Genomic DNA, 111,551 nt, shown 5'->3' on the forward strand with positions numbered 1-111,551 from the left:
GCCCAACCGGGGCGTGACATCCCGGAGGGGATTGGTCGCGCTCATCAACAACAAAGGAGCGTGACCATGAACGTACAACTTCAAGCCAGCAACAATGTGCTGTTGGCGCAAATCGAAAGCAAAGGCCTCACTGTTGAAACGCATTGTCGCAGTGGCTTTTGTGGCATGTGCCGGGTTCGTCTACTCGAAGGTCAAGTGGCCTATGACGAGACGCCCATCGCATTTGTCAAAGAAGGGGAAGTGTTGGTTTGCTGCGCTAAAGCAAAAACCGATGTGACCTTGGAAATTTAACCCATCCGGAGGAGCCTTTCCTGCGGGTGGGGCTCCTCTATCCATTACGAGGAGAAACACAATGTCTATCAATACCAAAGTTGAACAAATCGCATACGGTCATGCTACCGCTCTAGTGCTCAGTGAACTGGGCCAACAAGAGAATTGGTGCAAGGCTTATGAGTATTTGTCTGAGTGTGTCGAACGGGGAGACGAGCCTGAGGATCTGGTCGTTTGGCAACCGTTTGAGCACTGGGAATGGAAAGACATTCTGGAGCAAATCGAGAGCGAAGCCGAGTCTCTGCTTTCGACTATTAAGTCCGTTTTAGGCTTGGCCCACAAAGGCATCATTCAGTCAGCAATTGACTGCTCTCTGGATTCGGACATGACCCAGCTTGACCTGATTGGAATGGTCGAGCTCGGAAGTGAAATCGAAGATGGGGAGTGTGCTGGAGGTGGCTATGCAGCTTAACCGATACACGGCCAGGGAGTCTGACAAAAGTCGGATACTTCGGACCATCGGCTGGTGCAAGCGCAATCACCTTACACTTGCCGGTCTTCCATACGAGGACAATCTTGCAGGAAGTGACGGGATCAGCATAGAGATCATCACTCCTCCTGGTATGTCGCGGGAAATGTTGGAGCAAGCCGTCAGAGAGGGGTATTCAGAGCGAGATGTCGTAAGGCATCGCATTCTGGAGTGCCCTGTCGGTTGGTTCATGGAAGCTGATGGCAAGGCATTTGATCATGAAGTGTTCCACGATTACGTGGTGGCTCATGGTTATGGCGAACCTTCCAGCGAAGCCTATGAGCTGGCGGAGCGGTGGTTCTGGCAGGGCAACGATTATGCGTTGATAGCTGCGGAAATAGTTGCTCGTGATCTTTGTGTTCGTGATGACGAAGATGAGGACTGATCCTATGGATGCTGTAGCGCATATAGCAGCAGATAACCTTGTACCGGCATGTGGAGGTGCAGAGAAGCCGTTTACCGTTAGTGGTAGACAGTGGCTTTACTGCTATCACCCAGCCAGTGGGAGGCACTGCTACTTAGACCTCGATAATGACCGTCCAGTCTGGCATCGAGGATTTCATCCTGCTTTTCATCCTGAGCTTGAGTTCGCTGATGAAGCTGAGTTGCTTCGACCAGTTGAGCGAAAGCCTGACCATGAAGAGCTGGAGGATTTTTACTTTTAACCCACGGGGCCGCTCTTCCTGATGGGAGACGGTCCTCCATTCTCAAAGGAGAAGACCATGAAAGATCACAGTCAAACGATTGTGTTCCCTGGGAACAATGTTGAATCACTTGCTGAGGCTAACGCCATGTTGAGCGCTGTGTCGGAAGATGCACGTAAAGCCAGCAATACGGAAGACAAACGTGACCTTGAATCGCTTCAAGGCTGGCTGGAAGAGAACATCAATTCTCAACTGGCAGGCGTGAAGTAACTATGACTGTAACCCCACTGGGGGCTTCATGCCCCTGTGGGGGCATGGTGCCCGTAAAAGGAGTCACCATGAATGCAGTGAAGATGATCCAGAAGGAAAACCAGCTTGAGCTGCCGCTTTTCTTCCTGGATGAAGAGCCGAAGACCGCAGAAGTCATTCCATTTGAGCCAAAGCCTGAATGGACTGATGATGAGGTAAGGCAGTTACGTGATGGGCTTTTATGGCATAGCCTTAGAGTCCTTGCTGATGGTCGAGCTGGAAGTGAAATCAAGCAGGAAACGATGGCTTGGGTGATGTCCGATGAGGTACATCCATTCTCATTTGTGGTCTGCTGCGATGAAGCAGGTTACGATCCATCTGGAGTAAGGGAAGGCGTGAAGTCTATCCTAAACCGCTTAGCGCGGGTTAAAGCGGGGGGTTAACCCCCTGCTTTCCCAGTGGCATCGACTTTCACATGTGAAAGTTTGTGCCCCTCGGAAAGCAAGATTTTGCTCTCTGTCGAGAGTGAATAGTGAGGTAGCTGGCCTCCCCAAACAAACAGCATTCTACATAACCCTTGGGGGATCACTGCCCCTCGGGCTGGTGGTTCCCTGACAAACATGGAGCCACAACTATGACTACTCTTGCCAGCTTTGCGAATCCGATTTCTGTTATTCAACGCTCACCAACCAGTGGGGTGTTTGGCACAAATCAGTTCGTAGGAGACAAAGAGGGATTTGTACAAAAGGTGCTCGGAAAGTGGTACTGCAATCCAGGGAATACCATTCCCGTTGAGAGCATGTCCCACCTTGAGCAGGCGGAGAAACTGTATGACTTCTATGTCAAGTATCTCCAAGTGAAAGAAAAGATCTCTGTGAACCTTGGCCGGGTGCTGCATAAGCTGTACAGCACTGGTTCTATCAAGGAAGCAGAGATCGTGCTTGAAGCAATAAAGGCTCAGGCTGGCGTAACAGCTTGAGCAATCTACTAACCCTAAACCGGGTGCATCCGCCCGGTTCGGGACGTGGTGCGCCCCCAAACTATTTGGAGTGCATCATGGAAAAACATAACCTCAAATCCGGATTCAGCATCTATTTCGCTGACGTCCATTTCGAGAAACAAGTCTACGCATTCGGCTCAGGACTTGGCTTCACCTCTGTGATTTACGCCTACTCGCTGGGCCGAGATCCGGAAGAAGCTGAGAAGCTGGCGCTTGAAAAGTACGACTCTGACGAAACGAAGGTGAAGAAGGTGCATGTCAATCTGGCTCGCAGCCAGGACATCAACCGCTACACCTTCCCTGAACAAATGGCTGGCTTTGCTAATGCCATTCAGTCTCACGGCATCGCTGTGAACTGAGAACCACTTTAAACCCATCGGGGCCATTACTTCCCGATTGGGACGGTAGTGGCCTCTCAACCGAAAGGAGAGAGCTCATGGCTACTATCGTAAACACCAAGTTAGGAGAACATCGAGGCAAGAAGCGCGTCTGGCTGGAAGGCCAAAAGCTACTGCGTGAAGGTTACTATCCTGGCATGAAGTATGATCTGGAGCTGAAAGATTCCCAGGTTGTGCTTCGCGTCAAAGAGGAGGGTAAGTTCACCATCAGTAAGCGCGAGCGCAATGGCCGGGTGTCTCCAATCATCGATCTGACCGTGCAGGAGCTTGCTACCGTTTTTGACGGTGTAGAGATGCTCCGCGTGTTCATCCGTAACGGCGCAATTGTGATCTCTGCTCACCATCAACAAGAGCGAGTGATCGAGCGCGTCAACCGGCTTATCAGTAAGCTGGAGAATGGAGAATCGCTTTCGGTATGCAGCCTCTTTCATGGGGGTGGTGTGCTTGATAAAGCGATTCACGCCGGTTTTCACAAGGCGGGAATTGCCAGTGCCATATCTGTGGCCGTGGAGATGGAAGGGAAATATCTCGATTCGTCTTTGGCAAATAACCCGGAGCTTTGGAACGAAGATTCTATTGTTATCGAATCGCCAATCCAGGCTGTGAATCTCAGCAAACGCCCACCACAGGTGGATGTTTTGATGGGGGGCATACCGTGTACCGGCGCGTCAAAGTCAGGTCGCAGTAAGAACAAGTTGGAGTTTGCCGAATCGCATGAGGCGGCAGGTGCCATGTTCTTCAACTTCCTGCAATTCGTAGAAGCGCTAAACCCAGCCGTTGTGCTGATTGAGAACGTGCCTGAGTACCAGAACACCGCTTCGATGGAAGTGATTCGTTCGGTGCTCTCTTCGTTGGGTTACTCCCTACAAGAGCGCATTCTCGACGGCAATGAGTTTGGGGTTATTGAGCGCCGCAAGCGTCTTTGTGTTGTTGCGCTTTCCCACGGGATCGACGGGTTTGAACTTGAGAAGGTTCAGCCTGTTCGCACCAAGGAAAGTCGCATACAGGACATCCTGGAGCCAGTTCCGCTCGATTCTGAACGTTGGAAGTCATTTGACTATCTGGCTGAGAAGGAGTTGAGAGACAAAGCTGCTGGCAAGGGGTTCTCTCGCCAGCTTCTGACTGGCGACGATGAGTTTTGCGGCACCATAGGTAAGGACTATGCAAAATGCAGAAGTACCGAACCTTTCATTGTTCATCCAGAACAGCCGGAGTTGTCTCGCATCTTTACACCGACAGAACATTGTCGAGTGAAAGGGATACCAGAGGAACTCATCCAAGGTCTGTCGGACACTATTGCCCACCAGATTCTCGGGCAATCGGTAGTCTTTCCCGCGTTCGAGGCTTTAGCCCTCGCATTAGGGAACAGCCTGTGGAGCTGGGTTGGAATGATGCCAATCATGGTCGAAGTCGTGGATGAATCACAGCCGGTGATCGGTGGTGAAGACTTCCATTGGGCAACGGCATTGGTTGACGCAAAGGGCACTCTCAAGCTGTCACCGGCAGCGAAAAAACAGGGGATGCCCTTCAACATTATGGATGGTCAATTGGCTGTCTATTCACCTAACGGAACTAAAAAGAGCTGCGGCCATGAGCCTTGCGAATATCTCCCGGTAATGATGTCCGGAGACGCAATCATGGTCACTTCATCTTTGGTTCATTAGTAACTCACCGGGGCAATGCCGAAAGGCCTTTGCTCCGGCCTATCCGAAAGGAGAGTAATCATGAAAATCGAAACTGTTGTGCCTTTACCTCCCGAGGATTCAGGCCTTCAACACTGCATTGCCAGGTTCCATAACCGCAACATGGATTCCAAGCGAAAAGACAAGACCCGTTTTTTCAGGAGGGAGCCGGTTATGATCGTAAACCCAGAGACCAAAGCAAAGGTTCTCCGGTATGCGATGGGCAACCCTGGGAATTTATCCATCACAAAGCTGGCGGTCGCGCTGGATTACGATGCGGTAGATGCTCTGGGTGTTCGTTTTAAAGACACTGTAAATCTTGAGGTTCGCAGAGCCAGGCGCTGGGAAGTCTGGCAGTGGTTCTGGAACCATCCGGATCAAAGTGTCCAACTGTCAATCAAATTGGGCGTGGTTGGCGCTGTGTTGGGAGTCATGGGCTTCCTGACTGGCGTAGCTCCGTACCTCTTGGGATAAACCAATAAAGCCGTTAACGGGCAATGTAAGTCCGGAGACGGCTTGCATTGCTCTCTCGAAAGTGGAGAGTCAAATGAACACATTAGAACAACTTGTAAATCAGAGAGTGCTTGAGGAAGGTCTGAAAAAGGCGAAGCCATTGGCCGCGCAAATGGGGCTTGAATCTGTACCTGATGAGATGCTTGAAATGATCTGCCCAAACTTGAACTACTCTGGGCAGTTTACGCCAGCTCTGTACGCGAGATTTCAAAGCGTAAAGCGATTACTGAAAGAGTTGTCGGAACAAACCTCACCTAAGCACGGGCATATTGTGAAGTTTACCAACCAATATGGGAGCTACGATGAGTCAGCTTTGCTGTTCAAAGAAGGCGACGTCAGAAACCAGAACTTGGTTGCTTGTGTGGGCGGGAAGACGCTAAATCTCGGAGAGCTAGAGCTTCGAGATTATGGGCTCAATATGCACATCGGTTGCGGTGGACCATTTGAGCCGATCTCAGAAGCGCAGATTCAGTCCTTGTCTGAGTTTGACTTCTATGAGACGACCTACAGATTCTGGGGCCAGAATCCATGTGGAAACGGGATGATAGACATCACCGTCCCTATGAAACGTTGGTTCTTGACTGTGTAGCTTCAACCTGAGTGCGCCGAGAAATCGGCGTACCGGCCCCTTAAAAAGGGTAATCAGCGCAGGGGGAAACCCCGCGCTTTCCCAAGCATCTCGGTTTCCCAGGGTGCTTCGGAAAGTGCCTTAGGCGCTCAAGTGCGGTAGCTGGCTGCCAAAAACAAACAGCAAATTATCAACCCTGACGGGAGCACCTCCTGTTAGGGGGGCTCCGTCATAAACTGAACGGAGATATAGCATGTCTAAAAACGTCAACGATGTTTTTTCAAACCGAACTTCTTTGGAATGTACTGTAAATGCAGCGCTGGATCGTCGTATCGGTCTGCGTGTCGGGTTCCCTCATTACAGAGAAGGAGCAAACGGTGTGGTTTGTGAGATCGAAGCAGAGTACCCATTGCTCAACACTCATTCGAGTGTTGCATGGCCCCTGCTCGATGAACTCAACAGTTACACCATCCAAAAAAACCAATCGCTCATTGATCACATTGATAATGCGGTCGCTGAACTGTTGAAACACAAGGCTCGTCTACAGCTTGATATTCAAAAGCTGCAAGACGGTGACATTGATCTGGTGAAACAGGCCAAGCAGCAATACGAAGACAACCAGATGTCGAGTAGCAGCTAGTTCAGGTCTGATAGCCAGGATTCAATTTTAACCCTACCGGGGTGCTTTCCCGGAAGGGATGGGCACCCTGCTAATCCAGGAGGCCCTATGCAACAAACATTAAACTTTGATCTATCAGAACAACCCATCCCAGTGCTTTTGCGTGGGGATAAGTGGGATTCTGTTTGGTCAGAACTGACTGATAACGAGGATTTGAACTTCGTTGATGCCAGTAGAGGAACCAGTCTGTCATCGTTGATCACGTCATCGGTTGAGTCCATTCACACGGCCTTAATTGATGGGTGGACCATGATGATCGGCTATTCCAGTGGTAAAGATTCTGAAACGGTCTTGCACCTGTTCCTGATGGCCCTGATCCGGGCTGTAAGGAGTGGGGCGACCATCAGCCAGCACCACTTCATCTTGCACACTGACACACTGATCGAAAGCCCAGAGGTAAGGTGGCTGGCGGATCAGAAACTGGCCGAGCTGGAGCGTTTCATTGCGAAGGAAAACCTTCCTCTGACCATCGTTCTAGCAAAGCCTGGGATCTCGCAGAGTTGGACGGGCCGAATCCTTACTGGGAGGGGGTTGCCTACGTTTTCCAACTCCACGGCCCGCCAGTGTAGCCAGGATTTAAAAATCACCTCTGCCAAAAGAGCGAAGGCAGCTTATATGCGAGAGCTTCCCAAAGAGGTTCGACAGAAAGTCTGCCTTTTGCTGGGCAGTCGTGATGCTGAAAGCACTATTCGTGCGGCCAACATTGCAAAACAGCGAGGAAGCTCAGATCGCGTCATTAAGACGAAAGATGGGGGTGAGCTGTATGTGGTGAAAAACTGGTTGGCGAGTGATGTCTGGGAGTTCTTACTATCCGCTGGCATGGGCTCAGCATATCCTCTGCCAAGTTACTTGGAGAGCAATGTCACTACGGCAGAGCTTTACAAGGCGGCAACAGGGGAGTGCGTGTGGTCGGCAACAGAGAAGAAGGCCAGTGACGCCTGTGGCGCTCGCTTCGGTTGCTGGGCTTGCCAGGCTGTTGGGTTGGATAAGTCAATGGAGACGTTGCTTGCCACGGACCCTGAAAGGCATGGCTATATGTCGGGGCTGAACCGCATCCAGCGCTACTTGGCAAAACGCCGGTACGCATGGGAAGACCGCCATCCCGTAGGTCGAACGATTTACGAGGGCGGATACATCAAAATACAGCCGGACGTTTACAGTCCTGTTTTCCTAGAACGATTGCTTCATGTCTGTTGCAGCATGGACTACATGGAGCAAAAGAGAGCTGATGAGCTGGCATACAAGCTGGCTACTGGTCAAGCAGAGGATAACGACTGGAACCGTCGAATGGCAGAGCCACAATTCCGGATCATATCGGAAGAGGCTTTAGTCCATATCGACTTCATGTGGGCCTTCCATCATTTCAATGATAAGCCTTTCCATGCCCTGGAGATTTACCACAGGGTTTGGTCGATGGGTGATCTGGACTTGCTGGAAGACGAGCCGCAGTGTGAAACCGTTCCTCAGTCACCAATTCCGAAGCCATTGTGGTTGAAGGTTGGTCGCTGGGGCGATGGTTCGCTTTCTGATGGCTTGGCCGATCCGTTAGCGGAAATGGCTTACTTTGACGGCGGGGATGACCCGTTGGCAGCGCAAGTGATCAATACCGCAGACGGAAAGAGAAGGGTGGTTTGCTTCGCAGAAGATGATGAAGTGAAAGTCGATCCCGACTCCGCTGCGTTCATCATCTGGAACGAATACCCGCGACTAAGGGAGTCTGTACTAAAGGGACATTATACGCCCGGTAGTGCAGCGCAGTTCTACCTTCGGTTCGGAGCAATCCAGCTTGCGAAAGGAAAAGGCGCTTTGTATCACCGTATGATGCAAAGAGGTCAAACCTACCACCAGATGGGCCTTACAGGGCTACAGACGATGGAAGGAATCCAACAGCGCAAGGATGTCAAAGTGCTTAGCGATGCTAAGTACAAAGATCTGGTGAAGCGAAAAATCAAGGGAAGACTGGCAACGGTACGCTGGTGGGTCAACTTGCACTTAACGTTCAAGTACCATCTGCACCACCGTACTCCGACGGGGTTGTTCATCGAGAAGCAACTTGACCAGGAAGCAATGGAAGAACAGAAACGGCATCAGGAGCGATGGTTTAACTACGTGACTGACGCGATGCTTTGTTACTCCAGCGCATTCTGTATGAGCGTCATGGAAGGGCGAGAGGGGAGCGGAAACGCCAACATTCGTCGTTACATGGCCGCGACCAGAAGGAAGGCTTATACGGCCCTCTGCGAGCTCTTGGACAATACTGACGCCCAGTGGGTGAATGATGTGGTCCAGAGTGCCGTAGGGCAGTATGAGGCGATACAGGCAGCCCTAACCGAAGGTTCCGCGCTTGCTATCTATCTCGACTGGATCAACCTACTGTCAAAACGCCATCCAGCCTCTTTGGAGCGACATGTCAGAACGATGATCAAGGCGGTTCAACGCTTACATCGCCGCGACGACACAGAGTTGCAAAGAGGACAGCAAGGCTTGTCCTTGGCCGCATAAAAAGCCCTCCTTCGGGAGGGCTTTTTCTTTTGCACCCCAAAAGGGCAATTACAGCGTTTTACCCTTTTAGGTGGCTGTCATACTCTTTTTTCATTGTCAGCGCTTGCTGGCTATAACGGTAGCTGGCCCAAAACAGCAATAACCTAACCCCTCGGGAGGAAACCCCTCCTGGGTTCTCTCCCACAAACAAAGGAGAGAAGCATGAGCCTAGACAAGTTAAGTCGGCTGGTGGACCAACAACGAAAGACCCAGGATGAAATCGACAATGAAATCATTCTGGCCGTCAAAGAGGTGTTGGCTACAAACTCAGTCGGTTTAGCCCGTGAGCTTGTTGGGGGTGTCCCGCAAGATCATCCATTCCATCCGTTTTTACTCGCTATAGCTAAGCAGCTTGACCCGAGATAACTAAGTAACCCAACCGGGTACACCAAGGCCCGGTCGGCTTTGGTGTACCTCCAACCAATTTTGGAGGCACTATGTCTAATTCAAATTTCGGCTTTCTAGCTCTGGCCTTGCGCCAACGCCTGATCAAACGCTGGTCACTGATGCACTCTGTTCAACCGGAGTCTGTGTTGGAACACAGCGCTGTTGTTACCCTGCTTTCCTACCTGGCTGGCAATATTGCCATTCAGCAAGGGAAGTCGGTGGATCTGGCAGTCATGCTTGCTCATGCTTCGTTGCATGATGCAGCCGAGGTTCTCTGTTCGGATGTTGTAACACCGGTCAAGAAAGCAAACGCTGTTTTGCAGCGTGAGTTTGAACGACTGGAAAAGGCCGCAGAGGACAAACTCATCCAGACTCTTCCCGAAGAACTCCAGGATGCAGTCGCCATAGCCTTCGCTCCCGGTGGCTATGAACAATCACTGGTTAAGGCCTGTGATACCTACTCCGCTTACATCAAGTGCAAACTTGAGGTGGCCGCAGGTAATGGCCTTGAGTTCCAGGATGCTCTCAGCAAAATGGAACGTGTTGTTGCTCAGGTGAAATCGGACTTCCCGGAAATCGACGCTCTGGACAAATGGTTTGGTAACGGACTCGGCCATTCAGTAGATAAACTGCTGGCAGGGGGTAACGATGACTAATCCAATCCCTGGCGACATCAAGATTAAGGACTTTGGCCGCGACCGGAAATTCCGTTCGGTTGATGAGCTTCAAAGCACTTTGTCAGAACAGTACAAAGGTCAGCATGTCAGCATCGTTTACCCTGCAAAGCCCAGCGGTTTACTCCGCACGGTTTTTGTCAGTGTCGATGATGCTGGTGGCGTGAATCGAACCTATGGGGACCAGTCTCCTGTCGATTTTTCTGCCATCAAAGATGACCTGTATGTACCAAGTGACCTGTAGGAGAGCACTAGCTATGGTGGTGATCATCGTAAACACAGGACACTATGAGTTTATCGGCCTTGGTGAGACCCACGGACAAGCCACAGAAGGGCTTTTGAAACGCTGGGACGAACACTGCGAACGTAATCCGGATGCTGAGTCTGGTTACATGCAGGAGCTGATAGAAGAAGGAAGCGCACAAGTTGTCGAGATGGAGCCCGGCTCCGCCGTAATTTACGGACTTGACGGCTAAGCCTTCTCAACTAACCCACTCGGGCGCATCATCCCGAGAGGGTGTGGTGCGTCCTAACCAAAAGGAATGCACTATGTCTAACTTTGAACAAGCTCTGGAGCGTACTGACGGTAAAACACTGATTCTCAGCAATGGGAGTAAGTGGGCAGGCCAAGACCCGGACAGCATTCAGACTTTACTGGATGTCCTGGGTGACAACGTTCTTGACCCGATGTTTGAGCAGTATCACTGTTATCGCCCATACCCGTTTGAACCAATGGTGAGGACGGGGCGAAATGGCGAAATGTTCCAGCCTTGGCTTGGGGCAGCCTGCTTCTTTGGGAACTTCCTGACCGTCTCTCATGTTTTCAACATCATCACGAAAGATGACGGTGTTGTTGAGGCCTTAACAGAGGCGATCCGGAAGAATATGGCGACTGAACAGTACCAGCAGAATGCCTATGAGCGTTATGCCGGTTGGTTCTACGCTGAAACCAGCGAAGGGTTAAGGCTAGTCTCTCCAAGTGAGGCTGCCGACATCCGAGCTGGCGCAGTTTCAAAGCTGCGTTACCCAAGAAACTTCGAGGTTATGAAAACTGCGGTTCTCAAAGGTCCTCGATTTGATACTGAATTAAACCGCAAGGCTTCTTAACCCAAACATTAACCCCACGGGGGACATCGGTCCCTGAGGGGATGGTGTCTCCCTCTGAAATTAAGGAGATACCAATGATTAAACAGCATTTTCAAAACGAACTGGTTAAGTGTGGATACCCGGATGATCTGACGATTGAGTACAGTCTCGGATACTGCCAGGGGGATGGCGTAGCCTTCTACGGGGATTTGAGCGTTGATGACGTCAAAGCTCTCATGAATCGCCTATTCAGCACTGAGCCCGGCCAAGTGGATGCTGTCAGCCGCGTGAAGAACCTGATGGCACAGAAAGACATTGAGAATATGCTTTCTGTCCTCCGCGAATATGGTTCCTGTGACCTGTCCATTACTCGGAATAGTCACGGGCATCACTACAGCCATTGGAACTGCATGAACATCGACGACAACGTGGACTTCACAGGGATCTTCCCTGATGATGATTCCATGATTGGCACCGGCATTGAAGGGATTAACCAGGATATGGTCGAGCGCTGGCAAGACCTCTGGGAACGCTTTGTGCTGGAGCTGGCGGATGATGTAAAAAGTCTTTCCAAGAAGCTCGAAGCGGACGGGTACTCGCTGATCGAGGCCTCTCCATGCGAAGATGAAGTGGTTTGGGAACGGGCCACTGAAAACTACCTGGTGCGTGTTACTGAACTCCCTGAGCGGGATTTCGATATGGGCCACTGGGATGACGAAGTAAGAGACCAAACAATTTGTTCTATCCTGGAAGGGAAAGAGCGAGTGCTTGGCCTACGTGTTGAGGTACTCTCTCGTGAAAACGAGATTGTCCTGGGTGAAGAGAGTCTGCACGGCTTGACCGTTGCCAGTGATGACAAGAGCTACGCTGGCTACAGACGAGAACTTCTCCGGGGCGCTATCCAGCAAACCAGGGACTTTTTCTCTCGCCACCTCAAAGCGGCATAACAAGGCAGGGGGAAACCCCTGCTTTACTTCCCAAGTCTTCTTACTCATGGTTAAGCCATCAGTAAGCAGATTTTGTCCTCCCTGAGGGCGAAAGCGTGCGATAGCTGGTCGCCAAAAACAAACAGCAAATTAACGTTAATTTATTAATCCCTGCGGGAGTCTATCTCCTGCTGGAGATACCTCCCGTTATTTCTGGAGGTATCCATGAACAAATTCCAAGACTTTAAGTTGGTTTATCGTCAAGGTGGTCGTCGCTTAGAGCGTGTCTTTAAGGACACTCTTTACGCGAATGTGAAGCGTGTCGCTGACTCGTTTCCTCCGACCGTTCTTTGGCGCATTCAGCCAGCGTAAAACTCGGAACCTTAAAGCTCGGCTTTGGCCGTGACCTTTCAATAACCCATGCGGGTACACTTCCCCGCACGGGGTAGGTGTACCCATTAACTTTGGAGTACACCTTATGAACCAAGTAGCTAAATTGGACCTCGCCCAAATCCGTCAACAAGCCATCAATGATGGTCTGCTGGTGGACCAATCTTCCATCGGTAAACAAGCTGGTTTCCTGACCAATGTGGCAGTGACCCCGGCAATTGTCGATGGAGTATTTGGTGCAGATGGTAAGCACTCGGTAGAAGACTTCCTTTTCATGTTTTTGCAGCTTTGTGTTGCTCAAACAAAGGTCGCTTTTACCGACAACAAGAATTGGGGAAAGATTCGTCTTTATTACCCCATGCCCACTGTAGATGGCTTTTTCAAACCCACTGAGGTTGTGATTAAGTCAGATCCTGTAACCGCAGATGTCACAATCATGATGGCCTCGGAAGATGGCACTCATTTGTGCTTGTGATATTCACAAAATTCGCCTCCGTTTCGGGGGCGACCTTTTTAAACCCCTCGCCGGGGAGTTCTCCCCGGCTGGGGAGCCTCCTTGGCACATTCTCCCGGTGTCGGGGTTTCCTTAAAACCCTGGCGACGGGGGTTTAAGGAAGCCTCGATGCTGGGGTTCACGCTAAGGAGAAAACCTATGTCTTACTACAAAGCTGACACCGTTCGTGAAGCTGCAAACGGAAACTGGCTATTCATCCTGGCGGCCCTAGCGCCCCATCTTGAACCAGCTCTCCGTAAACCTGGTCGTCATGTTTCTTGTCCTATCCACGGCGGGAAAGATGGCTTCCGACTGTTCAAGGATGCCCACCTGACTGGTGGCGGCGTATGCAATACATGCGGTGCCAATCATGATGGTTTTGAGCTGCTGATGTGGCTCAATAACTGGGACTTTAAACAGTGCCTGAGCGAGGTTGGTGATTATCTGGGCGTTGAGAAAGAGCAACCCCAGTATCAACAAGCCGCTGCACCGACACGAGCTCCTGTCCAGGCCAAAGCGCCTGTTCAGCAAGAGCCTATGAAGGTGAATAACAAGGTTCTCGATTCCAAGAATCGTAAAAAATCCATTGCCGGTACTCTGATTGCCCACGGTAAAGCTCCTTATGAGCATAACGAAGACAACGAGCTCAGCTACTTTGCCTTCATCCGTGACAAGAGCGGTTTGGAACGCACCATCTGGGGCGTGGATCTTGAAAGAGCCATTGGTGAAAGTGAAGCCAAGTATGGGGATGAGATCGTCATGACAAACCTCGGGCGCGAGCCTGTAACTGTCGTCGTTGAAGTTAAGGACGAGCAGGGGAATGTTGTGAGAGAACAACCTATGCAAACGCATCGCAACACCTGGCTGGTGGAACGTCGCGGCGCTACGGTAACGCAGTTCCGCGCTCGCTCGAACGGTGGTGTTGAGCCGGTGAGTCACCATGTTGAGTCGGCCCCTGTGGTCAACCGCACGGTAGAAGCTCCGGCACCGCAAGTACAACATGCGGCCACACAACCGGAAGAGCAAAGCAGCGAAAACAAGCCGAAAGTTGTTCCGATGTTTCGTGAACAACCTAAGCCTTGGCTGCTTGAGCTCCAAGAAGAAATGGAGAAGAGAATGGAGCGCGAACGCGCTTACAGTGCTCGTCTCCGTGAGAAAATCGAGAAGGTATGGAACGAGTGTTTGCCGTTCTCCAGTCATGTGACTGAGCCAATGCGTCTGTACTTCAAAAACCGCGAGCTTCTGTTCAAGGTTGATGAAGTAGAAAAAACAGACTGTCTGCGGTTCAATCCGGCTATGGCCTACTACGACGAAGATGGCAATGAAGTTGGGAAATTCCCGGCTATCGTCTGCGCTATCCGAGATGTGGAAGGCAACCTGGTAACGCTCCACCGCACCTATCTCACCCAAAACGGTAAAAAAGCCAAGGTCGGCAACGCCAAGAAGATGATGCCCATTCCTGACGGTTTGGATGTCAATGGCGCGGCCATCCGCCTCGGTGAACCGACTGAGGGTATCCTGGGTGTTGCAGAAGGGCTGGAAACAGCCCTGTCAGCTTATCGAGTCACTCAAATCCCGGTTTGGTCAACGGTCAATGCGACCCTGATGGAGTCCTTCGAGGTTCCAGAAGGTGTTCACACCGTACTGATCTGGGCTGACAAAGATAAGTCTGTGACTGGTGAGAAGTCAGCGAACGTGCTGAAAGCCAAGCTGGAGAAGCGCGGCATTCGTGTGTACGTCCTGCTGCCTAAACTCCCGATCCCGCCCAGAGCGAAAGGGATTGACTGGAACGATGTCCTGATGAGTCAGGGAAGCCTCGGTTTCCCGAATGCTCGCTACCTGCGCGATTTCATTGCGAGAAGGAGAGCTGAGTATGGCCGTCATTGATGTCTCGAAGGTTGATACAACGCCTGGTAACGACGCGGTGTGCCCCTTTTCTCCCCCTGAGGGGTGGGAGGGGGACTCTGCGGCCTACGTTGAGCTTATGCGGTCTCGGTATCGTCATCTGATGCACGGCCAGAGAATGATGGTGACAGCCTCCTTCGCAAGAAGGGAGCCTATCCAAGTTACTGGCCCGTTTGCTGATGAAGCGACGAAGATCATTAACTCAATGAAGATGAACAAGGCGAAGCCAACAGCTTTGTCTGCCTAAAACTTTAACCCTGAGGGGGTGTTCATGCCCTCTCGGGCATGATTCGCCTCCTCTTCAACTATGGAGGTAATCATGAAAAAGTTTTTGCGTATTAAGACGTGGTTTGTGCGTCTTTTCTCTCCTGACAAGAAGACTCTGGGAGCTATCGGTGAAGACCTGCGTAAGGTCGCCGTAACAGCCATCGGTGTCGGTATTGTAGGATTGGCTGTATCTGGGGACACTATAACCGTCAAAGAAGCCGGTTTGGTGTTGGTCATTGGGGTTATCCTGTGGATCTATGGTATAATCTTAACCAAGGTCAGCAATTCCTAAGGGGGTCAAATGGACGCTTTCACATTAGGCATGTTGGGGTTGCTCATTTTTTTCACTGTCGTCACTGGCGGCAGTCTGTATCTCTACCATGAGAAACAGAAGGAAAAAAAGCATCACAACGCCTAAAGAGTAACTGCGATAATGAACGTAAAGGCCAGCAATAGCTGGCCTTTTTTTATACTTGCAGTTTGAAGTGTTACATGTCACGATGAAGTTGGTGTGACATGTAACGGTAAAGGTGTTTTTTTGAAAGTATCCAATGAAGATGCTCAGGCTACGGCGATCTATCTCCTCAGAGCTGCTTCGCGCCCAGCTTTCTGGCGTGACGTCCCATTCGATAAGAAACTTGAAGCCGTGGACAGCCTGAACAGCATGGGGCGATCACCATCAGAACTCACTGAATGGATTAATAAATATCTGACAGCAGAGCAAATCAATAAACTCGGGACATCAATTAGGCAACGTCGCAGAAGGGGATATGGTGTTGGTAAAAGCATAACTATAAGCGATAAAGCCCACAGGATTTTGAAGCGGTTGGCAGAAGTCGATGGTTGCAATTTGTCAGAAGTGATAGAGAAACGCCTAGCCCGAGCTTATAAAAATACTTGGGACCACAAATAGAGTGGCACTAGGGGTTGCATTTTTAAAACCCGTGGTAGCATCTAAATGAACCCTAACGAATAGGGGTGCTGGCGGCGATGCCGACCATTATCCCGATAATGGAGAAATAGACCATGATGACACTGACTACTGTCTCGAAGAAAACTTCTAATAATTCAGCCCTTGTATTCTGGCGCGTTGGTACAAAACGGAAAGGCATCCTTGATGTTCGTATTGATTTTGACAACGAGGAGGCAGATCTTTTGGCTGAGCTCGTAGCCATTCGCTATCTGGCGCTGGACAAACAGGTTTTTTGCAGAGAGCCAGGTGCTGGTGCTGGTTACAAGCTGGTGGTATCCAAAGGTGCGATTAAAAAGCTGGCGCTGGGCAAATCCACCAAGGAGTTTGCATTCAAGTTTGCGGCTTGCCTCACTGGACGTTTAAAGGGCGCTACTATTGAAGTTTCGCAGAGCATGGAGTTTATGGATGAGCCGGGTGAGGGCAACGTTGAGCTCCTCGATGTGGACAAGCAAGCCTATACTCAAACCCATGACGAAATCTCTACACCGGCCATTGGTCCCGTCCTTGTTACTCAACATGCCATCGATCAGTATCAGGCCCGGATAACCTCTGGAGACCCTAAAAAACCGTGGGCCTCACTCGTTGGTCGCCTCCAGCATCCAGAGTTACAGGTTCAACCCTTTGACGAGAAAGTGGCTCGCCATAAAGCCAGAAAGTATGGCCGCGTAGATAACGTGGAAGTCTGGGGCCATAGAGATTCCAAGTTCAAGTACCTGATGGTGATCAACGACGACAACCAAAAACGTGTTCTTGTCACAGTGTTTGAGCGAAATGAGTAACCTGCTTCTCATTTGTTCTGAATACACAACCTCTCCAAATCACGTATTCATACCCTAAAAGGGCAAAAACGCAGTCGTTGATAACGACTCTCCCACCTGAAAATAGCTCCAGCATAAAAACTGGAGCTGTAAATGAGATCGAGACCTTCCCTTTTACTGATGCGAAACCTGCGGTCATTGGCCGTTGTGGTGCTCGCAACTTTGCCATGCGTTGCTTTTGCACAATGGCGGGTTGTAGCCGTGAGCACCGAAGTAGACAAAATGCGCTTCAACACCATCATAGACGCGCATTCCTTCATGAAGAATTATCGCTCTGGTGAGGAGCAAGGGAAGGGAACGCCAGTTGGGGATGCGCTTTATCCGGTTGCCAGTTATGGTGATGGCCGTTATGTCTCCAGGATCTGTTTTAAGTATCTAGGTGCTACTGGCGATTATGACCCCACTACCTGCACTGGCGACCCAGCTACGGTCTACTGGCGCTCAACCTATGTTCTGCCGGGTGAGATGGATAAAACACCGTTCCTGGACAGGGATCTCGGCTTACCAACAACGACCATGTGTGTAGGGAACCCTATCCATCTTGGCACCGGCAACAAGTTCCAGGCTGAACTGGATTATCAAAGCGGAGGCTCCGACCCTTTCACATTCACCAGATACTACAATAGCCACCTTCCTGATGAAGAGCTCGGCGGCTGGCGGCATACCTACTCGCGGAGCGTCGAGGTCAACGCCTCGAAGTACGGTGAGAACATGGTTGTCCTGCACCGGCCAGAAGGGCAACAACTCGCGTTCTACAACTCGTCCTCTGTCTGGGTGCCAACATGGAAAACCGATGATACCTTGACGAAGGATGCTACCGGCTGGCGTTACACTCAATCTGACGGGGTAGTCGAGGCCTATGATGAAACCGGACGACTGACCGGCATCGAGAAGCCCAACGGCAATCACATCACCCTGAGCTATCTGAACGGAGAGCTATCCTCGATCACTGACGGCTTTGGCCGCAACATCCAGTTCCAGCATCAAGATGGCCGCATGGTCAGTGTCACCGATCCTGCTGGTGGCAGTATTCAGTACCAGTACAACAGCGCTGGCAAGCTGGCGGAAGTGATCTACCAGGACAATACGAGCCGCAGCTATCTCTACGATGACCCGAATGCACCGGGTTTGCTCTCTGGGCTGGTGGACGAGAACGGCAACCGTTTCGCCACATGGGGATATGATGCTCAGGGGATGGCAGTTCTAAGTGAACACGCCGGGGGCGCAGAGAAGACTCAGGTAAGCTACAACGCTGACGGAAGCGTCTCTGTCACCAACGCCCTCGGCCACGTTCAGCGATATACCTACAGCCGTCACAACGGGATGCTCAAGCCTGATGTTGTTGAGGGTGCGCCGTGTACCGGCTTTGTGGGAGGCAAGGAAACCTACGTCTACGACAGCAAAGGCCTCGTCTCCAGCATTACAGATCGTGCTGGACAGAAGCGCACGTTCACCCATAACGACCGGGGATTGGAAACCACCCAGATAGACCAGGATGGGGGCAAGGTTACGACCGACTGGCTTCCTTCCAAGTCGCTCCCTGCAAAAATCACGGAACCAACCAGGATCACTGAGCTTACCTACGACACTCATCTCCGGGTGATAAGCCGCAAGGTCACAGATCGCAGCTCGGGCGCTTCCCGGACATGGACCTACACCTATGCCCCTGTTGGTACAGGAAAGCCGAGCCTGTTGGCCTCGGTTGATGGTCCGCGCACCGACGTCAGCGATGTTACGACATTTGACTACGATGACCAGGGCAACCTGATCCGGACAACAAACGCGCTGGGGCAGGTGATGCAGTTTGGTGACTACGACGCGAACGGTCGCGCCGGGACCATTCAGGGCGTCAACGGTGTAACCCAAACCCTCACCTATGACGCCAGAGGAAGACTTGTCAGCTCCACTGGACCAGAAGGAACCACGGCCTACAACTATGATGCTGTGGGCCTCCTGAGCTCGCTGACTAAGCCAAATGGTGCAACCGTCAGCTATGAGTACGACGCTGCACATCGGCTGGTGGCGGAAACAGATGCACAGGGCAACCGGCGCGAGCTTGAGCTCAATGACCTCGGGAACCCAGTAGGGGTCGTCTCAGAAAACGGAATCTATGGTCACTCCCGTTTTTGCAACACCGATTTTGACGACAAGTTGGCTTGCTTGAATCTATCCGGCGTCTGAATGGGATTTTATTCCCGCGCCTCGATGAGTTCCGCGCCTGATGAACCTCCAGAAAATATACGGCTTCAATGAGCCTTTCCGTTTTACAGGTTCCTCAACAGGCCGGTGGGCCGTTAGTATCATCAATATCAGTATTCGCAAAACCAGATGAATGATTGTTTAAACTGGTGTATTTCTGCCTTTATGCTTCGTAAGTTTGCTGTCGCGCCGTCAGTGCCCAGGCTATTCTGGCCAGCTTGTTTGCCAGAGCACAGGTGACGACAAAGTTGCTTTTCCGACACAACAACTCCCTGACCCAGTCGGCCAACTTGCCAGACTGGTGTTCCAGTTTTTGTATGAATACCCTGGCACACTGAACCAACAAAGTTCGGATCTTTTTGTTGCCCCGCTTGCTAATCCCTAACAATGTCGTCCGACCTCCCGTGCTGTACTGTCGGGGTACCAGCCCTGTTGCCGCCGCAAAGTCACGGCTGCTGGCGTACTGCTTCCCGTCGCCAATCTCAGTTGAAATAGTACTGGCAGTCAGCGTTCCAACGCAGGGAATACTCAGCAAGCGCTGTCCAACCTCATCTTCGTCCAACTTTCGTTTCAACTGAGATTCCAGATCTTTAATCTGCTCAACAAGATAGTGATAATGCTGTTGTAATTTCAGCAGTAACTGGCTGAGATAAAGAGGCAAACTACTGTCCTCAAGAAGGGTACTCAGTCGACTAATAACGGCAGCACCTCGCGGAACGCTGATACCAAATTCCAGCAGAAAAGCATGCATCTGATTAGTTGTTTTCACCTTATCCTGAACCAGGGATTCACGGACACGATGCAGAGCTCGCATTGCCTGCTGAGATTCGGTTCTGGGCTGCACGAAACGCATAGATGGACGTGATGCTGCTTCACAGATAGCTTCAGCATCAACGAAGTCATTTTTGTTGCTTTTAACGAATGGGCGGACAAATTGCGGTGATATCAGCTTTGGAAAATGCCCTAACTCTTCCAGCTTGCGTGCCATAAAGTGAGAACCGCCACAGGCTTCCATCGCGATGGTTGTTGCCGGGCATGTCGCCAGAAATTCGATTAGCTTTGGTCGGGTGAATTTTTTACGGTAAACGGCCTTCCCACGATGATCCTGACAATGAATATGGAAAGAGTTCTTACCCAGATCGATACCAATAAGCGCAATGTTTTCCATGATGGTTCTCCGAATGAAAGCCTGTCCTCAGCATAGTACTGGGAAGGAGGGAGTGACCATCTCATTAAATAAAGCACGCTAAGCCGGTGGCAGCGGTCGCAATGGCCTAAACTTCCCCGCACCGACCTTGGCGCTGCTGCGCCATAGGTAATCGCCGGTCAGGTTGATGTGCTCCCACCCCAGCGGCGACAGATATTGCAACAATGTGTCGTCCAGCGCCGTGCCGTTGCCACGCAAAGCACTGGTGGCACGCTCCAGATATACCGTGTTCCACAACACGATGGCCGCCGTCACCAGATTGAGGCCGCTGGCCCGGTAGCGCTGCTGCTCAAAACTGCGGTCGCGGATTTCACCCAATCGGTAGAAGAAGACCGCCCTGGCCAGCGCGTTGCGCGCCTCGCCCTTATTCAGCCCCGCATGGACGCGGCGGCGCAGCTCCACGCTTTGCAGCCAATCCAAAATGAACAGCGTGCGCTCGATGCGCCCCAGCTCGCGCAACGCCACGGCCAAGCCGTTCTGGCGCGGGTAGCTGCCGAGTTTGCGCAGCATCAGCGAAGCCGTTACCGTGCCTTGCTTGATGGAGGTGGCCAGCCGCAGAATTTCATCCCAATGGGCGCGTATTTGCTTGATGTTCAGCCTGTCGCTGCTAATCATCGGCTTGAGCGCGTCATAGGCGGCATCGCCCTTGGGGATGAATAGCTTGGTTTCGCCCAAGTCACGGATACGCGGCGCGAAGCGAAATCCCAGCAAATGCATCAAGCCAAACACGTGATCGGTGAAGCCTGCCGTGTCGGTGTAGTGTTCCTCGATGCGCAAGTCCGACTCGTGGTACAGCAGGCCATCAAGCACGTAAGTTGAATCACGAATGCCCACGTTGACCACCTTGGCACTGAAGGGCGCGTACTGGTCGGAGATATGGGTGTAGAAAGTCCGTCCTGGACTGCTTCCATACTTCGGGTTGATATGACCAGTGCTTTCTGCTTTGCTGCCGGTTCTGAAGTTCTGGCCGTCCGACGATGACGTGGTGCCGTCACCCCAGTTGCCGGCGAAGGGTTGCCGAAACTGCGCATTCACCAGCTCGGCCAGCGCCGTCGAATAGGTTTCATCGCGGATGTGCCAGGCTTGCAGCCAAGACAGCTTGGCGTAGGTGGTGCCAGGGCAGGACTCGGCCATTTTGGTCAGACCCAGGTTGATCGCGTCGGCCAGGATCGTCGTCAACAGCAAGGTTTTGTCCTTGGCCGTGTCGCTGGTCTTCAGGTGTGTGAAGTGGCGGGTGAAGCCCGTCCATTCATCGACCTCCATCAGCAACTCGGTGATTTTGAGGTGCGGCAGCAGCATAGCTGTCTGGTCGATCATGGCTTGCGCGGCGTCTGGTACTGCCGCGTCCAGCGGCGTGATCTTCAGGCCTGACGCGGTGGTGATGATGGCATCCGGTAAGTCGTTGGCCGCAGCCATGCGGTTGACTGTGGCGAGTTGCGCCTCCAACAATTCCAACCGGTCATGCAGGTATTGGTCGCAGTCGGTGGCCACTGCCAGCGGCAATTCGCTGGCCAGCTTCAAAGTGGCGAACTTCTCGACCGGCACCAGGTATTCGTCGAAGTCCTTGAACTGGCGAGAACCCTGCACCCAGACATCACCGGAGCGCAGCGCGTTCTTCAGCTCCGACAGGGCGCATAACTCGTAGTAACGCCGGTCGATGCCGTCGTCGGTCAGAACCAGCTTTGCCCAGCGCGGCTTGATGAATGCGGTTGGCGCATCGGCGGGCACCTTGCGCTCGCTGTCGCTGTTCATGCCGCGCAGCATGTCGATGGCATCGAGCACACCCTTGGCGGCGGGCGCAGCCCGCAATTTGAGCACGCCCAGGAACTGCGGCGCGTAGCGGCGTAGCGTGGCATAGCTTTCACCGATGTGGTGCAGGAAATCAAAGTCGGCAGGCCGCGCCAATGTTTGCGCTTCGGTGACGCTGGCGGCGAAGGTGTCCCAGGGCATAACGGCCTCGATGGCGGCGAACGGATCGCTGCCGCTTTGCTTGGCCTCAATCAACGCTTGACCGATGCGCCCATACATCCGCACCTTGTCGTTGATCGCCTTGCCGGAAGCCTGGAACTGCTGCTGATGCTTGTTCTTGGCCGCGTTGAACAGCTTGCCGATGATGCGATCGTGAAGGTCGATGATTTCATCGGTGACGGTGGCCATGCCTTCGATGGCCAGCGCTACCAGCGTGGCATAGCGTCGTTGCACCTCGAACTTTGCCAGATCAGCAGGCGTCATCTGGCCACCTTCACGAGCGATTTTGAGCAGGCGGTTCTGGTGAACCTGCCGCTCGATGCCTGCGGGCAGATCAAGTGCTTGCCAGGATTTCAGGCGCTCAATATGTTCGAGCATGTGGCGAGAGTTCGGTTTGGCAGGCGACTGGCGCAGCCATGCCAGCCACGTCACTTTACTGCCGTCCTTGCGCTTGAGAAGTTCGTCCAGGCGCTGACGGTGGGGTGATAACAAAGAATCGGTCAGCGCCGCGTAAATGCGTCGGTTGGCACGGGTGATGGCCTCGGCGCTTGCGCGCTCGATGGCATTCATGGCGGGCAGGATAATGCTCTGCCGCCGCAGATTCTCGACAAGTGCGCTCGCCAGCACGATGCCTTTGTCGGTCTGCAAGGCCAGCTCGGTCAATGTATGCACGGCTTGCCGATAGTGGCTCATGGTGAAGGGCTTGAACCCAAAAACCGTTTGCAGCTCGACCAAGTGCTCCCGCCGTGTCTGTTCGCGCTGGCCGTACTCGCTCCAACTTTCCACTGGCATCTTGAGTTGCGCGGCCACCATGCGCAACAGGGGCGGAAACGGAGGCTCATCGACGCCCAAAAAGGTGCCAGGGAATCGCAAGTAGCAAAGCTGCACAGCGAAGCCCAATCGATTCGCGGCGCCGCGACGCTGACGGATCACCGACAGGTCGGTTTCGTTGAACGTGTAGTGCCGTATCAGTTCGTCTTTGGCATCTGGCAGTGCCAGCAGGCTTTCGCGCTCGGTGGCGGACAGGATTGAGCGGCGTGGCATGGTCAGTCTTCCCGCAGGTACTGGTACAAGGTTTCGCGGCTGATGCCGAAGTCACGGGCCACCAAGGTTTTTTGGTCGCCTGCCGCAACTCGCCGTTTCAACTCGGCAATTTGTTCGCTGTTCAGCGATTTCTTTCGTCCCCGGTAGGCACCGCGCTGCTTGGCCAGCACGATTCCCTCGCGCTGACGTTCGCGGATCAGGGCGCGCTCGAACTCAGCGAAGGCTCCCATGACCGACAGCATCAGATTGGCCATCGGTGAGTCCTCGCCGGTGAACTTCAGCCCTTCTTTGACGAACTCCATGCGCACGCCCCGTTGTGTCAGCCCTTGGACGATGCGGCGCAGGTCATCAAGGTTGCGTGCCAGCCTGTCCATGCTATGCACCACCACGGTGTCGCCCTCGCGGACGAAGGCCAGCAGCCTTTCCAGCTCGGGACGCTGGGTGTCCTTGCCAGAAGCCTTGTCGGTGAACACCCGCGCCACCTGAACACCCTCCAATTGCCGTTCCGGGTTCTGGTCGAAGCTGCTGACGCGGACATAGCCGATGCGTTGACCTTGCAAGATGCCTCCAAAGGCAAAAGTGTCAGGATGAAATCTATTACCTTTGACGGAATATGTCAATCAATAGGAAATTTAACTCTATTCTGACATCGTTTGTCGTTTTCAGAAGACGGCTGCACTGAACGTCAGAAGCCGACTGCACTATAGCAGCGGAGGGGTTGGATCCATCAGGCAACGACGGGCTGCTGCCGGCCATCAGCGGACGCAGGGAGGACTTTCCGCAACCGGCCGTTCGATGCGGCACCGATGGCCTTCGCGCAGGGGTAGTGAATCCGCCAGGATTGACTTGCGCTGCCCTACCTCTCACTAGTGAGGGGCGGCAGCGCATCAAGCGGTGAGCGCACTCCGGCACCGCCAACTTTCAGCACATGCGTGTAAATCATCGTCGTAGAGACGTCGGAATGGCCGAGCAGATCCTGCACGGTTCGAATGTCGTAACCGCTGCGGAGCAAGGCCGTCGCGAACGAGTGGCGGAGGGTGTGCGGTGTGGCGGGCTTCGTGATGCCTGCTTGTTCTACGGCACGTTTGAAGGCGCGCTGAAAGGTCTGGTCATACATGTGATGGCGACGCACGACACCGCTCCGTGGATCGGTCGAATGCGTGTGCTGCGCAAAAACCCAGAACCACGGCCAGGAATGCCCGGCGCGCGGATACTTCCGCTCAAGGGCGTCGGGAAGCGCAACGCCGCTGCGGCCCTCGGCCTGGTCCTTCAGCCACCATGCCCGTGCACGCGACAGCTGCTCGCGCAGGCTGGGTGCCAAGCTCTCGGGTAACATCAAGGCCCGATCCTTGGAGCCCTTGCCCTCCCGCACGATGATCGTGCCGTGATCGAAATCCAGATCCTTGACCCGCAGTTGCAAACCCTCACTGATCCGCATGCCCGTTCCATACAGAAGCTGGGCGAACAAACGATGCTCGCCTTCCAGAAAACCGAGGATGCGAACCACTTCATCCGGGGTCAGCACCACCGGCAAGCGCCGCGACGGCCGAGGTCTTCCGATCTCCTGAAGCCAGGGCAGATCCGTGCACAGCACCTTGCCGTAGAAGAACAGCAAGGCCGCCAATGCCTGACGATGCGTGGAGACCGAAACCTTGCGCTCGTTCGCCAGCCAGGACAGAAATGCCTCGACTTCGCTGCTGCCCAAGGTTGCCGGGTGACGCACACCGTGGAAACGGATGAAGGCACGAACCCAGTGGACATAAGCCTGTTCGGTTGGTAAGCTGTAATGCAAGTAGCGTATGCGCTCACGCAACTGGTCCAGAACCTTGACCGAACGCAGCGGTGGTAACGGCGCAGTGGCGGTTTTCATGGCTTGTTATGACTGTTTTTTTGTACAGTCTATGCCTCGGGCATCCAAGCAGCAAGCGCGTTACGCCGTGGGTCGATGTTTGATGTTATGGAGCAGCAACGATGTTACGCAGCAGGGCAGTCGCCCTAAAACAAAGTTAGGCTTTAAAACCCTCACTTCCGTTGCTAAGTTGAAGCTAGATATATTTCACCTGATGATTAAATACGATGACAACACATATTGATAAATTAGCCTTATTCTCGATCTTAGACAAAAAATTACTGGTTGTTCGCTCCAAAGGAAAATCTCTTTTTTATCTCCCAGGCGGCAAACGTGAACTCAACGAAACTGACCATGAAGCACTGTTACGTGAAATATCTGAAGAATTAGCGATCAATTTAATACCTTCAACAATAACCTATGCCGCAACACTTGAAGCTCAAGCTGATGGCAAACCTGAAGGCTTGCTAGTTAAATTAACCTGCTATTTCGCTAACTATGATGGGGCTCCAACGCCTGCCGCTGAAATTGAAGAGTTACGTTACATTGACAGCAATGATATTGAGATATGCTCAAAAGCAGCCATCTTATGCGTTGATTGGCTCAAAGCAAGTAACTACATCAATTAGTGCTGACAATATTCATCACGTAGAATACAAGCGTAGCCACAAGGCATGACAGAGATGAACACAAATGAAACCGTATGAATGGATATTGTTCGATGCTGATGAAACACTTTTTGAATTCGACGCTTTACGTGGCTTAAAACTTATGTTTTCACGCTTTGGTATCAACTTTTCTGATGCTGATTTTTCAGAATATCAATTAGTTAATAAACCACTCTGGGTCCAATACCAAAATGGTGAAATATCAGCAACGCAACTCCAGTATCAACGCTTTCAATCTTGGGCTGAACGACTTGATGAAACACCCAAAACATTGAATAGTGCTTTTCTGTCCGCGATGGCTGACATCTGTGCACCATTACAGGGTGCGGCCAATTTGCTGAATACGCTTCGTGGCAAAATGAAACTCGGCATTATTACCAATGGCTTTACTGAACTTCAGCAAGTACGCCTTGAACGTACTGGGTTTCGAGACCATTTTGATGTGCTGATTATTTCAGAGCAAGTAGGTGTTGCTAAACCACATCCTGAGATTTTCGAGTATGCGCTTTCTGCTATGGGTCATCCCTCCCGAGAACGCGTTCTCATGGTCGGTGATAATCCTGACTCAGACATATTGGGTGGTCTTAATGCAGGACTACATACGTGCTGGGTCAATGCAGACAATAAACCTGAACCAACTGATATAAAACCACACTATCAGGTTTCATCATTATCAGAGCTTGAATCACTTTTGGTACAGTCCTGAGTATTAAAAAGCGCCTAACAAAATTTTCATGTCGGACTGCACTACGTGCAGCCGCATAAAACGAAGTTAGGCAGCACAGAGCGACCATTTCATGTCCGCGAGCACCCCCCCCATAACTCTTCGCCTCATGACCGAGCGCGACCTGCCGATGCTCCATGATTGGCTCAACCGGCCGCACATCGTTGAGTGGTGGGGTGGTGACGAAGAGCGACCGACTCTTGATGAAGTGCTGGAACACTACCTGCCCAGAGCGATGGCGGAAGAGTCCGTAACACCGTACATCGCAATGCTGGGCGAGGAACCGATCGGCTATGCTCAGTCGTACGTCGCGCTCGGAAGCGGTGATGGCTGGTGGGAAGATGAAACTGATCCAGGAGTGCGAGGAATAGACCAGTCTCTGGCTGACCCGACACAGTTGAACAAAGGCCTAGGAACAAGGCTTGTCCGCGCTCTCGTTGAACTACTGTTCTCGGACCCCACCGTGACGAAGATTCAGACCGACCCGACTCCGAACAACCATCGAGCCATACGCTGCTATGAGAAGGCAGGATTCGTGCGGGAGAAGATCATCACCACGCCTGACGGGCCGGCGGTTTACATGGTTCAAACACGACAAGCCTTCGAGAGAAAGCGCGGTGTTGCCTAACAACTCATTCAAGCCGACGCCGCTTCGCGGCGCGGCTTAATTCAGGTGTTAGATGCACTAAGCACATAATTGCTCACAGCCAAACTATCAGGTCAAGTCTGCTTTTATTATTTTTAAGCGTGCATAATAAGCCCTACACAAATTGGGAGATATATCATGAAAGGCTGGCTTTTTCTTGTTATCGCAATAGTTGGCGAAGTAATCGCAACATCCGCATTAAAATCTAGCGAGGGCTTTACTAAGCTTGCCCCTTCCGCCGTTGTCATAATCGGTTATGGCATCGCATTTTATTTTCTTTCTCTGGTTCTGAAATCCATCCCTGTCGGTGTTGCTTATGCAGTCTGGTCGGGACTCGGCGTCGTCATAATTACAGCCATTGCCTGGTTGCTTCATGGGCAAAAGCTTGATGCGTGGGGCTTTGTAGGTATGGGGCTCATAATTGCTGCCTTTTTGCTCGCCCGATCCCCATCGTGGAAGTCGCTGCGGAGGCCGACGCCATGGTGACGGTGTTCGGCATTCTGAATCTCACCGAGGACTCCTTCTTCGATGAGAGCCGGCGGCTAGACCCCGCCGGCGCTGTCACCGCGGCGATCGAAATGCTGCGAGTCGGATCAGACGTCGTGGATGTCGGACCGGCCGCCAGCCATCCGGACGCGAGGCCTGTATCGCCGGCCGATGAGATCAGACGTATTGCGCCGCTCTTAGACGCCCTGTCCGATCAGATGCACCGTGTTTCAATCGACAGCTTCCAACCGGAAACCCAGCGCTATGCGCTCAAGCGCGGCGTGGGCTACCTGAACGATATCCAAGGATTTCCTGACCCTGCGCTCTATCCCGATATTGCTGAGGCGGACTGCAGGCTGGTGGTTATGCACTCAGCGCAGCGGGATGGCATCGCCACCCGCACCGGTCACCTTCGACCCGAAGACGCGCTCGACGAGATTGTGCGGTTCTTCGAGGCGCGGGTTTCCGCCTTGCGACGGAGCGGGGTCGCTGCCGACCGGCTCATCCTCGATCCGGGGATGGGATTTTTCTTGAGCCCCGCACCGGAAACATCGCTGCACGTGCTGTCGAACCTTCAAAAGCTGAAGTCGGCGTTGGGGCTTCCGCTATTGGTCTCGGTGTCGCGGAAATCCTTCTTGGGCGCCACCGTTGGCCTTCCTGTAAAGGATCTGGGTCCAGCGAGCCTTGCGGCGGAACTTCACGCGATCGGCAATGGCGCTGACTACGTCCGCACCCACGCGCCTGGAGATCTGCGAAGCGCAATCACCTTCTCGGAAACCCTCGCGAAATTTCGCAGTCGCGACGCCAGAGACCGAGGGTTAGATCATGCCTAGCATTCACCTTCCGGCCGCCCGCTAAATATCTCCTTTTGGGTTGTTAATAAAACATCCAATAAGTTGACTGTGCGTGAAAAAGAAAGTTTTGTGTGATGGCGTTGAAGATCGCACCGTTAAGCTCTTATGTGGGATGGTGCAGAGCTCGACGACTACCGATAAAACGCAACCGCCGCAAACAGACAAGAAAAAGCCCCAACTGATAACAGTTGGGGCTTCAGTATTGTGATTGGTGGAGCAATAGCACCCTGAACCCAAAACCTTCTCGCTCAACCGGTAGTGGCTGATAACAACTCGTGAGGGCTATTGCGGGTTAAGCATTTAGCGATGTCTAGGGCCAGACTGGACGTCTGAACGCAAGCCGCTGATACTGTACATAACCACAGTATCAGCGGAGGATACCCATGTCGCTGGCAAGGAACGCCACGGCGAGTCAATCGCCCACTCAAACAAACGGTTACGAACGCCACCAACCCGACCAGACGCTGCTCTACCAGCTGGTTGAGCAGCACTACCCAGCCTTCAAAGCCTCACTCGAAGCCCAAGGTCAACACCTGCCTCGCTACATCCAACAAGAATTCAACGACCTCCTCCAATGTGGCCGTCTGGAGTATGGTTTCATGCGGGTTCGCTGCGAGGATTGTCATCACGAGCGTCTGGTCGCCTTCAGCTGTAAACGACGCGGCTTTTGCCCTAGCTGCGGTGCCCGCCGGATGGCCGAGAGTGCGGCGCTGCTGATAGACGAAGTCTTCCCCAAGGAGCCCATTCGCCAGTGGGTGCTCAGCTTTCCTTTCCAGCTACGCTTTTTGCTGGCTCGCCATCCCCAGCTGATGGGCCAGGTCTTGAGTATCGTCTATCGTACACTCTCAACTCATCTGATCAAAAAAGCCGGTTACACCAAAGCCTCTGCACAAACTGGCTCAGTGACTCTTATCCAACGCTTTGGCTCCGCGCTAAATCTCAATGTCCACTACCACATGCTGTTTCTCGATGGTGTCTATGCCGAAGATGACTATGGCAAGCAACGCTTCCATCGTGTCAAGGCACCCACTTACGATGAGCTGAATACGCTCGCTCACACCCTCAGCCATCGCATCGCTCGCTGCATGGAAAAGCGTGGGATTTTGGAGCGTGATGCCGAGAATACGTGGTTGACACTGGAAGAGGGCGAAGACGATACGCTGACTCAATTACATGGTGCTTCGGTTACGTATCGCATTGCCGTCGGCCCCCAGCAAGGGCGCAAAGTCTTCACCCTGCAAACCTTGCCAGGGCGTGAGGATAAAGCCGACTCAAGCAGTCGAGTAGCCAACCATGCTGGTTTCTCGCTACACGCCGGTGTGATGGCCGAAGCGCATCAGCGGGATAAGCTTGAGCGCTTGTGTCGCTACATTAGTCGGCCAGCGGTTTCAGAAAAACGTCTGGCATTAACCGCCAATGGGCAGGTGCGTTACGAGCTCAAAACTCCGTACCGCAATGGCACCACCCATGTGATCTTCGAGCCGCTGGACTTCATCGCCAAACTCGCTGCGTTGGTACCTAAGCCGCGAGTCAACCTCACACGCTTCCACGGCGTCTTTGCACCGAACAGCAAACACCGAGTTCAAGTAACACCCGCCAAGCGGGGCAAGAAGCCCGACAAATCGGAAGGTCTCGATACTAACTGGCGTGACAAGAGTCCTGCAGAGCGCCACCGCGCCATGACCTGGATGCAACGCCTCAAGCGAGTCTTCAATATTGATATTGAAGTCTGCGAACACTGCGGCGGTCACGTCAAAGTGATTGCCAGCATCGAAGATCCGAAGGTCATTGAGCAGATTCTCAAGCATCTGAAACAGAAAACAGCCAAGGCGAATGCCGCCAAGCAGCGTGAGCTGCCACCAGAACGAGCGCCGCCACTGACTCCCAGCCTGTTCGATCCATCACAGAGTCGTCTCTTTGACTGACGACCCCAAATCCAACACTGCTCAACACTGCCAACTTTTAAACGGGGCGGTGGGGCAGTTTGTATCTCTCGAGCTATCAGGCTAGAGATTTTACCGCCAAATCGAACCTTATTAGAGCGGTTTAGGCTGGACCGGCAGTTAAAATTGGGGCTTGAGCGGTAAACGAGTGAGGGAATTTCAGGTAAGATACTTCGGATGAGGAGCAAAAAGGTGGTTTATACTTCCCCTATACCCCTGGATGGACGAACAAGCCATTAAGCAGTGGCATTGCCTGGTCCACCATGGCCGCCGAGGGAGAGGTTTCCACTACAGTGACACCGCCATTGAGACGGCCCTGATGCTAAAAGGCTTGTTCAAGTTGCCGCTGCGGGCGCTAGAAGGCTTCATTAACTCGTTGTTCCAACTGATGGCGGTGCCTTTGCAGTCGCCGGACTATAGCTGTATCAGCAAGCGCGCCAAGACCGTCGACATCAAGTACCGCCTCCCCAGCCAAGGCCCGGTGGCTCACTTGGTCATTGATGCCACCGGCCTCAAGGTCTATGGCGAAGGCGAATGGAAAATTCGCAAACACGGCAAGGAGAAGCGACGAGTGTGGCGCAAGCTCCACTTGGCGGTGGATGCCACAACCCATGCGGTCATCGCTGCCGAAGTCAGCCTGGAGACGGTGGCGGATAACGAGGTGTTACCGACGTTGCTCAACCCCTTACGACGCAAGATAAAACAGGTCAGCGCCGATGGTGCGTATGACACCAAGGCCTGTCATGCGCTACTGAAGAAAAAGGGGGCGAAAGCCACCATACCGCCGAGAAAAAATGCGGCACCGTGGGAGGAAGGCCATCCCCGCAACGAGGCGGTGACGGCGCTCAAGGCCGGTGAACTGAAGCAATGGAAGAAAGACTCCGGCTATCACCAGCGCTCGATAGCCGAGACCGCCATGTACCGGTTCAAGCAACTCATCGGGCCAACGCTGAGCCTGCGGAACTACAACGCCCAGGTGGGCGAAATCCTGGCTGGCGTGAAGGTGATGAACAAGCTGATAGGGCTTGGTATGCCTGTTCGCCAGCCAGTGAATTGAGTGGTATCAACGGGTTGGGGAACGGCCATCCAGCGACGGATTTGGTCAACAACGCCGATAACACCTCGAAATCGGAGTTTATATGGCTTCGTGGGGGAGTTATGTGTTTGAGCTTTGTCGCATTAACGCGAATCAGGGGTTGACGGCAGAAATGGACTGGAATTACACTTCTTAGAGTCGGCGTTGCCGGAAAATTCTGATTGGATTAGTTGTTCGGGGTGCGAAAACAGTCGTAGTTCGGGGGAAAAACCGAATTTTGACCCGAAACCGCAAAAAACCCGAAATGACAGTTCCTATCAAATACTTAACTTGTAGGTTCTTTCAAATGGATAAGAATGATGTTGTTAAGAAGATACTTGAATCAAAAAAGTACGAAAACCTTGATTCAGATATTGTTGAAAAGGTTGTTTCCATTTCTGAGAAGAAATATAAATTAAAGGAAGTTGAGAATTATTCTAAAAAGAAATTGCATCAAATATGGGGGTCTTACTATTCTGCCTATCCTAATTGGGATAAATTATTAAAAAAGTACAATCAGGGGCAGTTATCAATAGAAGATTTACTAAAGATTCATTCTTCGACGAATGAAAGAGTCGCAACATTAAATGACTTTTACACTTATGTATTTGGAAATATCAAACATGTCTCATCTATTTTAGATTTTGGTTGTGGCTTCAATCCATTAGCTTTATACCAATGGAATGAAAATGAAAAAATAATATATCATGCATACGATATTGATAGAGCTGAGATAGCTTTTTTGAGTAGCATTATTGGGAAGTTAAAGACGACGATAAAGTATAGGTTTTTGAATAAAGAGAGTGATGTCTACAAAGGTACTTATGATGTAGTATTCCTTTTAAAGATGCTTCCTGTGCTAAAACAGCAAGATGTAAATATCTTGGATTTCCTACAGCTTTTTCATACTCAAAACTTTGTAATATCTTTTCCAATAAAGTCTTTATCTGGAAAGGAGAAGGGAATGGAAGAGAATTACCAGCTATGGTTTGAATCTTTTACAAAAGGTTGGATAAAAATCCTTGATTCGAAGGTTATAGGGAATGAGTTAGTATATATTACTAGTGGATTTCAGAAATAACTCCGCCTCCAAGGCACTCATTTTCTTGGAAAAGTACTAAACTCTGTCCAACGGCTGGAGCCCATTGTGGTGCAGAAAATTCAAATATATATCCATTTTCATTCTGGGTTACTTTTACTGGTGTATCCTGACTTCTATAACGGATAGATGCTGTATAGTTATTATTAAGTAATGAAGTTTCGTTTATCAAGTGCAATTCTGAAACACTTACTATGTTTTTCCAAAGTTTTGGATTATCTTTTCCTTGGACAACATAGAGGATATTTTGAGGAAAAGATAGGTTTCAACTACAGTTTAGAAGGTTAAAAACAAATGCATGCATGGCTCAAAAGCAATCTAGGGAAGGTGCGAATAAGCGGGGAAATTCTTCTCGGCTGACTCAGTCATTTCATTTTTTCCTGTTTGAGCCGTTTTTTCTCCCGTAAATGCACTGTATACCGATATGGGCAGGGCGAAGCGCTAAAGTACAACAATCTTATTGTTAGCTATTGTCTTGGCGTTCCAGAAAATCTTTAAACTCAATAGTATAAAGCCGTAACAGCACCATGGTTAACGCAAAAATAATTGGCCCATAAATCAAACCAATTAAACCAAAGAGTTGCAAACCACCTGAGGTATCCCCAGAAATTCTGTAGTTAAAATAAAATGTTAGTTGATTGGGGAACATTCATGGCGGTTCCTGATCTGATCATTCGCCAAAACTCCCACACCGCGGATGCTCACCATGAATGTAAAAGCTATGCTCGCTGATTTCCTCACCTTTGTCACGCCAAAATCAATGCATAAAGCCCGATTTTCGGTTTTGCTAGATGCGGTAACCGCCCTGGCAAAGGATGCGTGTTGCACCGTTACTGCGATTGGCCGGGCGATGCCTGGCTCTTCAGATAAGGTCAGTATCAAACGGGCAGATCGTCTACTCAATAATCCTAACCTGCAACGAGAGCTGCCATTGATTTATGCTGCGCTGACGGCTTCTATTGTTGGCCATAAAACTAAGCCGATGATTTTGGTTGACTGGAGCAATGCCGATACTGCCAAGCGACACTTTATCCTGCGTGCCAGCATTGCCGCTGACGGTAGAGCGTTGACTCTGCTACAGAAGATTGCCGCCGCAGAAGATTATACCTGCCCACACCTACACGGGGCGTTTTTAAAGCAGCTTAAAGCCATGCTACCCAAGGACTGTAAGCCCGTAATTGTCACTGACGCGGGGTTTAAAGTTCCATGGCTGAAACAAGTGCGTAAGCTGGGATGGCATTATGTAGCTAGAGTTCGAGGCAATGTGAAGCTTAAATTGGCAGAGCAGGACAAGTTTATCAGTGTTAATCAGCTTTATCGGCAAGCGAAGAAGGATCCAAAAAGTGTAGGAAAAATCATGCTTGCCCAAACACAACACTATGAAACGCAGGCCGTCCTGGTTGGCAAAGGTTATAAGCTATTGAAACGCGATAAAAATAAGACGTATAAGGAACCATGGTTGTTGGTGTCATCCTTAGCTGACTGCCATGGGTATGCGGATAAAATTGCTAAGTGCTACAGTAGCCGAATGCAAATTGAAGAAAGCTTCCGTGATCAGAAAAGTCACCGCTATGGCCTGGGTAGCGATTTGCATGGTACCAAGAAGAAATCTCGCTTAGAGATACTGCTACTACTGGCCGCATTGGTTAATTGGTTTCATTACCTGCTAGGTAGCGCAGCGGAGAAAGCGGGTTTGCACCTGCGTTATCAAGCTAACACCGTTAAAAATAGGCGGGTATTGGCCCTGAATTTCCTTGGGATATTACTTTGCAAAGAACCCAAACAGCGAATACGCAGGCAATATTATCAGCAGGGACTTAAACAAATACTACAGTGGGTGGTTCAGTGGGACTGGGCAGTAATCAAACAGGCTGATAGCTGATTGTATGAATGGAAATTTTGTGGGGATCCCTCAGGTTGTCTAGACTTCTTTTAACAGTAAAGTTATCATAAAACTGAATTTTATTTTTTAGGTAAGTTTATGCATTCTATCCGCATTCGTTAAGACACAACTATTTGCATAGTGACACTATTTTATAATGGTGGGCTTTTGTTGTGTCTTTAAGAATATATGCGGATATATAAAGTAAAAGTATGCTTAATTTATAAGTATGCTTTTAGTGCATAGTTTCCAGTTATAACTTAATTGACTAGCTATTTGTCCACCCTGTGGATGAATAGCTTTTTTTTTGGGAGGACACTGTGATGCTAGCTTTTGTTTTCACCTAAATCCTGTTTGCTGCATAAAAAATTTCAAGAGCTAAACAGGAGTAAATAAAAATGAGTTTAATTATTAAAGCGAGAAACATACGCTTGGATTATGCTGGGCGTGATGTTTTGGATATTGATGAATTGGAAATTCACTCTTATGACCGTATTGGTCTTGTGGGTGATAACGGAGCAGGAAAGAGTAGTTTACTCAAAGTACTTAATGGCGAAATTGTTTTAGCCGAAGCGACATTACAGCGTTTTGGTGATTTTGCACATATCAGCCAACTGGGCGGAATCGAAATAGAAACGGTCGAAGACCGGGCAATGTTATCTCGCCTTGGTGTTTCCAATGTACAAAACGACACAATGAGTGGCGGAGAGGAAACTCGTGCAAAAATTGCTGCCGCATTTTCCCAACAAGTACATGGCATTCTAGCGGATGAACCAACCAGCCACCTTGATCTCAATGGAATAGATCTACTTATTGGTCAACTTAAAGCATTTGATGGAGCATTACTTGTTATCAGTCATGACCGATATTTTCTTGATATGGTTGTAGACAAGATATGGGAGTTAAAAGACGGTAAAATTACGGAATATTGGGGTGGTTACTCGGATTACTTGCGTCAAAAAGAAGAAGAGCGACAACACCAAGCCGTAGAATATGAGCTGATGATGAAGGAACGGGAGCGATTAGAATCTGCTGTGCAAGAAAAACGCCAGCAAGCTAATCGATTAGACAATAAGAAAAAAGGAGAAAAATCCAAAAACTCTACCGAAAGTGCTGGACGACTTGGGCATGCAAAAATGACTGGCACCAAGCAAAGAAAACTGTATCAGGCAGCTAAGAGTATGGAAAAGCGTTTGGCTGCATTAGAAGATATTCAAGCACCAGAGCATTTGCGTTCTATTCGTTTTCGTCAAAGTTCAGCCCTAGAACTGCACAATAAGTTCCCGATTACGGCAGATGGTCTGAGCTTAAAATTTGGTAGCCGTACTATCTTTGATGACGCTAACTTTATAATACCGCTTGGCGCTAAAGTCGCTATAACTGGATCGAATGGAACAGGGAAAACGTCCTTGTTAAAAATGATATCAGAACGTGCTGATGGATTAACCATATCTCCAAAAGCTGAAATTGGCTACTTTACACAAACAGGATATAAATTTAACACGCATAAATCTGTGCTCTCCTTTATGCAGGAAGAGTGCGAGTACACAGTTGCGGAAATTCGTGCAGTATTGGCTTCAATGGGGATCGGAGCGAATGATATTCAAAAAAACTTATCCGACTTATCGGGAGGTGAAATCATCAAACTGCTTTTATCCAAAATGCTTTTAGGAAAATATAATATTTTGCTTATGGATGAACCAGGAAACTATCTTGACCTAAAAAGTATTGCCGCATTAGAAACAATGATGAAGTCCTATGCAGGAACTATTATCTTCGTATCTCATGACAAGCAATTGGTCGATAATATTGCTGACATTATCTACGAGATCAAAGACCACAAAATCATCAAGACTTTTGAGAGAGATTGTTAATGATAGCCAATCTAATCCGAACATTAATTATTGAACTCTTTAAAGGAAATTAAAAATGACAATTCAAGATATTCAATCACTTGCTGAAGCACACGGCTTGTTGCTTACGGACAAAATGAATTTCAATGAAATGGGCATTGATTTTAAGGTCGTTTTTGCTCTTGATACAAAGGGGCAACAATGGTTGCTGCGTATTCCTCGTCGTGATGGCATGAGGGAACAAATCAAGAAAGAAAAACGCATTTTAGAATTGGTAAAAAAACATCTTTCTGTAGAGGTTCCTGATTGGAGAATTTCATCTACAGAATTAGTGGCTTATCCCATACTTAAAGATAATCCTGTTTTAAATTTGGATGCTGAAACCTATGAAATAATTTGGAATATGGACAAAGATAGCCCGAAATACATAACATCTTTGGCAAAAACCTTATTTGAAATCCATAGTATTCCTGAAAAAGAAGTTCGGGAAAATGATTTGAAAATTATGAAACCTTCAGATTTAAGACCTGAAATAGCAAACAATTTGCAGTTAGTAAAATCTGAAATTGGTATAAGTGAGCAATTGGAAACCCGCTACAGAAAATGGTTGGATAATGATGTTCTATGGGCAGATTTCACCCAATTTATACATGGCGATTTATATGCTGGGCATGTACTAGCTTCAAAGGATGGAGCTGTTTCAGGCGTTATTGATTGGTCAACAGCCCATATAGATGACCCAGCGATTGATTTTGCTGGGCATGTAACTTTGTTTGGAGAAGAAAGCCTCAAAACTCTAATCATCGAGTATGAAAAACTAGGGGGTAAAGTTTGGAATAAACTATATGAACAGACTTTAGAAAGAGCAGCGGCCTCTCCTTTGATGTATGGTTTATTTGCCTTAGAAACTCAAAATGAAAGCCTTATCGTTGGAGCAAAAGCTCAGTTGGGAGTTATATAATTTAAAAATATGATTGCTGAGAACTGCCTTGTTTTGAAACTTGGTTGGCTTTAATTAGTTTTTAGTATTCTTTATATGTACAGATCTAGTTATCACCTGACACCGGCCTCAAACCGGTGTCTTGTTTACGCTACTTTAGTGCGCACTTCCTTCGGTATCAATTTCAGACCCTTTTTGAACATGCTGTAGGGAGTCTGTCCTTCCATCATCCTGCCTTGATGTGGCCGCTGGGTGTTGTAGTGATCCAGATAGCTGTCCAGGTCTGTCTGCATCTGCTCTACCGACTCATACCAGGTTGTCCTCCCCTTGATACGGAAGTGTTCATCCAGCAGGGTGCGATGTAGCCGCTCGATAAAGCCGTTGCTCTGCGGCCTGCGTACCTTGGTGGTCCGGTGCTCAATCCCCTCCAGTTGCAGGAACAGCTCGTAGGGGTGATGGTCAGGGCGCCCGCAGAACTCGCGCCCGTTATCTGACAGGATGGTATAGACCCGCGCCTCGTGAGCCTCGAAGAACGGCAGGACCGTTTCGTTGAGCACATGGACCGAGGTCACCGGCAGCTTGCTGGTGTAGAGCCGTCCCCAGGCGTGGCGGCTGTAGCAGTCCAGTACGGTTTGCAGATACACCTTGCCCACCCCCTTGAGTGCGCCGACGAAGAAGGTGTCGACCGCCACCAGTTCCCCGGTGTAGTGAACCTCAATTTGGCGTTCGCGAAACTCGGGGCTGAAGCGCTCGAGCAGGCGGATCTGCTCGTCATTGAGCTCAATCGTCTGTTCCCTGTGGGTTTTCTCGAGGCGCAACAAGCGGTCATGCTTGGAGAGCAAGTCGTGACGTTGCCACACGCCACGCACACCGCCCGCACTGACGTTGATGCCTTGCAGAGCCAGTTCTTGCGCGACCCGCAGCGGGCCATGGGTTGGTCTGGTGAGAGAGTAATCGAGGATAGCCTGTTCAATCTCGGGAGCGACCCGGTTGGGATGCGCCCCTTTACAGCCGGGTAGTTTGTCGAGCAAGCCCTCGGCGCCATAGGTCTGATAGTTACGGCGAATTTCGTAGAACTGCTGACGGCTGTAGCCGATGAGCTTGCAGGCTTTGCTGACGTTATTGAGCTCTTTGGCGAGCTCTAGCAGGCTGAGTTTGCGACGTGCTACTTTCTCGTTGGTGGTCATACGGTGACTCCGGATAACACGGTAGGGGTACCGTTTTGTTATCCGGTTTGAAGCCGTATGACCACTCCCTTTTGTGGGCAACTGTCAGGTGAATACCATCTCCATACACTTTATAGAAAATGCCTCGATCAAGGGGCATTTCTAACAATCATTTAACATAAAATTTCTTATACGAAATGCTTGATATTTCTCTTTAAATATCATTATATTAACGTAAGCCGTTCTGGAGTATAGGGCACCAGAACGGCTTTTTATTGATTATTCATGTTCCACGATCACTAATTGAGCGATGTTCCACGGTTTTATTCAGTTTTAATAAACATCATCCGGTTTTTTGAGGAGTCATTATTTCAAGTGCTTGCACTGAAATTGGCTCTTCAAAAAACTGGAGTCTTGGCTAACCATATGGAAGGAAAAAGCGGCTTAGGAAGCCTCTCTTCTTCTGTTCTGGTTCAACATGCTCCGGGATAGGAATACGCTTATTGTCTTGCTGAGGAGTAGTCAATTCGTCATAGTTCGTTGCTAGTTCCGACCGAGGATCCGTTGCTATATCCTGTTTAAAGCTCTGATCGGTAAAGGTAGTCATATTGGCTTTTGGTGCTTCTAGTAAGCGCTGCATAGCTTCAATCTGTTCTTGATAAAACGATTCACGTTCTAAAGATTGATTTTCTCTCTGTATTGCCTGATTTAATTGTTTTTCCAGTATGTCAACTTGACGTTTTAGTAAGTCAACTTCTGTCAAGTTTTGACTGTTAATTGATTGACTTTGATTGACTGTATCCTCTTTTTTTTGTGGTTCCCCAAAAACTCTTAGGGCCTCTGAAAAGTCAATTAATCCATCAGATCCTTTAGATAAATTTCCTTTGTTTATATGTGCATATATGGCTTGTCTTGAATATCCATAAAGCTTAGCTAACTCTGAAACTGACAGTTTTTTCATTATGTAAACCAGTTTTCAACTTGTGTTAATACCTGACTGTTAACTTAACAATTTCAATTAACAATGTCATTGAAATCCTAATTTTCTGAGTAAAGGAAGTAATTCCTTAAATTTCTCTGCATCTTGCAGCATGGCAGCTATACGTACAGCAAACTGCTGATAGCTTTCTGTGCCTTGTGAATATTTACTCATCTCAGGAAGCTCTGAGAGCTTGTTGGCGAATAGATGGCGTTGTTTATCTGTTATTTTTGAAAAGAGGTCTAATGTATTCGGATCTCTTTTAGATTCGACTGAATGCGTGGCTGATTTTTTCTGTTTAAAGCTAAATGAAAAACCAGTAATAGATCTACCTGTTTTATGCTGTTCAACTTTGACAATAATATCGGTATGTTCATTTACTTGTTTTAATGCAATGTCTAAAACATATTTTTTAAAATCATACATTCGTTTGTATTCAGTCTCGAGTACACCTATTTTTTGTCTAAAATCATACATAGTTATGAGAGGCGTTTTTCCAGTACTACGCCATGCAATCAATATTTCATATAAACGAACAGCATAAGCACTTGTTAAATTACTTATTTGTTGTATTTCATACTTTGTAAATTGTTCTTCTAACCTAGTAATTAAAGGCACAATAGCAGGGGCAAAAATAAGTCTAACGACAGCTTCATTATCAATATAAGCCACCTCGCTCACCCATCTTGATTTGTGATTAATAGTGTTACCTTTTTCACTAAGACTCTGATAACTGAATTGTCTTGCAAACAAGTCATCGCAAGCATCTTTTAACGCCTGATAAGCCGTATTTCGATGTACACGGCACTGTTGCAAATAGTCGGTGGTGATAAACTTATCATCCCCTTTTGCTGATGGAGCTGCACATGAACCCATTCAAAGGCCGGCATTTTCAGCGTGACATCATTCTGTGGGCCGTACGCTGGTACTGCAAATACGGCATCAGTTACCGTGAGCTGCAGGAGATGCTGGCTGAACGCGGAGTGAATGTCGATCACTCCACGATTTACCGCTGGGTTCAGCGTTATGCGCCTGAAATGGAAAAACGGCTGCGCTGGTACTGGCGTAACCCTTCCGATCTTTGCCCGTGGCACATGGATGAAACCTACGTGAAGGTCAATGGCCGCTGGGCGTATCTGTACCGGGCCGTCGACAGCCGGGGCCGCACTGTCGATTTTTATCTCTCCTCCCGTCGTAACAGCAAAGCTGCATACCGGTTTCTGGGTAAAATCCTCAACAACGTGAAGAAGTGGCAGATCCCGCGATTCATCAACACGGATAAAGCGCCCGCCTATGGTCGCGCGCTTGCTCTGCTCAAACGCGAAGGCCGGTGCCCGTCTGACGTTGAACACCGACAGATTAAGTACCGGAACAACGTGATTGAATGCGATCATGGCAAACTGAAACGGATAATCAACGCCACGCTGGGATTTAAATCCATGAAGACGGCTTACGCCACCATCAAAGGTATTGAGGTGATGCGTGCACTACGCAAAGGCCAGGCCTCAGCATTTTATTATGGTGATCCCCTGGGCGAAATGCGCCTGGTAAGCAGAGTTTTTGAAATGTAAGGCCTTTGAATAAGACAAAAGGCTGCCTCATCGCTAACTTTGCAACAGTGCCCAACTGGCTGGTGAAGACTGGGCAAACCTCCAGAAGCTATGACGCCAATGGCAACCTGACGAAGCAGGGGGCGGATACCTTCACCTATGACAGCCAGAACCGGCTGGTGGCCGCAACGGTCGCTGGAGTGACAGCAGCTTACACCTACAACCATCTGGATCAGCGTGTAACTAAGACCCTAAACGGCCAGACCCGCCTACTGATTTACGGCTTGGCAGGAAACCTCATCGAGGAGCTGGACGCAGCCACTGGAGACGTGCTGGCGGAGTATATCTGGCTCGATGGCACCCCCTTGAGCTTTGCTCAGTCAGGACAGACCTATCAAGTCCACGTCGATCATCTGGGCACCCCGAAGGCGCTAACCGACGCCAGCGGCCAAGTGGTTTGGAAGGCGAGCTACAGCCCGTTCGGTAAGGCCAGCATCACCACTCAGGGGCCGACCTTCAATTTGCGGTTCCCAGGACAGTATTACGACGCGGAGACCGGGCTCCACTACAACTGGCGGCGTTACTACGACCCGAATACCGGGCGTTACATCACCAGTGACCCGATTGGGCTGGCTGGTGGGATTAACACCTATGCCTATGCGCTGAGCAACCCGATAGGCAATGCAGATCCAACAGGGGAGTTTGTGCCGCTTCTTCTGGGGGCTTATGTTGCCATAGACTTTGCCTTGAGCGCTTGGGACGCCTATGACACCTTCAAGACCATCACCAGTGATTGTGCGACCTCAAGAGAAAAGTGGATTTCCGGGGGGCTTTTTGCTGCTGGGATTATCCTGCCTGGCAACTATAAGGCGCTAGGGAATGTTGCGGAACGCGCTTTTAAAAATACGGCTGATGATTTTGTAGACCTAGCCAGTTCCCAGAGACGTAAGCATATTCTTGATGGTGACGCCACTGGTGGAGGGCATCGAGCAGGAACAGGCAAGCCTGGAAAAAGTGAGTTTCCTCAAAGTTGGTCTGATGAAAAAATTATGCACGTCATTTCCGATATAGCTACCGATCCAAATGTTTCTCGAAAGGCTGGGCGCGGTGGTAGGACTATTGCAGAGGCAGTTAAAGAAGGTATTAATGTTCGTGTAATACAAGAATCTAATGGTGATATTGTTTCAGGTTTTCCAACAAACGTACCAAGGAATCCAAAATGAAAAATGAATATAGAGAAATTGAATCCACGCTAGATCTTTTGCTTATGGTGCTGTCTGATTCGTTTTCTGAATCTGAAAGTATAGAAGTGCAAGAATTTATTGATGTGGGTGAGTATGGAATCGCACTAGAAACTATCATTGACATTATTAATGAAGAGTCAAAGAACATAACAAATGAAGCTGAGTTTCTGATTGAAAAAGCAGGGAGGATAATGAATATGGATACTACATCCATTGTAGATAAGATTTCAAAACATATAGATAAATAATAAGATGAAAAAAACCGGTTTAAAATATAGAGCAGTATATCTGCTTGGATTTCCGTTAGCTGGAGCCTTTATAGGAATTGCAGTGTTCGCTTTATTAAATTATGTGAATGGGCCTCTAAGCAAATTCGCCTTATATCTGTCCGTTGGTGTTTGGGGGGGGTATGGAGTGTTCTCAGGAATCTATGGATACTTAAATCTAAGGAAAATATTAAAGTTAAAGAGAGCTAATGAGGAATCCAGGGATTAAATACGGCTCACATGGTTCTGCTATTGGCGCAGCATTGGGGACGGCTTATGGAAATCAATAACTGGTTTGATTTTATTATATACACAATTTATTTCTTTGGGGTTGTGATAGTTATCCTTCCTACTGGGGTTATCTTTCTTTGGTTGACATTGAAAAATCTAGTCAAAATGAGAGCCCCGAGATACGAAAAAAAGCACTACAAGTATTTCTCTGCAAGAAATAGATTTGAAGTGTGTGTTGCAGGTGTTTTTTCTGTGGCTTTTTCTGTTTGGTATCTGTTTTTTGCCAAAGGGGGAAATCTGTTTCTTTATCCGTCAGAGGTAATGAGATTTTTTTCAGGCGGATGATAGTGTGGATCAGGCTCTGGCGTTGGCCCAGCCGCCGCCAGCGGCCAAGTGTTTGGAAGGCGAGCCATCATAGAGTCAGTAGAGAGAGATACTTTTGGAAATCAATAGTATTATGATTGGTACAAATGAGTTGTAGCTCCATATTTTAAAGGTAAGCGCCCTTGAATCGGCATCTTTTTTTCCCAAAATCAGCTCGTCACACTTGAAATCCATTACCTCTTCGCTGGATTTTCACTATGACCACTCAAGAACGTGCTGATTTTTGGCGACAGCAGATCACCGCCTGGCTTGACTCCGGCCTCTCCGGCCACGCCTTTTGCAAAAGCCAGGCACTGGTCTATCACCAGTTTGCTTACTGGCGCAAAAAGCTCGAACAGCCTGCGGCCTCGGACTCTCTTCCTGGCTTTGTCAGAGTAGCCATGCCTGCTCCTGTCACGAACGAAGTCGGCTTGACGCTCACCTTACCCAACGGTATTACCCTCTCCGGGTTACATCTGGGCAATATCGATTTGCTCGGCGCTATCATGAGGCAGTTGTAATGCGCCCTCGTTACTTGCGTCCGGCACTGACCATGCCGCAGATCTACCTCTATCGGGCGCCTATCGATTTTCGTAAACAGGCCCATGGCCTGGCGGCGCTGGTCGAGCAGCAACTGGGGCACAACCCGTTCACCGGTGCCCTCTATGCCTTTACCAATCGCCGCCGCAACAAGATCAAGTGTCTGATGTGGGAGGACAACGGCTTTGTGCTCTATTACAAGGCGCTGGCCGAGGAGAAATTCAAGTGGCCATCGTCTGCCGATGAGCTACTCTCCCTCTCTTCCGAGCAGATAAACTGGTTGCTCGATGGCTACGATATCTCCTTGATGCAGGGCCATAAAACACTGCATTATGAGACGCTTTAATACCGCCAACCTCGTGCTTTACCGCCTTGTTTTTGTTATAATTTCCTCATGAAAATGACGCTGAAAAACCTCACCCCATCACCTGATCTCAGTGGCCTTAGCGCCGCTGAGTTGTTGGCGGTTATTGCGGGTTTTCAGCAACAGTTGGCGTTAAAAGACGAAGCTCTTCAATCCAAAGACGAAGCTCTTCAATCCAAAGAAGAGGCTATCCAGCGGCGTGACGCCCATATCCTGTTACTCGAAGAGCTGCTGCGTCTGCGCAGGATCCAGCGCTTTGCCGCCAGCAGCGAGAAACTTCATCAGCTCCAGCTCTTTGATGAGGCAGAGCTGGAAGCGGACATGGACGCCCTGCTGGCCCAGTTACCCGATGACCTGCCGCAAACTGCCGAAGCAAAGGCCAAGCCGCGTCAACGTGGCTTCTCCGCCTCACTGCTGCGCGAGCGCATCGAACTCACCCTCAGCGATGAGCAGAAAGCCGGGGCCAGCAAGGTGTTCTTTACCAAGGTCAAAGAGGAGTTGCAGTTCATTCCGGCTCAACTCAAGGTGCTGGAGATCTGGCAAGAGAAGGCGGTGTTCGAGCGTGATGGCGAAGAGGTGATCCTCGCGGCCAACCGCCCCGTACACCCGCTGGGCAAATGTATCGCCACGCCGTCATTGCTGGGCTACATCATTACCTCTAAGTATGCCGATGGCCTGCCACTGTACCGTCTGGAGCAGATGTTCAAGCGCCTGGGGCAGGAGGTGAGCCGCACCAGCATGGCCCACTGGATCATCCGGCTGGATGAGGTGTTCCAGCCATTGATGAACCTGCTGCGCGAGGAGCAGAACCACGCGACGTACCTGCAAGCCGACGAGACGCGGATCCAGGTGCTCAAAGAAGAGGGCAAAACTGCGCAATCGGACAAATGGATGTGGGTGACCCGCGGTGGTCCGCCGGGCCGCCCCTCTGTGCTATTTGAATATGATCCGTCGCGCGCCGGAAGCGTACCCGTGCGCCTGCTGGACGGCTTTAGCGGCATACTGCAGGCCGATGGTTATTCCGGCTATAGCCAGGTGTGCAAAGAGAGCGGCCTGACACGGATTGGCTGCTGGGATCACGCTCGGCGCAAATTCATCGAAGCGACCCGAGCCGCACCTAAGGGTAAAGACAAAGGCAAGAGCAAAGCCAGTACTGGCCTGGCCGATGTAGCATTGGGGTACATAGGTAAACTCTATGCCATCGAGCGGGAGCAGAAGGAGCGCAGTGATGCCGAGCGTTATCAGGCACGGCAGACACGTAGCATGCCCCTGTTGGCGGAGCTCAAAACCTGGCTGGACAATAACGTTGGCAAGGTGATGAAAGGCTCGCTGACTCGACAGGCGATGGAATACACGCTGGGGCAATGGCCCCATCTGGTGGGTTACTGCGTGCGGGGAGATCTGCACATCAGCAATATCCTGGCGGAGAACGCAATCCGCCCGTTCGCCGTGGGGCGCAAGGCCTGGTTGTTCGCCGACAGCGCGCAAGGCGCCAAGGCCAGCGCGACCTGCTACTCGTTGCTGGAGACAGCCAAAGCCAATGACCTGGAGCCATCAGCGTATATCAACTATGTGCTGGCGCAGATCGGCGAGGCCGATAGCCTGGAAAAACTCGAAGCCCTGCTACCCTGGAACGTCCCGCTGGAGCCCATTGCAAAAAAAGTGGCGCAATACAACGAAGGCAAGTAGGTCGATTTAGCGGCGCTTCATAGGTATGATCTTTAGGAGTTGAAGAGGTGCTTCATTCGTGATCTAATTGATTTACCAGAAAAAAAAGATCACCTTTGCAGGAAAAACGAATGAAGCAACAACAAGATACCCGATTTTCGAGCGCTTTTGAACGATTTTTTTCAGCAGCAGAGCTTGATGCGCTTGGCAAGCAATCAGGCTTTATGAAGCGGCGGCGGCAGGTGACGCCACAGAAGTTTTGCATGGCGCTGGTCAGTGCGCTGGGTGCAGGAACAACGAATTCGATTGCCGATGTGCACCGGCAATTTAACCATATGCACTCAACGGACATAAAGCTTAAACCCTTTCATAAACAGTTGGTTAAAATGGCTGCTCCTGAATTTATGCGTGAAGTGTTTGAAAAGGCGCTGGCTCTGCATCTCCCTGATATGTTTGCTATCAGGAATAAATATCAGGACATGTTCAAGCGCATTATTTTACAAGATGGCACCAGTTTCGCTGTACATGACGACTTAATGTTCTATTTTCCAGGACGTTTTAATGAAAATAGTCCGGCAGCGGTTGAGTTACATGTCACTTATGACGTGTTTAAGGGGCAACCTGACGGTGTTAGTCTGACTGAGGACACGGCACCCGAGCGGGACTATTTGCCTTCACCCGCCTCTTTATCAGGCTGCTTATTTATGGCAGATGCAGGTTATTTTTCAAAAGCTTATATACAACAGCTTCAAGAAGCCTGCGCGTATTTTATTATGCGGATGTGTAACCGTGTTAATCCAATGGCGGTTTGTACTAAGACTCAGCAGATGAAGCCGCTGAAAACATGGTTAAAAGAATTACCCAATGCAGGTGTATTGGATTTAGATGTGCAGTGGCCGAATGGCCCGGTTTATCGTTGCGTTGCATTTGCAGCATTAGATCACAAAAAACGTCATGTATTGGTCTGCACTAACCTTGACCGTGAGCAGTTTCCTCCAGCTGTTGTGGGTGATTTTTATCGTGTTCGCTGGCAAATAGAATTATTATTCAAAGAGTGGAAGTCGATGAATAATTTAAATAAATTCGATACAGGTCATGCCACAATCGTTGAGACATTAATTTGGGGTAGCTTGCTGGCAGCAACCTTAAAACGCTGGCTAATCAACGCGGCACAAAAGAAGTATAACCGGGTGTTGTCGCTTTTTACCGGAGCAAAAACTGCCCATATGTGGTGGATACCATTTTGCTTTGATATAGCCATGAGTCGTGGTACGGATTTAGCAAAAGCCATGAATAACGCGCTGGCATTTTTAGCGCAACATTGCCAACGGCAAAATGTTAAACGAGACCAAATAAGTGGCGTATATAAGCTGCTTAATAACACAAATAAATCATTGGGTTAGGTCGTTAAGGTCATACGTATGAGCGGCGCTTACTTTTAAAGGGGGATTTCAGAGAAATGAAGAATAAGAAGGTAATAACTTTGATAATGGCCGCAGCCGCATCATGCTCGTCAGTCTATGCCGCGACATTACCGACCAGTGAGGTAGACGCATACATACTTGCGATGAACACCATGTCACCTATCACTGCAAAGTACACCATCCAGTACAAGCAAGCGGTTGAGCAGAAATGCAATACAGCCCTGAGCGTTGAGCAGCTCAACTCAAAGGCATTCACCAATGGTGAGTAGTGAGACCGTCGATAGAATGGGGCTTGATGCTGCTGGTGGATCACTCCAGGATACCCTGTCTGTGATCGGCAAGAACGTCACATGCAGTGACCTGAACGCGCCATTTAAAGCACTCTTGGATGATAAGGACTTCACCAGAAAGCATCAGCACCTATCGAAGGTGCTGCATACTTGGAATGAAGTTGTTTCTCAAAGCAAACCCTGAGTAACAAAAAGGAGCCTAACTGGCTCCTTTTTTAATGGGGATGATGTTACGTTCGTGGACGTTATTTTCACTCGGGATATGTAACGTTGAAAAAGGCGTACCGACAAGAGAGTGGTCACATAGCTCTCCATAATAGATGAGCGACAAAATCTCTTGCTCGTTGATTTTTCCCACCTTAAAAAGGTAATTGATTATTGCTGTATCCAGTAGGTCGTGACACCCATTAAGCAGATCCACGATATTGGCCGCAGCTTCATTTTCCTCTCCGTCATCTCGACCGGCTAATACTGATTCAACCCAAGCCTCAAGGCTCGGATGTCCCTCAGCGAGCTCTATTTGACGGCACTCGTTCTCGATCAACCCTGTGATTGCTTCGTTGAGCGTTCCGCCATAAGTCGGCATGTTGAGAACAACTCCAAATCCGGGGATTTCTTTTTGGATTGGCTTCGCATCCTTGGGAGCTGATTTCAGCCACAGGAAAAACCAGATCCCAGAGCTTATGTCTTCCGGCTTGACCTGGTTGGCCGCAAGGAATTTGGAAACCTCGTTACAGATGATGCCATCTGGCGCTGCCATCTCGTAAATACCCGCCATCAGATCTTCAAGGCTCTTATACATATTATCTCTCGCACCTGTACATGATGTTTTCACTATCGTTGTTAAGCGTTTTTTCAGCAAGTATGTTCCAGCGAGACATCTTATACCATTCCATCCAAATCTGTAAAATTACCGTATTACCGTAATTATGATAATTACGGTAAATAAATTTGAGTTCCTCTTGCTGTTGTTCTACTTATTAAAATGTATCTTTGAAAAAGTAGAGTTTTTGGAATAGGATAGGTGGTGCTGAATGCCCACTTTTTACAAGGAGCGCGACCAGTGATTTTTGATGTAAGAGCGACCTTTGAAGTGGCACTCCAGACGGACACCCACCTGGTACTTATCGATCTGGATCAGGGAGCATCAGTTACGAACGATGCTGATGCAGTGATCGCCTGGTTGGCCGCAAACCTCGAAGGTGGAATTGGAAAACGTAAGGTGTACTACCGGGACACCGATGGACGCTTTGATGAGCTCAAGGTTAATGCCGGTGCTTTTGCCGGATTTGCACCTTGTAGCGAAGGCCAGCAGACCACCTTGGCTGGGATGCTCGGCCAGTAACTTTGTGTGGAGAACTCGATGTTAAACAAAAACAAATTTGAGAAAGTTTTAAAGAGAATCCTCGATAAGAACTTTGAGCGCTGCTCTATTTGCAGGAAACCATTCCCTGGACCGTGCCATACTTTTGCTGGTTTGGATTCGGACAATAAAGTTCAGAACGTAGGTTCTTGCTGTCGGACCAGTATTGTGGACTTGCGGCATGGAGGTGTGTATACGACCGCTCCTGTAGATACTCAAGAGGGGCAAAGTCAGGCGCGTGAGCTACTCGCAACACATCCTTGTAAGGGGATGATGGGACATGCTTAGCAAAAAAGTCTTTTTCATTAGTCAAGCGGAGGCCGAAAGACTGGAGCCGGTTCCCGGTGCGGCCATGATCTCCATAACTGACCCAGACAAGTCCCCTGCCGCTCTCGGACAGTGGGGGCAGTTGTACCGCGATAGCTTCTATGACGGCGGCTATTCTGAGAACACCATCCACACGATGAAGGCAGCGTTCCGGATGAATTACGCCTCTTACATTGACTCATCCCAGGCTGAAAAGCTGTCCACCTTCCTGGATGGATTGGTTGGTAGCGGTATCGATCAGATCTTCGTTCATTGCTATTACGGAGAATCCAGAAGTGGCGCGGTAGCGCTGTACCTCCAGAACAAACATGGATTCACTCCGAATAAGCCGATCACCAAGCCCAACCGAACAGTTTACGAATTGCTGTGCAATCCAACCAAGTTTGAACCACTGATGCAAAGCTACGAAACGCAACATATGGAGGAGGAACTACCTCTTCACCTCAAAATATGGGATTTTCTTCTCGTTGCGGTCGGGCTTAGGAGGTAACTTTGCACGACACAAACAATGACAAGGAAGAGCTAGTTTCACATGCGAAAGTAAATGTTCCGGCAGAACAAAGCATTCGCGGTGAACTGTTGCCGTCATCGAGCTCGCTCCGGAACATCCAGGACAACCCCGCCGTCGCCTATCTGGTGAGCCTCGGGTCAAAGCGAAGCAGGCAGACCATGAGCTCATTCCTCAACATTGTCGCCAAGATGATCGGGTTTCAGAACCTTCGTGACTGTGCATGGAGCTCAATGAGGCGGCACCACATATTGGCGGTGCTGGAAATGCTGGGGGATGCAGGGAAGGCTCCGGCAACGATCAACACCTACCTGTCAGCGCTCAAAGGGGTGGCTCTTGAAGCCTGGACGATGAAGCAAATTGATACGGATAGCTTCCAGCACATTAAGCAAGTCCGTTCAGTACGTGGATCTCGACTTCCTAAAGGGCGGGCACTTGAACGCCATGAGATTCGCAGCCTCTTTTTCACATGTGAAAGTGATTCAAGCGCCAAAGGGCTTCGGGATGCGGCCATTCTCGGGGTGCTCCTCGGGTGTGGCTTGCGCCGCTCGGAAATCGTTGCGCTGGACATGGGAAGCATGATCTACAAGGACCGCGCTCTCAAGGTTCTTGGCAAGGGCAACAAAGAGAGAATGGCGTATGTGCCTGGTGGCGCATGGAAAAGACTGGATAAGTGGGTTGAAGAGGTTCGAGGAACGCATGAAGGGCCTTTATTCCCGAGGATCAGGCGGTTTGATGATGTGACTGGAGAGCGGATGTCGGATCAGGCCATCTACCACATCTTGGAGACCAGAAGAGTTGAAGCCGGTCTGGAGATGTTTGCGCCCCATGACCTGCGACGCACCTTTGCCTCCTCGATGCTGGATAACGGTGAGGATATTGTGACCGTGAAGGACGCAATGGGCCACTCAAGCATTGCAACTACCCAGAAATATGACAGACGCGGCGATGAGCGTTTGAAGAGAGCGAGCCAACGCCTCGATATAGCGGATTAACAGCATGAATGATGAAGAACTCGAACTTGCCAGAGCCGAAGCCATGAAAGCCGATAGGTGCTTTTCAAAAGGACGGCTCAGGGACGAATTTCGGATGAAGCCTAAGCCAGGAGTAGAGCCAGTTTCGTTCTACAAAAACGGGTATGGTGGCCAATTTGGAGTGTACCGGATAGCAGATTGCCAACCAATGCGGAGAAGGGGTTGTTCACCGGCATCACAAAAGCAAATAAGGGCGCAATCCATCCTTTCGGTCAAGGCAAGAATGCGTAGCAACCTGGCAAAGGCCTCTGTCATGGCACAAAGGTGGGTCGCTCTGGAACCTCTGGTTCTCGATACCGAGACGACCGGACTTGGTGAAAGAGACCAGGTGATCGAGCTGGCTGTTACTGACATCAGAGGCGCGGTTCTCCTCTGCACCAGATTACGGCCAACCGTGGAAATAGACCCTCAGGCAATGGGTGTTCATGGCATCACCGAGACTGAGCTGTCGAATGAGCCTACGTGGACTCAAGTTGCGCCAGCTCTCGCCCGGCTTTTGTCGGGCCGTCATCTGGTGATATTTAACTCCAGTTTCGACAGTAGGATGTTGAGGCAAACAGCCAGTGCATTTGGAGACCAACTCTCTTGGTGGCAAGAGCAGAACTGTCTGTGCGCGATGAAGCTGGCGGCTGATGCCTTTGGCTCAACCAACCGGCACGGCACAATCTCACTTGCGGATGCCACCTGCGAGGCAGGTGTGAGCTGGAAAGGTCGAGCCCATTCAGCAGCGACCGACGCTATTGCCACCGCCGACTTGGTGACAGAGATAGCCAAAGTCCAACGTGACCTCGTGGTCCAGCTCCAGGAGCTTCAAAGCAAAGGTAATTTGGAATGACAGAACAATCCTACGGCGAAAGTCTCAAATTTTTCTCAGACTGGCAGAAGGACCCCGCGAAACGCACCGGCCTGAATGTGCAACACACGCTAACCAGAGGTGAATATCCTACGGTCAGCATCGAGATTGCGCCGATCAGGGCATCGGGGTCCAGCCCAGACTGGAAAAGCAAGATCACGGTGCAGCTCACTCGCGGCGAACTGACGGCGTTTTGCAGCGTTCTCTTTGGTTTGCGTAGCAAGGCTGAGGGTTCCTATCACGGCGACGCGAAGAATAAGAGCTTTGCGGTTTACAACAACGGCAAGGCCGGTGTTGCGATCATCCTTAGTGAGCGAGGAAACCAGCTCCAGAATTTCATCAATGATGACGACCGAATGGAGCTCGCAGTCTTCGCAGTTCGCCAGCTTTCCAACGCATGGAAAGTTACCCCTTCTGATGCCATCGCGCTGCTACGCCAATCAGCGTGGATGGACCGAAATTTGTCCTAATCGAGCAAATCTAGGCACTCTAAAAGTCGTCCTATAACCACAAAGTTAGACCATCATGCAAAGTGGGGTATAGAGGGTGCCAGCCCCACCCCAGCAGTCCCCCTCAGCCACATTTCTGGCTTGCCCCGCGCTTTTCTTCTTTCTCTCTTTTTCTCTCTTTTTCTCTCTCTTTCTCAATCTAATCTCACACACGAAAGTCAAACAGGGCACCCGCCGACGCGAAGCGGAGGCGTATTCTTGCCCCTCCCCCTCGTTGCATGATGGTCTAAATCTGTCTACTATGTAACCAATGAACTGTTAGAACAAACCCACACATAGGCGGCAGCATGGCTAAAAACTTCATATCAGAACAATTCTCGGCCATGTGCCGCGACTTAACGAACCTGTCCTCTCTTATCAAACGACTACCGCCACGGTACGCAAAAGTTGCGGCCATCCCTCCTACCGGAAAAGGAATGGAGAACGAGCCCGTCAACAAGATTGTCGTAACTGAACAAACTGGGCGCGAAGCTCTTGAGCTGGCAGCGCACAGCTACAGAGATCTTCACATCAACCCAGACTATTCGCAGAAGTCTGCCAGGCGCACCGTGGGGGTACTCTGGTTCTCCCCTTCCAGGATTGGTGTAGCTGACGAAATTGCGGCGACGGTTGAACGCATCAACGCGGCCAAAGCTGGTATCGAGGAGTTCATTATCTCGACGTACCCCACCAGGCAAGAGAGGTTTGAAGCACTTCGAGCGGACTGCCCTGGTGTCATGACTCTCCACCTTTACAGACAAATTCGGTGCTATACCAATGGCGACATCGACTCTATCCGCTTCACCTGGCAACGGAAGGACTCCTTGAAGAAGCCCGTAAAAGAGGAGCTTTTGCAACGCATCAGAGAGGAGCTGGAGCGATCTGGGCCAGACTATCAACTTCCCCTGGAGCAGCTTATCCAGAAGATCGCCAGCACCCCGGAGCCTTATCTCCGGGAGCGAAGGGAAGTAAAGGTTCAACCGGTGGCAAACGTCATGGCCGCAGGGGTACTCAAAACCGTTACCGCGCCAATGCCCCTGATCGTGCTCCAGGATAAGGATGTTCAGCTCAAATTGCTTCGTAACTTTGACGCCTCAGAACAACGCAAAACTCGATCTGATAAAGCGGCATCGGAAATCCTTGGCACCTTCGGTGGAGTCACTATCGAATCCTTCCCTGGATGAATCAGCGTGACCGCGTAACAAGGCTTTTCCGCAGCCGGAAGGGCTTTGTCCCACACAAACAATTCCAATCGACAGCAGCATGATATATAATTATGATAATTACCGTATTATCGTAATTATCGTAATTATCGTAAACATTACAAATTAAAAGGAACGTTCTCATGGCAAGAAAATTGGTTGAGTTTGACGATGTAGCGGCTGCGGCCCAAAAGCTCAAGGACGCCGGTAAACGCCCAACGGTCATCGCTATCAGAGACATCATTGGCAAGGGGAGCTTTACCACCATTTCAACGTATCTCAAACAGTGGTCAGAGGAACACTCCCTCGATGAAGAGCTGGTAGAGGTAGTCCTTCCAGAATCGGTTATGAGCGATGCTGAGCTCTTCCTACAGAAGATCTATACGGTAGCCAAAGCAAGCGCCGATGAACAGCTTGAGCGCGAGCGTGAACTGCTACGACAGAAAGAAATTGAGTACCAGGAAGATATGCAGCAAGCCGTGGACATGGCAAATGATGCCACCGAACGGGCTGAGCTACTGGAGGAACAACTTGAAGCTCTCACCAACAAAAAATCAGAGCTCGATGCGGCCCTTGGTAAGGCAGAAAACTCGCTATCCCTCAAGTCTGCGGAGCTAGAACGCTCACTGGCTGACATTGATAAGCTGGAAAAGCGGATCGTTGAGTTGGAGGGCAAGCTGGAGGCGAAAGCCGCAGATCTGACCCGAGCACAGGATCACCTGGAGCAAGCTAAAAGCGAAAATCGCTCTTTGAGCCAAAAATTGGCAACTACAGAGGGTGAGTTGGAGGAGCAAAAAGGCAAGAGTATAGAGCAGACAGAAAAGCTCCGGGCCGCTCAGGAACAAAAAACATCGTTGAAAGAGCAGCTCGAAAATGTACAGGCCAAACTGGCCCAATCACAGGACTCCCTTGCCACAGCCAAAGCTCATGGCGAATCCGCTGAACGAGAGTGCCAGCGCCTATCTGGAGAGGTAGAAAAGCTGGACGCCAAATTATCCAGCGCCGAAGCAGAAGCTCGCGCTCTTGTTCAAGACAAAGGCATGATGGCTGGTCAGTTGCAGGAAAAAGACCAGCAGGCCAAGAGCCTCGAACAAAGACTCAATGATGCACTGACCAAAATTTCTGGGTTGGAGCAAGAGCTCGCTAAAGCTGGTAAGGGAGGGAAAAAGAAAGAGGAAAACTGATGGCGCGAAAGGCTAAATATTCAGAAGAGTGGCGACACAGAGCTGCGGCTCTTCAAACCAAGATTGAGGAGGCTATGACACTAGCCACCTCATCTATTGGCGACTATCGCTGGTTACACCGTCTCCATAGTTGGGTTACGGAGGTGGCTCAAGGTAAAGCCCCAGACTGGTGGACAGATCTGGATTGTGAAGTATCCCTCCCCCGAGAAGAAAAGCGGATCAGTACGTTCCTCTCGACACAAAAGAAGCGCATCACTCTCCAGATGTGTTTGTCGTAGGGGGCCTCATGAAACAACTTCCTCCTGACACACCAGAACAATCACTGATCACTCAGTACAAAGGGCCTCGCCTTGTCGTTAAGGCCTACGCTGGAACGGGTAAAACCACGACACTGGTGAAGTACGCCCACAACAACCTCGATTCACGTATCCTCTACTTGGCATACAACAGGGCTATCCGCGACGAGGCAAGAGAAAAGTTTCCTGCAAACGTAGACTGCAAAACGTCCCACCAGCTTGCCTACGCCACTATAGGAAGGGGCTACCAGCACAAACTCTCCGGCAACCTAAGGCTCACCGATATTGCCCAAGCGGTGAATACCAAGAACTGGACGTTTGCCAAAGATATTCTCGATACGCTCAACGCCTTTATGTGTAGTGCAGACATGCGGATTCTTTATACGCATTTTGCTCGCGCCGATACGGGTAAAGTGCTTACGTCCAAACAGGAGAGATACCAAATCCAGGTGGTCGAAGGTGCTGAGCTCATATGGAAACGGATGACAAACGTTCAAGATCCGTTCCCGACCGTACACGATTGCTACCTCAAACAGTATCAGCTCGGGATGCCGAATCTGTCTCGCCGGTACACCACCATTCTTTTTGATGAAGCACAAGACGCTAACCCCGTAACAAGTAGCATCGTCCTACAGCAGAACTGCAAGGTAATCCTGGTTGGAGATCGCCACCAGCAGATCTATAGGTTCAGAGGCGCAAACAACGCCCTTGATAGCAAAGAGCTCATGAACGCCGACCAACTCTATCTCACTCATAGCTTCCGCTTTGGCCCCAACGTTTCGCTGGTGGCAAACGCCCTTCTTGAACTCAAAGGTGAAACACGACCTGTTGTTGGCCGGGGACCAGCAGATCAGGTACTCATGTTTTTACCAGGTGACGTGGGCCACCGCGCAATACTTCACCGAACCGTCATGGGGGTTATAGAGACGGCGCTCTCTGCGACCGAATCCGGAGCGCAGGTATTCTGGGTCGGTGGAATCGACGCTTACCAGATCAATGAGCTCCAGGATTTGTACTGGTTTTCGATGGCAGAGCCAGACCGGGTAAAGAATAAGAAACTGCTTGATGAGTATGAAGACTACTTCGAGTATCAAGAAGTAGCGAAGGCGACCAAAGACCCTGAGATGATGAGGGCTGTCAAGATCATCAACAGCTACGATGAAATCCCTGAACGACTCACCACTCTACGACGCAATACAGTCAAAGAAGAGTTTGGGGCTGACATTACGGTCTCAACAGCTCATCGGTGCAAAGGGTTGGAGTGGGACTTTGTTCAGCTCTATGACGACTTTCCGGATGTCCTGGACCCAGAGCTCGACCCAATGGCCCGTGACGATGAAATAAACCTGCTCTACGTTGCATCCACCAGAGCGATGCGAATCCTTGCGTTGAACAGCGCTGTCGAGATGGTTATCCGCTACATCACCCAAAAACGCATGGTCGAGAAGCAGATGAAGATGGCCGCAGAAGCGACAGAAGTTGAAGAGGACACGACCAAATAGTTTGGTCAATTCTTTCACATGTGAAAGTTGACAAATAAAACGCTCTAAGCGCCCTAAATGGGCGCTTACACCTGCCTAATTTCACGCCTCCCACCTCTACCATATCGAGCATGGGAAAATACGTGCGTGAGACTATGAAAAAATCACCTTTGAATTTACTGCTCCTTGCAGCGCTCACGCTGGGGGCATCACACCAGGCTTGGGCTCAAGATGGCACAAGACCTGGTTTTTATGAGCGAAAGGAAGAGGGTTGGTTCTGGTACAAGGAAGAGCCCAAAGAACCAGAGAAAAAACCCGAAAAGCCCAAACCAAAGCCTGTGGCAGAAGCGAAGCCTACACAGCCTAAGCCTGCTGCTCCGCTTCCGAGCGGCCCAGAAATGTTCTCAGCGGAATGGTTCCGGGAAAACTTACCCAAGTACAAAGACCTTGCTTGGAACAATCCTACCGTTGAAAACGTCAGGACGTTTCTCTACTTGCAACGATTTGCGATAGATCGCTCTGAACAATTTTCCGATGCTACAGAGCTGGCGGTCGTAGGTGATCCTTTCTTGGATGAAATTACTCGACGTCCTGCTGCCACGTTTGCCTCACAACAAGTTGATCGTGACGCTGGTAACGCCAAAAACATGCTACTCAAAAGCGTAGCCGAACGCGTAGGGATATTCTTCTTCTACAAGTCCGACGATGACTACAGTGACTTGCAAGCACCGCTCATCAAGATGTTGGAACAAGGAGAAGGATTCTCGATCATTCCTGTATCTATGGACGGCAAACCACTCCCCAGTGGGCTTTTCCCCCATTACAAAACCGATGAAGGCCATGCCAAACAACTTGGTATCGTAACTTTCCCTGCTGTTTACCTCGCATCTCCAGACGGTCAGTTCGCTCCTATAGGACAAGGGCCAATGTCTCTTCCTGAGCTGAATCACAGGATTTTGGTCGCAGCAAAACGCAATGGTTGGGTCACAGACGAAGAGTTTAACCGTACACGTCCGGTACTCAACCTGGAAAACAACATAGCCGAACGCTTGGCCTCACCAGAGCTGGGCTCTGACCTCAAACAGCTATCTCAAGCGAGCGGTGATAAAGACAACTTTGTGCCACCGGAACAACTCATGAAGTACATCCGGGACAAATTACAGGAGAACTAAGATGGTCACGCACAAGACATTAAAAAGGAGCCTGCTTGCCCTGAGTGTGGCGGCCAGTCTCGTCATGGCACCGACAGGGGCGATAGCCGCTAACGGCCTCCAATCACAGATGGACAAACTCTTCAATGAAATGAGCAACACAACACCACCTGGGGTTTATGAAAGCCAACGACGTGGCGTTTTAGCTGGTGGCCGGTTCACTGCAAAGACACGAATCTTCGACGAGAACCTGGTGAGCTTTGCCCCTCCATCATGGAAAGCTGGTTGCGGTGGTGTAGATCTGTTCGGCGGTTCGCTTTCCTTCATTAACGCGGATCAAATTGTCCAACTCCTTCGGGCTGTAGCAGCCAACGCCAAGGGCTATGCCTTCCAGCTTGCGCTCGATAACGTTTTCCCGGACGGAGCGAAGTGGATAGAGAACTTCCAGAAGAAAGTGCAAGCGCTCAACCAACATCTGGGCAACTCCTGCCAGCTCGCTCAAGGTTTCGTGAACGACCTAACCAGCGGCATGGACCTTAAACACAAAACTGATGCTTCTATAACCGCGACAACTTCCGGCCTGTATGAAGACTTCTTCGGGTCCAAGCAGGAAACCAGCGGCAAGAGTCCTCTGGAAGAACTGAAAGCCAACAAACCTGACGAATACAACAAGATGATTGGCAACATCGTCTGGAAGCAACTCAAGAGCAACAACGCCAACACCTGGTTCCAGTACGGGGATAACACCCTTCTTGAAGCGATCATGTCTTTAACCGGCACAGTCATCATTGGTGATCTGGTAAACGACCCGAACTCAACCGGCACTGGTGCGAAAACAACCCCTCTGACGACCCTACCAGGTAACAAGATCACCTTGTCAGACCTGATTTCAGGCGGTTCTGTTGAGATCTATTCCTGTGATTCTGATACGACCAACTGCCTGAGTGCTGGCTCCAGCAATAAAACTGTCGTGCTCAAAGGTATCAAGAACCAGATCACCGATATGCTGTTAGGAACAAGCTCTACACCTGGTGTGATCTACAAATACGCAACGAACTCTGGAACCTTAACCGACCCAGAAAAGGCCTTTGTTTCTAACCTCCCCGGAGGGATTGGCACCATTGTTCGTAACTTGTCTGTCCTTTCACAGGACGGCGCTAACCTGTTCGCAACAGAGTCATCAGGAGCGATAGCCCTGACCATGATGTATAGCTTCTCGGAAGAGTTCTTCCGCGCAGCTCGCATTGCGATGGCTAACAGCAAATCACCCTACAAGAAAGAGGCACTAGAGCTTCTCGCGCAATCGCAACAGCAAATCCGTGCTGAATACACAATCCTGTCCTCTCAATACGGCGATCTGGCAAGCCAAATTGAGAAATACAACAACCTACTGGACAACATCCGCAAGCAAAAATACATGCTGGCAACTTTGTCCAATCCTCCTAGCACGAACTAAGGAGCTATTGGAATGGGATCTTTTTCAATCCACTCTATCGGTGACTCTGCTTTTCTGGAGCAAATCCTGATTGCAGTATCAATGATCACCGGCACCGGGGATTTCGAGAAGATGGTCAGTATTGGCCTGCTTCTTGGGGTCTTGATGATCTGTATTCAGTCCGTCTTTCAGGGCGCAAAGCAAATCAACCTCCAGCAAGTGCTGGTAGGTTGGATTCTATATGCCTGTTTCTTCGGCCCAACCACAACTGTGACTATCGAGGACGCTTATACAGGGCAGGTTCGAGTCGTCGCCAATGTCCCTATTGGGGTAGGCTTTGCTGGAGGTGTCATATCCAACGTGGGATACACCATCACCAATTTGTTTGAAACTGGATATGGGGTAATCGTACCCAATGTCACGGAAAGCCACTTTTCCGAAACACTGAAACTGTTGAATGACGTCAGACGGCGAGCCTATGACACAGGAGTTTTTACTGCGCTTAACTCAGCAAATGGAGGCGGCTATGTTGACGTGAGGCGTTCCTGGAACAATTACATTCGGGAATGCACGTTAACCAAAGTCGATCTCAACCTAATGTCCCTTGATGAGTTGATGAACCGTTCAACTGACTCAGCTTTGCGATTCAACTCACAGCTCTACGGAACTAGGTTGTATTTGTCTACAGCAAACCCTGACGGCGCTGACTACACATGTACTGACGGATGGGTGGCTATTAGCACTGCAACCGCCAACCTAAGCAGCCCGGTTGTTGTTGATGCTCTTAACAGCCTACTGGGTATTGACACGTCAACTGGAGACAACGCTCTAACGAAGCTGACCGATTCGCTTCAAGCGATGGGTGCCACAACTACGTCATCAATCGACTATCTGAAAGCCGCCGTTCTGGAGCCCCTCTATTATGAAGCCGCAGCAGGACGTTATCAGGACCTCCAGGATTATGGCTCTGCATTGATGGTCAACCAGGCTATTCAGCAACGGAACACACAGTGGGCCGCAGAGCAGTCGATGTTCATGACCGTCGTCCGACCAATGCTGACGTTCTTTGAAGGCTTTATTTATGCTATAACCCCGATCATTGCTTTTATTATCGTGATGGGCAGCTTCGGCCTCCAGTTAGCCGGGAAATATGTACAAACCATCCTCTGGATTCAGCTATGGATGCCAGTCCTCTCAATTATAAACCTGTTTGTTCATACCGCCGCGTCAAATGAGATGTCTAGCCTCAGTGCTGGTGGTCTCAACTCCATGTACGCTCTTTCCTCAACTGGAGATGTTCTGCAACACTGGATTGCAACCGGCGGCATGTTGGCTGCGGCCACTCCGGTGATTTCCCTGTTTATCGTCACAGGTAGCACCTACGCCTTCACCAGCTTGGCATCGAGAATAAGTGGTTCTGACCACGTTGACGAAAAGATGCAAACGCCAGATCTACTCAAGCAAGGTCCGGTTATGCAAAGTCAGCCAGCGTACAATCACAACCAGTTCAGTGGTGCGATTGCAAACGGCGCAGAAAGCATGATCAGTACCTTCTCGCTTGGCTCCACCTTGGCATCAGGCGTGAGCTCCGCACAGGCATTACAAAGTCAGAAATCGGAGGCTTTCCAAAGCACTCTTGGTCGAGGTTTTTCTGATGGAGTAAGTCAGGATCAAGCCTATTCAAGACTCTCCAATGTCGGGCGCAACGTTTCGTCGCAAAACACAGCTCAAAGCCAATTGATCAACCAGCAAGCCAAGAACTTCATGGATAAGTTCCAGGTGGATGATAGCCACTCTGATGCTGTCAAAGGTGCTTTTGCCATGCAGGCTATGGGCACACTCGATGTTGACGAAGCTGCGTCCATGCTTATGCCTATGGTTGGCAAGGCCAGGGCAGCAATGAAGGCCGCTGCTGGTGTGAAATCAAACAGTACAGCCCTAGTTCCTGCTGGTGGTAATGGCGAATCAGGCGGCGGCAGTGATGTCCTGGACATCAAAGCGCAAGCGAAGGGAGCAACAGAGTCATCAACTCAAGACTCTTCAAGCTGGTCAGCGAGTGATGTGTCCCAGTTCATGAAGGGTGTGAGCTATTCGCAAACCGATAGCCAGGCGTTGACAAATCAATTAGCGCAGGGTTTCAGCCGTTCTGGAAGCGAGTCATTCAAGCAAACCTGGGGCGATAGCTTATCCCAGAACCTATCCAAGTCCGCTTCTGAACTGGTGTCTGCATCGGACACCTTCACAACAATGAGTCAGCTCCAAAACCAAATGGGCTCCATGACTAATACCGACTTTAAAACTCTCGGTGGTGCAGTAGCACAAACCCCTGCGGCCATGAACCAACTGAATGACTATTTCCGAAATGCCGCGCCGCAATCGGTTAAAGACGAGGCGGCTTCACTACAGCAAAGATACCAAGCCTACGGAATGTCTCCTCAAGTGGCCCAGGCAGCAGCGCGAATGACAGCAATGACCAACTCCAAAAATTACGAACAGGGTAAGGAGCTTGGCGGGTATCAAGCCGCACTACAGGCGATCAATACCGCGTCCGGTCGCAACGGAGCATTTAGTGGTGATGCTTACGGAAATAACGGCATTGAAGGCCCGAATGTTCAAGGCCTACCAGGTCAGGTTCAAGGGGCTGTAGGCAGTGGACCTAACATCCCAACCGGATTCCGGGAGAATGTGGCTGGGATGGCTGGAACTAATCCGGCATCAGAAGCTGGGCAGTTACCAACGAATAGCCCCCTTGTTCAAAATGAACATGCAGCCGGTACGTCAGCTCTTCATAACCAAGCACAGCAAACAGAGCGAAATGTATCTGCTCCTGAACTGAAAAAAGCCCAAGATAACCTTATGAACTCGCTTCCGGAAATGTCTTGGAGCGCTTCGGCGTGGGGAGCGTGGGACAACTCCAGTGATTGGATGGGCCGCAGAGCTGAACAAGCAGGTGGAGCTCTCATTGCTGGTGGTCAAGCTGGCGCTGATGCGTTCTCAAGAGCGATGGATCAAATGAGAACGATGACACCTGAACAACGCGACCAATTCATCGCGGCCACTCAACGCGGCGACCAGGCCGTGCAAGAGGAGTTTGGCTGGGCCGGTGATGCGATGGTCGGTATGGCTAAACTTGGCCGCAACGTCATGGGAGCTGCTGCAAGCGGCTATGATGCAGCGAAGGAGTGGTTAACTGGTAAATCTGATCTATCGGAAGCCGCTAAAGGGATGAGCATTGAGGAACGCGGCGCGTTCTATGCAGCAGCGCTATCCTCTGCCGCAGAAGCTGGTGGTGGAGCCGCGCAGCAGTTTATGAACCAGTACGGTGATGAGTTCAAAGAAACGATGCAGTCTATCGCTCAAAGCCGTTATGGGCTGACTGAATCCCAAGCCGCTGTTTATGCCGAATCGTTTGACACAAACGAAGGTCGCATGAACCAGGCTGTTCAGAATCTGAAAATGGAGTATGCAGAACGTAACCCGGATGGCTCACCGATGATGCAAGGAGGTCAGCCTGTTCTTTCTCAGCAAAACGAAGAGTTTACGGACAAGCTGGTAAACGTATTGCAGAACTCGACGGAAGCTGGAGACCGTTCAGGTAGCTATTTGACTGCCGTCAGGGGGTACAACATAGCAAATCAAAGGTTCTAAAAGACCAACCAAATAATAAGGGGGCCAGCAGGCCCCCTTATTCGTCTCCAGCTCCAATATGGAAGCGCTGGTCAAAATCATAGGAATCTTGAAACCCACCAGTTTGTTTTTTTCTGCGCCGGGTAGGTGGTGCCTCTTTATATGCTGACCGCGCAACGCGGATAAAGCACGTTAGTCCAAACAGAGCCCCGACAACCAAAGCAACTTGCCACTGGAAGTAAGCGATCCCTCCCCAAAAGATAACAGCAGCCCAAAGGCTTTTGTGAACCAGAAATAGGAAACGAGCACCCCAAACGCCGAAGGGAGCCAGCGCCACACCAAGTCCCCAAGGTGTGTCAGCCATCATGGCTATTCCCAGAAGCACCATTCCCAGCAGAAGAATATTGACCACATGTTTCATATCAACCCCCTTACTCTTTACCTCCAGTTTACCACGGCATCAAAAAATGCAACTGTGAAAGTTTGACTATTTTTTGCTAAACAACCATTCCATTGGCAACTTCTTCGATTAGAATTTGCCCTCAAACTTTCACATGTGAAAGTTTGCCCTTACGGAACAAGGCGTTTATTGACAAAGCATTACATAGTTGAACATGTCAAACAAATCGCATACACTATGGAATAGGCCATTGCTAACGCTTTGGTCCCCACCTGCAACACCGCAGAGTTCTCTTTCTCAAATATCTCTTTCTGTAAACACCATCATCCTTGTGTGGTCGGGATGCGCCTTTGCCTTCCCTGCCCTCCTCAGCTCCTGCTGTATTCGCAATTTCAGCCCTCGCTGTATCCCTAAAATCACTTATACCTAAACGCTATTTAATATCACAAAATACCGCACTCCCCGTGCGCTATTTCCGCCATTCTTTTGGCGCACTTTCCATTACTATCGCAAAAATATCCGTATCCCATTGATTACTAAAAGTATTGTAACTTTGTTCCGTCGGTACAAAGTTAAGTGTATGTTTTTAAAGGTTTTTTATTGTTGACAGCATCATTATTTGGGCTTGTAAAGGCGCAAAATGTGTCAGTTTGTGACAATAGAAGAACTCTAAAAGCGTTCATCGAATAACGCACTTTTTGTATGGCTAACAACGCAGTTTAAAGGGTGGCAAACAATGGATAAATGCCAATTGATAGACATCCCAAGCGACCCAGAGAAGAAACGTGAGTGGATCAAGTACAAACTCAAGATCCAGGGGCTTTCTCTGGCCGCATTGGGCAGAAAACACAAAACATCTCGGCAGGTGGTGTCTACGGCACTCTATAAGCCCAGTCCACGCTGGGAACATGAGATAGCTACAGCTTTGGGTGTGAAGCCGTCTGAGATTTGGCCGGAGCGGTACGACGAAGAACACGAAATACCCCTCAGACATAAGGAGGCAAGCTGATGAAGAACAAAGCCAAGGCGCTAGTTCTGTCTGCGGCTCTCCTTTCATCAACAGCGAATGCTATTGACCTGAGCGGAACCATCTTCGACAAAGCAGCGAAAGCATATAACCTCGACCCTCTTCTAGTGTATTCGGTCGCATTGGCCGAATCTGCATCAGGGAGAGGTAATGGCTCTATAAGTCCTTGGCCTTGGACGCTTCGCGTTCCTGGGCTTCCTTTCTATGCTAAGTCGGAAGATCAGGCAAAGGCTAAGCTCGCTGAGTTTCAGCAGCAGTACGGTCGTGCCATTGATGTCGGGTTTATGCAAGTGAGCATCCGGTGGAATGGTCATAGAGTTTCTTCTCCAGCAGATCTTCTCGACCCAGAGACCAACGTCATGGTTGGGGCAGAGGTGCTATCAGAAGCCATTCAGTCATCTCCAAATGACTTGGAGCTTGGCGTTGGCCGCTATCACGCCTGGGAAGACGAAATCCGAGCCAGAAACTATGGTAGCCGAGTCTTGGCTATCTATCGCAACCTTCGTGATTTGTGAGGGGGGCGGAATGTTGGAACTGGATATTATTGGTGCGTGGGATGCAAGAGCCGTCAACCTCGATCAAGAAGAAGCTGATAGAAACGTCTACGAGTTCGATCTGACATTGTGGAACCTGCTATCCACTCTGGCAAAAGAACGTCCAGATGATGCGGCCTCACAATTTTCTTTGGGCATGGACACCGTTCAAAAGCTGTCACTGGCAACACCTTCCCAATTGGAAGCTCTGGCCTCTGGCGTGTTGATCTCTTTCAAACTCGAAACAGCAGAGCAGAACATCATCACGCGACTCTCTGGCGACTACGACCCTGTAGTTTTTATCAACCATAGTGTTGATGAATTTGATGCTGCCTACTGGTTGCTATTTAACCGCGTCGCATCGAGAGACCCGGAGATGGCAAAGGAAGTTTTCGGGGTTTCGAGAGAGCTTGCGGAGCTGGTGGCTAAGGCAACAGACAGCCAGTTGCGCCACATGTCTGGAACAACGGTTACGCATTTTACGCTTCGTTTTGCTCCGAGCATCATTGAAGAAATTCTCGATGACAGCCGGGAAGAGTTAACACACCCGGTATTGAAAAAACTGCAACAGTCTCTACAGGGACGTGGGAGGTGGAGATGAACATTGGCAACTCTGGTACATTGGGTCGCTGGGTTACAGCTCGACACATGGCCCTTGCTGGGTACATCACAAAAATCATCATGATCGAGACTGGTCTGACCTACAAACAGGTCAGACGGCTTTACCAGGATCTGGAGAGGGACGGATATACTCTGGAACGAAAATCCAGAACTTTCCGGGGTGGTGCGACACTGATTCATAGTCACACATCCAAGATACAGGCCTCTCTTCTAATGCAGCTCTACTTCAACATTGGTGGAGAAGCCGTGTTGCGGTCTGTGAACATCAAAGCCTTGAACAAGGCATTTAGAATGTATCACGCAATCCGCAAAGAAGTGCCCGGAATGAAAGGTGCTCGGTGGGCTCCGTTTGATATTACTGATGCCTGGTGTCTTGCTTCGGAGCTGAGAAGTGGGGACGCAATGCTGGAGGTGTGCGACAACTGCAAGTGTACGTACTTCACCTCTGTTAATCAAAGAACCTGCGTTGAATGTCCGTTCTGCAAAGAACAAGGAAGGCATGGTGGTGGGGAGAAAGAGTGTGCTTGAGTAGACTATGACATTTCGGACCAGAAGATGAGCGCCCAAACTTTGCGGCGCTCATTTTTTTACTTCTTCTGTGGGATACGGTAGCGCTCCAGCTCGACAGCTCCCAACCCCTTGAAAGCATCCGGGCGACGTCCTTGCCCACTCCACGAAACTCCGTCTTTTGAATATTTAGCATTATCAGGTTCTGATCTGCTCGTGAACATTTCGTTGAGCAAGCCGATGTCCACACCGCAGGATTCCATGTCGCTCATTATTCGCTCAGCCTGAGCTCGCTTTTCTTTTTCTTCTTCTTCTCGCTTTTTGTACTCTTCCTCCAGTTCATTGAGAACGCCCTTCATTCTGTCAATGATCTCCCGAACTTCATCTAACGGGAGTCCTCGCAACAGGGTGCGAATGCGGCTTTTACGCTTTAACTCTGCGATTATTAACTCTCTACGTTCAGCCGCTGATAGCGTAGAGAACTCCTCGTGGTCTTTCATGTCATACGGAGCCCATCAGTTTTCCTTTAAGTGAATCACGTTGAGAGTTCAGTTTTGCGTCAGTCTGCACTGGCGAATTTTGATGCTGTGCAGGTTGACTCTCTGAACTCTGTTGCTCAAAAGACCCAATGTTGCCAGAAAATCGAAGAGAATAAAGACCCAATAGAGCAAGGGCGCGGAGCCGATCACTACGCGCCTTATGCTGCATCTGGGACAGTTCACGATAGAGCTCCGGAAAGGCTTGCTCCGATATGTTCAGATTAGATATTTTTCCATCCCATTTGCTACCAGCCACAACGACCTCCTATCTATCAGCCGCAGAACCAGAAGCCCCTGGCATTGGATGCCACGGATTCGTTGGGCAGTACGATCCTGCTCTTAGGGAAAAGCTCCTTGGCCGCATCTTGGTAAGCCTCGGCACCGCCGCCAGCCAGCAGAACTACGTCAGCATCCATCCCGTCCTCACGCATTGACTTCCGCATAGGGATCAAGGCGTTTTGAGCGACTTTGGTTGAGGCTTTCTTGAAGTAGTCTTTGATCGATACCTTTTCACCGTAGAGGAAGATTTCGGCCTTACCGGCACGAATAGCTTTCTCGATCTTTTCGATGCCAGGGGCACCGCCGTGGTCTTCCTGAATTAGCCGGTCCGTTTCCTGTAGCAACACCGACATCGCCTTGAGGCTGGTGCCAGATGAGTGATAGCGGACCTCTCCCTCTTCAAGAGCTACCCAGTCTACAGAAAAGAACCCAGGGTCAATTACAACGGTTTTTCCTCCCTGGATAATCTCCAGGAGGTCTTCATCTTTGGTTGAACTTACAACATCCATGTAAGCACCGGCAGGTTGAGGTACAACCACGACAGACTTAACCGCTACCGATCGTTTTGGCGTGATCTGGTGTTCACCCTCAAGCCGAGATTTCAACGCCTCTCTGCGCTCTACGTCCATGTACTGACTAACAGGCAGGCCAGTCACCAGCACATCGATCTCCTTCTGCTCGGACATCAGGAGTGCAGCGTAGAAAAGAGCCTTGTATGGATTGGTCGAAGGATAGTCGCCGTGAAGCTCACGCTCCCATCCTTGCAATCGGTCAGGCTCGACGCCTGCAACCCATTTCTCTCCATCAATCACAACCTGAATGCAGGTCCCTGCACCGCCAGTTAACTGTTGTGGCATCAGTTCCAATGGACCTGCCCCCACCGGCATGACGACTGTGCGAGCTTCCTCACCTTTATACCCCATTGCCATTTTCAGGTTGGAGTAACCAATATCCAAACCCAGAACAAATTGACTCATGAAATCCTCCAAAGATTGCTTTTAGATTGCTTTTCGATTGCTTGCCGCGTGTTGGATAGAGAATAAGGCTAAAAGCGGGGACAGATGGCCTGTGTAATTGCCCAAAAGGGGCATATAGGTTGCTTTTCGGTGGCTTTTTGATCGTTGAGTAAGGGAACCTATGGGAACGCTGCACGGATAGGCTCAGATAAACAGACCTTACCCTCGCATCGAGAACCGCTTGCCCTCCAGCATCGAGAGACGGTGGTAAAGAGGCATTTGGAATCTTTGATGCCATATCCAATATATCTGGAATCTTTAAATATAGATTCATATGTAAAGAGGCTGTGAAAGAATAAGAGCATCAAGATTCCAGATAGATAGAGGGAAATTTGACAAATTCCAAAGATGGGTTAGCCTAGTGACAGAACTAGATTCCAGTATTGGAATAATCAGCTTTAAATTCCAGATAGATAGTTATGTGGATAGGAATTGGATAGGAATTGGGAGGGTATTGAGGTGAGTCTACCAACAGAGCGATGGCTAGATCTGCTAGATCCGAAGCTCGAAGAAGAACGATCCGAGATAACAGAGGATCTGCTAGAGGCAGAGGGACGAGAGTTTGTTGCAGAGGTACGGAGCAAACTGGATCACGCCTTAGCGGTTCTTGCTGTCGAGGCGCAGCAGGAAGCGGACATGTACTGGAACGCGCACAAATCAGCGCGTGAAGAAGCGTCAGAGGACGAACAAGGGCGTGTCGGTACACGGGTTCGCATTCTAGGCGTATCACTCGTTGCAGAGTGGTATCGCAACAGATTTGTCGAACAAGTTCCCGGACAAAAGAAAAGGGTTCTATCGACACATATCAAGAAGGGTCGCGGTCATGCCTACAGCATGTCGCACTTCAAGAAAGAGCCTGTCTGGGCACAAGAGTTGATCCAGCAAGTTGAAACCAGGTATGCCGTGTTAAGACAACGCGCCACTGCCTTAGCAAAAATTCGCCGGGCGCTAAACGAGTACGAGCGCCAGCTAAACAAGACACATAGCGACGAGGTGTGACAACATGACAGCATCTGTAGCGGCCACTGAATTGGCGAAACTGGGGAAATGTGAAGCGATGATCAAGAAAGTCGCCAGCCATCCTCGCCCTGCCCTGTCAAAGCGCCCACAATCGCCACAGGGGACAGATAGCACCCTTCGGGGTGAGTTCGCTCATTTCCGATATGAAGCGGCAGCCCTGCGTTTTATGAGCGGCACTGCGGGGGCTAAGCGTCGCATCTACCAGCTAGTGTTTTCAGCGACGGTAGCAGCGGGAGCATTGACAATGCTGGCGGCATGGACCACCAGCTAGAAAGTATCGACGGAACAATCATGAGCAAGAGAACCAAAGACAAAGACCTGGAGAAACTCGACGTAATCAAAGACTCACCGCAAATGAGCCTGTTTGAGATCATTGAATCTCCGGCCAAGAAAGACGACTACTCCAACACCATCGAGATCTACGATGCGCTGCCGAAGTACATTTGGGACCAAAAGCGTGAGCATGAAGATTTATCCAACGCTGTAGTGACACGACAATGCACCATCAGAGGCCAGCATTTCACGGTGAAGGTGAAGCCAGCCATCATCGAGAAGGATGACGGAAGAACCGTGCTGATCTACGCGGGACAGCGAGAGGAAATCCTTGAGGATGCTCTACGCAAGCTCGCAGTGAACGGGAAAGGCCATATCATCGAGGGCAAGGCTGGAGTCATGTTCACTCTGTACGAACTCCAGAAAGAGCTCTCGAAGATGGGTCACGGGTACAACCTGAACGAAATCAAGGAAGCAATCCAGGTTTGTCGTGGCGCAACACTCGAATGTATCAGTGATGACGGTGAAGCCTTCATCAGCTCCAGCTTCTTCCCGATGGTGGGACTGACCACCAGAGGTGAGTTTCGCAAGAAAGGCGGGAACGCCAGGTGCTATGTGCAGTTCAACCCGCTGGTAAACGAATCGATCATGAATCTGTCGTTTCGTCAGTACAACTACAAAATCGGAATGCAAATCCGCTCCCCTCTTGCACGGTACATCTACAAGCGAATGAGCCACTACTGGACTCAAGCATCACCAGATTCGCCGTACACGCCATCGCTTATCAGCTTCCTGACCCAGAGCCCTCGTGAATTGAGCCCACGGATGCCGGAGAACGTCAGAGCCATGAAGCTCGCTCTGGAGGCCCTCATCAAACAAGAGGTCATAAGCGACTACGACGCGAACCAGATCAAGGATGGCCGCAGAGTCATCGACGTGCGGTACGTCATAAGGCCTCATGAGAACTTCGTGAAGCAGGTGATGGCGTCCAACAAGCGTAAGCAGCAGACAGAGCTACGGGCCATCAAGCACGGCATGATCGACCACGACATCATTGATGAACCCCAACGTAAGGGGAGATAGCCACCAGAATCTCCCCCCCCCCAGGGAAAAGAAAGATAGGCGCGTCAGCGCCTTTTTTTATGCCAGAAGAAAGCGCACAAGGTACGCCCACCAGGCAGGACCGGAAACGGAATGCCTCCGCATATGGGGGAGCTGCACGGATAGAGCGAACGTGACCCCAGATGCAGCGTGGGCTGGGGCTCTATATATGGGATCGCTGCACGGTAGTCGCAAGCTGAGTCTCAGTATCGTGCAAGCGTAAGCCACGACGAAGGATAAGTGCCATGCTGCTCCAGTGGTTCCCGTAGAGTGGTTCCCGTAAGGTATTGATAGTTAAAGGGTGAGGATGTGGGGGACCTGCACGTTATGAGATTTGATATGTGGGTACGTTGCACGAAAGCAGGTCCTGAACCTCTCGATATATGGGAACTCTGCACGATTGACGAAGCAGAACAAAGATTGACAGATCAGGACAAACCTAAAAAAGCAGTCAAAATGACTCTAATAGTCCATAAAGTGATCACGCGCACACAAAAAGAGGCCAAAAGTTATCCACATTTCCTGTGCATAAACGGGGTTTTGGTATATGGGAACGCTGCACGATCATATGTGGGTACGCTGCACGGTGCAAAAAACGACCAAAATTGAAATGTGGGTACGTTGCACGTTCAGAAAATTGTATATGGGGCGACTGCACGTATGACCTAAGACATGTGGGAATACTGCACGAACACCAGATCTGATATGTGGGAACGCTGCACGAAAGCTCTGTTTTGTAAGGATTTTGTGGAAAAAAGAGGGGTTCCGTGTGGATAACAGTGGATAAGATCCAAGGGTATGTGGGGACGTTGCACGGCAACCTATGGGAACGCTGCACGGCAACCTATGGGTTTGTTGCACGGAATAAATATGAAAACACCAGTAATATCAATGTGTTGAGTGGTGATTTAGAACGTCTAACCTGTCTTTAACCGTTTTTAATCCTTTATACAAAGATCTAAAGATCTTTATATTTATCCTTTTGATCACTGAACAAAAAATAATCAACACTGTTTTTTTAGAAAAAAGTCTCGTATGCAAGGCCGAACAGGACGAGTATCACCAACAAGATAAGCATCGACAGCACAAAGTAACCAGACTCGTACATCACAGCTTTGATCACAGAAACGACGCTGATCGATCTTCCAGAGATCCTCCCGATGATCCACTGAAACGCAACGAACGAACCAAGCCCACAGATCAGAACCACCGCTACGGAGACAAGTGCATGTTCCCTCAGGACAGACTCACTCAGGAAACCATACTGCATCCCCATCAATACAAGCCTGCCAATGCCAAAACCCAGGCCCAATGCAACAGCTCCACGAACCAGCACGACCTTCAACGACTGGAGCCATGTCAGCTCAAGATCCATCCCCTTACGGGAAGACCGACGCACCAGCACCGTAGATATGCCAAACCCCAAAAACACCAAAAAAAGACTTTTTAAGTCCGCTGGCTTGCCAGGCCTTGTTAGCTTGTACGGTCATGGTTATCGGGTAAAGAATATTGACGGCATCGCTGGTGTCGGTGGCTGAAAAGCCGGCTCCCATCAGGGCAATAGCCATTTCAGATGCAGGCGTACAGGGCAATGGTCAACAGCTACAGCCTGTCTGACGATTCCGGCGTCATGGCTGCGGCGGCTATCACGCATTTTTTGTTCGGTCAGGCGGTGTTTTCGTACCTCAATGGTTGGAGCGTGTTGATCGGACCTGGTACAGGTTTGGACAGCACGGGCTGCAAATACGCAAGGGATTTAATGGGCCTGGTGGCGTTCACGGCTTTTATCGTGACGTTTCTGTTCAGGGGCTACTCATAATCTCGTGGCTCGGCGGTTCCCGGCACACCATGACAGTAAGGAAGGACCCTGTGTCTCAACTCTCCCAGCTTCGAAGCCCCGCCGCCGTGCAGGCTGCCATCGATGAGTTCGTGCAACTGGGCCGCACGAAATTCCTGGCGCGCCACGGCTACGGCAAGTCCCGCGACTTCCTGGTACGTGATCCGAAGACCGGCACCGATTGCGATTCCAAGGCCATCGCCGGTGTGGCCTTCGGCAAGCAATTTCCCGAGCAGGGCCCGCTCACTGCTGACAGCTTCTCCGGTGGCGAGACGACCGTCGTTCCGGCGCTGACGCGGCTCGGGTTTCGCATCATTCGCATCGGCGAAGACTGGTCCGAAGAAGAGGTCCTGGCCACGGTCGAAGACTATTTCGACATGCTGCGTGCCGAGGCGGCTGGGGAGCCGTACCACAAGTCCGAGCACAACCAGGCACTGCGCCAACTGCTGAACGGTCGCAGCAAGTCTTCAGTCGAGCTCAAGCACCAGAACATTAGCGCCGTACTCGATGCCCTGGGCCTGCCCTATATCAACGGCTACAAGCCACGCGGCAACAGCCAACTGCTGCTGCGTAAATCCGTACACGCCTACGTTCTGGAACATCAGCAGACGGTCGGCGCTCTTGTCGATGCCCTGGAGGAGGTAAAACTTCCGGGTGACAAAACCTACCGAGCGGCTTTGGTAGAACCACCCGCCCGTGAAGTGCTTGTGCGTACCCCGGCATCTCTACGGCAACGCCTACCGCGAAAGTTCGATTATGCCGCTCGCGATGAAGCCAACCGCAAGCTGGGCCGGGCAGGGGAGCAGTGGGTGATTGGCTACGAACAGCAACGCCTGACCGAGCTCGGCCACCCAGAGCTTTTTCAGCGGCTGGATTGGGTGTCCGACACCCAGGGAGACGGTGCGGGGTTCGACATCCTGTCGTTCGAAGAGGACGCCCATGAGCGCTTCATCGAGGTGAAAACCACCAATGGCGGGGTAGGCTCGTCTTTCTTGGTCAGCCACAACGAACTCGAATTCTCCAAGGAGGCGGGCGATCAATTCCATCTGTATCGCGTGTTCCAGTTTCGGGACGGTCCGCGCCTGTTCACGCTACCCGGCGACCTCAGCCAACATGTGCATCTCAAGCCGACGGACTACCGGGCGAGTTTCCGGAGTTTGGTGGGGTAAAGGCAGGGTTCTGTTGAGCCGAATGGCTGTGTGCGGCCGATTCTGTTGAAAAAGTAGCGGCCTCCCCATGCCGTTGGCAAAATTGCTTTGTCAGCGAGCGTGGGGGCGAACAGCATGATGGGACAGTTACCGGGAGGACAGCAGCGCCTGTTCTACTCGTTCAATCTGGAAGATCACGTCCCGGCCCAACATCTCCTGCGCAGCATCGACCAGTGCTTGGATCTCAGTGATCTACGTGCCTACCTGGCAGATTTCTATAGCCCCATCGGGCGTCCCTCGATTGACCCGGAGTTGATGGTGCGCATGCTGGTCGTCGGCTACTGCTATGGCATTCGTTCCGAGCGGCGATTGTGCGAAGAGGTGCACCTGAACCTGGCCTATCGCTGGTTCTGCCGGTTGGGTCTGGAAGACGAAGTCCCCAATCACTCGACCTTCTCGAAGAATCGCCATGGGCGTTTTCGTGACAGCGATCTATTCCGCTGGTTATTCAATGAGGTGCTGCGGCGCTGCATGGCAGCCGGCCTAGTCAAGGGTGAAGGTTTCGCCGTCGACGCCAGCATCATTAAGGCGGATGCCAGCCGGCAACGTGGGGTGGCGGGAGATGAGGTCGATTGGAACGATCCAAAGCTCAGCAGCCGCGCAGTGCGCGAGTACCTCGAAGCCCTTGATGAAGAGGCGCTGGCTGAGGCTCTTCCCAAGAAAATTTCGCTCACTGATCCTCAGTCCCGTTGGACAGCAGCGCCAGGTGGCCCGGCCTTTTTTGCCTACTCCACGAATTACCTGATCGACACTGAGCACGGTGTGATCATGGACGTGGAAGCTACCCCGGCGCACCGTACCGCCGAAGTCGATTCGACTAGGACGATGGTCGAGCGTGTCGAGGCGCAGTTCGATCTCACACCGGAACGCCTTATCGGCGATACCGCTTATGGCACCGCCCCGATGCTGGCCTGGATGGTCGAAGAAAAGGACATCGAACCGCATGTGCCGGTGTGGGACAAGACCGAGCGCAAGGACGACAGCCTCTCCAGTAACGACTTTCACTGGAGTCAGGACGCCAATGAATATCGCTGCCCAGCCGGCAAACCGCTACGCAGTGAATGGCGCGCCTTCACCCAGCAAAGGTCGCGGGTAACTAAGGCCAAAACCGTCATTTACCGCTCCAGCCAAACCGACTGCGCCACCTGCCCGTTGAAAGCGAAATGCTGCCCCAACACGCCGAATCGGAAGATCGTCCGCAGCATCCATGAGGCTGCCCGCGACGTGGCTCGACGCATCGCCAAGACACCGGAGTACCTCGTCTCTCGCTGCGAACGAAAGAAGGTGGAGATGCTTTTCGCCCACCTCAAACGGATCATGAAACTCGACCGTTTACGACTGCGTGGCCTAACGGGTGCCACTGACGAATTCACCTTGGCTGCGATGGTGCAGAACCTGCGCCGCATGGCCAAGCTTTTGCCTCAAGGGCCACCGCTGACGGGATAGGTATGCCTGCTACGAGCAGAAACCCTCAAATTAACCCTTAAACCTGAGCAAGGACGCTCAGTGAAACGCCGGAAGGCAACTTGAAGTGGCTTGCAGCCACTTCGACAGCAGGCACACCTGATCGGCAGGCTGCCGCTAAAGCTACTTTTTCAACAGAATCGGCCGATTTGTGCCGGTCGTCAAGGACCGCTTCGGATCACTCTCAACCGGATCGCGGGCCAGCTGATTTGCTAAAACCCGCGCCAAACTCAACGAAGGATTTCGCATGATCCGTTTTTTTTGGCGATCACGCTCGGCCTGATGGTTGGCTGCTCGTCGAGTTCAAGTTCGATCTGATCAGTGAGCGGTAGCGCAAGTGGATCGCCTCAGCCAAGCAGCGTTGTTGCCGGCGGCCGGAAGAAAGCCTTGAACTAGTAGCGGAAAGGATGAAACTTTATTTTTACGATTCTCAGCATTTTCCAAGGTTGAGCGAAAATTAGGATGATACTTTAATGATTCCGGCCTCCATCCCCACAAAACGCTTGCAGATGGCAGAATTGAAATAAGTCATTGTTTTAAATGGATTTTTGCAGGAATTGCTACGTTGCAGGGTCCTGTAGTTAGGATGACACTTTATTTTCCTCCCACAACTTCCATATTGCTTGTAGCTCTCTACTACAGGCAGATTCGTGGGCAATGGAACGCTATGCAGCGCTCTTTTCACATAATCATTTTCCTGGCTTTGTTTGGCCAGGTATTATTTCCACTGACCCTGTACATTGGCTTGCAATATACATCATCGCTTAATGCTGCCATTTATTTATCTACGACTCCGGCATTGGTTTTATTGATCAATAAAACCATTTTCAAAGAAAAAATAACAGCTCAGAATATCGCCGGGGTTATTATCAGTTCTTTCGGTGTGGTCTGGCTGGTGATGCAGGGGGATTTATGGCACCTAGATACCCTAAAGCATCTCAATCGTGGCGATCTGTGGACGATGGGCTCGGCAGCAAGTTGGGCATTATATTGCGCGTTTCTGCGTCTTAAACCTCGTGAAGTAGTGGGGAATGCGTTTGTGGCTGTTAGCTCAATGATTGGTGCTGTAGTGCTTCTTCCAATATTGATTTTATCTATGGCAAAAAATGGTATTCCGGCGCTTGCCGAATTTAGTCACAGCGGTTTGGTTATTGGTCTGCTGTACAGGGCTGACGCATCAGTGTTTATACTTTGAACAACCCCATACATTCGAACAAATATTGTTCATTCAGACAGCAGAGCCTGCGCTTGTTGGCCATGCTCAGATTACGTGACTTGTTTTGCTTCAGTATGTTCAGTATCCACTGCCTGATGACCGCTAAGTTTTCTCCAGCGAAGCCCGCTCTGGCCTGAAGTTGATCCTCTCCGAACGCAATATCTAATGTCCAGTGCAGCAGATTTTCTACCGACCAGTGTGCTCGGGTTGCCTTCAGCGCTGAGGTGGCATCCAACGCTCGGCTACTTATATAAAATCTCACGAAATCATAGCCTTTGCCATTTTCAACTCGCTCAGCCTGCACGGCTATAATGGTCTTCGCTTTCCACTGCTGGCAAACAGGCATGCTTTCATCAACCACCAGAACCCAACAACGTCGATGTTCTTTTCGCCCATGTTCTGAGTCAAATTGTTCAGTAAAACCGGGCCCCGAAACATCGGTTTCATTCTTATCCCAATACGCTTGGAACTGTTCTTTTACTTCAGTATTGAGGCTAGGTTGGTTGTCTTTCACTGCAAGCAAATAATCACCCGACTTCTTGAGGATGGTATCGGCGATTTTCACCTGTGTACCCATCGCATCAATACTGACCAAACACCCTTTTAATTCAAGAAGTTGTAGTAGCTCAGGTATTGCCGTGATCTCGTTAGACTTGTCAGCGACTTTTTGCTGGCCAACACACATTCCCAGCTCAGTTGACCAGACATTGACCATATGAACAGCGTTGGCTCCTCGTCCTTTAGCGGTAGCACGAAGAGCTTTACCATCAACCGCTAGTTGGCCAACCAGCTTATCATCGCCCATGATGTCGCCGATCCACGCTTGAAAAATGGATTTCAGACTGGCGGGAGGCAGAGTGGCAAAAATGCGGTTGAATGTGTCGTGAGATGGAATGCCGCCAGGCAAGCTCAACCAGCGCCGGAACCATGGCTCTCGCTCTTGAGCAAACAAGGTAATCTCGCTCCAAGTATCAAAACCGCACATCATGGCGCAGATGGCCATGAAAACAACCTCTGACAAGATATGCGAGCACTTGGCCTGATTGCGTGGGTCTGGAATTGATTCAAGGTAGTCGAGCAAAGACTTCTGGGCCATAATAATAAACAGTTAGTTAAGATCTCGACTATTTACAGCTTGGCAACGCAAGGTACAATTAAAATCGTACTTGGCGCCGCTCAACTGATCGATACTTGATCAACTAGCGCAAAGAATGATCATGCGTCGGCCCTGGTCTGCTGTACCTGATTATTTTTCCGTCGTGGCTCTCGTATTTGTTGTGGAATAAAGGCATTCAGGCGATTGGCGCGACGCGTGGAGAAGTGTTTTCCCATTTCATCCCGCTGAGTGGTGGTTTATTCAGCGTGATGTTTCTCAGTGAGCCATTACATTTATATCATCTGGTTAGCGCGCTACTGATTATCTGCGGTATTGCACTCTGCTCAGGCAAATCAGCGAAAAGAGCATTCAACGCTGTCGTGTCATAAACAAAACGCACTGTGACCAAAGTCACCTCCGCTTCTGAAACAAAGCAGACGTTTGAATCTGAAATCACTAACGACATCGAGAAGCTTCTGAATGCCGCTTCAGCGGCATAGAGGCGCCAGATGAAGCTGTATGTGTCTGTGAAGCTAAATGGCGCCGTAAGCCCGGGAGAGCAGGCTACCGGACTATAAAATACTGCCTGTCCATCTCCTGTCCTCATTAGCCTTAACCAGCTTACAGCACTGAAGAAGTTAAGGTAATACCTTTTTAACCCCGGTGAGTGGGTTTTACGGCGCTTGCGACGTAAAGGGCGTGATTTCCGGGGCTTTGACGGCGGCAGCTTGCTGCTGACGCTTAGGGGGATGTTCTTCAGTTATATGGGGTTCTAGGCTGGAATCCCAGAAATTTCCGCAGTGCAAAGGCGACAACATTCGAACCAGTCTGCACAATAACTTACGCTCGTTATTAGTGCTGTTGTCCAACTGCTGCCGCGATTTTATCCAGAAAAGACCCTACAACATGATCTCGCGACTATTACCTATTTCTTAGTCAACCAGGGAGACGCCGTGCTCCAGAAGATGATATCCGCACCAAGATAATCTTCTGCGAATTGTACAAACTCATCCTTGCTAAATGGCTTACCCGTATTAGGGTTCCTGTAAGTCAAGGTCGGTTCCTGTACTGCCATAGCAATGAGATCCAGCTTGCTTTTGTGTTTATTGAAGAACGGATATGAGTTCTCCATTTGTGCCTTGCGGTTGGGGACGACATCCGAGCCACCAAGTCCAATATTGTTGGCACTGGCAAACTCAAACAGCCGCCCCATATAATTGTGGTCGTTGTTCCATTCGCACGGCCAGAAATTGACATATTTTACTACGTGTGATTTGACGAACACATTTCGCGCAAAGGTGAGATTTTCCATTTCTCCTGCGAAATAGTTATCGCTGGCGAATCCTTTAGGTAGCTTTTTCTTGTCAAGATCAATAGCTGAGTCGCAATTTAGCGGGTGTCATCTTATATGGGCGTCCGCCTTTCCGTCCAGCGTCTGCTGTATCGTATCTACCGCCTCAAAACGGGCATTAATACTCCCATCAAACTAGGCCAGAGGGAGACGGACCAGATGATGGAACACCCGGGCTGTCCACTGCATATTAAAATTGACGGACAGCGTAATACTAGCCCACTGGCGAGCCAGCGACAGCAACATTTGGGTCAGTGACAGCAGCAACAAGGCAATGATGATAACGCTCAGCAGGCTTCGATCGGCGGCAACCAGGACCTCATCGATCACCAGTTGGTGGAGAAGAGGACTTCCTAATGTCAGTATCTCCAGCGCCAAGGCGAAAACGCTGATGCGGGACATTGCCGCCAGCAGGCTGGGTGTTTTGCCTGTCAGCTGGCGAAGACGAATTTTCTTTCTTTCATCTCTAGCCGTGAAATCGCTGGCTGGCATCAGCTCCAGCGCGACGCCAGTGAAGTGTTTCTCTGCGTCCGGCAGGGAGATTGTCACCTTCCCCTTATCGGGATCATGTATAACCAGCCGGCTCCCACGAACCTTATGAAGCACAAAGAAATGATTCATGTTCCAGTGGAGAATACAGGGGAGAGAAAGGGACTTCAGGTCTTCCGGCTCCAGCCTGACGGCGCGGGAAGACAACCGGATACCGGCTTCTGGTAAGTTTCGTGGGCTGAAGCCAGCTAAAGTAGGAAGGTCAAAAAACAACCTTAACGTACAATAATTTTCGATATCCAAACTGACCCCTCATAGACCCGGTTAGATTTCCCGATTGCCAGCTCAAGATCTTTTACCGTCAGCCCCTGCTGTTCCATCCTGAACTTAATAACTTCAATCGGGTCAGGGGCTTCAATAGGGAAGTGTTTATTTTTGTATTCATTAATCAACACACACATGATTTCAAAACCTTAGCCATAAGCCTGCTTCTGAGTCTACAGGTGGATTATCTTAAATTTGACAAAAGCTTTAGAAGGCTAATAGCTTGACATAAATACATATAATTAGTTACTCAATATTACGCTTAATGATTATCAAACCAAACGAATTCACTCTAACCTGAGAAAGAAATCAATATTATATCTTTTAACTAAATATTTAAAAGGATGTAAGAATGAAAAGGTTAATTAGATCACTCAATGTGTTTCTATTTCTATACGCGAGCTTTGTGCATTCTTCTACCAATGTTTTTTCGTGCTCTAAACTCATTCCTGATAATCATAGTTATGTCGTCACAGATAAGTATGATATAACAAGAGGGCAAAAAAACACAAGAACACTTAGCATAACAGATAAATCGCAAAAAGAAATACCTAAAAAAGACTTGGAAAAATTAAAACCATTCATCAATTGCGTTAAGAAAAATATAAGTTAACCTTTCGCCATTGATAACGGGGGGCTTAGATCATCCAACTCATCTAATCATATATAGACAGTGAGTTTTTCGTTTCTGTTGCATTAATTTGGTAACTATAACTGACAAGACGAAGAGAAGCCGTTGTGACAGGCAGTGTAAGAGCAAGCAACGGTGTCTTTATTCCAGATGGGCGCTTTAATCAATAAAGCAATCATCGTTCTGAAGGCGTTAATCGTCTTTCTTGAACTGATCCGCATGTTCTTCTGAGCGTGACCGAAACGTCACTAAAGCCGGGGGGCAACCACTCCCCGGCTTTTAACATTTCAGCGGGTTTGTTTAGTCAGAGGAAGGTGCGGACAAATTCCTGCACCTTCAGCAGTTAATTTATGCATTCATCCGAGGATCGTATCCGAGCCGTCGAACTCTATTACCAGTATGGTAAGAAAGCCTCCGTTGTCGTCATGGAACTGGGATATCCTTCCACAAATCATCTGGGACGCTGGGTTCAGATTTATGAATAACATTTTGCTGAACGGCCATTATACCTTCCAGAGCTCCAATGAAATTATTGACTTGGATATGCTGGTCGCCGGGCTGAAACTGGGGTGACGGAAATTTCGGCGGTTCTGGCGTAGAACCCCTTTAAGCAAGCCAATGATATCGTCAAAAATCAGTGTTGCAAAAACGGGAGTGGCCATATATTGGATATCCAAACTCTCCCCTAATACATTAATTACACCATCCGCATTTAGTTATGCTTTTAATTTCTCTAAAGTAACTTCCTACGTGCCATATCATAAAGATCATAATCACCAGACCACAAATAGCCTTGCGCAGCAGTAGCATTCGTGCCTTTTGAAATGGATAGTAAAAAATAATTCTCTACTCCTTCAATAATGCACTTCATTCCTTTCACTTTGACATAATCAATAATTGATGATAATAAAACCTTATCCATGTCATCGTTTGACAATACATGCAATAACTGTGTATATAATTTAACCACAGAAAAAACCAGTACTTAGCAAATCATAGTTAGATGATTTTGTACCAAAGTCATCGAGCCAAAGTGGACAAATGGTCATAAGCTGAAATAAAATATTATCATAAGCAGTTGATGTTACATTTCGAGAGAAAAATTTCTCTGATATCTCAAGCGAAATGCTAGAACCTAACAACTTAATATCGTTTTATATTTTCTTATCAGCAATTATTGATTCAGCAATACTGTAAGTAATATTGACAGAAGCAATAACATTACTTGAAATTAAAAACTCATAATGTTCTTTCAAGCGACGCAACTGGTACTTAAAAATATGAAAAATCACTTCATCACTTATAGTTTCAAAAAAACAGATGCAGAAATACCCCCCTCTTGATGCGTGAGTTATTCTACTTAATACCTCTATAGCATACAATGCTCCGGACATTGACAATATAGGTTCATAGTAAGCCATAATAATTCACGTTTCGCCATTGTAATTTAATTGCATACCCTTCACTCTCATTGGTTATATATACATTGAATTATCAATGTATATAATAATCGCAATTAAGTTGATAGAGGCAACTCCTCAACTCTCTATTTGTCATTCCAATTTTTTTTGCCAGTCGATCTAAAATAATATATTCACTCATATATTTAAGCCTGTTCCTGCATGGGAGTAAAGGGTTATTGAGGAAGTTAAAAAAAACTTTTAATTCATGCTCCGTAAATGACGGGAGATAATCTAACTCTTTCTCAAAGAAGTTCTCAGACTTTAATTTACATAAAATGCTGGGAAGATTTTCATTTTCAGAAATAATTCTGATGGTATTATTAAGGCTTTTATAAATATACTGTAAGCCAAAAGCATTAAGAGGCATTAATAAAAATAAGTCAATGTATTCCTTGAGCAAACTAAGTCTTTTTAAAAAAAAAGGCAACTCCCTAGGACCATTACTTCCACAATCAAAGGTAACAATGACAGTTTTTCTTTTGATCTCTTCATTTAAGAATAAACAACGATAAATAACTGATTCAATATCAGATGGTTCCTTGAAAATCCTTACATTTGAAAACAAACCTGATTCTAAACATAAATTGTACAACCCATACCCAGAAAGATTATCATGGCTTAGAATAAATACATCATGACAAGTATGTTTCATAAGTCACCAATATATCTTTTTTTAAATGATACCCATTAGCGTAAAAGCAGTCAACTTAGTAGAGGGTTTTAAAAATTTTCAATTTCATTATACATATCCTATTAAAAATAAAGTTAATGCCGTCATTCATAGATAAGATTTGTATACTTTAAAAGTATGAAAACATGCTCTGCGTCAATTTTTAAACAGCAGCAATAAGAACAAATCCAATCTGGACAAACCTCTTTTCGTGATTAAAGTCACAAAATAAATTACAGGGACTTAATTATAGTTAACATTATACAACTGCTAATAATGATTAGATGTTATTAATCATATCTGATTATTAATGGGATGATTATTTTTTATTCCATGGTTTTATTCAATACCATCGAAACAATCTTTGATTCATAACTAATCTTTTCCATGCATAGCTGTAACGGCTCGCAATCTGCCAGTGTACCTCGCCATGTGGTAACGGGACGAGCACATTTATCTCTCCTATCCGGCGTCAGCCATCGACTAGCCTTTCTGATGATGGCTTCGCGGCATATCCTCACCGCCATAACAGCCTGGCGGCTGCAGTATTCCACGGTCAGCCTGACCCGTTATAGGGCGAGGCGTACAGGCTCTGGGTATATCGGTAACGAACTGCTGGAGCAGTACCCGGCCGCTAACGACGATCTGCCGTAGGCTTCGTAATAAATTATCAGGGACATATACAACTGCGTGACGATCTGGCTGCGCTATCCAGCACCATGAGCGACTTGCGCCTGCATATTCGAGCTCTGGAAGTTAAGTATCACGACGGATGTCCCGCGCTGGTTGATGCGCTGGTCGCTGATTTCCTGCGCAATCTCAACGAGCAGTATCTGACGGTTTACATGCGCGTACTGGCGTTCAGCGGCTGTTTTCACGACTGACTGCGATCGGACGGTTTACGGCACGCTAACGCGGAGATACGCCCCGATTAAGGCTTACTCTGGACCACTCCGACGACTCACATAACCTTCTTCGTGGCTTAAATTGGGATTGTTCAAGCTTGGCAGGGTGAGAGATTATTACGGCTTACGCCGTAATGCTTTTTTCATCCTCACTTCGCGGAATAAACACGCACATAATATGTGGAAATATCAGGGTAAACAGGCTGACTAGGAGCGGTACGAGAAAGTTCTGTATTAAAAAACTAAGTATCCGCGAAACAGCCGATGCGACAGGTTACAGTCCCTCTCTGATATGTACGATTTCAGTTACTGCAAAGGAAAACTCTGTCAGCAGTGGAGTAGTTAAGTTACAACTATATTACAAAAGGGATATGATTTTTCAGGCTTTTTCAAAGTGATCCAGCTTCATCTCCATGATCCACCATTCGGCTACTTACATGAGTAATTCCGGGTCATCATTCTTGTTGGCAAAAAAAGCATAAAATGACACGCCAACATCATCCCCTTTTGCCGCTGTCTTAGCTTCACATACCTTCACAATCTTCGCTCAAATGCTGGCTCTCATTATCTTTCTCTTATAGTTGCTGAGGACACATGCTCTCAGACGCTGTCGAATGGGCAGAATTGGTTAAAGATCCTCACGCCCGGGAACCCCAACGGACAATGCGACTGTGGAGTCGTTCAATGGCAGGCTACGGCAGGAGTGCCTGAATGAAAACTGGTTCATGTCGCTGGAAGATGCCCGGTCCAAAATCGAGGCTTGGCGCATACACTATAACCAGAAGCGTCCCCATTCTACTCTGGGATGGATGACCCCGTCCGAATTTGCAGAAAAATCTGTCGGTTGCCAGAATATGTAACCAACATGAAGCCGGTTATTCCTGATTATGACTGGAGCATATTCGGGGGCGGGGTCAGAAGCCGGATATTCCTAATTATGAATGGATCACATACTGGGAGCGCGTCAATATGAAGACATTACTATCATCGGTGTGTATGAATCAACGGGGAGAAGGTCAAAGGAAACCGGAGCGACAGAAATAGCAAAGATGATAAGTATCGCACGTTCCACGGTCAATAAAATCATCGAAGAGTCGAAAATGTGAATGTCGGCAGTCGGTTTTTTTAAAAGGTCAATATAATGAAAATAAAAGATTTTTACCGACCACGTTAGCATTATCGTGGAAATGTGCGCGAAACCCTTAATGCGACAAAGCCTATCAGAACGCATTGGCGGAAAAGGTCAACGAGATACTGAAGACGAAGTTTTTGCTGTCACGCCCGGCAGATCTGTAGCAGGCAAGAAAGATGGTGAGGGAATCAATAGCAATTTACAACAGAGTTCAGCCTCACTAGGCACTAAAATACAAAACGCCCGATACGGTGCATCAGGCGTTTTACAGGCATAAAAGTGTCAACCTATGCTAGGACTAGTCAGTCGAAATCCCGGCGCAGATACGCGGTGCATATCCCTGATTCAAAGCCCTTCGGTGACAATTTTAGCGGCAGCAGCCAACACGTCTTTGCGGGCTTCTGCATTCTGCTGTGGCTGAGTGAAATAGGTTACCAACACCAACGGTGCGTGGTTCGCTGGCCAAATCACGGCGATATCGTTAGTGGTACCGTAATCACCACTGCCGGTTTTATCACCGACCACCCACGTGGCTGGCAGACCTGCGCGAATGCTGGCTCCGCCGGTAGTGTTCCCCTTCATCCATTCAACCAGTTGAGCACGCTGTGGTTCACCCAGCGCCTTGCCCAAAGTTAGGGTTTGCAGGCTTTTTGCCATCGCCAGCGGCGAGGTAGTGTCACGCTTATCGCTGGGAATGGCAGTATTTAAAGTAGGCTCGGTACGATCGAGACGAAAGGTTTTATCACCAATAGTACGCGCATACTCTGTCACTTTTGCCGGGCCGCCAAGATGCTCAAGGATCTTGTTCATCGCCGTGTTGTCACTGTACTGGATGGCGGCGGCACTGAGCTCTGCAAGGGTCATCCCGGTATCCAGGTGTTTTTCGGCGATCGGGTTGTAGTTGACCAGATCGGATTGTTTGATTTCCATCCGCTTAGCCAAAAGATTTTTATCCATCTCGCTCTGTTTTAACAACGCCGACACCGCCATCACCTTGCTAGTGCTACACATGGGAAAACGTTCATCCCCACGATACAGGATCTGCGAATTATCGGCGGTATCGATCAGCGCCACGCCAAGGCGGCCACCGGAGTTTTTCTCGAGCTCGGACAGTTGCTGCTGAATATTCGCTTTGGCATTAGCGGATTGAGCCCATAATGGTGCGCTACCGAACAGCAGCGGCATAACCGTAGCGACCATCAGGGTGGTTTGACGTAATGTATTTTTAACCATGTTTTGCCTCACATAAAATGGATTAACTCAGCGGGTTGTTCTGCAGATGGCGAGAACTATCTTCTTTTAGACCGTTATTGACAAGCGACAAGAATTTTCTCTAACATAAAGAAAATCTTTTGGATAATACCTATGCGTTCTAACCCTCCCCTGAATGCTCTACGTGCTTTTGAAGCCTCTGCCAGACATTTGAGTTTCACTCGGGCAGCGCTGGAGCTCTATGTTACCCAGGCTGCCGTTAGCCAACAGGTTCGGCTGCTTGAAGAGCGCCTGGGCATGGTGCTGTTTAAACGATTACCCCGTGGTTTAGAAATGACAGAGGAATCACGGGCGCTGTTTGCCGTGTTAACCGACGCCTTTGGCCATATTGAAAAAGCCTTCCGGCAGTTTGAAGGGGGGCAGTTCCAGGAGGTGCTTACCGTGGCTGCCGTCGGCACTTTTGCCGTGGGCTGGCTGTTACCACGTCTCGATCGGTTCAGGCAAGAGCATCCTTTTGTCAAACTGCGGCTGCGCACCAACAACAACGTTGTTAATCTGGCCGCCGAAGGGCTTGATTTCGCCATCCGTTTTGGCACGGGTTTGTGGCCATCAACCCATAACGAGATGCTGTTTAATGCTCCGCTGACCGTATTGTGCACGCCAGCTACGGCTAAGCGGCTCGTTACCCCAGCCGATCTGCTGCAAGAGGATTTACTGCGTTCTTACCGTGCTGAAGAGTGGGAAAACTGGTTTGCTGCCGCTGGCTTGCAGGCTGTGAGAGTGAATGGCGCCATCTTTGACTCATCCCGTCTGATGATCGAGAGCGCTATCCATTCCGGCGGTGTGGCATTAGCCCCAGCGAAAATGTTTGTCCGGGAGCTAACCACCGCGCAGCTGGTGCGCCCATTTGCTACCGAAATCAATATGGGCAGTTACTGGTTAACCCATTTAAAATCGAAAGCAATGACCCCGGCGATGGAAATATTTAGCGAATGGTTACTGAAAGAAGCGGCAGAAGATAATACGTAGGGGCGCAGCATGCTGTGCCCCTCGGGTTTCCAGACTTATTGCTTGTGGTGAGTCAGGCGGGTAGCAAAAAAATGGTTTTTCGGAAGAAATGCGGGCTTCCGAAAACAAACAGAGACAGGACATGTCCGTTCAAACATTCAGGAACAGGTAACGGGATTTAACGGAACCTGAATGCCCCCCGATAACTGTCATCATCTTGGCTGAAGACACAGGTATTAGGGGAGCCAAAAGCAGGCGCGTTGCCTGTGATGGATTATGTTGTAACTAGAGTCCTGAGTTGCTGTAGGATATATCACTGAAGGTATTGAATAACACGCCCGTAAGCAGCCCTTACGGCTCGCTAACGCGGAGATACACCCCGACTGCGGCTTCGCCTTGTCATGAGCACTCCGACGGCTCACAAAAGCTTCTGTATCGCTTTTAGCAGGTTTATGTCTGGCAGGGTACAGGGATGGATTGGCTGAACCTATCAAACCTGTAACAGGCTGCGCCGGGTTAGGGTGCCAATCACCAATAAAGCTATATTCAGCGTTGGCTGGCACCTCCATGCCGCTAAGCGGCATTCAAATAACTGGATGCGCACTGCTCGGCAGTTTATATTAGGGACTCCTGAGTGCTGCCCTTTCGTCTTTTCACCAACAAGCATTTGCTTTATTCTTGGGAAAGTATTTCCGACAGTGACAAGTTTGGAGGCAGATTGCCATGCATCGACTTTACACATACCTTTGTGCTATCCATGCACTGCCGTCATCGGTAAAAACGGTCAATAAAACGGAAACCCTCAAGCGATTCTCTGAAGGGGAAAACACGATAGAAGAGTGCGAAATCCTTTACGTGTTTAATAATGACGTTCAGATTTTATATAGAATGGAATCCGAAACCTTCCAATCGAATGACGTTTGTCATGAGTGTTGGGTCAGTTATGATGTGGTACATGATGGCGGATACGCCATTTCACCGCAGAAAAAGCAGTTTTATAATCGTTGCCAAGAAAATTTCTGGCTGAAAATGCAGGCTCAACTTGATGGGAAATATAAAACACCAGCCTCTTGATGGTTAGGAAAATGAATCATCGTTATTAAAAATATCCTTACCATGAATGGTATCGTTGGGTGCTAATGCAATTTGTGCCGATAAAATGTGGTTTTCGGTGCATTTCTAGCCTGAAAGACGTTTTTCAGACTCACTTATCCCGCAGCCTGTGACATGTGACAGAAGCCATCGTTTCCGGTCAATGCTGTGCATCTGCCACTAACTCCGTGGCGTGTCAGCCAGCCTATGCACCGCTGAAGCGTAGCCGATTGCCGTACAGAAGGCATTTATTCGGATCCGTGTGCAGGAACCCTTTACGCGGCGAAGCCCGGCTGCTCCGTTTATTTCCGCGCCTCCATCTGCAGAGCCTCATACACTTTTGGCAGCAGTTCGCACCGTTTCCGGTTGGACAAGAAGCCATAGTAGCGGACCTTCTTAAAATTCTTTGCCGGGATATGACTCATATAGCGCCCGAGCATCTCTTCCTGTGTCTGCGTCTGCTGCCGGTAATGCTGAGATACAGTCCGTCAGCAGTCCTAACCTCGACGTACTCACCCCAATCTCGCACATGAACACAGAGGTGCTTTTAGCGTGTACGCCTTTGCAGCTTCCGTATTAAGTTCCCTGGTATCACTGATATAGGTGTTCTTAGCCGGAACCCCAGATTTTTCCGTTACCCCAGTTTCAGCCCCGCAACCAGTGCATCTAGGTCAATAATTTCATTGTTACTCTTGAAGGTGTAATGCCCGTTCAATAAAATATACTGCCAGGCTACCGGTGATATCCGGGTCAGTGCCTCAATACCCTTGTTGTTGCCTTCTGCTTCCAGCAGTTCCAGTAATCGTGAAAGGATCTCGGAGTTGTAATAAACGCTCTCGTAGCAGATCAACTGCCCGCACTGATTGCAGATTTCCGTTTAAAGGTCATTTTTCCCGGTTAGCTCCTTCTTTCTACCGACTTTGGCGACTGCAGCGCGCAGCTAGTGATACGATTCAATCCGGTTCTGGGAGCGACGTATATCGCGTTCCAGCTGCGGATCTCGCGAATACTTCAGCGTGTAATGCTGCGAACAAGCCGGTCATATTCAAATACTGCCTGTCTTGTCGGGTTAGTTGTTGTGTGAGTACACAGTTTGCAGAACAGCGTTCCCTGCGTCATTTCCTTCAGTCCTAGCGTGGCGACAATACGCTCGAGATTGCTTTTTTCCCCGGGTGATAAGGTCCAGGTCAATTTGCCCGACGGGCTGAATCAGACATCGAGGGTTCTCTGGTGCAGTACAGCACCTGCAGCTGCCTGTTCAGGTCGGTGAAATGAGGTTCAAAGCACAAGCCAAACCAGTGCAGGATCGCAAAGTTGGCTTTGTTGATGCTGTGCATATCACCGGTGATGGCTGTGGGTTTCACCTCTGAGGTATTGCGATACCAGATATCAAAAACATGGTGACCTTCATAGTCATTTGTACCAATCAGATAGCCATAGATCGGGATGTGGTTACACAGCAGCATGTAGGCTACCATACCTTTACCGCAGCCGAAATATTTACGCGAATACCTGGCTTTACTGTCTGTCGTTCAACGCCAAATTTTTGCCCGTCAACGGCACCATAAAGGGTTTCCGGGTCAAACGAATAGAGCGGGAAAATCGGCAGTTCCTTAACGGTATCTGTAATGCATTCTTTGGCTGTGAGAAGCGACGCCAGGCGAAGGTACTGTTCGTACATTGTTTCCAGAACATGGAACGGAATATCGCTGGTTCGTGCCATCACGTGATGACCATGATTCATCGCCTGAGCAACGATGACCGCTATCAGGCTGTCTGCATCAGCGTATTTTTTTGCATAACGAATAATGAAACGGAAGTTTTGCTCGCTGGTCCTGTTCGTTGTGTCGTTTTCGGCCAGTGCAGATATCAGTGGCCGGATTGTGCGCGTCCTGGACGGTGATACCGTTGAGATGCTTGAGCCGGGAAAACAACTGACGCTCATTCGCCTGGCTGGCATCGATGCGCCGGAAAAGAGTCAGCCCTTTGGCTAGCGTTCCCGTCAGGAACTCTCATCGATGGTGGCTCAGCGGCATGTAAGCGTCACCGGAAGTGATAAGGATCGCTATGGACGTTTGCTCGGCACCTTGTGGCTTGGCGTGACGGCTGTGAATGCCGAACAGATACGCAAAGGCCTGGCCTGGACATACCGCTACCACGGAAAACCCGCCCGGCCAGACTACGCTGTTCTGGAGGCTGAAGCCCGCCGTCAGTCAGTCGGACTCTGGTCAGAACCAGGTCAGACAGAGCCCTGGCGCTGGCGTAGTCTGCATCAGGATGGGCTAAAAAAGAATAATGATTAAGGAGATTTCTGAATGACGTTAAAATTAACAGAAAGCAAGCTGGAAAACCTTGTTGATACTTTAAATGCCATTATATGTGGTGAAGTAAATATTACGCGTGAGCAGCGTGAAAATATGGTCAGGACGGTTGCAATTCTGGGAGGCTTAACGGAACGACAGCGCCTCATCACTGCGGAAAAAGAAGCTAAAACGCAGGTAAAAGAAGAAAAGAAAAAAACCACGCCTTCCGGATGAAGTGTTTCCGCGTTCAGGAAAACCGTGGGCACCGGAGGACCTGGACCTTATTCATTCGATTATTGCTGATATTTCGGATGACAGAATCGATGATCATATACTCTGGCTGTCGAAGAAACTGCAGCGCACCCCTTATGCCATCACCCTGAAAATTGTCAGTGAAGGCCGTATGAACGAGGAATGGGCTAAAGGGTGGAAGCCTGCCGCAAAATCTATTTGTGCGGATTTTGCTCTGGTCAGGGCAAAGACTTCAGCAAACAATACAGATAATTAATGAACGTTCGTCACTCATATGAAATGAGTTGATAAATTAACTAAAATTTATAACGTTAATATGAATATTTTATCAAGAATTTTCCTGCTCAACTAAATATAATATTCATGCAGCCGATAATAAGAGTGTAAGAAAGGGGGCGGTGTGAACGATTTTCATATTTTAAGTATTTGTATTCAGAATAAGGATGTGGCAGGCGCAATGCGCGTGCTGTGTGATAAATCAGAATTTGCGGTGCGCAAGATTCTGGAGAAACTAAAGGTCAGGGTCACAACGCAAACCGGCAGGGCATTCTGGCATTATGTTCAGGGCTGGCTGTTAACCGCGTGTCGCCAGGGGAATCTACAGCATGAATCGTTCAGTACCCGACGTTCTTCCCACAATCCGGAATGCCAGCCAGCTCAGTCCCGCTGCTCTCGATATGGCCAAGCTCCTCGCACTTCTGGCCATGATTATCGACCACACCAATACGGTGTTTCTGTCGCCAGCCTGGCCGGTGATGTATGCGCTTGGCCGGATGGCCTTCCCCCTGTTCACGCTTATATGGGCGATGAACGTACAGCGCACCCCGGAACGACTGCAGAAGAGAGCCAGTCGCCTGTGGATCTGGGCAGTCATCACTCAGCCGGTGTTCAGCCTGGCCTTCTGGCATCACCAGCCCTGGTGGGCCCTGAACATTCTGTTCGTGTTTGCCGGCGTCACGCAGCTGATTGCCCTGCAGTACCAGCACGGCCTGAAAGGAATGTTTGCGGGATATCTGCTCCTGGCCCTCATGATTTGGCCCCTGCAGCCGGCAAGCTACGGGCTGGCAGGAATAACGCTGGCCATCAGTATGGCAACGGTTTCTGGCAGCGATACACCCGGAGTGCAGCGGCTGGCAGCCATCACTGCCGTGCTGTCACTGATTTGTTTAAACGGGTTATCGCATCTCCTGGATATGCCCGCAGAAACATTATTACTGGCCACGCTGCCTACTCTGGCATTCCCCCTAGCAGTGGTTTCATTCTGCAGGCAAATCTGTCCGGAGGGCCGCAGGCGTTTCATGCCGCGTAATTTCTTTTATTATGCTTACGCCGGCCACCTGGGGATTATTGGTCTGGTACAGTCTGCTTTTGGCTGACTTAGGATGACGTGATGGCTATCAGTGAGAAAGAGCTGATAGCCCGTAACCACCTGAGAGGTTATCGGTCGGGCTTAACTGGTTATTAGCGCAGGGCATGTTAAACTTCCCGCAGGGAAAAGGAGAGAAGCATGAACCATGAAAGTGATCTGACGAACCACGGCTTCAGTGAAGAGGACATTGTCCGGCTGCGGGCCAGTTCAGCTAAAACGGGTACGGAGATGGATACCCTACTGAACGATCTGGCAAACCGTTTTAAGGCCCTGATATGGGTGCTGTCAGTCATGTTACTGATTTTTGTGGCCACACTTTTGGCTGGCTCGAGGATGCATGCCATTTCCTTTGGCGTGGCTATTCTTGTTCTTGGCACTCTGTTTACGATTACCATGCCTTTGAAGCTGGCCTATAAATCATGGCATTACCGCCGGAATCTCATTTCCCAGCGTCATCAGAAGTGATCAGATCGAAAACAACCTTAGCCTTTACCCCCCATCCCACAATTTTCATTGTCAGTTTGCCCCGGGACATGGTGTCGATTTTCCGGTAAAAATCGGTGCTTATATAGTTAAACAGACGCCATGTTCCAGGTCTGGCCATTAATCCATAGACACTGTAGATATTGCCTGCAAGCGCGATCCCGTTGTATATCCCCAACCCTGTTGACGGTTCAAATCCCATGAATTTAGCGATATTCATGGCACCATCACCAAACATACCCTGCGTGTCAGGTTCATTCAGGAACTGACGACCAACTTCACGGGTTATCGTGTTGGCCGAGTCGACAATCAGAATAGCCCCGGCAAGAACGCCAACGGGGGTCATTGAGGAAGTCAGCACGAAGCCAAATACGCCCTGCATACCTGCCAGCACCACTTTAATTCCTGAGATGACATAACCGACCATCCGGTCTTCATCCCTGACGTATTTGATCTGGGCATATAGCTTCGCATAACCGGTCTGGAGCTGACGGCTCTGCTCAAGCAGACTGGTGTTTTCGGCCTGCAGGTTACGCAGGCAGGTCATGCACTCTTCGTCAGACTTTGCCCGCCGGGCACGCTCAAATTCGCCATTAATGACAGATTTAATTTCATCGATGAATTTGAGACGCGTCAATCCATCCCCCAGATGTCGGGCGCCAACAATATTAGCGGTATTGACGAGTTTGCGGGCCTCCAGATTAATCATGGTTTCTGCCCAGACTCGTGCCTGGCTTTTGTTTCCCGGAAGAATTATATCCATTTTTCTCATCCTGATTGAAAATTACCCATTAAAGCTTATCGCGCTCCCGGATTTAGGCAACCCTGCTTTAAAGGGTAAATGTATGCCGCGAAGCGGCATGGAGACGCCAGCCGGAGCTGAACCGGGTGATTCTGGTGAGGGGCGTCGTAACCGGCATCAGCCGTTACGGATTGATAGGTTCTGCCAATCCCATCCCTTTCCCTGCAAAGCTATACCCGCTTAAAGCTTTCCGATTGCTAATGTGCGCGGTCGGAGTGAGCCCGTCGAGGCCAGAGGCCGCTGACGGGCTGTATCTCCGCGTTAGCGCCGTGAGGCGCTTACGAGCGTGTACAGCGGGCTTGCCGCGACGCTAACTGCAGCTGCTTTGATTTCTAGTTACAACATCCCTCTTAAAGCGAGGGTGTTCCGGCCCTTTGGGCCGGGGCGGCGTCGGTTTAGCAGGGGTCAGGTATGTATGCGGTGCCTGGTTCTGGCGAGAACGGGGCCCGGCGCTTGCGACGGGAGGTACTTTTGATTTCCTTCTGAGCGCGCGGCCGTGAGGCCGCTGCACGCGAAGGCATTTTACGTTATCCACAGAGTGGCCGTAGACAAAGATCTACTCTGGAATGTAATGAACAGAGAGATAAAAAAGGTGAAGTAAGACTGTTTTGCGGAATGTCTTTTATTCATTTCCGGGTTACTCCACTTATTCGTTTGCGGATTTCTGTGTAAAAAAAAGAGACTGTGGCCATTGCGGGCCATAACGACCGGCAGAACGTCATGGTGACCGGAAGACGAAAGGAGTGAAAGATGAAAAATGAGCATAATGGCCGAAAAAATCCAGCACGAAAAGCCCCGGTGAGGGGCCTGTAAACAGGAAGACTGCTGTGTCGTCTGTGACTAGTCCGGTGGAGAAAGCGCCAGATCCAGCTGGTAAAGATGCTGGATAGCCAGAGCCTTCAGGCGCTCAGATGTGCACCAGTACGCTTCGTCAGGCGGCAGGGTGCGGTAAATCCATTCAGACATTGCATGGAGTCGTTCATGGGGTCGTCTCAGAAAACGGAATCTATGGTCACTCCCGTTTTTGCAACACCGATTTTGACGACAAGTTGGCTTGCTTGAATCTATCCGGCGTCTGAATGGGATTTTATTCCCGCGCCTCGATGAGTTCCGCGCCTGATGAACCTCCAGAAAATATACGGCTTCAATGAGCCTTTCCGTTTTACAGGTTCCTCAACAGGCCGGTGGGCCGTTAGTATCATCAATATCAGTATTCGCAAAACCAGATGAATGATTGTTTAAACTGGTGTATTTCTGCCTTTATGCTTCGTAAGTTTGCTGTCGCGCCGTCAGTGCCCAGGCTATTCTGGCCAGCTTGTTTGCCAGAGCACAGGTGACGACAAAGTTGCTTTTCCGACACAACAACTCCCTGACCCAGTCGGCCAACTTGCCAGACTGGTGTTCCAGTTTTTGTATGAATACCCTGGCACACTGAACCAACAAAGTTCGGATCTTTTTGTTGCCCCGCTTGCTAATCCCTAACAATGTCGTCCGACCTCCCGTGCTGTACTGTCGGGGTACCAGCCCTGTTGCCGCCGCAAAGTCACGGCTGCTGGCGTACTGCTTCCCGTCGCCAATCTCAGTTGAAATAGTACTGGCAGTCAGCGTTCCAACGCAGGGAATACTCAGCAAGCGCTGTCCAACCTCATCTTCGTCCAACTTTCGTTTCAACTGAGATTCCAGATCTTTAATCTGCTCAACAAGATAGTGATAATGCTGTTGTAATTTCAGCAGTAACTGGCTGAGATAAAGAGGCAAACTACTGTCCTCAAGAAGGGTACTCAGTCGACTAATAACGGCAGCACCTCGCGGAACGCTGATACCAAATTCCAGCAGAAAAGCATGCATCTGATTAGTTGTTTTCACCTTATCCTGAACCAGGGATTCACGGACACGATGCAGAGCTCGCATTGCCTGCTGAGATTCGGTTCTGGGCTGCACGAAACGCATAGATGGACGTGATGCTGCTTCACAGATAGCTTCAGCATCAACGAAGTCATTTTTGTTGCTTTTAACGAATGGGCGGACAAATTGCGGTGATATCAGCTTTGGAAAATGCCCTAACTCTTCCAGCTTGCGTGCCATAAAGTGAGAACCGCCACAGGCTTCCATCGCGATGGTTGTTGCCGGGCATGTCGCCAGAAATTCGATTAGCTTTGGTCGGGTGAATTTTTTACGGTAAACGGCCTTCCCACGATGATCCTGACAATGAATATGGAAAGAGTTCTTACCCAGATCGATACCAATAAGCGCAATGTTTTCCATGATGGTTCTCCGAATGAAAGCCTGTCCTCAGCATAGTACTGGGAAGGAGGGAGTGACCATCTCATTAAATAAAGCACGCTAAGCCGTAAGTAAGCGTGCTCCTGTGAAAGCCACAGCTAAAACTGCGTAGTACACATAGAGGTATTTTTTTCTAGATTTATATCGAATTTCGTTATCGAATTTCGCTTATTATTGATCAACTCGTTGCAGATCATGAAGGCGAAAGTATGACGAATAACCCTACCGATGACAGCAGACCATGGTCGGTCTTTCTTATTTTTCTGCGGCTTGGATTGACATCTTTTGGCGGCCCCATTGCGCACTTGGGCTACTTCCGCGCCGAATTTGTCACACGGCGGCGCTGGCTCTCCGAACGGAGCTATGCTGACTTGGTCGCGCTTTGTCAGTTCTTGCCAGGGCCTGCAAGCAGCCAGGTCGGCATAGCGGTAGGACTGTCTCGGGCTGGATACAGCGGGGCGCTGGCTGCTTGGGCTGGCTTCACGCTGCCGTCTGCCATAGCCTTGATCCTTTTTGCGCTCGGCATCTCCAGCTATGGCGATTACGTCTCGCAGGGCGCGTTGCATGGCTTAAAAGTGGTGGCTGTGGCCGTGGTCGCTCAAGCAGTATGGGGCATGGCGCGTAACCTATGCACGGATGGGCTGCGAGTCACCATCATGGCAATTGCTACCTGCGTCGTTTTACTTGTGCCGTCCGCGTGGGGACAGGTTGGCGTGATTGCTATCGCAGGCATCGCAGGCCGGTTATTGTTCAAGCCAGCGAAAGTTGTTGAGCATGACCCCCTACCTATCACGGTCAGTCACCGGGCCGGCGTGCTTTGGCTCTCGCTGTTCTTTGTCTTGCTGATTGGCCTGCCGGTGTTGGCCGAACTGATGCCAAGTCAAACCATGGCAATGGTGGATTCCTTCTATCGTGTCGGATCACTGGTGTTCGGCGGTGGTCACGTTGTGCTGCCATTACTGCAAGCCGAAGTGGTGCCCTCCGGCTGGGTCAACAATGAATCCTTTCTCGCGGGGTACGGGGCAGCTCAAGCGGTGCCCGGCCCTTTGTTCACGTTCGCCGCGTTTCTTGGTGCCTCGATGAACACCGCCCCGTCGGGCTGGATCGGCGGCATTGTGTGTCTGCTGGCTATCTTCGCGCCCTCGTTCTTGCTGGTCGTCGGATCAATGCCATTTTGGGAGCGTTTGCGCCGCAATACAGGCATCCAAGCTGCGCTGGCCGGGATCAATGCCGCTGTAGTCGGCTTGCTGCTGGCCGCGCTGTATCAGCCTGTATGGACTAGCGCCATCTTTCAGCCGCAAGACTTCGGCTTGGCATTAGTTGCCCTTGTCGCACTTATGTTCTGGAAGCTCCCGCCGTGGCTGGTTGTCCTCGGTAGCGGTGCAGCTGGGTGGCTGTTGAGCGTCGCTCTGTGAGGCACAAAAAATGACTGACAAAGACCTCTACGGCGGTTTGATCCGCCTGCACATCCTTCACCATGCAGCCGAGGAACCTGTCTTTGGGCTGGGGATCATCGAAGAGCTACGCCGACACGGCTACGAGATGAGCGCTGGCACCGTGTACCCGATGCTGCACGGCCTGGAAAAAAAAGGCTATCTGACCTCACGCCACGAACGCACCGGGCGACGTGAACGGCGTGTTTATGACATCACTGAACAAGGCAGAACTGCACTTGCTGATGCGAAAACAAAGGTCAAGGAGCTGTTCGGAGAGTTGGTAGAAGGTGGTTGAGTTTTTGCTTCTATGTCAGGTTGAGCTATACCCTAACTGGATTGTCATTTTCAGAAGACGACTGCACCAGTTGATTGGGCGTAATGGCTGTTGTGCAGCCAGCTCCTGACAGTTCAATATCAGAAGTGATCTGCACCAATCTCGACTATGCTCAATACTCGTGTGGGCTCTGTTGCAAAAATCGTGAAGCTTGAGCATGCTTGGCGGAGATTGGACGGACGGAACGATGACGGATTTCAAGTGGCGCCATTTCCAGGGTGATGTGATCCTGTGGGCGGTGCGCTGGTATTGTCGCTATCCGATCAGCTATCGCGACCTTGAGGAAATGCTGGCGGAACGCGGCATTTCGGTCGACCATACGACGATCTATCGCTGGGTCCAGTGCTACGCCCCGGAGATGGAGAAGCGGCTGCGCTGGTTCTGGCGGCGTGGCTTTGATCCGAGCTGGCGCCTGGATGAAACCTACGTCAAGGTGCGGGGCAAGTGGACCTACCTGTACCGGGCAGTCGACAAGCGGGGCGACACGATCGATTTCTACCTGTCGCCGACCCGCAGCGCCAAGGCAGCGAAGCGGTTCCTGGGCAAGGCCCTGCGAGGCCTGAAGCACTGGGAAAAGCCTGCCACGCTCAATACCGACAAAGCGCCGAGCTATGGTGCAGCGATCACCGAATTGAAGCGCGAAGGAAAGCTGGACCGGGAGACGGCCCACCGGCAGGTGAAGTATCTCAATAACGTGATCGAGGCCGATCACGGAAAGCTCAAGATACTGATCAAGCCGGTGCGCGGTTTCAAATCGATCCCCACGGCCTATGCCACGATCAAGGGATTCGAAGTCATGCGAGCCCTGCGCAAAGGACAGGCTCGCCCCTGGTGCCTGCAGCCCGGCATCAGGGGCGAGGTGCGCCTTGTGGAGAGAGCTTTTGGCATTGGGCCCTCGGCGCTGACGGAGGCCATGGGCATGCTCAACCACCATTTCGCAGCAGCCGCCTGATCGGCGCAGAGCGACAGCCTACCTCTGACTGCCGCCAATCTTTGCAACAGAGCCCGCCGTGCTAGTCTGCTCGGTGATGGTGGAGTGAAGCCAACCCGCAATCGGGTTATGAATCTGCATCGCGATTCGCAATCAGCTGTCTCTTGAGCATGTCGAACTCCTGCGATGTTATCTCGCCGTGCTCGTGCTGCTACACCAACTTGTCCAACTCATCCGCCACACCGCTCCCCACCACCTGCGATGGCCAGGTTGTTTGCTGGGCGCATTGGCGGAGTATCGTCTCGACCCGGGACACCCACACCGGCACAACCTTACGGGAGTGATTCACTGTCAAAGAATCGGCCCGGTGCTCTGACGCAAGTATCGGGATGGTCACCATTTGTAAGCCGTAGACCTGAGTGGTGATCAAGACTTCGATACCACCGACCGTACCGGTACTAATCGACGACGGTCGTGTTCGTCGCCTGCCGCAGGGACTCTGCACACCTCCGTTTACGCATGTGCCTGGAGGAGTTGGAAATCGTCGTGTTCGGGAAACATTAAACACAGGATGGCAGCGATCTGAGCCAGCACATGATCAGCTAGCTCACCATCCGGATCGACGGCCCACTGCATCGTCGCGCCAGCGATGACCGAGTGCAGGAGCAACTCAGCTGCCGCAGGAGCACCTGGGGGCAGTCGCTTGCGGATCCCCTCCACCACCGCGCGGTTCCGCTGGATCGCAAGCGTGCGTAGCTCCGGCACCTGGAGCTCGTACCAGGAGATGAGATAGTTCACCGAGAAGTCGTTGCGAGTGTTCATGCTCCGAACGAGCACCTGCAAAAATTCCCAGAGCCCTTGCGGCCCTGCGCCTATCGGTATCGCATTCAGGTAATGCCGCACCTGCTCGACGCCGCGCTCCATCATCCTCACCAGCAGCGTATCGCGGTTGGTGAAGCGCTGGATTAACGCTGCGCGGGAGAGCCCCACCTCCTTTGCTACTCCGCTGAGCGTGAACTCTATGGGACCGCAACGCTTCAGCACTACGGTGGCGGCCTCGAGTACCTCGTCATCGGACTTGAGCTTGGGGCGGGGCATCAGTGTTCACCTTCTGTATGGGTTGGGGCGGAGGCTGTGGCTGCCGCCGCCATTGTAGCAAATTGAAGACGGAGCGAGAGTAGAGCCACGAGCCCCGCAAACACGGCCGATACAACGAGGCCAGGGAGCGGACCAGCAAGGTCGACAAACGCGCCGGCCGCAAGCATAACCATGGGCGAGGCTGACAGCATCACCGCCGAGACCGTGCCGAGTACCCGGCCGAGAAGTTCTGGCGGCGTGCGGTTGTAGATGGCAGCGTTGAGAATGGGAGAGACTGAGCCGGTCAGCAGTCCCACGAGCGCGCCCAACAACATCAGCACCGGCACGCCTGGCAACTGTGAAAGCAGAAGCGAGCCCACCGCAGAGCCACAAAATGCCACCGCCAGCCAGTTCTGCGCTGATATCCGGGCGCCGACCGACGCATGAATGGCAATGCCAAGGAGACCACCAGCCCCCATCATTGAGGAGAACAGCCCGAGCTCTGCTACTTGGCGTCCTGCATCTACAAACAGCGCAGGCATGATGACGCTGCCGTTGGCGCCAACGATGCCCACGAAGATCATCACTATACCAAAGAGAGGGCGCAGCAGGGGTTCGCTCCAGAGAAAAGCGACGCCGGCGCGCATGGAGAGAGTCGCCGTCGTGGTCATCGTCCGAGCGGCACGCGCGGGAAGCACCCACGCGCCGAGCAGACCTGCAAGGACGGAGCAGAACGCCGTCAGCCCGAGCGTTGGCGCAGCGCCAAGCAGGCCGATTGCGGCCCCCCCAAGGGCCGGGCCACCTAGAATCGCGACGTTCCCGATCACCGCTTTCAGTGACGAGACGCGCTCAACGGAGAGCCCGGCGACGTGGCCGAGTTTGGGCAGCTCACTGTCCTGCGCGGCCATACCGGGTGCGTCGAACGCGGCACCGAGCACCACGCAAGCGATCAGCCCAGTGTTCGAGAGGGCGCCAACGGCATCGAGCAGTGGGATGCTCGCCATGGCCACGCCGCCCACCACACCCGAGATCAATGCGACGGGCGCGCGCCCGAACCGATCGACGAGGCCACCACCAACCCACGCGCCGATGATGGTCGCGATGACGCTGCTAGCGGCCGTGGCGCCCGCCCAGGCCGCGCTCTTTGTATGAGACAGGACGAACCATGGAAGCGCGAGGGCCGCCACCGCGTTGCCGATCCGGAAGAGAAAGGTCGCCGCGAACAGCGTCGCGAGCGGGCTATATCGACGTTCGCTCATTCCGCTGCGGCGAGCTGCGCCTTCGCCGCAGCGAGGTACTCTTCGTTACCCGAGTCGAGGGCGAAGAGTGCGTAGGTGACCGCCCCGAACGCAAGGCGCTCCGCGATGTGGTGGGCGAGCCGCGGCCACACCCGGCCACCGGCCGCTTCATACGTGAGGAGGAGCTTCGCGAGCCCCTCTTCACCAAAGACCATAAGGTGCGCGGCCATGTCGATGGCAGGGTCATCAACGCGGGCCTCGCTCCAGTCGATCATCCCGCTGACGCGCTCCGTGTTGTCGATGAGCACATGGCCCACGTAGAGATCGCCATGCACCACCACGGAGAAATCTGGCCACGACGAATCGTCGTCGAGCCAGCGCTGCCACCGGTGGAGGCGCTTGTCGTTCACCACGAACTCGCGTCGGACGCGGTCAACGTCGTCGGCCACCTTCTGACGGGCCTGCGTCGGTGTACGGATGAGCATCCCCGCATCCACGGCGGCGGAAATGGGGACGGCATGCAGGGCGGCGAGCGCGGTCGCGAAGCTCTCCGCGAAGACCTCCGAGTCCTGCGGCACGACCCAGTCGGGCGTGGACGAACCAGGCTGGATGACCATCGCAGTCGAGTCTTCGAGCATGGGATAGGCAACGAGCTCGGCGTTGGCCACGCGCCAGTCCGGCACCGCGAACGGCAGGCGATTCTTGAGCATTGCCAGCACCCGCGCCTCTGGTTCGACCTTCGCGCTTACCTCGGCTCGGCGCGGGATGCGCAGCACCCACCGACGTCCATCGTCGACGGTGGCGATCACGATCCTATAGTCGAGCCCAAGCTCATTGACAGTCAGCGGGCCATGGAGCTTGAGCCCATGTCGGGCTGCAAGTGCGTACAGTTGGGAGGTATCGGCGGTCGTGACTACGGTCATGATTCACTCCTGAGGGCTTGACGGGTTTAGCCACCTAAATGTAACAGTCACGTCGGTTATATTCAATCCGGCACTGTTGCAAAGTTAGCGATGAGGCAGCCTTTTGTCTTATTCAAAGGCCTTACATTTCAAAAACTCTGCTTACCAGGCGCATTTCGCCCAGGGGATCACCATAATAAAATGCTGAGGCCTGGCCTTTGCGTAGTGCACGCATCACCTCAATACCTTTGATGGTGGCGTAAGCCGTCTTCATGGATTTAAATCCCAGCGTGGCGCCGATTATCCGTTTCAGTTTGCCATGATCGCATTCAATCACGTTGTTCCGGTACTTAATCTGTCGGTGTTCAACGTCAGACGGGCACCGGCCTTCGCGTTTGAGCAGAGCAAGCGCGCGACCATAGGCGGGCGCTTTATCCGTGTTGATGAATCGCGGGATCTGCCACTTCTTCACGTTGTTGAGGATTTTACCCAGAAACCGGTATGCAGCTTTGCTGTTACGACGGGAGGAGAGATAAAAATCGACAGTGCGGCCCCGGCTGTCGACGGCCCGGTACAGATACGCCCAGCGGCCATTGACCTTCACGTAGGTTTCATCCATGTGCCACGGGCAAAGATCGGAAGGGTTACGCCAGTACCAGCGCAGCCGTTTTTCCATTTCAGGCGCATAACGCTGAACCCAGCGGTAAATCGTGGAGTGATCGACATTCACTCCGCGTTCAGCCAGCATCTCCTGCAGCTCACGGTAACTGATGCCGTATTTGCAGTACCAGCGTACGGCCCACAGAATGATGTCACGCTGAAAATGCCGGCCTTTGAATGGGTTCATGTGCAGCTCCATCAGCAAAAGGGGATGATAAGTTTATCACCACCGACTATTTGCAACAGTGCCGTTTACTCATATATACTTTAGATTGATTTAAAACTTCATTTTTAATTTAAAAGGATCTAGGTGAAGATCCTTTTTGATAATCTCATGACCAAAATCCCTTAACGTGAGTTTTCGTTCCACTGAGCGTCAGACCCCGTATAGTGTTTTGCAGTTTAGAGGAGATATCGCGATGCATACGCGGAAGGCAATAACGGAGGCGCTTCAAAAACTCGGAGTCCAAACCGGTGACCTCTTGATGGTGCATGCCTCACTTAAAGCGATTGGTCCGGTCGAAGGAGGAGCGGAGACGGTCGTTGCCGCGTTACGCTCCGCGGTTGGGCCGACTGGCACTGTGATGGGATACGCGTCGTGGGACCGATCACCCTACGAGGAGACTCTGAATGGCGCTCGGCTGGATGACGAAGCCCGCCGTACCTGGCTGCCGTTCGATCCCGCAACAGCCGGGACTTACCGTGGGTTCGGCCTGCTGAATCAATTTCTGGTTCAAGCCCCCGGCGCGCGGCGCAGCGCGCACCCCGATGCATCGATGGTCGCGGTTGGTCCGCTGGCTGAAACGCTGACGGAGCCTCACGAACTCGGTCACGCCTTGGGGGAAGGATCGCCCGTCGAGCGGTTCGTTCGCCTTGGCGGGAAGGCCCTGCTGTTGGGTGCGCCGCTAAACTCCGTTACCGCATTGCACTACGCCGAGGCGGTTGCCGATATCCCCAACAAACGGTGGGTGACGTATGAGATGCCGATGCTTGGAAGAGACGGTGAAGTCGCCTGGAAAACGGCATCGGATTACGATTCAAACGGCATTCTCGATTGCTTTGCTATCGAAGGAAAGCCGGATGCGGTTGAAACTATAGCAAATGCTTACGTGAAGCTCGGTCGCCATCGAGAAGGTGTCGTGGGCTTTGCTCAGTGCTACCTGTTCGACGCGCAGGACATCGTGACGTTCGGCGTCACCTATCTTGAGAAGCATTTCGGAACCACTCCGATCGTGCCTCCGCACGAGGCCGTCGAGCGCTCTTGCGAGCCTTCAGGTTAGAGGCCGTCGACAATGATAATCTGGATCAACGGACCTTTCGGCGCCGGAAAGACGACGCTCGCTAAGCGGCTGCGCGATCGGCGTTCCAAATCGCTGATCTTTGACCCCGAGGAAATCGGGTTCGTGGTGAAAGAAACGGTCCCCATGCCAGCGAGCGGAGACTATCAGGATCTCCCCTTGTGGAGGGGACTTACGATCGCGGCGGTCAGGGAGATTCGAAGGAATTACTCGCAGGACATCATCATCCCAATGACGCTCGTGCACCCGGACTATCTGACTGAGATACTCGACGGGGTAAGGCGGATCGACGATCAGCTGCTGCACATCTTTCTGACGCTCAACGAGGACCTATTGCGTCACCGGATCGCGAACCAGACCATGCATCCTGACCCGAATCGAAATGCGGAGATTCGAGAGTGGCGATTAGCGAATGTCGCCCGATGCTTGGCCGCAAGGGAACGGCTTCCATGCACAACCCGTGTTCTCGATAGTGGTGCACACACCAGCGATGAACTCGCAGCGATGGTGCTCGACGGAATCGATGGGCGCACCTGATCGCCTTCGACGCCTGCGCAAAGCGTAGCGCGAGGGTGGCGGGCTCACGACCAAACGCCCAGAGGTCGATCATCGCAGGGATGTTTGGCTTTGTGGTGCGGACGACGGGACTCGAACCCGTACTCTCACAGAGAAGCAGATTTTCGTACCACCTCGACTTTCGCCGCCGTCTGATGACGTTCGTGGTCTGGACTGTCCCTTCGCCATTGCCCGAAGGCTTTAGGCGCCGCCCGTCCAGTCTCTACACCTTCCCCCGAAGGGGCTTGGCTCGGGATTGGCTTAGGGTATTGCCCGTTAGCGTTCCCCGACTTTGAGCGGTTCTACTCCGCGGATTTCCCCGCGGGCACTCCAATTTTAAAGTCTGCTGCGTCTACCGATTTCGCCACGTCCGCCTTTTTTCGCCGTTCCTAGCGCTCGTGCGATGCACCTATGTTGCACCTAGCGCCGAATCGTTCTTCGTCATCCTGAAAAACCACGTCTCCTAAAGCCTTGCATAGCTTATCTTTTCTCCACCACGAACTTTTTTGTGGGATGGTAGAAAAAAAAACAAAATCCAACATTGCCACCTCTGCACAAATCAATCAGAACCACAGGCCTCTCGGCCAAATGCGCCACCAGGGAGAACCCACTTCTGCCCCTCCGGCACAAAAATCGGGAGCGTGTAATCTTCTCTGGATACCTGCTCCAATGCCTCAACATCACTAATCTGTATCGGCGCAACAGCAGAACCTAAATCTATTACGTCGATTTTTTTTCTTGATACCGTCACACCAAAGGTTTGTTCATACTGAGCAATTTTCCCAGCTCGTTCAGGCCAGTAGTGACGGATCGTGGACCAGATACGCTGTGAGTTGTAGATGCAGGTCATACACGACGACCGGCTCCAGCCAAGGCGATAAGGGACTGGGGCCAGGATGCGGTGACGCTCGATTACTTCCCATACCTCCTCCTCAGTCCAATGAAGAACGGGCCTCCAGGCATCAACTAACCGTGCAGTCTTCCCATATCTTCTGTCACAGGCATGAGCCTCAAGCTGGTTGTACTTGGATCTGTTTGCACTTTCCTCCCGGCGCTCACCAGTGATGAAAAGGATCTTCTTCCCCTTGAAGCGCTCCTGGTTATTAAGAGCTCTGCGGCCAACATCGATCTTCAAGGCTGATGAGCACCACCTTGTTTGGAGTGATGGCGATTGCTGAGGGAAACGAAGGCGCGTACCAGGCTTAGAGCGCTTATGGTCTCTAGGCAGCACCAGAAGCCCCTCAGGCGTCTCTACACGATGGGGGTGGCTATAGGCATTGTCTTTGAGCATTTCGCCCTCAAAGCCGCCCTCAAGCCACGAGAAGTACATTGGGATACCCAGTTCTTCCCCGAGCTGACGACAGTAATCACGCATGAAGGCCCAATCCATCAACGAACTGCCTTCCTGACCATCAACATCATGGTGCCAGAACTCCACCTTTGACTTATCAACACCCATGTCCACCAGCCGCAAGTACGCAGCAATCGAGTCTTTGCCTCCAGACAGGCAAACAATGATGTGATCGTACAAACTCAGGTCCACATCCGGAGCGGAGAAGTACGTTGTTCTATCGTCACAACGCTGACTGGAAGATATGCCGGTAAGAACCGACTCCAGTGATGGCAACACCACCTGGTCATCGAACAAATCTCCTTGGTTTTCTCGTCTCAACATAAGTCGCTCTTTTTTCTTTACTGGGTTGTTTTTATGATTTACAGTATTATAAAATGATACTGTGAAAAGTAAAGTTTTCAGAACGACTAATCACTCAGGAGAACTTGATAAGCACCAGAAAGCAATCTAAAGGTGGTTTTTCGGTGAGGTTAGTTCAGGGGCAACCTGCCGCTGCTGATTGGAAATCATCAAGAAGTGGCTTTTTGGTGGGGTTACGGTTTGAAGGGGTGAGTATGTGGGAACGTTGCACGGTTAAAGGGGGCCGCACATGAAAACGATAAAGCGGTTCATCGTATGGGTGAATTACGGTCTTGAGGGTTGGAGCATTTTCGGATCGAGCGATGACTGGGATGAAGCGGTATCCATCCGTTCGGAAGCGATAGACGAATGCAATATTGACGAGGAAGACATCATCTTGGCAGAAAACAAAAACGAGCTGGTGGTAAAACCTGCGGCCAAGCAAATGACGGAGTGGCACCGGGAACTGGAAGCCGTCCTTATGACCTTGGATGACTGCCAGATGGAATGTGACGGTATGACATGGGCAGTAAGCCACCTACTCAATGAAGCGGGTGTACCTCATGACTGCATGTATGGCTTTGTGCGAAACGAACAGACCAAGGACATCGTGACACCGCATTTCTGGGTTGTCCTGGATGATGGGTGGCTGGTGGATCTGAGGCTACGCATGTGGCTGGGCGATCACGACAACATTCCTCACGGGGTATTCCATCCCGATAACGAGCCAGGACTTTTCTACAAGGGAGACCCGGTTCAAAACCATAAAGGGATGAGACTGGGCAAAGCCGTCCTGGACATCATGACCGACGGAAAACTTTCACATGTGAAAGTTCCTGAACGACAAGACGGAGAGTAATAGCGTGGAATTTGATTACGACAAGTCAGTATCAAACGCACATCTTGAGGCCGCAGGCTGGGGTATGGATGCCTTTAACCACTCCAACCCATTTGAGAGTCATGTCATCTATGTGCGTGACTACCGCAACGATCACATCCGCCTGTTCACCATCAAGCAGGCTGACTTCGACACGATAAAGCTGCCGCTTCACCTTACCTCCGACATGCTGGCTTCGGTGATCGCTGAGTTCGTATCGAAGGCAGCAAAAGGGAAGTTGAATACGAAGGAGTCCGACACGCTGGCTCCTGCCTTGGTTGGCTATGCCAAATCAACAGAAACCTACCGGAGCTGGCGGAGAGTTTCTGGAGCAACAGAGCGATTGCATATGGTCATCAATATCTATGCGGGTTCTGAATTGCTGAGACCTTTCATCGCTCGGGCTCCTGAGACCGTCCTGACGACCCAAGAGCTACTGGTCTTCTCATCACAGGTTAAGAGCATGGATGTATCCAATCATCCAGAGTGGTTTAGGGGCCGGAGGTAGTCATGAAGCCAGTTCTCTGGATATTCGTCCTGATCATCGCCCCTTTCGTCATTGCGAAAGTGGACCAATGGCGCAAACGCGGCATTGGAGACACCTGGGCGTGGTGGAAATCAGAGAACATGCCTTATGAGCTGCGCTCGGCCACTCTGTTTTTGTCCGAACAGGACATATCAACCACACAGCCGGTGCCCATGCACGGCAGGGTTGATCAGGTGTACCAAACCAAGAATGGGGTTCTCATTCCCTTGGACACCAAGCTGCGCCAGGTAAACCACATCTATGAGTCGGACATTATCCAGCTCTCGGTTTACCGGGTAATTCTGTCACACAAGTACAAGGCACCCGTTGCCAAGTACGGCTATGTCCGAACCGTTGTTGAGACAGCGGACGGGGATAGAGTCCGTTACATCAAGACAAACCTTCTCAGCGAAAAAGAAGTGGTCAAGCTGTGGCACCGCTATCAATCCATCCGTTCTGGTCAGGTAAAAACCTCCTGTTCCTGTGGCGGAAAGTTTCACATGTGAAAGTTCTGGATTGAATCAGGGTTGCCCGAATTGGGCAGCTAGGCGGGGTTGCATTTTTGAAAAGTCCTGTACGCTGGTTGGTATAGGAGGTGAATAGTGGCCCAGCTTAAACATAACCGCTTCGTCATGTTGGGGTCCTTGGTAGCGACGGTCGTAGCTGCCGCCAATGGCTTGAGTTTTCTCACCCTTATGGCTGGTGGAATGACCCTTCTCCAGTTCATGGCTTGGAAGCAACAAGATGCTGTCCGGAGCCGGTTTAAAGCTGCGAAGGATGCGTTTGAAGCGTTGAACGTCATTGCGTTCGACAAGCACTGGGTAGGTTCAACCGCGACGGTCGCCAAAGTGTCGAACATGATCACTCCGCCCGAACGACTGGATAAGCCCTGGGCGGTGCAAGTTCTGGCCGTGACCAAAGGTGGGACGTGGTTCGCGGTGGATCTGCAAGTGACCGGCACTGACAAGGTTCAGATGCTTAGCCTCCACCAGCTTAGTGAAAAGGCGGCAAAGACCATGCTGGCCTTCGACCTCGAAGTGTATGAGAAATTTTTCGGAAAACCTGATGTTGCATGAGGACAATGTGATGGAAAAAGTCAAAAGCGTAGATGCCGTGGAGTTCACGGCAGCAGATAAGAAGGCGATGACCCATGCGGCATACGCCCAGTGTTTCTTCATTCTGGCCCAAGTGATGGCATTCCCTTCCCTGGGGGTGGCTGGCGCTATGGTTGCTGCTCTGTGCGGCATGATGCCGTGGTTGACCAAGTTCGCCAAAGAGGCTCCATCGAAAGCCTTTGGCATGGTGATGGCTTCACTCTGCCTTGCTCCTGTGTACGGGAAACTCTGTGAGCTGGTGGTCCACGCGATTCAGGGAGCTTGAGCTTATGGGGGTAGTACGAGTTCCCTACCTCTTGGCTGAGCTGAAAGAACGCGGATGTGCTGATGAATCTGCTCTGGCGCAGGTTATGCAGCCTGGATGCCGAATTGGAGAGGAAGACCTGCGGAAGTTGGCCGCAAATTTAGGGCTTGAAGTGTCCGAGCTGGCACCAGCGCCAGAGAACGCGGCCAACACCCGGTTCAAAGCAAAGCTGAGAGGAGGTTTGGCCTCCTTTCTTTTTGAGTACGACGGCTGTTTCCGACATGCAGAAGGCTCCAGCCATGCAGAAATGTTGGGTATCGAGCAAGAAGACGACATAGGTCTTCCGAGTCGAGCTGCTGACGCCATGCTCCTGGAGAAGACGCTTTACCAGGTAATCGCTCGGGCTAAGTACATGCTCGGCAAAATCGACAGCAAGTTTGTCAGGTCAGAACAAGCAATCGAGTTCCGTGAGCAACTTGCTCCTGGGATCTTCAAACCAGGTTACAGAGGTTTCCGATTCAAGGAGGCTGCCGCTGGTGATTTGCCTACTGTCATGATTGACGGTCGGAAGTTCAACTGCGTTGCCAGCATAGCCAGAGCACATGGACTTGATCCGGTAACGGTGCGTAGGCGCATTGCGGACACCGGGAAGGCCGCAGACAAACTCTCCAATGATGAGTGGAAGCTCATCCTCGCCAAGAAAAAAGGTAAAGGGAAACCCTTCACCTATCTGGACAGGACCTACAGCAACATTGCTCAGTTCTGTCGTGAGCATCAGCTCAACACCAACCTTGTTTACCAGAAAGTCAAAGACCGGGCTGATAGCGCTGATGAAGAGTTCTGGGGACTGATAATCGAAACATGCAAAAGGAAAAACTAATGGCAGAAAACAAAGAGATCCCCTGGGAGAAAGAACTCATTGAGAAGTACATGTTCACCCTGCATAAAGAGCAGGTGAAAGACCGGCGCTGGCGGACCATGTTGCGTGTGCTTCGCGCATCTGGTTTCGTGCTTCTCATGATCGGCTTCATCATTTTGGCATCTAATCCGGGTGGGATGCCGTGGCAAAGCGCCAAGGCAGGAGCCCCTCACACCGCGTATATCAACATCCGTGGTGAAATTGCTGCTGGCACTCTGGCCGATGCTGATCACCTTATCCCGTCCATCCAAGCTGCATTCGACAACCCGAACTCACAAGCTATCGTGCTTCGCATAAACAGCCCTGGCGGTAGCCCGGTTCAAGCAGGACGGATTTATGACGAAGTGAAGGCGCAGCGAGCCCTTCATCCGGAGAAAAAGGTCTACGCCATCATTGATGACATCGGTGCCTCTGGCGGTTACTACATCGCCTCTGCTGCGGATGAAATCTATGCTGACCGCGCCAGCCTTGTCGGTTCTATCGGCGTCATCAGCTCGGGGTTTGGATTCACCGGCTTGATGGACAAGCTCGGCATCGAGCGCCGGGCTATCACTTCCGGAGAGCACAAAGCGCTTCTCGACCCATTCTCCCCTCTTACCTCTGACATGAAGAAATTCTGGGAGGGCGTTCTATCGAAAACCCACCAGCAGTTCATCGAACGAGTGAAGGCTGGGCGGGGTGATCGACTGAAAGACGACCCAGAGGTGTTTTCTGGATTGCTCTGGAACGGGGAGCAGGCCAAAGACATTGGGCTGATTGATGGCCTGGGTAGTTTGAACTCCGTGGCGCGAGACGTCATCCACCAGAGCAACTTGGTGGACTACACACCAACCGAAGACATCATCCGGCGACTGACCCAACGAGCGAAGCTCGAAGCCAGTTCCTTCGTGCAAGAACTCAGCGCTGTGAAAGTTTACTGATAGGAGCAGTTTGATATGACAGAACAAAGTACCAAATCACTACGTCTCGGGGTTGTTGCCGCCATTCTTTTGGGGCTCGTAGGAACCGGGTTCGGGATCTACCAGTTCGTGAAAGAGAAGGATCTGGCGCAAGAGATCGCCAACGTGAAGTCTACGGTCAACCAGGTGAAGGATGCCGAAGGCGTCACCTTCAAAAGCAAGGCAGAGTTTGAAGCTGCTGTGGCCGAAAGCATCAACAAGTTTGTCGCGCAGAAACAACAAGCCGACATCGATCAGAAGTATGCCCAGTTCGAGGCAGCACCTGAGAAGGTCGAAGAAGGCAAACACATCTACGGGGACCTTGGTGCTCGGTTCACGCTGGTGGAGTTCTCCGATATGGAGTGCCCATTCTGCAAGCGATTCCACGACACACCCAAACAAATTGTGGATGCCAGCAAAGGCAATGTGAATTGGCAGTGGAAGCACATGCCTCTCGATTTCCATAACCCGGCAGCTCACAAGGAAGCTCTGGCCGCTGAATGTATTGCTGAGCAGAAGGGCAACCGTGGCTTCTGGGTCTTCGTTAACGACATTTTCCACCATACCCAGGGGAATGGTGGCGGTGTTGCTGACCTGGCCTCTGTTGTCACTGGTGTTGGTGCTGATCTGGATGCGTTCCGGGAGTGCCTCGGCTCAGGAAAGTACGAAGACAAGGTTGAAGCTGACATCCAGAAAGCCAAGAGCTATGGCGTCAACGGGACACCAGCCACTTTTGTAGTGGACAACCATACCGGCAAGAGCCAGCTTCTCGGCGGCGCTCAACCGGCGCAAGCCATCATGGCCGTGATGCGAAAAATGATGATTGAGTCGCAACAAGACGACTCCGCGAACCAATAAAAACTTTCACATGTGAAAGTGGAGTGAGAACTGATGATCAAGATTACAACTAAATTGGGATGCCTTCTGGCGGGGCTGCTTGTCCTGTCGGCTTGCTCAAGCGTCCCTCAGCCAAACAACGAATACGCGAAGGCCTTGGATGATACCAAACAGGTATGCGCTGCCTGTGCCCTGGTTGGTAATGACCTGCTGGTTGCCCTCAACAAGTCATGCGACACCCCAATGACCCCCGAGACTCTTACAAGCGTCATGAACAGTAACCCGATGTTTGCCGCCATGATGGCAATTAACTCCATAGGTGGAACCGACTTCTATCAGGTTTACCGTGATGCGGCCATAGACACCCTGCGGTGCAATGAAATGGACAGTTGGCCTGATCGGACCAAGGTGCGTTTCCAGCAGCCCGACATGCAAAAGGCGCTGGCCTTGAGGGTTTCTGCCAGACAGCAGAAGGCAAATTAACTTTCACATGTGAAAGTCAGGCTCTCCGGGGCCTGATTTCACTATGAGGTGAATCTATGGAGTTACAAGAAGCAAAAGAGGCTCTCGATAGCCTTCATCCACACAAGGCCTCAGCGCCTTTGAGGCTTGTCATCCACCAGCCAGGTGGGATTGGTGGAACCCCTACAGTGGGGGTGAAAGCTATTCACGCAGGCTTTGACTGGGACAGCAACACCATCCTGATCTATCCGGAAGAGCAGCTCACCCGGTTGACGCCGGATGAGGTCGCCGCCATCACGAAGTCAGTATCGAAAGGACAGTCCTGGCATTCATATCAGCAGTTCAAGAAGTATCGGGAGCAGTTGGCCGAAGCCACGGAAGAAATTAATAGGCTCAGGGCTGAGCTGGGCAGGTATCAGAATAACGGGAGGGGGTAATGCTAAAACGCGGAATTATCAATCTCGCTGCTAGTTACATCATTGTTGATGCCCTACTCCGGAATGCAGCAATTTGGATCTTTGGCTTGTCCTTCTCCGTTGGTGGCACTTACGTCACTGGCGAGGCCAGTACATGGGTCGTTTACCTAGCCACTTCTGGTGCCATGACACTCTGTTCTGTCGTAACAGCCTACCTGCTCGTGACCTATCACCGCTGGGGGCTGATGACGGCCAGGGTCTGGTTGCTATTGAGTGCCTGCCTAAACGGCTATGCCGTCTATTTGAGTAGCCACAACATCCAGTTGGTGGTGGCACTGCTTTCCAGCCTGTTTATTGCTTTGTGGATGCTCAAGACCCTTGAGCAACCAGCAGTGAAGGGGACGTACAAGGTAATCGCTGATCTTCACCGTCAGCTATGGGGAATGTTGAAGGGGCAAACACAATGACGACGAATACTCAAAACGCGAACGCCAACCAGGTTCGGTCTTTACGCGACATGCTTGTCCCCGCCCTGTTGTTCTATGTGGTGATGACGGCCATGTTTGTGGGTCTTGACGCATTCATGGATAAACCCACCAGCATGAACCTGCCATTTATGCCGTTCCTTGTCTCGATGGTGAGTTTTACCAGTGACGCACGTCGAGCGTGGGACTGGCGAAACGGGACCAAGGTTGTAGCTGTATTGACTGCGGTAGCCATGCTG

General features: G+C 50.6%; 126 protein-coding genes and 19 pseudogenes (2 of these 145 running past the window's edge). 109 read left to right on the top strand and 36 right to left on the bottom strand.

The features are described from left to right. From M1F03_RS19065 to M1F03_RS19205, 29 genes and pseudogenes are all read left to right on the top strand, one after another. On the top strand, nt 1 holds a 1-nt sliver of the coding sequence (locus M1F03_RS19065; RefSeq protein WP_000477209.1) for a hypothetical protein. The gene continues 884 nt to the left of window position 1, outside the view; a 1-nt sliver of its 885-nt coding sequence is all that appears in the window; its start codon lies off the left edge, out of view; the stop codon is cut by the window's left edge — 1 of its three bases falls inside, at nt 1. 65 nt (nt 2-66) lie between these two features. After that, the gene (yfaE, locus tag M1F03_RS19070) at nt 67-291 is read left to right on the top strand and encodes a class I ribonucleotide reductase maintenance protein YfaE (RefSeq protein WP_001102700.1); all 225 of its coding nucleotides are present in this window, start codon (nt 67-69) and stop codon (nt 289-291) included. Nucleotides 292-352: 61 nt separating this feature from the next. Then, complete coding sequence (locus M1F03_RS19075) at nt 353-742, top strand: hypothetical protein (protein WP_000026577.1); 390 nt, start codon at nt 353-355, stop codon at nt 740-742. Then, complete coding sequence (locus M1F03_RS19080) at nt 732-1,184, top strand: hypothetical protein (RefSeq protein WP_001176699.1); 453 nt, start codon at nt 732-734, stop codon at nt 1,182-1,184. The genes M1F03_RS19075 and M1F03_RS19080 overlap by 11 nt, the downstream gene beginning before the upstream one ends. Before the next feature lie 4 nt (nt 1,185-1,188). Then, nucleotides 1,189-1,464: a hypothetical protein gene (locus M1F03_RS19085; RefSeq protein WP_000340223.1), complete on the top strand. Its 276-nt coding sequence runs from the start codon at nt 1,189-1,191 to the stop codon at nt 1,462-1,464. Nucleotides 1,465-1,521: 57 nt separating this feature from the next. Further along, nucleotides 1,522-1,713, top strand: a complete 192-nt coding sequence (locus M1F03_RS19090) for a hypothetical protein (RefSeq protein WP_000651508.1) — start codon at nt 1,522-1,524, stop codon at nt 1,711-1,713. A gap of 44 nt (nt 1,714-1,757) precedes the next feature. Further along, the gene (locus M1F03_RS19095; RefSeq protein ID WP_001337696.1) at nt 1,758-2,135 is read left to right on the top strand and encodes a hypothetical protein; all 378 of its coding nucleotides are present in this window, start codon (nt 1,758-1,760) and stop codon (nt 2,133-2,135) included. A gap of 191 nt (nt 2,136-2,326) precedes the next feature. Continuing rightward, entirely contained in the window at nt 2,327-2,671 is a 345-nt protein-coding gene (locus M1F03_RS19100; RefSeq protein WP_000209093.1) for a hypothetical protein, read from the top strand. A gap of 77 nt (nt 2,672-2,748) precedes the next feature. Next, complete coding sequence (locus M1F03_RS19105) at nt 2,749-3,051, top strand: hypothetical protein (protein WP_000410925.1); 303 nt, start codon at nt 2,749-2,751, stop codon at nt 3,049-3,051. Between the two features lie 77 nt (nt 3,052-3,128). Further along, nucleotides 3,129-4,754, top strand: a complete 1,626-nt coding sequence (locus M1F03_RS19110; RefSeq protein WP_000201432.1) for a DNA cytosine methyltransferase — start codon at nt 3,129-3,131, stop codon at nt 4,752-4,754. A 60-nt stretch (nt 4,755-4,814) separates the two neighbouring features. Then, nucleotides 4,815-5,246 (top strand): hypothetical protein, encoded by a 432-nt coding sequence (locus tag M1F03_RS19115; RefSeq protein WP_000687894.1) that lies wholly within the window; start codon nt 4,815-4,817, stop codon nt 5,244-5,246. 73 nt (nt 5,247-5,319) lie between these two features. Further along, nucleotides 5,320-5,874, top strand: a complete 555-nt coding sequence (locus M1F03_RS19120; protein ID WP_001093868.1) for a hypothetical protein — start codon at nt 5,320-5,322, stop codon at nt 5,872-5,874. 232 nt (nt 5,875-6,106) lie between these two features. Continuing rightward, nucleotides 6,107-6,493, top strand: a complete 387-nt coding sequence (locus tag M1F03_RS19125) for a hypothetical protein (RefSeq protein WP_000042274.1) — start codon at nt 6,107-6,109, stop codon at nt 6,491-6,493. A gap of 87 nt (nt 6,494-6,580) precedes the next feature. Beyond that, nucleotides 6,581-9,034 carry a phosphoadenosine phosphosulfate reductase gene (locus M1F03_RS19130; protein WP_001187970.1) on the top strand — a complete coding sequence of 818 codons (2,454 nt, stop codon included), beginning with the start codon at nt 6,581-6,583 and terminating at the stop codon, nt 9,032-9,034. Nucleotides 9,035-9,235: 201 nt separating this feature from the next. Next, nucleotides 9,236-9,439, top strand: a complete 204-nt coding sequence (locus M1F03_RS19135; RefSeq protein ID WP_000050848.1) for a hypothetical protein — start codon at nt 9,236-9,238, stop codon at nt 9,437-9,439. Between the two features lie 71 nt (nt 9,440-9,510). Continuing rightward, on the top strand, nt 9,511-10,116 hold the full coding sequence (gene yfbR / locus M1F03_RS19140) for a 5'-deoxynucleotidase (protein ID WP_000071870.1): 606 nt from the start codon (nt 9,511-9,513) through the stop codon (nt 10,114-10,116). Then, nucleotides 10,109-10,378, top strand: coding sequence for a hypothetical protein (locus M1F03_RS19145; protein WP_000184110.1), 270 nt, complete (start codon nt 10,109-10,111; stop codon nt 10,376-10,378). The genes yfbR and M1F03_RS19145 overlap by 8 nt, the downstream gene beginning before the upstream one ends. 13 nt (nt 10,379-10,391) lie before the next feature. Beyond that, entirely contained in the window at nt 10,392-10,610 is a 219-nt protein-coding gene (locus M1F03_RS19150; protein ID WP_000260293.1) for a hypothetical protein, read from the top strand. A gap of 73 nt (nt 10,611-10,683) precedes the next feature. Beyond that, nucleotides 10,684-11,241, top strand: coding sequence for a pyruvate dehydrogenase (locus M1F03_RS19155; RefSeq protein ID WP_000064431.1), 558 nt, complete (start codon nt 10,684-10,686; stop codon nt 11,239-11,241). A gap of 74 nt (nt 11,242-11,315) precedes the next feature. Next, on the top strand, nt 11,316-12,167 hold the full coding sequence (locus M1F03_RS19160; RefSeq protein ID WP_000595210.1) for a hypothetical protein: 852 nt from the start codon (nt 11,316-11,318) through the stop codon (nt 12,165-12,167). Between the two features lie 204 nt (nt 12,168-12,371). Beyond that, on the top strand, nt 12,372-12,518 hold the full coding sequence (locus M1F03_RS19165; protein WP_001032042.1) for a hypothetical protein: 147 nt from the start codon (nt 12,372-12,374) through the stop codon (nt 12,516-12,518). A 106-nt stretch (nt 12,519-12,624) separates the two neighbouring features. Beyond that, nucleotides 12,625-13,011, top strand: coding sequence for a hypothetical protein (locus M1F03_RS19170; RefSeq protein ID WP_001077335.1), 387 nt, complete (start codon nt 12,625-12,627; stop codon nt 13,009-13,011). Nucleotides 13,012-13,188: 177 nt separating this feature from the next. Then, nucleotides 13,189-14,916 carry a toprim domain-containing protein gene (locus M1F03_RS19175; protein ID WP_000122923.1) on the top strand — a complete coding sequence of 576 codons (1,728 nt, stop codon included), beginning with the start codon at nt 13,189-13,191 and terminating at the stop codon, nt 14,914-14,916. Further along, nucleotides 14,903-15,181, top strand: a complete 279-nt coding sequence (locus M1F03_RS19180; protein ID WP_000268337.1) for a hypothetical protein — start codon at nt 14,903-14,905, stop codon at nt 15,179-15,181. Before M1F03_RS19175 ends, M1F03_RS19180 begins: the two co-directional genes overlap by 14 nt. 72 nt (nt 15,182-15,253) lie before the next feature. Beyond that, nucleotides 15,254-15,493, top strand: coding sequence for a permease (locus tag M1F03_RS19185; RefSeq protein ID WP_000714162.1), 240 nt, complete (start codon nt 15,254-15,256; stop codon nt 15,491-15,493). A gap of 9 nt (nt 15,494-15,502) precedes the next feature. Then, the gene (locus M1F03_RS19190) at nt 15,503-15,619 is read left to right on the top strand and encodes a hypothetical protein (RefSeq protein ID WP_000338626.1); all 117 of its coding nucleotides are present in this window, start codon (nt 15,503-15,505) and stop codon (nt 15,617-15,619) included. A gap of 120 nt (nt 15,620-15,739) precedes the next feature. After that, a complete protein-coding gene (locus M1F03_RS19195; RefSeq protein WP_000868821.1) occupies nt 15,740-16,114 on the top strand; it encodes a hypothetical protein in 375 nt (124 codons plus the stop codon). Nucleotides 16,115-16,227: 113 nt separating this feature from the next. After that, nucleotides 16,228-16,953 (top strand): hypothetical protein, encoded by a 726-nt coding sequence (locus M1F03_RS19200; protein WP_000988732.1) that lies wholly within the window; start codon nt 16,228-16,230, stop codon nt 16,951-16,953. A 240-nt stretch (nt 16,954-17,193) separates the two neighbouring features. Further along, nucleotides 17,194-19,077, top strand: a pseudogene (locus M1F03_RS19205) (DUF6531 domain-containing protein); the annotation flags it as partial. A 277-nt stretch (nt 19,078-19,354) separates the two neighbouring features. On the opposite strand, the gene M1F03_RS19210 reads toward M1F03_RS19205, so the two are convergent. The 4 genes from M1F03_RS19210 to intI1 form a co-directional block, all read right to left on the bottom strand. Beyond that, a complete protein-coding gene (locus M1F03_RS19210) occupies nt 19,355-20,359 on the bottom strand; it encodes an IS110-like element IS5075 family transposase (protein ID WP_000427619.1) in 1,005 nt (334 codons plus the stop codon). A 78-nt stretch (nt 20,360-20,437) separates the two neighbouring features. Continuing rightward, nucleotides 20,438-23,410, bottom strand: a complete 2,973-nt coding sequence (locus M1F03_RS19215; protein WP_318840144.1) for a Tn3 family transposase — start codon at nt 23,408-23,410, stop codon at nt 20,438-20,440. A gap of 2 nt (nt 23,411-23,412) precedes the next feature. Then, nucleotides 23,413-23,970, bottom strand: a complete 558-nt coding sequence (locus M1F03_RS19220) for a recombinase family protein (protein WP_001162012.1) — start codon at nt 23,968-23,970, stop codon at nt 23,413-23,415. 296 nt (nt 23,971-24,266) lie between these two features. Further along, complete coding sequence (gene intI1, locus M1F03_RS19225) at nt 24,267-25,280, bottom strand: class 1 integron integrase IntI1 (protein ID WP_000845039.1); 1,014 nt, start codon at nt 25,278-25,280, stop codon at nt 24,267-24,269. Nucleotides 25,281-25,486: 206 nt separating this feature from the next. Here intI1 and M1F03_RS19230 point away from each other — a divergent pair, with 206 nt between their 5' ends. The 8 genes and pseudogenes from M1F03_RS19230 (at nt 25,487) to armA (ending at nt 32,736) form a co-directional block, all read left to right on the top strand. After that, a complete protein-coding gene (locus M1F03_RS19230; RefSeq protein ID WP_106672696.1) occupies nt 25,487-25,888 on the top strand; it encodes an NUDIX hydrolase in 402 nt (133 codons plus the stop codon). A 64-nt stretch (nt 25,889-25,952) separates the two neighbouring features. Next, on the top strand, nt 25,953-26,633 hold the full coding sequence (gene yjjG / locus M1F03_RS19235; RefSeq protein ID WP_106672694.1) for a pyrimidine 5'-nucleotidase: 681 nt from the start codon (nt 25,953-25,955) through the stop codon (nt 26,631-26,633). Between the two features lie 91 nt (nt 26,634-26,724). Beyond that, a complete protein-coding gene (locus tag M1F03_RS19240; protein WP_023622803.1) occupies nt 26,725-27,279 on the top strand; it encodes an aminoglycoside N-acetyltransferase AAC(6')-IIa in 555 nt (184 codons plus the stop codon). 156 nt (nt 27,280-27,435) lie between these two features. After that, entirely contained in the window at nt 27,436-27,783 is a 348-nt protein-coding gene (locus M1F03_RS19245; RefSeq protein ID WP_000679427.1) for a quaternary ammonium compound efflux SMR transporter QacE delta 1, read from the top strand. Beyond that, on the top strand, nt 27,777-28,616 hold the full coding sequence (gene sul1, locus M1F03_RS19250) for a sulfonamide-resistant dihydropteroate synthase Sul1 (protein ID WP_000259031.1): 840 nt from the start codon (nt 27,777-27,779) through the stop codon (nt 28,614-28,616). Before M1F03_RS19245 ends, sul1 begins: the two co-directional genes overlap by 7 nt. A gap of 404 nt (nt 28,617-29,020) precedes the next feature. Then, nucleotides 29,021-30,562 (top strand): IS91-like element ISCR1 family transposase, encoded by a 1,542-nt coding sequence (locus M1F03_RS19255; protein WP_000050481.1) that lies wholly within the window; start codon nt 29,021-29,023, stop codon nt 30,560-30,562. A gap of 235 nt (nt 30,563-30,797) precedes the next feature. Then, nucleotides 30,798-31,637: pseudogene (locus M1F03_RS19260) on the top strand (IS5 family transposase); the annotation flags it as partial. 325 nt (nt 31,638-31,962) lie between these two features. Then, complete coding sequence (gene armA, locus M1F03_RS19265; protein WP_000359986.1) at nt 31,963-32,736, top strand: 16S rRNA (guanine(1405)-N(7))-methyltransferase ArmA; 774 nt, start codon at nt 31,963-31,965, stop codon at nt 32,734-32,736. Here the strand turns inward: armA and M1F03_RS20065 are convergent. Together M1F03_RS20065 and M1F03_RS19270 are read right to left on the bottom strand one after the other, a co-directional pair. Further along, entirely contained in the window at nt 32,717-32,932 is a 216-nt protein-coding gene (locus tag M1F03_RS20065) for an aminomethyltransferase beta-barrel domain-containing protein (protein ID WP_071547994.1), read from the bottom strand. The two genes, armA and M1F03_RS20065, sit on opposite strands and share 20 nt — an antisense overlap. A gap of 285 nt (nt 32,933-33,217) precedes the next feature. After that, on the bottom strand, nt 33,218-33,403 hold the full coding sequence (locus M1F03_RS19270; protein ID WP_002026779.1) for a hypothetical protein: 186 nt from the start codon (nt 33,401-33,403) through the stop codon (nt 33,218-33,220). A 48-nt stretch (nt 33,404-33,451) separates the two neighbouring features. Here M1F03_RS19270 and M1F03_RS19275 point away from each other — a divergent pair, with 48 nt between their 5' ends. From M1F03_RS19275 to M1F03_RS19285, 3 genes are all read left to right on the top strand, one after another. Further along, the gene (locus M1F03_RS19275; protein WP_002001451.1) at nt 33,452-34,636 is read left to right on the top strand and encodes an IS4-like element ISEc29 family transposase; all 1,185 of its coding nucleotides are present in this window, start codon (nt 33,452-33,454) and stop codon (nt 34,634-34,636) included. A 398-nt stretch (nt 34,637-35,034) separates the two neighbouring features. Further along, complete coding sequence (gene msr(E), locus M1F03_RS19280; RefSeq protein ID WP_000052512.1) at nt 35,035-36,510, top strand: ABC-F type ribosomal protection protein Msr(E); 1,476 nt, start codon at nt 35,035-35,037, stop codon at nt 36,508-36,510. A gap of 55 nt (nt 36,511-36,565) precedes the next feature. Further along, nucleotides 36,566-37,450: an Mph(E) family macrolide 2'-phosphotransferase gene (locus M1F03_RS19285; RefSeq protein ID WP_000155092.1), complete on the top strand. Its 885-nt coding sequence runs from the start codon at nt 36,566-36,568 to the stop codon at nt 37,448-37,450. Between the two features lie 125 nt (nt 37,451-37,575). On the opposite strand, the gene M1F03_RS19290 is transcribed toward M1F03_RS19285, so the two are convergent. The 3 genes and pseudogenes from M1F03_RS19290 to repM form a co-directional block, all read right to left on the bottom strand. Further along, nucleotides 37,576-38,616, bottom strand: coding sequence for an IS481-like element ISAs19 family transposase (locus M1F03_RS19290; RefSeq protein ID WP_042017433.1), 1,041 nt, complete (start codon nt 38,614-38,616; stop codon nt 37,576-37,578). Between the two features lie 397 nt (nt 38,617-39,013). After that, nucleotides 39,014-39,556 (bottom strand): plasmid replication DNA-binding protein, encoded by a 543-nt coding sequence (locus tag M1F03_RS19295; RefSeq protein WP_004896925.1) that lies wholly within the window; start codon nt 39,554-39,556, stop codon nt 39,014-39,016. A gap of 66 nt (nt 39,557-39,622) precedes the next feature. After that, a pseudogene (gene repM / locus M1F03_RS19300) lies at nt 39,623-40,393 on the bottom strand (replication initiation protein RepM); the annotation flags it as partial. 47 nt (nt 40,394-40,440) lie between these two features. Here repM and M1F03_RS19305 point away from each other — a divergent pair. The 10 genes and pseudogenes from M1F03_RS19305 to M1F03_RS19350 all read left to right on the top strand — a co-directional run bounded on the left by M1F03_RS19305 (nt 40,441) and on the right by M1F03_RS19350 (nt 47,698). Beyond that, nucleotides 40,441-41,145: an IS6-like element IS26 family transposase gene (locus tag M1F03_RS19305; RefSeq protein ID WP_001067858.1), complete on the top strand. Its 705-nt coding sequence runs from the start codon at nt 40,441-40,443 to the stop codon at nt 41,143-41,145. A 53-nt stretch (nt 41,146-41,198) separates the two neighbouring features. Further along, nucleotides 41,199-42,347 (top strand): annotated as a pseudogene (locus M1F03_RS19310) (RHS repeat-associated core domain-containing protein); the annotation flags it as partial. Continuing rightward, the gene (locus M1F03_RS19315; RefSeq protein ID WP_000787563.1) at nt 42,344-42,616 is read left to right on the top strand and encodes a MafI family immunity protein; all 273 of its coding nucleotides are present in this window, start codon (nt 42,344-42,346) and stop codon (nt 42,614-42,616) included. The pseudogene M1F03_RS19310 and the gene M1F03_RS19315, both read left to right, overlap by 4 nt. Before the next feature lie 4 nt (nt 42,617-42,620). Next, on the top strand, nt 42,621-42,863 hold the full coding sequence (locus M1F03_RS19320) for a hypothetical protein (RefSeq protein WP_000750746.1): 243 nt from the start codon (nt 42,621-42,623) through the stop codon (nt 42,861-42,863). A 47-nt stretch (nt 42,864-42,910) separates the two neighbouring features. Continuing rightward, complete coding sequence (locus M1F03_RS19325) at nt 42,911-43,210, top strand: hypothetical protein (protein WP_011872911.1); 300 nt, start codon at nt 42,911-42,913, stop codon at nt 43,208-43,210. Nucleotides 43,211-43,446: 236 nt separating this feature from the next. After that, complete coding sequence (tnpA, locus tag M1F03_RS19330; RefSeq protein ID WP_114522863.1) at nt 43,447-43,749, top strand: IS66 family insertion sequence element accessory protein TnpA; 303 nt, start codon at nt 43,447-43,449, stop codon at nt 43,747-43,749. After that, on the top strand, nt 43,749-44,114 hold the full coding sequence (gene tnpB, locus M1F03_RS19335; RefSeq protein ID WP_041205730.1) for an IS66 family insertion sequence element accessory protein TnpB: 366 nt from the start codon (nt 43,749-43,751) through the stop codon (nt 44,112-44,114). The genes tnpA and tnpB overlap by 1 nt, the downstream gene beginning before the upstream one ends. A gap of 48 nt (nt 44,115-44,162) precedes the next feature. Then, on the top strand, nt 44,163-45,821 hold the full coding sequence (gene tnpC / locus M1F03_RS19340; RefSeq protein WP_272572977.1) for an IS66 family transposase: 1,659 nt from the start codon (nt 44,163-44,165) through the stop codon (nt 45,819-45,821). 110 nt (nt 45,822-45,931) lie between these two features. Next, complete coding sequence (locus M1F03_RS19345) at nt 45,932-47,203, top strand: IS4-like element ISPa13 family transposase (RefSeq protein WP_000813355.1); 1,272 nt, start codon at nt 45,932-45,934, stop codon at nt 47,201-47,203. 56 nt (nt 47,204-47,259) lie between these two features. After that, nucleotides 47,260-47,698 (top strand): annotated as a pseudogene (locus tag M1F03_RS19350) (hypothetical protein). A gap of 15 nt (nt 47,699-47,713) precedes the next feature. Here M1F03_RS19350 and M1F03_RS19355 read toward each other — a convergent pair. Continuing rightward, on the bottom strand, nt 47,714-48,316 hold the full coding sequence (locus M1F03_RS19355) for a hypothetical protein (RefSeq protein WP_000278322.1): 603 nt from the start codon (nt 48,314-48,316) through the stop codon (nt 47,714-47,716). A gap of 261 nt (nt 48,317-48,577) precedes the next feature. On the opposite strand from M1F03_RS19355, the gene M1F03_RS19360 reads away from it, so the two are divergent. From M1F03_RS19360 to M1F03_RS19415, 12 genes are all read left to right on the top strand, one after another. Further along, nucleotides 48,578-48,859, top strand: coding sequence for a hypothetical protein (locus M1F03_RS19360; RefSeq protein WP_000575657.1), 282 nt, complete (start codon nt 48,578-48,580; stop codon nt 48,857-48,859). A gap of 298 nt (nt 48,860-49,157) precedes the next feature. Continuing rightward, entirely contained in the window at nt 49,158-49,694 is a 537-nt protein-coding gene (locus tag M1F03_RS19365; protein ID WP_000949433.1) for a hypothetical protein, read from the top strand. A 2-nt stretch (nt 49,695-49,696) separates the two neighbouring features. Further along, nucleotides 49,697-50,707: a tyrosine-type recombinase/integrase gene (locus tag M1F03_RS19370; RefSeq protein ID WP_000543934.1), complete on the top strand. Its 1,011-nt coding sequence runs from the start codon at nt 49,697-49,699 to the stop codon at nt 50,705-50,707. A 4-nt stretch (nt 50,708-50,711) separates the two neighbouring features. Beyond that, the gene (locus tag M1F03_RS19375) at nt 50,712-51,581 is read left to right on the top strand and encodes a 3'-5' exonuclease (RefSeq protein ID WP_000997323.1); all 870 of its coding nucleotides are present in this window, start codon (nt 50,712-50,714) and stop codon (nt 51,579-51,581) included. Continuing rightward, nucleotides 51,578-52,069, top strand: coding sequence for a hypothetical protein (locus tag M1F03_RS19380; protein WP_000139717.1), 492 nt, complete (start codon nt 51,578-51,580; stop codon nt 52,067-52,069). The genes M1F03_RS19375 and M1F03_RS19380 overlap by 4 nt, the downstream gene beginning before the upstream one ends. 326 nt (nt 52,070-52,395) lie before the next feature. Further along, entirely contained in the window at nt 52,396-53,271 is an 876-nt protein-coding gene (locus M1F03_RS19385) for a DNA replication terminus site-binding protein (RefSeq protein WP_001097010.1), read from the top strand. Between the two features lie 161 nt (nt 53,272-53,432). After that, nucleotides 53,433-54,473: a DNA-binding protein gene (locus M1F03_RS19390; RefSeq protein WP_000101568.1), complete on the top strand. Its 1,041-nt coding sequence runs from the start codon at nt 53,433-53,435 to the stop codon at nt 54,471-54,473. After that, the gene (locus M1F03_RS19395) at nt 54,473-54,751 is read left to right on the top strand and encodes a hypothetical protein (RefSeq protein ID WP_000101263.1); all 279 of its coding nucleotides are present in this window, start codon (nt 54,473-54,475) and stop codon (nt 54,749-54,751) included. The genes M1F03_RS19390 and M1F03_RS19395 overlap by 1 nt, the downstream gene beginning before the upstream one ends. Nucleotides 54,752-54,759: 8 nt before the next feature. Next, nucleotides 54,760-56,271 (top strand): UvrD-helicase domain-containing protein, encoded by a 1,512-nt coding sequence (locus M1F03_RS19400; RefSeq protein ID WP_000811656.1) that lies wholly within the window; start codon nt 54,760-54,762, stop codon nt 56,269-56,271. 110 nt (nt 56,272-56,381) lie between these two features. Beyond that, entirely contained in the window at nt 56,382-57,422 is a 1,041-nt protein-coding gene (gene traF / locus M1F03_RS19405) for a conjugal transfer protein TraF (protein WP_001326396.1), read from the top strand. A 1-nt stretch (nt 57,423) separates the two neighbouring features. Beyond that, nucleotides 57,424-58,857 carry a conjugal transfer protein TraH gene (locus M1F03_RS19410; RefSeq protein ID WP_000256129.1) on the top strand — a complete coding sequence of 478 codons (1,434 nt, stop codon included), beginning with the start codon at nt 57,424-57,426 and terminating at the stop codon, nt 58,855-58,857. A gap of 12 nt (nt 58,858-58,869) precedes the next feature. Continuing rightward, on the top strand, nt 58,870-62,484 hold the full coding sequence (locus M1F03_RS19415; RefSeq protein ID WP_000534551.1) for a conjugal transfer protein TraG N-terminal domain-containing protein: 3,615 nt from the start codon (nt 58,870-58,872) through the stop codon (nt 62,482-62,484). Nucleotides 62,485-62,521: 37 nt separating this feature from the next. Here the strand turns inward: M1F03_RS19415 and M1F03_RS19420 are convergent, their stop codons facing one another. Then, complete coding sequence (locus M1F03_RS19420; protein WP_000683483.1) at nt 62,522-62,884, bottom strand: hypothetical protein; 363 nt, start codon at nt 62,882-62,884, stop codon at nt 62,522-62,524. A 715-nt stretch (nt 62,885-63,599) separates the two neighbouring features. On the opposite strand from M1F03_RS19420, the gene M1F03_RS19425 reads away from it, so the two are divergent. The 4 genes from M1F03_RS19425 to M1F03_RS19440 are packed head-to-tail and all read left to right on the top strand — an operon-like array spanning nt 63,600 to nt 65,572. Further along, nucleotides 63,600-63,872, top strand: a complete 273-nt coding sequence (locus M1F03_RS19425; RefSeq protein ID WP_000356489.1) for a helix-turn-helix domain-containing protein — start codon at nt 63,600-63,602, stop codon at nt 63,870-63,872. Further along, nucleotides 63,872-64,405 (top strand): transglycosylase SLT domain-containing protein, encoded by a 534-nt coding sequence (locus M1F03_RS19430; protein ID WP_000790610.1) that lies wholly within the window; start codon nt 63,872-63,874, stop codon nt 64,403-64,405. Before M1F03_RS19425 ends, M1F03_RS19430 begins: the two co-directional genes overlap by 1 nt. Before the next feature lie 10 nt (nt 64,406-64,415). After that, nucleotides 64,416-65,024, top strand: a complete 609-nt coding sequence (locus tag M1F03_RS19435; RefSeq protein ID WP_000891157.1) for a hypothetical protein — start codon at nt 64,416-64,418, stop codon at nt 65,022-65,024. Then, nucleotides 65,021-65,572 carry a FlhC family transcriptional regulator gene (locus M1F03_RS19440; RefSeq protein ID WP_001020646.1) on the top strand — a complete coding sequence of 184 codons (552 nt, stop codon included), beginning with the start codon at nt 65,021-65,023 and terminating at the stop codon, nt 65,570-65,572. The genes M1F03_RS19435 and M1F03_RS19440 overlap by 4 nt, the downstream gene beginning before the upstream one ends. A gap of 59 nt (nt 65,573-65,631) precedes the next feature. On the opposite strand, the gene M1F03_RS19445 is transcribed toward M1F03_RS19440, so the two are convergent. From M1F03_RS19445 to M1F03_RS19460, 4 genes are read right to left on the bottom strand one after another with little or no spacing between them, the layout of a single operon-like run. Then, nucleotides 65,632-66,051, bottom strand: coding sequence for an H-NS family nucleoid-associated regulatory protein (locus tag M1F03_RS19445; RefSeq protein WP_000651490.1), 420 nt, complete (start codon nt 66,049-66,051; stop codon nt 65,632-65,634). 1 nt (nt 66,052) lies between these two features. Next, nucleotides 66,053-66,346 (bottom strand): hypothetical protein, encoded by a 294-nt coding sequence (locus tag M1F03_RS19450; RefSeq protein ID WP_000919078.1) that lies wholly within the window; start codon nt 66,344-66,346, stop codon nt 66,053-66,055. Nucleotides 66,347-66,362: 16 nt separating this feature from the next. Beyond that, nucleotides 66,363-67,346, bottom strand: a complete 984-nt coding sequence (locus M1F03_RS19455; RefSeq protein WP_000077458.1) for a ParM/StbA family protein — start codon at nt 67,344-67,346, stop codon at nt 66,363-66,365. Further along, a complete protein-coding gene (locus tag M1F03_RS19460) occupies nt 67,282-67,623 on the bottom strand; it encodes a hypothetical protein (RefSeq protein WP_131728116.1) in 342 nt (113 codons plus the stop codon). Before M1F03_RS19460 ends, M1F03_RS19455 begins: the two co-directional genes overlap by 65 nt. Before the next feature lie 221 nt (nt 67,624-67,844). Here M1F03_RS19460 and mobI point away from each other — a divergent pair, with 221 nt between their 5' ends. The 4 genes from mobI (at nt 67,845) to M1F03_RS19480 (ending at nt 70,711) form a co-directional block, all read left to right on the top strand. Further along, nucleotides 67,845-68,384, top strand: coding sequence for a conjugative transfer protein MobI(A/C) (gene mobI, locus M1F03_RS19465; RefSeq protein ID WP_001447712.1), 540 nt, complete (start codon nt 67,845-67,847; stop codon nt 68,382-68,384). Nucleotides 68,385-68,388: 4 nt separating this feature from the next. Then, nucleotides 68,389-68,676 carry a hypothetical protein gene (locus M1F03_RS19470; RefSeq protein WP_000127321.1) on the top strand — a complete coding sequence of 96 codons (288 nt, stop codon included), beginning with the start codon at nt 68,389-68,391 and terminating at the stop codon, nt 68,674-68,676. Beyond that, nucleotides 68,661-69,761, top strand: coding sequence for a RepB family plasmid replication initiator protein (locus M1F03_RS19475; protein ID WP_000350011.1), 1,101 nt, complete (start codon nt 68,661-68,663; stop codon nt 69,759-69,761). Before M1F03_RS19470 ends, M1F03_RS19475 begins: the two co-directional genes overlap by 16 nt. A 785-nt stretch (nt 69,762-70,546) precedes the next feature. Then, on the top strand, nt 70,547-70,711 hold the full coding sequence (locus M1F03_RS19480) for a hypothetical protein (RefSeq protein WP_014342194.1): 165 nt from the start codon (nt 70,547-70,549) through the stop codon (nt 70,709-70,711). Nucleotides 70,712-70,797: 86 nt separating this feature from the next. Here the strand turns inward: M1F03_RS19480 and M1F03_RS19485 are convergent, their stop codons facing one another. Then, the gene (locus tag M1F03_RS19485; RefSeq protein WP_000362652.1) at nt 70,798-71,154 is read right to left on the bottom strand and encodes a hypothetical protein; all 357 of its coding nucleotides are present in this window, start codon (nt 71,152-71,154) and stop codon (nt 70,798-70,800) included. Nucleotides 71,155-71,158: 4 nt separating this feature from the next. Beyond that, nucleotides 71,159-71,347 carry a hypothetical protein gene (locus M1F03_RS19490; RefSeq protein ID WP_272572978.1) on the bottom strand — a complete coding sequence of 63 codons (189 nt, stop codon included), beginning with the start codon at nt 71,345-71,347 and terminating at the stop codon, nt 71,159-71,161. 23 nt (nt 71,348-71,370) lie between these two features. Between M1F03_RS19490 and M1F03_RS19495 the strand changes: the two genes are divergently transcribed. The 4 genes and pseudogenes from M1F03_RS19495 to M1F03_RS19510 form a co-directional block, all read left to right on the top strand. After that, nucleotides 71,371-71,598, top strand: coding sequence for a hypothetical protein (locus M1F03_RS19495; RefSeq protein ID WP_000248278.1), 228 nt, complete (start codon nt 71,371-71,373; stop codon nt 71,596-71,598). Nucleotides 71,599-71,648: 50 nt separating this feature from the next. Next, entirely contained in the window at nt 71,649-72,785 is a 1,137-nt protein-coding gene (locus M1F03_RS19500; protein WP_000080861.1) for a DUF3883 domain-containing protein, read from the top strand. 114 nt (nt 72,786-72,899) lie between these two features. After that, nucleotides 72,900-74,270, top strand: coding sequence for an IS1182-like element ISCfr1 family transposase (locus M1F03_RS19505; RefSeq protein WP_000971921.1), 1,371 nt, complete (start codon nt 72,900-72,902; stop codon nt 74,268-74,270). 562 nt (nt 74,271-74,832) lie between these two features. After that, nucleotides 74,833-75,453 (top strand): annotated as a pseudogene (locus tag M1F03_RS19510) (DMT family transporter); the annotation flags it as partial. A 19-nt stretch (nt 75,454-75,472) separates the two neighbouring features. On the opposite strand, the gene M1F03_RS19515 reads toward M1F03_RS19510, so the two are convergent. Next, the gene (locus M1F03_RS19515) at nt 75,473-76,600 is read right to left on the bottom strand and encodes an ISAs1-like element ISKpn9 family transposase (RefSeq protein ID WP_169033305.1); all 1,128 of its coding nucleotides are present in this window, start codon (nt 76,598-76,600) and stop codon (nt 75,473-75,475) included. Between the two features lie 134 nt (nt 76,601-76,734). Between M1F03_RS19515 and M1F03_RS19520 the strand changes: the two are divergent. Beyond that, nucleotides 76,735-76,989, top strand: a pseudogene (locus M1F03_RS19520) (EamA family transporter); the annotation flags it as partial. A gap of 536 nt (nt 76,990-77,525) precedes the next feature. Here the strand turns inward: M1F03_RS19520 and M1F03_RS19525 are convergent. The 3 pseudogenes from M1F03_RS19525 to M1F03_RS19535 form a co-directional block, all read right to left on the bottom strand. Continuing rightward, nucleotides 77,526-77,984 (bottom strand): annotated as a pseudogene (locus tag M1F03_RS19525) (hypothetical protein); the annotation flags it as partial. Nucleotides 77,985-78,089: 105 nt separating this feature from the next. Then, nucleotides 78,090-78,659: pseudogene (locus M1F03_RS19530) on the bottom strand (cysteine peptidase family C39 domain-containing protein); the annotation flags it as partial. A 92-nt stretch (nt 78,660-78,751) separates the two neighbouring features. Further along, nucleotides 78,752-78,910 (bottom strand): annotated as a pseudogene (locus tag M1F03_RS19535) (helix-turn-helix domain-containing protein); the annotation flags it as partial. Nucleotides 78,911-79,545: 635 nt separating this feature from the next. Here M1F03_RS19535 and dinQ point away from each other — a divergent pair. Both dinQ and M1F03_RS19540 read left to right on the top strand, forming a co-directional pair. Then, the gene (gene dinQ / locus M1F03_RS20070) at nt 79,546-79,626 is read left to right on the top strand and encodes a damage-inducible type I toxin DinQ (protein WP_350445702.1); all 81 of its coding nucleotides are present in this window, start codon (nt 79,546-79,548) and stop codon (nt 79,624-79,626) included. A gap of 119 nt (nt 79,627-79,745) precedes the next feature. Beyond that, a complete protein-coding gene (locus tag M1F03_RS19540) occupies nt 79,746-79,880 on the top strand; it encodes a hypothetical protein (protein ID WP_269447257.1) in 135 nt (44 codons plus the stop codon). Nucleotides 79,881-80,128: 248 nt separating this feature from the next. Here M1F03_RS19540 and M1F03_RS19545 read toward each other — a convergent pair whose 3' ends face one another. The 3 genes from M1F03_RS19545 to M1F03_RS19555 all read right to left on the bottom strand — a co-directional run bounded on the left by M1F03_RS19545 (nt 80,129) and on the right by M1F03_RS19555 (nt 81,510). Continuing rightward, nucleotides 80,129-80,365: an EAL domain-containing protein gene (locus tag M1F03_RS19545; protein ID WP_172436302.1), complete on the bottom strand. Its 237-nt coding sequence runs from the start codon at nt 80,363-80,365 to the stop codon at nt 80,129-80,131. Nucleotides 80,366-80,549: 184 nt separating this feature from the next. Continuing rightward, nucleotides 80,550-80,816 (bottom strand): hypothetical protein, encoded by a 267-nt coding sequence (locus M1F03_RS19550; protein ID WP_142351764.1) that lies wholly within the window; start codon nt 80,814-80,816, stop codon nt 80,550-80,552. A gap of 73 nt (nt 80,817-80,889) precedes the next feature. Next, nucleotides 80,890-81,510: a hypothetical protein gene (locus M1F03_RS19555; protein WP_142351763.1), complete on the bottom strand. Its 621-nt coding sequence runs from the start codon at nt 81,508-81,510 to the stop codon at nt 80,890-80,892. Nucleotides 81,511-82,247: 737 nt separating this feature from the next. Here M1F03_RS19555 and M1F03_RS19560 point away from each other — a divergent pair. Continuing rightward, nucleotides 82,248-82,412 carry a hypothetical protein gene (locus M1F03_RS19560; protein ID WP_154590091.1) on the top strand — a complete coding sequence of 55 codons (165 nt, stop codon included), beginning with the start codon at nt 82,248-82,250 and terminating at the stop codon, nt 82,410-82,412. A gap of 184 nt (nt 82,413-82,596) precedes the next feature. Beyond that, a pseudogene (locus M1F03_RS19565) lies at nt 82,597-82,756 on the top strand (resolvase); the annotation flags it as partial. A 56-nt stretch (nt 82,757-82,812) separates the two neighbouring features. On the opposite strand, the pseudogene M1F03_RS19570 reads toward M1F03_RS19565, so the two are convergent. Beyond that, a pseudogene (locus M1F03_RS19570) lies at nt 82,813-82,971 on the bottom strand (DUF6500 family protein). A gap of 100 nt (nt 82,972-83,071) precedes the next feature. On the opposite strand from M1F03_RS19570, the pseudogene M1F03_RS19575 reads away from it, so the two are divergent. Next, nucleotides 83,072-83,293: pseudogene (locus M1F03_RS19575) on the top strand (integrase core domain-containing protein); the annotation flags it as partial. A 358-nt stretch (nt 83,294-83,651) separates the two neighbouring features. Next, nucleotides 83,652-83,861, top strand: a pseudogene (locus M1F03_RS19580) (integrase core domain-containing protein); the annotation flags it as partial. A gap of 49 nt (nt 83,862-83,910) precedes the next feature. Here M1F03_RS19580 and M1F03_RS19585 read toward each other — a convergent pair. Beyond that, nucleotides 83,911-84,798, bottom strand: a complete 888-nt coding sequence (locus tag M1F03_RS19585; protein ID WP_032489477.1) for an extended-spectrum class A beta-lactamase SFO-1 — start codon at nt 84,796-84,798, stop codon at nt 83,911-83,913. Between the two features lie 132 nt (nt 84,799-84,930). Between M1F03_RS19585 and M1F03_RS19590 the strand changes: the two genes are divergently transcribed. Then, entirely contained in the window at nt 84,931-85,806 is an 876-nt protein-coding gene (locus tag M1F03_RS19590; RefSeq protein WP_032492461.1) for a LysR family transcriptional regulator, read from the top strand. A gap of 702 nt (nt 85,807-86,508) precedes the next feature. Then, nucleotides 86,509-86,859, top strand: a complete 351-nt coding sequence (locus tag M1F03_RS19595) for a hypothetical protein (RefSeq protein ID WP_058671248.1) — start codon at nt 86,509-86,511, stop codon at nt 86,857-86,859. Between the two features lie 332 nt (nt 86,860-87,191). Here M1F03_RS19595 and M1F03_RS19600 read toward each other — a convergent pair. Beyond that, a pseudogene (locus M1F03_RS19600) lies at nt 87,192-87,326 on the bottom strand (transposase); the annotation flags it as partial. 185 nt (nt 87,327-87,511) lie between these two features. Further along, nucleotides 87,512-88,681: pseudogene (locus tag M1F03_RS19605) on the bottom strand (Tn3 family transposase); the annotation flags it as partial. Nucleotides 88,682-88,886: 205 nt separating this feature from the next. Between M1F03_RS19605 and M1F03_RS19610 the strand changes: the two are divergent. The 5 genes and pseudogenes from M1F03_RS19610 to M1F03_RS19630 all read left to right on the top strand — a co-directional run. After that, a pseudogene (locus M1F03_RS19610) lies at nt 88,887-89,180 on the top strand (thermonuclease family protein); the annotation flags it as partial. Between the two features lie 12 nt (nt 89,181-89,192). Next, a complete protein-coding gene (locus tag M1F03_RS19615) occupies nt 89,193-89,414 on the top strand; it encodes a hypothetical protein (protein ID WP_204511152.1) in 222 nt (73 codons plus the stop codon). A gap of 1 nt (nt 89,415) precedes the next feature. After that, the gene (locus M1F03_RS19620) at nt 89,416-89,688 is read left to right on the top strand and encodes a hypothetical protein (RefSeq protein ID WP_204511150.1); all 273 of its coding nucleotides are present in this window, start codon (nt 89,416-89,418) and stop codon (nt 89,686-89,688) included. Between the two features lie 349 nt (nt 89,689-90,037). Continuing rightward, a complete protein-coding gene (locus M1F03_RS19625; RefSeq protein WP_058671244.1) occupies nt 90,038-90,808 on the top strand; it encodes a TraX family protein in 771 nt (256 codons plus the stop codon). Nucleotides 90,809-90,939: 131 nt separating this feature from the next. Continuing rightward, entirely contained in the window at nt 90,940-91,266 is a 327-nt protein-coding gene (locus tag M1F03_RS19630; protein ID WP_058671243.1) for a hypothetical protein, read from the top strand. Here the strand turns inward: M1F03_RS19630 and M1F03_RS19635 are convergent. Further along, the gene (locus M1F03_RS19635; protein ID WP_058671242.1) at nt 91,241-92,047 is read right to left on the bottom strand and encodes a DUF4225 domain-containing protein; all 807 of its coding nucleotides are present in this window, start codon (nt 92,045-92,047) and stop codon (nt 91,241-91,243) included. The two genes, M1F03_RS19630 and M1F03_RS19635, sit on opposite strands and share 26 nt — an antisense overlap. A gap of 82 nt (nt 92,048-92,129) precedes the next feature. Here M1F03_RS19635 and M1F03_RS19640 point away from each other — a divergent pair, with 82 nt between their 5' ends. After that, nucleotides 92,130-92,270 carry a hypothetical protein gene (locus M1F03_RS19640; protein WP_272572979.1) on the top strand — a complete coding sequence of 47 codons (141 nt, stop codon included), beginning with the start codon at nt 92,130-92,132 and terminating at the stop codon, nt 92,268-92,270. 656 nt (nt 92,271-92,926) lie between these two features. Here M1F03_RS19640 and M1F03_RS19645 read toward each other — a convergent pair. Both M1F03_RS19645 and M1F03_RS19650 read right to left on the bottom strand, forming a co-directional pair. Beyond that, a pseudogene (locus tag M1F03_RS19645) lies at nt 92,927-93,067 on the bottom strand (replication initiation protein); the annotation flags it as partial. Between the two features lie 279 nt (nt 93,068-93,346). Next, the gene (locus tag M1F03_RS19650; RefSeq protein WP_000427619.1) at nt 93,347-94,351 is read right to left on the bottom strand and encodes an IS110-like element IS5075 family transposase; all 1,005 of its coding nucleotides are present in this window, start codon (nt 94,349-94,351) and stop codon (nt 93,347-93,349) included. Between the two features lie 227 nt (nt 94,352-94,578). Here M1F03_RS19650 and chrA point away from each other — a divergent pair, with 227 nt between their 5' ends. The 5 genes and pseudogenes from chrA (at nt 94,579) to M1F03_RS19675 (ending at nt 97,496) form a co-directional block, all read left to right on the top strand. Further along, entirely contained in the window at nt 94,579-95,784 is a 1,206-nt protein-coding gene (chrA, locus tag M1F03_RS19655; RefSeq protein WP_000184001.1) for a chromate efflux transporter, read from the top strand. 10 nt (nt 95,785-95,794) lie between these two features. After that, complete coding sequence (locus M1F03_RS19660) at nt 95,795-96,100, top strand: PadR family transcriptional regulator (RefSeq protein WP_000130000.1); 306 nt, start codon at nt 95,795-95,797, stop codon at nt 96,098-96,100. Between the two features lie 43 nt (nt 96,101-96,143). Then, a pseudogene (locus M1F03_RS19665) lies at nt 96,144-96,209 on the top strand (EAL domain-containing protein); the annotation flags it as partial. Nucleotides 96,210-96,326: 117 nt separating this feature from the next. After that, nucleotides 96,327-97,091: an IS6-like element IS6100 family transposase gene (locus tag M1F03_RS19670; RefSeq protein WP_001389365.1), complete on the top strand. Its 765-nt coding sequence runs from the start codon at nt 96,327-96,329 to the stop codon at nt 97,089-97,091. A gap of 165 nt (nt 97,092-97,256) precedes the next feature. Next, on the top strand, nt 97,257-97,496 hold the full coding sequence (locus M1F03_RS19675; RefSeq protein WP_031942717.1) for a hypothetical protein: 240 nt from the start codon (nt 97,257-97,259) through the stop codon (nt 97,494-97,496). Nucleotides 97,497-97,583: 87 nt separating this feature from the next. Here M1F03_RS19675 and mphR(A) read toward each other — a convergent pair whose 3' ends face one another. From mphR(A) to M1F03_RS19695, 4 genes are all read right to left on the bottom strand, one after another. Then, complete coding sequence (gene mphR(A), locus M1F03_RS19680; protein WP_001137892.1) at nt 97,584-98,168, bottom strand: macrolide-binding transcriptional repressor MphR(A); 585 nt, start codon at nt 98,166-98,168, stop codon at nt 97,584-97,586. Then, entirely contained in the window at nt 98,168-99,406 is a 1,239-nt protein-coding gene (gene mrx(A), locus M1F03_RS19685; protein ID WP_000004159.1) for a macrolide resistance MFS transporter Mrx(A), read from the bottom strand. Before mrx(A) ends, mphR(A) begins: the two co-directional genes overlap by 1 nt. Beyond that, on the bottom strand, nt 99,403-100,308 hold the full coding sequence (locus M1F03_RS19690; protein ID WP_000219391.1) for an Mph(A) family macrolide 2'-phosphotransferase: 906 nt from the start codon (nt 100,306-100,308) through the stop codon (nt 99,403-99,405). Before M1F03_RS19690 ends, mrx(A) begins: the two co-directional genes overlap by 4 nt. Nucleotides 100,309-100,429: 121 nt before the next feature. Beyond that, entirely contained in the window at nt 100,430-101,134 is a 705-nt protein-coding gene (locus M1F03_RS19695) for an IS6-like element IS26 family transposase (RefSeq protein ID WP_001067855.1), read from the bottom strand. Nucleotides 101,135-101,366: 232 nt separating this feature from the next. Here M1F03_RS19695 and aac(3)-IId point away from each other — a divergent pair, with 232 nt between their 5' ends. After that, the gene (gene aac(3)-IId / locus M1F03_RS19700) at nt 101,367-102,227 is read left to right on the top strand and encodes an aminoglycoside N-acetyltransferase AAC(3)-IId (RefSeq protein WP_000557454.1); all 861 of its coding nucleotides are present in this window, start codon (nt 101,367-101,369) and stop codon (nt 102,225-102,227) included. Nucleotides 102,228-102,239: 12 nt separating this feature from the next. Further along, a complete protein-coding gene (locus M1F03_RS19705; RefSeq protein ID WP_000587837.1) occupies nt 102,240-102,782 on the top strand; it encodes an AAA family ATPase in 543 nt (180 codons plus the stop codon). 577 nt (nt 102,783-103,359) lie between these two features. Here M1F03_RS19705 and M1F03_RS19710 read toward each other — a convergent pair. Beyond that, nucleotides 103,360-104,475, bottom strand: coding sequence for a phosphoadenosine phosphosulfate reductase family protein (locus M1F03_RS19710; RefSeq protein ID WP_000946102.1), 1,116 nt, complete (start codon nt 104,473-104,475; stop codon nt 103,360-103,362). Between the two features lie 143 nt (nt 104,476-104,618). Between M1F03_RS19710 and M1F03_RS19715 the strand changes: the two genes are divergently transcribed. The 13 genes from M1F03_RS19715 to M1F03_RS19775 form a co-directional block, all read left to right on the top strand. Further along, the gene (locus tag M1F03_RS19715) at nt 104,619-104,747 is read left to right on the top strand and encodes a hypothetical protein (protein WP_002210560.1); all 129 of its coding nucleotides are present in this window, start codon (nt 104,619-104,621) and stop codon (nt 104,745-104,747) included. Further along, a complete protein-coding gene (locus M1F03_RS19720) occupies nt 104,744-105,352 on the top strand; it encodes a hypothetical protein (protein ID WP_000849071.1) in 609 nt (202 codons plus the stop codon). Before M1F03_RS19715 ends, M1F03_RS19720 begins: the two co-directional genes overlap by 4 nt. Before the next feature lie 4 nt (nt 105,353-105,356). After that, a complete protein-coding gene (locus M1F03_RS19725; protein WP_000393785.1) occupies nt 105,357-105,878 on the top strand; it encodes a hypothetical protein in 522 nt (173 codons plus the stop codon). A gap of 2 nt (nt 105,879-105,880) precedes the next feature. Next, nucleotides 105,881-106,402, top strand: coding sequence for a hypothetical protein (locus M1F03_RS19730; RefSeq protein WP_000805800.1), 522 nt, complete (start codon nt 105,881-105,883; stop codon nt 106,400-106,402). A gap of 96 nt (nt 106,403-106,498) precedes the next feature. Beyond that, complete coding sequence (locus M1F03_RS19735; RefSeq protein WP_000057877.1) at nt 106,499-106,972, top strand: hypothetical protein; 474 nt, start codon at nt 106,499-106,501, stop codon at nt 106,970-106,972. Nucleotides 106,973-106,982: 10 nt separating this feature from the next. Further along, on the top strand, nt 106,983-107,276 hold the full coding sequence (locus tag M1F03_RS19740) for a hypothetical protein (protein ID WP_001370730.1): 294 nt from the start codon (nt 106,983-106,985) through the stop codon (nt 107,274-107,276). Nucleotides 107,277-107,280: 4 nt separating this feature from the next. After that, nucleotides 107,281-108,135, top strand: coding sequence for a hypothetical protein (locus M1F03_RS19745; protein WP_000539392.1), 855 nt, complete (start codon nt 107,281-107,283; stop codon nt 108,133-108,135). Continuing rightward, the gene (locus M1F03_RS19750) at nt 108,135-109,094 is read left to right on the top strand and encodes a S49 family peptidase (protein ID WP_000829616.1); all 960 of its coding nucleotides are present in this window, start codon (nt 108,135-108,137) and stop codon (nt 109,092-109,094) included. The genes M1F03_RS19745 and M1F03_RS19750 overlap by 1 nt, the downstream gene beginning before the upstream one ends. A gap of 15 nt (nt 109,095-109,109) precedes the next feature. Beyond that, nucleotides 109,110-109,970: a DsbA family protein gene (locus tag M1F03_RS19755; protein WP_000139698.1), complete on the top strand. Its 861-nt coding sequence runs from the start codon at nt 109,110-109,112 to the stop codon at nt 109,968-109,970. A 33-nt stretch (nt 109,971-110,003) separates the two neighbouring features. Beyond that, nucleotides 110,004-110,432 carry a hypothetical protein gene (locus M1F03_RS19760; protein ID WP_000591074.1) on the top strand — a complete coding sequence of 143 codons (429 nt, stop codon included), beginning with the start codon at nt 110,004-110,006 and terminating at the stop codon, nt 110,430-110,432. 56 nt (nt 110,433-110,488) lie between these two features. Continuing rightward, nucleotides 110,489-110,848, top strand: a complete 360-nt coding sequence (locus M1F03_RS19765) for a hypothetical protein (RefSeq protein WP_000422768.1) — start codon at nt 110,489-110,491, stop codon at nt 110,846-110,848. Further along, nucleotides 110,848-111,294: a Fe3+-siderophore ABC transporter permease gene (locus M1F03_RS19770; protein ID WP_000919345.1), complete on the top strand. Its 447-nt coding sequence runs from the start codon at nt 110,848-110,850 to the stop codon at nt 111,292-111,294. Before M1F03_RS19765 ends, M1F03_RS19770 begins: the two co-directional genes overlap by 1 nt. After that, a protein-coding gene (locus tag M1F03_RS19775; protein WP_000210756.1) for a nitrite reductase crosses the window boundary here: on the top strand, nt 111,291-111,551 show its 5' portion. The gene runs 258 nt beyond the window's last position; 261 of the gene's 519 nt are visible here — the first part of the coding sequence; the start codon lies at nt 111,291-111,293; its stop codon lies off the right edge, out of view. The genes M1F03_RS19770 and M1F03_RS19775 overlap by 4 nt, the downstream gene beginning before the upstream one ends.

This window comes from Providencia sp. PROV080, assembly GCF_033688105.1.
Lineage (GTDB): Bacteria > Pseudomonadota > Gammaproteobacteria > Enterobacterales > Enterobacteriaceae > Providencia > Providencia zhejiangensis.

Coding starts and splice junctions, on each gene's coding strand:
- M1F03_RS19670 (WP_001389365.1), top strand. CDS start 96,327: ATGACGGATTTCAAGTGGCGCCATTTCCAGGGTGATGTGATCCTGTGG.
- M1F03_RS19485 (WP_000362652.1), bottom strand. CDS start 71,154: ATGGATCTTGAGCTGACATGGCTCCAGTCGTTGAAGGTCGTGCTGGTT.
- chrA (WP_000184001.1), top strand. CDS start 94,579: ATGACGAATAACCCTACCGATGACAGCAGACCATGGTCGGTCTTTCTT.
- M1F03_RS19325 (WP_011872911.1), top strand. CDS start 42,911: ATGGAAATCAATAACTGGTTTGATTTTATTATATACACAATTTATTTC.
- intI1 (WP_000845039.1), bottom strand. CDS start 25,280: ATGAAAACCGCCACTGCGCCGTTACCACCGCTGCGTTCGGTCAAGGTT.
- M1F03_RS19125 (WP_000042274.1), top strand. CDS start 6,107: ATGTCTAAAAACGTCAACGATGTTTTTTCAAACCGAACTTCTTTGGAA.
- M1F03_RS19315 (WP_000787563.1), top strand. CDS start 42,344: ATGAAAAATGAATATAGAGAAATTGAATCCACGCTAGATCTTTTGCTT.
- M1F03_RS19270 (WP_002026779.1), bottom strand. CDS start 33,403: ATGTTCCCCAATCAACTAACATTTTATTTTAACTACAGAATTTCTGGG.
- traF (WP_001326396.1), top strand. CDS start 56,382: ATGGGAAAATACGTGCGTGAGACTATGAAAAAATCACCTTTGAATTTA.
- M1F03_RS19100 (WP_000209093.1), top strand. CDS start 2,327: ATGACTACTCTTGCCAGCTTTGCGAATCCGATTTCTGTTATTCAACGC.
- M1F03_RS19230 (WP_106672696.1), top strand. CDS start 25,487: ATGACAACACATATTGATAAATTAGCCTTATTCTCGATCTTAGACAAA.
- M1F03_RS19120 (WP_001093868.1), top strand. CDS start 5,320: ATGAACACATTAGAACAACTTGTAAATCAGAGAGTGCTTGAGGAAGGT.
- M1F03_RS19320 (WP_000750746.1), top strand. CDS start 42,621: ATGAAAAAAACCGGTTTAAAATATAGAGCAGTATATCTGCTTGGATTT.
- M1F03_RS19550 (WP_142351764.1), bottom strand. CDS start 80,816: ATGGCTTACTATGAACCTATATTGTCAATGTCCGGAGCATTGTATGCT.
- yfaE (WP_001102700.1), top strand. CDS start 67: ATGAACGTACAACTTCAAGCCAGCAACAATGTGCTGTTGGCGCAAATC.
- M1F03_RS19540 (WP_269447257.1), top strand. CDS start 79,746: ATGCATTCATCCGAGGATCGTATCCGAGCCGTCGAACTCTATTACCAG.
- M1F03_RS19585 (WP_032489477.1), bottom strand. CDS start 84,798: ATGGTTAAAAATACATTACGTCAAACCACCCTGATGGTCGCTACGGTT.
- M1F03_RS19165 (WP_001032042.1), top strand. CDS start 12,372: ATGAACAAATTCCAAGACTTTAAGTTGGTTTATCGTCAAGGTGGTCGT.
- M1F03_RS19470 (WP_000127321.1), top strand. CDS start 68,389: ATGACAGCATCTGTAGCGGCCACTGAATTGGCGAAACTGGGGAAATGT.
- M1F03_RS19560 (WP_154590091.1), top strand. CDS start 82,248: ATGAGCGACTTGCGCCTGCATATTCGAGCTCTGGAAGTTAAGTATCAC.
- M1F03_RS19660 (WP_000130000.1), top strand. CDS start 95,795: ATGACTGACAAAGACCTCTACGGCGGTTTGATCCGCCTGCACATCCTT.
- M1F03_RS19175 (WP_000122923.1), top strand. CDS start 13,189: ATGTCTTACTACAAAGCTGACACCGTTCGTGAAGCTGCAAACGGAAAC.
- M1F03_RS19395 (WP_000101263.1), top strand. CDS start 54,473: ATGGCGCGAAAGGCTAAATATTCAGAAGAGTGGCGACACAGAGCTGCG.
- yjjG (WP_106672694.1), top strand. CDS start 25,953: ATGAAACCGTATGAATGGATATTGTTCGATGCTGATGAAACACTTTTT.
- M1F03_RS19105 (WP_000410925.1), top strand. CDS start 2,749: ATGGAAAAACATAACCTCAAATCCGGATTCAGCATCTATTTCGCTGAC.
- M1F03_RS19375 (WP_000997323.1), top strand. CDS start 50,712: ATGAATGATGAAGAACTCGAACTTGCCAGAGCCGAAGCCATGAAAGCC.
- M1F03_RS19730 (WP_000805800.1), top strand. CDS start 105,881: ATGAAGCCAGTTCTCTGGATATTCGTCCTGATCATCGCCCCTTTCGTC.
- M1F03_RS19490 (WP_272572978.1), bottom strand. CDS start 71,347: ATGGCTATTGCCCTGATGGGAGCCGGCTTTTCAGCCACCGACACCAGC.
- M1F03_RS19495 (WP_000248278.1), top strand. CDS start 71,371: ATGGTCAACAGCTACAGCCTGTCTGACGATTCCGGCGTCATGGCTGCG.
- M1F03_RS19630 (WP_058671243.1), top strand. CDS start 90,940: ATGAACCATGAAAGTGATCTGACGAACCACGGCTTCAGTGAAGAGGAC.
- M1F03_RS19755 (WP_000139698.1), top strand. CDS start 109,110: ATGACAGAACAAAGTACCAAATCACTACGTCTCGGGGTTGTTGCCGCC.
- sul1 (WP_000259031.1), top strand. CDS start 27,777: ATGGTGACGGTGTTCGGCATTCTGAATCTCACCGAGGACTCCTTCTTC.
- M1F03_RS19695 (WP_001067855.1), bottom strand. CDS start 101,134: ATGAACCCATTCAAAGGCCGGCATTTTCAGCGTGACATCATTCTGTGG.
- M1F03_RS19400 (WP_000811656.1), top strand. CDS start 54,760: ATGAAACAACTTCCTCCTGACACACCAGAACAATCACTGATCACTCAG.
- dinQ (WP_350445702.1), top strand. CDS start 79,546: ATGGGCGCTTTAATCAATAAAGCAATCATCGTTCTGAAGGCGTTAATC.
- M1F03_RS19705 (WP_000587837.1), top strand. CDS start 102,240: ATGATAATCTGGATCAACGGACCTTTCGGCGCCGGAAAGACGACGCTC.
- M1F03_RS19415 (WP_000534551.1), top strand. CDS start 58,870: ATGGGATCTTTTTCAATCCACTCTATCGGTGACTCTGCTTTTCTGGAG.
- M1F03_RS19115 (WP_000687894.1), top strand. CDS start 4,815: ATGAAAATCGAAACTGTTGTGCCTTTACCTCCCGAGGATTCAGGCCTT.
- M1F03_RS19615 (WP_204511152.1), top strand. CDS start 89,193: ATGACGTTAAAATTAACAGAAAGCAAGCTGGAAAACCTTGTTGATACT.
- M1F03_RS19090 (WP_000651508.1), top strand. CDS start 1,522: ATGAAAGATCACAGTCAAACGATTGTGTTCCCTGGGAACAATGTTGAA.
- M1F03_RS19625 (WP_058671244.1), top strand. CDS start 90,038: ATGAATCGTTCAGTACCCGACGTTCTTCCCACAATCCGGAATGCCAGC.
- M1F03_RS19215 (WP_318840144.1), bottom strand. CDS start 23,410: ATGCCACGCCGCTCAATCCTGTCCGCCACCGAGCGCGAAAGCCTGCTG.
- M1F03_RS19635 (WP_058671242.1), bottom strand. CDS start 92,047: ATGGATATAATTCTTCCGGGAAACAAAAGCCAGGCACGAGTCTGGGCA.
- M1F03_RS19355 (WP_000278322.1), bottom strand. CDS start 48,316: ATGTATAAGAGCCTTGAAGATCTGATGGCGGGTATTTACGAGATGGCA.
- M1F03_RS19390 (WP_000101568.1), top strand. CDS start 53,433: ATGGCAAGAAAATTGGTTGAGTTTGACGATGTAGCGGCTGCGGCCCAA.
- M1F03_RS19145 (WP_000184110.1), top strand. CDS start 10,109: ATGACTAATCCAATCCCTGGCGACATCAAGATTAAGGACTTTGGCCGC.
- M1F03_RS19255 (WP_000050481.1), top strand. CDS start 29,021: ATGTCGCTGGCAAGGAACGCCACGGCGAGTCAATCGCCCACTCAAACA.
- tnpC (WP_272572977.1), top strand. CDS start 44,163: ATGAAAATGACGCTGAAAAACCTCACCCCATCACCTGATCTCAGTGGC.
- M1F03_RS19290 (WP_042017433.1), bottom strand. CDS start 38,616: ATGACCACCAACGAGAAAGTAGCACGTCGCAAACTCAGCCTGCTAGAG.
- M1F03_RS19275 (WP_002001451.1), top strand. CDS start 33,452: ATGCTCACCATGAATGTAAAAGCTATGCTCGCTGATTTCCTCACCTTT.
- M1F03_RS19475 (WP_000350011.1), top strand. CDS start 68,661: ATGGACCACCAGCTAGAAAGTATCGACGGAACAATCATGAGCAAGAGA.
- M1F03_RS19640 (WP_272572979.1), top strand. CDS start 92,130: ATGCCGCGAAGCGGCATGGAGACGCCAGCCGGAGCTGAACCGGGTGAT.
- M1F03_RS19380 (WP_000139717.1), top strand. CDS start 51,578: ATGACAGAACAATCCTACGGCGAAAGTCTCAAATTTTTCTCAGACTGG.
- M1F03_RS19455 (WP_000077458.1), bottom strand. CDS start 67,346: ATGAGTCAATTTGTTCTGGGTTTGGATATTGGTTACTCCAACCTGAAA.
- M1F03_RS19095 (WP_001337696.1), top strand. CDS start 1,758: ATGGTGCCCGTAAAAGGAGTCACCATGAATGCAGTGAAGATGATCCAG.
- armA (WP_000359986.1), top strand. CDS start 31,963: ATGGATAAGAATGATGTTGTTAAGAAGATACTTGAATCAAAAAAGTAC.
- M1F03_RS19425 (WP_000356489.1), top strand. CDS start 63,600: ATGGATAAATGCCAATTGATAGACATCCCAAGCGACCCAGAGAAGAAA.
- M1F03_RS19765 (WP_000422768.1), top strand. CDS start 110,489: ATGGAGTTACAAGAAGCAAAAGAGGCTCTCGATAGCCTTCATCCACAC.
- M1F03_RS19200 (WP_000988732.1), top strand. CDS start 16,228: ATGATGACACTGACTACTGTCTCGAAGAAAACTTCTAATAATTCAGCC.
- M1F03_RS19210 (WP_000427619.1), bottom strand. CDS start 20,359: ATGGAAAACATTGCGCTTATTGGTATCGATCTGGGTAAGAACTCTTTC.
- M1F03_RS19720 (WP_000849071.1), top strand. CDS start 104,744: ATGAAAACGATAAAGCGGTTCATCGTATGGGTGAATTACGGTCTTGAG.
- M1F03_RS19160 (WP_000595210.1), top strand. CDS start 11,316: ATGATTAAACAGCATTTTCAAAACGAACTGGTTAAGTGTGGATACCCG.
- M1F03_RS19185 (WP_000714162.1), top strand. CDS start 15,254: ATGAAAAAGTTTTTGCGTATTAAGACGTGGTTTGTGCGTCTTTTCTCT.
- M1F03_RS19460 (WP_131728116.1), bottom strand. CDS start 67,623: ATGGCATCAAAGATTCCAAATGCCTCTTTACCACCGTCTCTCGATGCT.
- yfbR (WP_000071870.1), top strand. CDS start 9,511: ATGTCTAATTCAAATTTCGGCTTTCTAGCTCTGGCCTTGCGCCAACGC.
- M1F03_RS19150 (WP_000260293.1), top strand. CDS start 10,392: ATGGTGGTGATCATCGTAAACACAGGACACTATGAGTTTATCGGCCTT.
- tnpA (WP_114522863.1), top strand. CDS start 43,447: ATGACCACTCAAGAACGTGCTGATTTTTGGCGACAGCAGATCACCGCC.
- M1F03_RS19385 (WP_001097010.1), top strand. CDS start 52,396: ATGGCTAAAAACTTCATATCAGAACAATTCTCGGCCATGTGCCGCGAC.
- M1F03_RS19740 (WP_001370730.1), top strand. CDS start 106,983: ATGGAAAAAGTCAAAAGCGTAGATGCCGTGGAGTTCACGGCAGCAGAT.
- M1F03_RS19420 (WP_000683483.1), bottom strand. CDS start 62,884: ATGAAACATGTGGTCAATATTCTTCTGCTGGGAATGGTGCTTCTGGGA.
- M1F03_RS19745 (WP_000539392.1), top strand. CDS start 107,281: ATGGGGGTAGTACGAGTTCCCTACCTCTTGGCTGAGCTGAAAGAACGC.
- M1F03_RS19430 (WP_000790610.1), top strand. CDS start 63,872: ATGAAGAACAAAGCCAAGGCGCTAGTTCTGTCTGCGGCTCTCCTTTCA.
- M1F03_RS19135 (WP_000050848.1), top strand. CDS start 9,236: ATGAGCCTAGACAAGTTAAGTCGGCTGGTGGACCAACAACGAAAGACC.
- M1F03_RS19760 (WP_000591074.1), top strand. CDS start 110,004: ATGATCAAGATTACAACTAAATTGGGATGCCTTCTGGCGGGGCTGCTT.
- M1F03_RS19555 (WP_142351763.1), bottom strand. CDS start 81,510: ATGAAACATACTTGTCATGATGTATTTATTCTAAGCCATGATAATCTT.
- M1F03_RS19285 (WP_000155092.1), top strand. CDS start 36,566: ATGACAATTCAAGATATTCAATCACTTGCTGAAGCACACGGCTTGTTG.
- M1F03_RS19305 (WP_001067858.1), top strand. CDS start 40,441: ATGAACCCATTCAAAGGCCGGCATTTTCAGCGTGACATCATTCTGTGG.
- M1F03_RS19130 (WP_001187970.1), top strand. CDS start 6,581: ATGCAACAAACATTAAACTTTGATCTATCAGAACAACCCATCCCAGTG.
- M1F03_RS19750 (WP_000829616.1), top strand. CDS start 108,135: ATGGCAGAAAACAAAGAGATCCCCTGGGAGAAAGAACTCATTGAGAAG.
- M1F03_RS19595 (WP_058671248.1), top strand. CDS start 86,509: ATGCATCGACTTTACACATACCTTTGTGCTATCCATGCACTGCCGTCA.
- M1F03_RS19190 (WP_000338626.1), top strand. CDS start 15,503: ATGGACGCTTTCACATTAGGCATGTTGGGGTTGCTCATTTTTTTCACT.
- M1F03_RS19650 (WP_000427619.1), bottom strand. CDS start 94,351: ATGGAAAACATTGCGCTTATTGGTATCGATCTGGGTAAGAACTCTTTC.
- M1F03_RS19410 (WP_000256129.1), top strand. CDS start 57,424: ATGGTCACGCACAAGACATTAAAAAGGAGCCTGCTTGCCCTGAGTGTG.
- M1F03_RS19240 (WP_023622803.1), top strand. CDS start 26,725: ATGTCCGCGAGCACCCCCCCCATAACTCTTCGCCTCATGACCGAGCGC.
- M1F03_RS19080 (WP_001176699.1), top strand. CDS start 732: ATGCAGCTTAACCGATACACGGCCAGGGAGTCTGACAAAAGTCGGATA.
- M1F03_RS19440 (WP_001020646.1), top strand. CDS start 65,021: ATGAACATTGGCAACTCTGGTACATTGGGTCGCTGGGTTACAGCTCGA.
- M1F03_RS19445 (WP_000651490.1), bottom strand. CDS start 66,051: ATGAAAGACCACGAGGAGTTCTCTACGCTATCAGCGGCTGAACGTAGA.
- M1F03_RS19345 (WP_000813355.1), top strand. CDS start 45,932: ATGAAGCAACAACAAGATACCCGATTTTCGAGCGCTTTTGAACGATTT.
- M1F03_RS19110 (WP_000201432.1), top strand. CDS start 3,129: ATGGCTACTATCGTAAACACCAAGTTAGGAGAACATCGAGGCAAGAAG.
- M1F03_RS19770 (WP_000919345.1), top strand. CDS start 110,848: ATGCTAAAACGCGGAATTATCAATCTCGCTGCTAGTTACATCATTGTT.
- M1F03_RS19085 (WP_000340223.1), top strand. CDS start 1,189: ATGGATGCTGTAGCGCATATAGCAGCAGATAACCTTGTACCGGCATGT.
- M1F03_RS19295 (WP_004896925.1), bottom strand. CDS start 39,556: ATGAAAAAACTGTCAGTTTCAGAGTTAGCTAAGCTTTATGGATATTCA.
- M1F03_RS19515 (WP_169033305.1), bottom strand. CDS start 76,600: ATGGCCCAGAAGTCTTTGCTCGACTACCTTGAATCAATTCCAGACCCA.
- M1F03_RS19155 (WP_000064431.1), top strand. CDS start 10,684: ATGTCTAACTTTGAACAAGCTCTGGAGCGTACTGACGGTAAAACACTG.
- M1F03_RS19245 (WP_000679427.1), top strand. CDS start 27,436: ATGAAAGGCTGGCTTTTTCTTGTTATCGCAATAGTTGGCGAAGTAATC.
- M1F03_RS19710 (WP_000946102.1), bottom strand. CDS start 104,475: ATGTTGAGACGAGAAAACCAAGGAGATTTGTTCGATGACCAGGTGGTG.
- M1F03_RS19365 (WP_000949433.1), top strand. CDS start 49,158: ATGCTTAGCAAAAAAGTCTTTTTCATTAGTCAAGCGGAGGCCGAAAGA.
- M1F03_RS19075 (WP_000026577.1), top strand. CDS start 353: ATGTCTATCAATACCAAAGTTGAACAAATCGCATACGGTCATGCTACC.
- M1F03_RS19170 (WP_001077335.1), top strand. CDS start 12,625: ATGAACCAAGTAGCTAAATTGGACCTCGCCCAAATCCGTCAACAAGCC.
- tnpB (WP_041205730.1), top strand. CDS start 43,749: ATGCGCCCTCGTTACTTGCGTCCGGCACTGACCATGCCGCAGATCTAC.
- M1F03_RS19590 (WP_032492461.1), top strand. CDS start 84,931: ATGCGTTCTAACCCTCCCCTGAATGCTCTACGTGCTTTTGAAGCCTCT.
- M1F03_RS19675 (WP_031942717.1), top strand. CDS start 97,257: ATGTTATCTCGCCGTGCTCGTGCTGCTACACCAACTTGTCCAACTCAT.
- M1F03_RS19505 (WP_000971921.1), top strand. CDS start 72,900: ATGATGGGACAGTTACCGGGAGGACAGCAGCGCCTGTTCTACTCGTTC.
- M1F03_RS19435 (WP_000891157.1), top strand. CDS start 64,416: ATGTTGGAACTGGATATTATTGGTGCGTGGGATGCAAGAGCCGTCAAC.
- M1F03_RS19180 (WP_000268337.1), top strand. CDS start 14,903: ATGGCCGTCATTGATGTCTCGAAGGTTGATACAACGCCTGGTAACGAC.
- M1F03_RS19690 (WP_000219391.1), bottom strand. CDS start 100,308: ATGACCGTAGTCACGACCGCCGATACCTCCCAACTGTACGCACTTGCA.